Raw genomic sequence first — 115,343 nt, 5'->3', positions numbered from 1 at the left:
TATTGTGGGTCAAACAGTACCTGAGAGAAGGCCCGGATACAACGACTAGACCCTTAGGAAATGCCAATTGGTACGAAGGACGGGACCTTTAAGGAATACCCGTTAGGCTAACAACGAGATCCCAAAGAAAATCAGTATAAGGCAAATAACAGCAGGATTCCGGAAGCGCTTGGCGAAATGGGGCCGAAAGGAGGACTGCGGCATGCATTCATGGGTGGAAGCTTTGCTGAACCTGCTCTTTCCCGGCAGGGCCGGCTGCCGATTTTGCGGGGGGCGAAGCAGCAAGGCAATTTGTCGTCACTGCTTGAATAAGTTGGCAGATTGGGCCGCTAAACCCCGATGTTCCCTCTGCGGCACCCCGGTAAGCAAAAATGCTGCAGTCTGCCTCAACTGCAGCCATACCCGGCCTCCCTTTGAGCTGGCCAGAGCAGCGGGGCCTTATGAAGGAGGACTCCGGGAGGCTATCCGTTGTTTCAAATACCGGGGCATAAAGAGCCTGGCCCCGGTATTGGCGGAGCCAATGCTTCAGGTCACCTGCCGGCACCATGAATTTTTAAAGGCGCAGGCCGTACTTCCGGTACCTATTTCCCCGGGGCGCTTAAAACAGAGAGGGTTCAATCAGGCAGAATTGCTGGCCCAAGAAATTGCCCGGGGTCTAAACCTGCCCCTATTGCCCCGGACCTTGGTTAAATCCGTGGATACACCGCCCCAAACCGGCCTGACGGGAGAGCAGAGAAGAAAGAACCTGCAGGGGGCCTTTAAAGTAATTGCCCCCGGGGAGATCGCCGGCAAAACCCTGCTTCTGGTGGATGATGTTTTCACCAGCGGCAGTACAGCCTCCGTTTTAACTTACCTATTATTGGAACAGGGAGCGGCCGATGTACTGGTCTTAACCGCCGCCAATGCAGGAAAAGCGGCGGCAAGAAAAAAATAACCACACAGATTTATCCTTTTACCCATTGCCTTATTGGAACCAAAATGCATATATTTCCATAATTAAGTAAGAGGCACTAAAAAGGGGGGATCTTGTTGGTGAGCGATAATAATTTTTATAGAGAGATACTGGATAATTTATATGACGGCGTCTATTTTGTGGATTTGGCAAGAAAGATCACTTACTGGAATAAAGGTGCGGAAAGGCTTACAGGCTACCAAGCCGGCGAGGTTTTGGGCCGGTGCTGTTCCGACAATATACTGATGCATATGGATCAACAGGGGACCAATCTATGTGTCGGTCGGTGCCCTTTAATGATAGCCCTTTCAGAGAATAGAGTGCATGAAGCGGAAGTTTATCTCCACCACAAAGAAGGGCATCGGTTGCCTGTATGCGTCCGGGTGGCTCCGCTGATCAAGGAAGGCAAGATAATCGGTGCAGTGGAGATTTTTAGCGACAATACCTCGAAAATTTTAGCTCTGGAGCGGATTGATGAGCTCAAGGGGGCTATCTACACCGATCCGCTGACCGGAGTGGCCAACCGGCATTTCCTGGAGATCTACCTGGCAACCCACCTCCGGGAACTACAGGATAACGACCATTCCTTGGCAGTAGCCCTGATGAATATTGATCAATTGGATACCGTCTCGGGGATTCATGGTGACGATGTAAGGGATGAAGTCATCCAAATGGTAGCGAAAACCTTATTATACGGTTCACGATCCTTTGATGTGGTTGGCCGGTGGGATCAAGATACCTTTCTCCTAATCATGTCCAATATTACAGAGGAAAAAGTTGAAATCGTTACCAACCGGTTGCGGTTACTGATTAAGTACTCCGGTTTTAGCCGGGGAAATCAGATCATCGGGGTTACCGCATCCAGCGGGGTTACCCTGGCGGAAGCGGAGGATACGGAGGAAACGCTGATGCAAAGGGCAGACGCTTTGATGCGGCAGAGCCAAAAAACCGGCGGTGATCGGGTAAGCATGGGTTAGCCTTAGGTACCGGCAAATGAAGGGACTGCTGCAAAAAGAACCAGAGAGGTTCTAATGCGCAGCCTCTTCATCCGTAAAATCCGCGTTCTATTCCTATTAGCGGTTGTTCCTTGTGTTATCTGCCGGTTCTTTGAAGCCTTAGAGTCTTGTTGCGACACTTCTTTTTTATAGAATTGCCGGATTACGACAGAGAAAAGGGGAAGATCATGGTAAAATAAATTCATCCGCCAAAGGATGGCGCCTGTTCTACAACAGCCGCCAAGCTTTTCTTGGGGTTTTAATTTTCATAACAAGATTGAACAAAATAATCGCTGCATAATATATTTGGAAAATACTGGAAATCCAAATCTTTTACAAAAAATATGCCAATTGTTCCAAGCAAGTGACAAAAAATACCATCCCAAACCCTTGATGTCCACAGTGAAATCCCTGATTTGATGGGTTATTAACAGACTTATCCACATTGTCCACAGGAAAACGGCTTTCAACAAGGAATTTTTCGACAAGACATTGTTGCCCTTCCGAATCAGGAAACACTTGACAGAAAAGAATCCGAGTGTTAATATAACAGCACTGTGAGTTCTTATGGACTCTGGGAAAGTATTTTGAAAGTGAGGAATGTAGATGCTCGGCAAGGTTAAGTGGTTCAATGCAGAAAAGGGTTATGGTTTTATTGAAAGAGAAGAAGGCGGCGATGTTTTCGTTCACTTCTCTGCCATTCAGGAAGAAGGTTTCAAAAGCCTGGCGGAAGGTCAGGAAGTTGAATTCGACATCGTTGAAGGTGCCCGTGGTCCTCAGGCTGCTAACGTTGTAAAACGTTAATTATATTGATCAAACCACAAGCCCTGGTCTTATGGACCGGGGTTTTAAAATTTTGTTAGGAAAATGCAGGATTTTAACAGTATTTCGGGAATACTAGGACACACAGGCAGTTATTTCCTAACACGCGAAAGGAGTGGTGCATGTGAAAGTGCAAGTTCGCGGTAAGAACATCGAAGTGACCCCTGCCTTACGGGACTACGTTGAAAAACGTTTAGGCAAATTAGACCGGTTCCTGGATAATATGGGGGAAGCCATGGCGACGCTGGTGGTTGAAGGCGACTCGCAAAAAATTGAAGTAACCATCCCGGTAAACGGCATGCTGTTAAGGGGCGAGGAAGCCACCGACGACATGTATTCCTCGGTGGATCTGGTGGTAGAAAAGATTGAAAGACAGATCAGCCGCTATAAAGGGAAGTTGAACCGCCGCAACGGGCGGAGTCAAATGGAGTTTTCCGCTGAAGATAAATCCGACGCGGAAGAACCGAAGGTACTTAGAACCAAACGCTTTGCCATTAAACCCATGCCGCTGGATGAAGCCGTCATGCAGATGAACCTGCTGGGCCATGATTTCTTTGTCTTCTCCAATGCAGAGACCGAGCAGGTGAATGTGGTATACAAGCGAAAAGACGGAAACTACGGTCTTATTGAACCGGAATTTGAATAAATTTTGCTAAAAGAAAGGGTGCGTCATCAGGCGCACCCTTTCCTGTTAATTCTCCTCCCAAAGAAGGAATCATCCTCCCCACAGACGAATATCTTCTAAGATTGACCTTTCTTGCCTTGACTGAATCCCGGTGATAAAATGATATATTGGATATGTTTATAGAACTGGCGGCGGCCGGTTGGCATGACCTGAAAGGTGGTTAGTACGTGTTAAAATTTATTAAGAATCTGTTTGATGACAATGCTCGTGAGATAAAGCGCCTGCAGCGGGTGGTAGAAGATATTAACGGCATGGAAGCGGAAATGGCCAAACTTACCGATGAAGAACTGCGGGGTAAAACCGGTGAATTTAAGAATTTGCTGGAACAGGGCCGGACTCTGGACGACATCCTGCCCCAGGCCTTTGCGGTGGTGCGGGAGGCTTCCAAACGGGTGCTGGGCATGCGTCACTTTGATGTTCAATTAATCGGGGGCATGGTCCTGCACCAGGGGCGTATTGCCGAAATGAAAACCGGTGAAGGAAAAACCTTGGTGGCAACCCTGCCGGTTTATCTCAATGCCCTTACCGGCCAGGGTGTTCACGTGATTACCGTGAACGATTACCTGGCCACCCGGGACAGCGAATGGATGGGACAGTTGTACCGCTTCCTGGGGCTGTCCGTGGGGCTTATTGTCCACGGCCTGGATGCGGAGCAAAGACGGCAGGCCTATGCGGCCGACATTACCTATGGCACCAATAACGAGTTTGGCTTTGACTATCTGCGGGATAACATGGCCCTTCACCCGGAACAACTGGTGCAGCGGGTGCTGAATTATTCCATTGTGGATGAAGTGGACAGCATCTTAATTGACGAAGCGCGGACACCGCTGATCATTTCCGGGGTGGCCGACAAGCCCACAGACCTTTACTATACCATGGCGGCCATCGTGCCCAAACTGGTTAAAGATGAAGATTATACTGTGGACGAAAAGGCTCACACAGCCCTGCTCACCGAAGACGGGGTAAGCAGGGTGGAGAAATTCCTGGCCGTCACCAATCTTTACGACGATGTGAACATGGAACTGACCCACCACCTGAACCAGGCCCTGAAGGCCCATGCCCTGATGAAGCGGGACCGGGATTATGTGGTGAAAGACGGCGAAGTGGTTATTGTGGATGAGTTTACCGGCCGCCTGATGTTTGGCCGCCGCTACAGCGACGGGCTGCACCAAGCCATTGAGGCCAAGGAAGGTGTCAAAATTGAGCGGGAGTCCCAGACTCTGGCCACCATCACCTTCCAGAACTATTTCCGTATGTATAAAAAACTGGCCGGCATGACCGGTACCGCCCTGACCGAGGAAGAGGAATTTCGTAAAATTTACGGATTAGACGTGGTGGTCATTCCTACCAACCAGTCTATGATCCGCAACGACATGTCCGATGTGGTTTATAAAACCGAGGACGGCAAGTTCCGGGCGGTGGTGGAAGATGTGGCCAAGCGCCATGCCACCGGACAGCCGGTGCTGGTGGGCACCATTTCCATTGAGAAGTCCGAAATGCTCAGCCAGCGGCTGAAAAAAAGAGGCGTGCCCCACCAGGTCCTAAATGCCAAGTTCCACGACAAAGAAGCGGAAATTATTGCCCAGGCCGGGCGGTTAAATGCGGTAACCATTGCTACCAACATGGCCGGCCGCGGTACCGATATCCTGTTGGGCGGCAATCCCGAAGCCCTAGCCCTGGCTGAGCTGCGTAAAAAGGGACTGAGTGAAGAAACCGCCAAGGAAGAATACGAAATTTTGGTGGCTAAATACAAAGAGCAATATGAGCAGGAACGCCAACGGGTATTGGAAGTGGGCGGGCTGCACATCATCGGTACCGAGCGGCATGAAAGCCGGCGCATTGACAACCAGCTTCGGGGCCGGGCGGGCCGGCAGGGGGACCCGGGCTCCAGCCAGTTCTATATTTCCCTGGAAGATGATCTGATGCGGCTTTTTGGTTCCGACAATATTGCCGGTTTAATGGAGCGTCTGGGAATGGAAGACGATATGCCCATTGAACATGGCCTCATCAGCAAATCCATCGAATCGGCCCAGAAGCGGGTAGAAAACCGGAACTTTGATATTCGTAAGCATGTGCTGAACTACGACGATGTCATGAACCAGCAGCGGGAATTGATTTACGCCCAGCGCCGCCAGGTGTTGACCGGGGAAAACATGGCGGAGAACATCCGGGAAACCATCGCCAAAGTGGTGGAACAATCGGTGGAATCCTATATTCCCGAAGGGGTGCACCAGGAAGAGTGGGATCTGGCAGGCCTGCTGGATTATGCCGCCCAACTCTATCTACCCAACCATTCCCTAAAGGTTGAGGATATTGAAGGCCTCGGACGGGAGGCCCTCAAGGAAGAATTAACCGAAAAGGCCATGGCTTTGTACCAAAGCCGTGAGGAAGAACTGGGCGCCGAAACCCTGCGGGAGATTGAACGGATGGTACTGCTGCGTCTGGTGGATGAAAAGTGGATGGATCACTTGGATGCTATGGACCAACTGCGGGAAGGCATTGGCCTCCGGGCTTACGGACAGAAGGACCCGGTCATTGAATACAAATTTGAAGCCTACGAAATGTTTAACAATATGATTGCCAGCATTCAGGAAGATGTGGTCCGCTATATTTTCCGGGTGAATCTGGTACCGGCTCAGCCCAAGGCCCAGCGGGTGGTAGTGGAAAACCGTTCCGGTGATGAAGGCCCCCGCCAGCCGGTCCGCAAAGAACAGCAAATTGGCAGGAACGATCCTTGCCCCTGCGGCAGCGGCAAAAAGTATAAAAAATGCTGCGGCCAGGGCGGCAACTAAAGCAAAGGAAGGGTGATGATTCGGTGCAGGCCGAAATAAGGCGCGACCTGGAACAACTGGGGAAGCGCATCCAAGATTTGAGGGTTTCCCTTTGACATTGCCGGAAGCCGGCTGGAAATAGAGAAACTGGAACGGGGTATGATGCAGGAGGGTTTCTGGGATCGTCCGGAGGAAAGTCAGAGGATCACTCAGAAACTGGCCAACCTGAAAGATAAAGTGTCGGCCTATACGGAATTGGAAGAGGCCAGTCAGGACCTTGAAGTCATCCTGGAACTCTGCGCCGAAGAGGAAGATCCCCTGCTGGAAGAGGAATTGGTGACCGGATTTGAGGCTCTCACCAAAAAAGTTGGAGACTTGGAACTGGAAGTACTTTTGTCCGGTGAATATGACCGGGGGAGCGCCATTTTGTCCCTCCATGCCGGGGCCGGAGGCACCGAATCCCAGGATTGGGTGCAGATGCTGTTGCGCATGTTTACCCGTTATGCCGAGAATCACCAGTACAAAGTGGAAATCCTGGACCTGTTGCCTGGAGACGAAGCCGGGGTCAAAAGCGTTACCTTTCAAGTGACCGGGCCCAATGCCTACGGTTATCTCCGCTCCGAAAAGGGAGTGCACAGGCTGGTGCGTATCTCCCCCTTTGATGCGGCCGGGAGGAGGCACACCTCCTTTGCTTCGGTGGATGTGCTGCCGGTGGTGGAGGATGAACTGGAGGTTAACATCCGTCCGGAAGATTTGAAAATTGACACTTATCGTTCCGGTGGGGCCGGGGGTCAGCATGTGAATAAAACAGACTCGGCGGTGCGCATCACCCACCTTCCCACCGGGCTGGTGGTGGCCTGTCAAAATGAACGGTCCCAGACTTACAACCGTATGGCGGCCATGAAACTGCTCAAGGCAAAGCTCATTGACCTGGAGCTGCGCAAAAAGGAAGAAGAACTGGCAGCCCTGCGAGGGGACCAGAAGGACATCGCCTGGGGCAGCCAGATCCGGTCCTATGTATTCCACCCTTACAATCTGGTGAAGGATCACCGCACCGGGGTGGAAGTGGGCAATGTCCACGGGGTGATGGACGGAGAAATTGATCCCTTTATTGCCGCCTATCTTAAACAAAAGGCCAGCGGAGGAATCTAAGGTTCGCCTTGGATTCCTTTTTGGCTGAAGGGCATTCCTTATGGGCCTGGCTGATAGCACCCTAAAGAAATGCCCCTTAGCAAAGAAGGATTTGGCACGTATAAAGAGAAAGCTAAATAGGCTGATAAGGAATCGGGTATGATAAACCCGGCAAGCAAACCAATGTGAGAGGTTGAACCGATGTCCAAACACTGGATCAAAGATTATCTGGGAGTCACTCTGGGGGCTCTTATTACCGCGATTGGACTGGATGCTTTTCTTGTGCCGGCCAAAATTGCCGCCGGCGGGGTAAGCGGTATTGCCACCATCCTTTACCACAGCGCTCACCTGCCGGTGGGGGTTGTGATGCTGGTTCTGAACGCACCCATTTTCCTTTGGTCCGCCCTGCGTCTGGGCTGGCGTTATACCGTCAGTTCCGTCTTTGGCACCATTGCCCTGTCCGTGTTTGTGGATTTATTAGCCCCTTATGTACCTTTGTTAACCCATGATCTGCTGCTGGCCTGCTTGTATGGCGGGGTGCTTTGCGGCATCGGGCTGGGCCTGGTGTTCCGGTTTAACGGTACCACCGGCGGCACCGAACTTCTGGCAGCTCTTTTAAGAAGTTACATGGGAATTAACATTGGTCAATTATTATTTGTAATTGACGCTGCGGTGGTGGTGTGGGCCGGCATTTTTTTCCGGTCGGCGGAACTGGCTATGTACGCGCTGATTACTATTTTCCTGACTTCCTGGATTATTGACCTGGTACTGGAAGGCGTCAGTTCAGCCAAAGCCTTTATGATTATTACCAAAAAAGCAGACGCTATTAGTGATATTATCATTAAAGAACTGGACCGGGGCGCCACTGCCTGGAAAGCCAGAGGGGCTTATACCGGCCAGGAGCAAGAAGTGCTTCTGGCGGTGGTGGGACGTACCGAAGTATCCCGGTTAAAGGCGGTTGTCCGGAAGGAAGATCCGGGAGCCTTTATCATCCTGGCGGATGTTCATGAGGTTCTGGGAGAAGGATTTAAAGCGTTGGAAGATAAAAAGCATTAGATTTACTGGAGGGAAAGATGATGGAGCAAAAAATTACCAACCTGCAGCAGCGGGCCAAGGCCATCCGGCGCCATATTATCAAGATGCTCTGTGAGGCCGGTTCCGGTCATCCGGGCGGCTCTCTGTCCGCTGCCGACATTATGAGTGTGTTGTTCTTCGAGGTTATGAAGCTGGACCCGGAGAAGCCGGATTGGCCGGAACGGGACCGCTTTGTCCTGTCCAAGGGGCATGCCGCTCCGGTATTGTATGCCGCCCTGGCGGAGAAAGGGTTTTTGCCTGTTGAGGAATTATTAACCCTGCGTAAGCTGGGCAGCCGCCTGCAGGGACACCCGGATATGAAAAGGCTGCCGGGGGTGGAAATGTCCACCGGGTCACTGGGACAAGGCCTCTCAGCGGCCAACGGCATGGCCATGGGTTTGAGGCTGGATGGCGGGAACCCGCGGGTTTATGCCCTGCTGGGAGACGGAGAAGTGCAGGAAGGCCAAATCTGGGAAGCAGCCATGGCCGCCGCCCATTATAAGCTGGACAACCTGACGGCCTTTCTGGACTATAACAATCTGCAAATCGACGGACCGGTGGAAACCGTCATGGGTGTGGCCCCCCTGGCGGACAAATGGCGCGCCTTTGGCTGGCATGTCATTGAAATTGACGGTCATAACATTCCTCAAATCCTGGCTGCGGTGGAAGAGGCGAAAGCGACCAAAGGCCAACCCACCATGGTGGTGGCCAGAACTACTAAGGGCAAAGGCGTCTGCTTTATGGAAAACCAGGCCGGCTGGCACGGCAATGCTCCCAAACCGGAACAAGCCGAAGAAGCCCTTAAAGAACTGGTGTAAAACGCCCCAAAGGAATGCTTAAACCCCGAACCACGGGACCCTTAAGGAATACCCTTCAGGCGAACAACGAGACCAAAAGGAAAGCGCAAAAGGCTAAACGCCTGTGAGATGAGGAGGAATTTCCATGACCAAAAAAATTGCCACCCGGGATGCCTATGGTGAAGAGTTGGTTCGCCTGGGTGCGGAAAATAAAAACGTGGTCGTGCTGGATGCGGATCTGTCCAAATCCACCAAGACCCATGACTTTATGAAGAATTATCCGGACCGCTTCTTTAACATGGGTATCGCCGAAGGCAACATGATGGCCACTGCCGCCGGTCTGGCCGCCGTGGGCAAGATTCCCTTTGCCAGCACCTTTGCCATGTTTGCCACCGGCCGTGCCTTTGAACAAATCCGCAACAGCATTGCCTATCCCAAACTAAATGTAAAAATTGCCGCTACCCACGCCGGGATTACCGTGGGGGAAGACGGAGGATCTCACCAGTCCATTGAAGATATCGCCATTATGCGCGCCCTGCCGGGCATGACTGTTTTTGTCCCGGCCGACGCCGTAGAGACCCGGGCGGCCATCCGGGCGGCGGCGGAAATTAAGGGACCGGTTTACATACGCTTAGGACGTTCCGGCGTCCCGGTTCTGCACGGTGAAGATTTCAAATTTATCCCCGGCGAAGCGGTAACTCTGCGGGAAGGCCGTGATGTGGCCATTATGGCTACCGGCATCATGGTCTCCATGGCCCTGGAAGCCGTTGAAAAGCTGGCCGCCGAGGGCATTGAAGCCACGGTGCTGGACATTCACACCATTAAGCCCCTGGATATTGTGGCTGTGGTGGAAGCAGCCAGGAGATGCGGTGCTGTGGTGACTGCCGAGGAACACAATATCATCGGCGGCCTGGGCGGGGCTGTGGCCGAAACCCTGGCGGAGCACCAGCCGGTGCCCCTGCAGCGGGTGGGTGTCCGGGATACCTTTGGTGAATCCGGCAAACCCGATGAACTGCTGAAACATTTTGGCCTTACCTCCGGGGAAATTATAAAGGCGGTTCAAAAGGTTATGGAGAAGAAAAAACGTTAAAGATTTTTTAAAATATAAGTATCCGGTGCCTGGCCCTGCTGCCGGGCATCTTCTGTAGGGGGAAGTGATTTGTCCGGCGCCACCAAGAGAAAAGAGAAAATTCAAGAACTGGATTTGTTGCGGGCCCTGGCAGCCCTATCGGTCATCATAATCCACGTTACCGCCGCGCCCCTGGTCTTGGGGGAGCGGGGAACCCTGTATCACTACGGGATGACTCTGGCTAACCAGTTTGCCAGATTTTCCATTCCCGCCTTCATTTTTGTAACGGGGCTGGCCCTTTTTTACAATTACACCGACTTCAAGTCTACCCAGTGGCAGAAATATTTTAAAAAAAGAGTTGTTTTTGTTTTGCTTCCCTATATTTTTTGGAGTGCAGGCTATTTCTTCATAAAGCAGTACTTTGGCCCTAAAGACCAGTCCCTGCCGGAAATTTTGAGTCAATTCGGCATGGCCTTGCTCCGGGGAGACAGCTATTACCATCTGTACTTTGTAGTATTGGTGTTCCAATTTTACCTTTTATTTCCCCTGCTGCTGCCTCTCTTTCAGAGAGCCCGCAGAGTCATGGGCCGGCTGACGCTGCTGCTCTTTGCCCTGTATTTCGCTTACATCTGCCTGTCCTTTTACAACATTAAACCCTGGGATTCTACGGTGCTGCAATTTTTGTTCCGGCACCAGGGAAAACTTTTTGTTACCTGGTCCGGTTTCTTTATACTGGGGGCTTTCTGTGCCTTCCGGCTGGCTCGGGTTAAGGAATTCCTGGACCGGTGGATTTGGCCCCTGACCCTGGGGGCGGGCCTCCTGCTGTTGACCATGGTATGGGAATTTTACGCCCGGACAGCGGACCCCGCTGTGGATGCTGCCTATGCCGCCACTTCCCTCAGACCTTTGGGCCTTCTTTTTACCGTAGTCACCCTTTTTGCCATTTTAGCTCTGGCCCGCAGGTTTGTGTCAGGCCACAGCCCCCTGGCCAGAATCACCACTTTTTTTTCCGACCATTCCTACGGCATTTACCTGGCGCACCCTCTGGTGTTAACTTTTCTGGAACTGCTGGAAAGCCGCTGGGCCTTGGGGTATTCCTGGTGGGTAATTGCCCTGAACCTAATCCTCTGTCTGACCGGCAGCACCCTGATTACTTTTGTCTTAAGCCGTTATCCCTGGACCAGGCCCCTGGTGGGACGGTGAGTTGCTTATCCTGCTTTTCTTTAGGGCCCCGCTATATCGGCTTTTGGTAAAAAACCGAAAACCGAAAACTGAAAACCAACAGCCGGGCCCAAAGAAATACTTATTAGCCAGCGTCCATTAGGGCGCTTATTTTTTGTCTTTTTTGTAAAAAGATGGTCCAGGGCCCTGTTTTTTTGACGAATTTTAAAGGAATTTAAACTGCATTCGTCGAAGTGCGAATAAGTCATGGGATTAAAGAACCCCGGTAAAGTCAGGCCATGAACCCAGTTTAAAACACTTTTGGTCCTGGCTGTGGCCTTTGAAAAGAATACAGATCGTAAGAAAAAAAGACGTGCAGAAGGTGTTGGCATGATTCAATTTTATAATGTTTCCAAGGTCTATGAAAACGGTGTAAAAGCAGTTTCCGATATAACTCTGCATATAAAAAAAGGTGAATTTGTGTTTCTGGTGGGGCCCAGCGGGGCTGGGAAATCTACCTTGATTAAGCTCATTTTCCGGGAGGAACTGCCTACCCGGGGGCAGGTAATGTTTAGCGGCAAGAATATTGTCCGCATGAGAGGCCGGGAAGTGCCTTATATGAGACGGAAAATCGGGATGGTTTTCCAGGACTTCCGTCTGCTGCAGCAAAAAACAGCCGCCGAGAATGTCGCCTTTGCCCTGGAAATTACCGGAGCTTCCCGCAAGGAAATCCGGCGGTTGGTGCCCGAGGCGCTGGAACAGGTGGGGCTAAAGGGTAAAGAAGACCTGCTGCCCGGCCAGATGTCCGGCGGAGAACAGCAGCGGGTGTGTATTGCCCGGGCCATTGTTAACAAACCCTTGCTCATTATAGCGGACGAGCCCACAGGCAACCTGGACCCCAACACATCCTGGGAAATTATGACCCTGTTTCAGGACATCAACCGGCGGGGCACAACCATTTTAATGTCCACCCACGCTTCGGAGATTGTAAATACCCTGAAAAAGCGGGTGATTGAACTGTCCTCCGGCTCCATTGTCCGGGATGAAGAGAGCGGGGTGTACCGCAATGAACTTTAATACACTGAAATATTTTTTCCGGGAAGCCTTTACCTCCATTATGAGAAATAGCTGGCTTTCCGTGTCCTCCGTGGGAATCGTGATGGTTTCTTTAATCATCCTGGGAGCTTCCCTGCTGCTGGTGGTCAATGCGGAAAGACTGGTCAGCTCGGTGGAGAGCGGTGTGGAAATAACCGCCTTTTTAGAAGAAAAGGTGGGCAAGGTGGACCGGGACGGTCTGGAGAAAAAGATCAAGGAACTGCCCGCGGTGGAAAATGTGGAGTTTATTCCTAAAGATCAAGCCCTGGAATCCATGAAGGAAAGCTTCGGGGACCGGGCGGATATTCTGGAATCCTTAGAAAAGAACAACCCTTTGCCCGATGCTTTCCGGATCAAGACCCAGAAGGCGGAGGATGTGCCTGCAGCGGCTAAAAAAATTGAGGTCATGGAGGGCGTGGAGCAGGTTCGTTATGGGCAGGGCGTGGTGGAAAAACTTCTTTCGGTCACCCGCTGGGTCCGCCTGGCCAGCGTGGCCACGCTGGTTTTCTTAACCCTGGCGGCCGGGTTTTTAATTGCCACCACCATCCGCATGTCTGTGTTTGCACGCCGGCGGGAAATCGGCATTATGAAAACCCTTGGCGCCACCAACTGGTTTGTGCGGTTTCCCTTCATGCTGGAGGGAATCGTGCTGGGACTGGTGGGCAGCCTGCTGGCCATACTAGCCATTGATCTGGGGTATCTGTCCCTGGTGAATAAAATGAATCTGTCCCTGCCTTTTATGCAATTGGTTACCGAACCCCGGCTTGTGCTGGGGGTCCTGGGCAGTATGCTAGGGCTAGGTTTAACCATCGGTGCTCTGGGCAGTTGGTTTTCCTTAAGAAAATTTCTTAAAGTGTAAAAAATGCTTGGAGGGATCTCTGTGCAGAAAAGTTGGACCAAGAAAGCAGTGTCCCTGGGTGTGGGGCTGACTTTGCTGGCCGGCCTCCTTTCCCCGGTGGCTGCTGCTGCCAACCTGGATCAGCAGTTAAACAATGTCCGTAATCAGCTAAACCAGAAAAAATCCCAGGAGAATCAGGCCAAAGGTGTGGTTCGGGATTACAGCCAGCAGTTGGCTGCCGTCAACCAGTCCATTAATCAAAAGACGCAGCAGATAAAAGATTTGGAAAGCGCTTTAAACAGCGCCACGGCCCGGCTGGAAAGCACCCGCAAGGATTTGGCCGAGGCGGAGAAACGGCTGGAGGAGAGCAACAACCTGTTGAAGAAACGGGTTAAGGGCATGTACGAGAGCGGCCCGGTTAGCTACCTGGAGGTCGTACTCAGTGCCAGCAGCTTTTCAGACTTTACCAACCGTCTGGAATTTATCAAACGGATGGTGGAAAGCGATTCAGCCATCGTAGACAGGATTAACCAGGAAAAAACCCAAATTGAAGAATATAAAAAGACTTTGGAAACCAAAGCCCAACAGATTGCCGGCATGAAGAAGGAGCAAGAAGCGGCACGGCAGAAACTGGCTCAGGTCCAGAATGAAAAGGAAGCTCTGCTGACCGACGCTAAAAAAGGCCTGAAACAAACCGAGGCGGAAGTGGATAAGCTGGAAGCCCAGGAACAAGCCATTTTAAGGCAGATTGCCCTGGAAAACGCCCAAAAGGGCGGGACCTATTCCGGTGGCGTATTCTCCTGGCCGGTACCCGGCTACACCGGGATTTCTTCCCCCTTCGGCAATCGCATGCACCCGATTTTAAAGCAGATGCGCTTCCACTCCGGGATTGATATCCCGGCTCCCACCGGCACCACGGTAATTGCGCCGGCCGACGGTACGGTGATTTATTCCGGAACCATGACCGGCTATGGGAATGTGGTGATGATTGACCACAATGGCGGTGTGGTCAGCCTTTATGGACACCTGTCCGTCCAGTTGGTAAGTAAAGGGCAGGTCGTAGCCAAAGGGGGGACCATTGCCCGGGTAGGAAGTACCGGCATGTCCACCGGCCCGCACCTGCATTTTGAAGTCCGTAAGGACGGAACACCTGTTAACCCGGGGAACTACCTGTAAAAAAGAGCCGGGCTTTGGAAACAGATTTCATGTTCCCAAAGCACCCGGCTTTTTTACACCAATATATGGAAAGTCTTTGTAATTTGTTCCGGTCTGTTGTAGTATAATACATGTGTAGAGAGTAAAAAAAACCTGGCTTCTTCCGGTTTAAGGCCGTGGCAAACCGGGTTCCTCTAAGCTTTTCCTATTTTTCATCCTACCTATTTATAAAGAGATAAAAAAGCAGGCGGTGTTAGCGTGAGAAGAAATTCCGTGACATTTTGGGGTAGACTGGCGGTTGTACTGGTTTCCATGGTTTTTCTCGTGATTGTCCTGGCGGGCAGTGTGGTGGTGGCAAATTACAAGGGTTTGGGGAATTTAGTTAAAGTGGTCACCCTGGTAAAGAGCCAGTATTTGTATGAAGTGACTCCGGATAAACTGGTGGAAGGAGCCATTAAAGGTCTGGTGAACTCCCTGGATGATCCTTATTCGGTCTATCTGGACAGCAAAACCTATGCCAAGCTGCAGGAACAAATCCGTGGCTCCTTTGGGGGAATCGGTATCCTGGTAGGGGTTCAGGATCATTATTTAACGGTGGTGAAGCCCTTTGCCAATACGCCGGCGGCCAGGGAAGGCATAAAGGCCGGGGACATCATTACCGCCATTGGCGATCAGAAAACCAAGGACATGGATACCGAAACGGCGGTTAATTTAATGAGGGGACCGGTGGGATCGGAAGTTACACTGACGATTCTCCGGGAAGGAGAGACAAAGCCCTTTACATTGACGCGGGAGGAAATCAGCGTGCCCACGGTGGAGGGGCACATGCTGCCGAAAGAAAATCATATTGGGTATATAGTTATCAGCCAATTTACCGAAAATACAGGAGATGAACTGGTTCGTACCCTGGGAGAACTCCGCAGGGAAGGCCTGAAAGGTCTGGTATTGGATCTCCGAGACAATCCGGGAGGCGAACTGGGTTCGGCCATTAAGGTGGCGGATCAGTTCCTGGACCAAGGGCCCATCGTGCATATTGATTACCGGGTAGGCCGGGATCAGACCTTTGATGCAGAGCCGGATCAACTGAATTTACCCTTGTCCGTTCTGGTGAACAAAGGAAGCGCCAGCGCCGCGGAAATTTTGGCTGGAGCCATCAAAGACGCCGGAGTGGGCACCTTGGTGGGAACCCAGACCTTTGGCAAAGGCATTGTACAAACGGTATTCCCCATTGACAACGGGGCAGGGCTGAAATTGACCACAGCCCGGTATCTTACCCCAAAAAAGCATGACATTCATAAAAAGGGCATTGCTCCGGATTTGGTGTTGGATCAGGAACCTGCTGCCGAGGAAGATAAGCAGTTGGAGAAAGCCGTTCAACTGGTCCGGGAGAAAATAGACAAGTGATTTGAGAAATGAGAAGTGAGTCCATGTTTCCCTTTAAGGAAGTAACACCCATGCTGTTGGGCACTCTGGGAGCGGTGGTGACGGACCCCCTGTTCTGGCTGGTGGTGGCCATTGTAGCCCTGCAGTATAATCGTATGGGTAAAGTAAAGGAGCGTTTTTTTGGCCTTAAACCCCGGGGAACCTGGCGTGATGTCCTCCTGGCCACCGGTTTTGGATTGCTGGGAGGTGTGGCGGCCAGTTACCTTATGGTGGGCATCGGGCTGACTCTTTCCGGCTCCGGTTTGATCTACCTCTGGCCCCTGGCCATTTTGCTGATGCTGGTGGACGCCCGGTTTCTTTGTTTTGCCTATGCCGGAGGAATCCTGGCCCTCAGCTCGCTGATTTTTGGCTGGCCCGATGTCAGTGTGCCCCAAGTCTTGGGTTTGGTAGCGGTTCTGCACATGGTGGAGGCTCTTTTGATTCTGGTCAGCGGACATATGGGAGCGGTACCCACCTTTATTAAAAATACCGAGGGCCGGGTGGTGGGCGGCTTTGCCTTGCAAAAATTCTGGCCCATTCCTTTGGCCGCCCTGGTGGTAGCCGGGTATTCCAGTACCCCCGCCGGAGGAATTGGTATGCCGGACTGGTGGCCCCTGATTCGGGGTGAGCTGGGCAGGGATATGGATCAGGTGATTTACGCCCTGATGCCGGTGGTGGCCGGTTTAGGGTATGGGGATCTGGCTGCCGCCCGGACGCCGGAACAAAAAAGCAGAATTTCCTCGGTGATCCTGGCTTTGTACAGCTTGGTGCTGCTGGGTCTGGCAGTACTGGCCGATCGATCCTTGATCATGGGTTTTGTGGCGGCCTTGTTTTCTCCCTTAGGCCACGAACTGGTCATTTTTATCGGTAAGCGGTTGGAAACGGGTAAATCCATTTACCAGCCCCCCTCGAGGGGTGTGAAACTGCTGGATGTCATCCCGGGGTATCCGGCTTGGCAAGCGGGACTTCGTTCGGGGGATATAATCCTGGAGGTAAACGGCATGGCGGTGAATGGCCGCCAGGGCCTGGAATTTGCTTTGAATATTTACCATCAGCAGCCTCAACTGACCTATTGGTCGGCCAAAGAGGATAAAGTGTACCGGGAAGGGATGGATCATTCCCTGAAGGGGATGATGGGAATCTTGCCGGTGCCCGAAGGGAATGAAGAAAGCTTTATGGAGCTTTCCACCGGCGGTCCCGTTAAGAGATGGTTTAATAACCTTTTAGGAAAAGGCCGTTAACGAAAGGGGATGGCGGTTGTGTGTGAGGCCAATGCTTATTTTATTGCAGGGGATAAGGAAGAATTGATTTTGGAAAGCGTGGATAAGGTCCTCCCTCAGGAGGACGGGCTGCTGCTGGAGGATATTTTTGGGCACCGGAAAATGGTTCGGGCCAGGATCAAAGAATTGTCCCTGGTGGAGCATAAAATTTACCTGGAAAAGATCGATGAAAGGTAAAGACCACGTCTGGACGTGGTCTTTACCTTTCATCTGGTTAGCGGGACCGACTGGCCAGTTTAGCCATCAGGCGGGCAATAATCTGCTGCTCGTCTTTATCCGCCACATCCCATAATTCTTTCAGCACTTTTTGCTCGGGGTTGGTGGGTTGAACATTGTCCGCCAGAATTGCCCCTGCGGTTAGCGCATAGTTTTCAATTTTATCCTTAGAGATACCCAGTTCCTCGGCAAATTCCATGGCCTGCCCGAGATATTTTTTCCAATTGTCCCAACTGGCGTTGGCTTTGCTTAAATCCAGCATTCTGCATTTCCTCCTTGTTTCAACATAAATTAGTAGCCCAGCCACCGATTTCACCTATAGTTTGGCAAGCAGGAGATAAAATATACATTGTTGGAAATAAAAGACTGGTATTGCCAGGCAAGTCCCTTTTATTCTATGATGAGTGAGAAAGTAAGTCCGGAGGGAAGAAAATGACCTTAGAACAGTTGGCTTCAGAGTTGCAGGGTTGTACCCGGTGCGGTTTGTCCGAAGGCCGGAACCGGATTGTTTTCGGCAGCGGCAATCCCCGGAGCCGGATCATGATCATCGGGGAGGGGCCGGGCAGGGATGAGGATGAGCAAGGACTTCCTTTTGTGGGCAAAGCCGGCCAGCTTTTGGACCGCATTTTGGCGGCCATTCAACTGACCCGGGAGGATGTTTATATTGGCAACGTAGTAAAATGCCGGCCTCCGGACAACCGGGTTCCCACCCGGATGGAGGCGGCGGCCTGCCTGCCTTATTTATATAAGCAAATTGAAATGATTCAGCCCCAAATCATCATCCTGCTAGGCAGCACCGCCCTGCAAAATTTAATCGGGCCCCAGGCCCGGATAACTAAAATGAGGGGTCAGTGGCTGGAGAGCAAAAGCGGAATTAAAATTTTGCCTACTTTTCACCCGGCAGCGGTGCTGCGGGACCCAAGCAAACGCCGCCCGGTTTGGGAGGATTTCCAGAAGATTCAGGAGGAATATTTAAAGCTCGAGGGAAAAAGATAGCAAACGCTTAAGCCGGGGGTAAAGTTTACCCCCGGCTTTGTTTTTGATCTTGACCGAAATGATATAATATAAAATGAAGCAGAAAGCAGGTGATGGTTTGGAATTTAAACTGAAATCCGAATTCCGCCCCGGAGGCGATCAACCCAAGGCCATTGAGCAGTTGGTGGGGGGACTGCAGCAGGGAATGAGGCACCAGACCTTACTGGGGGCAACGGGTACGGGCAAAACCTTTACCATGGCCAATATCATTCAGCAGGTCCGGCGGCCCACCCTGATCCTGGCACCCAACAAGACTTTGGCGGCACAGTTGTGCAGCGAATTTAAAGAATTCTTCCCGGAAAATTCCGTTGAGTATTTCGTTAGCTATTTTGACTACTACCAGCCCGAGGCTTATATTCCCCATACCGATACTTACATTGAAAAGGATTCCTCTCTGAACGAGGAGATTGACAAGCTGCGTCACTCGGCTACCACCGCCCTGCTGGAGCGCAGGGATGTCGTCATTGTGGCCAGTGTTTCCTGTATTTACGGTTTAGGTAACCCGGAAAGTTACCGGGATCTAGTGTTATCCCTGCGGGTGGGAGGAACCTACGACCGGGATGCCATTTTGCGCAAGCTGGTGGACATTCAGTATGAACGCAATGATTTGAATTTTACCCGGAACAAATTCCGGGTCCGCGGCGATGTCATTGAAATCTTTCCCGCTAACGCCAGCGAACGGGCCTTGCGGGTGGAAATGTTTGGCGACGAGGTGGAGCGCCTGCTGGAAATCGACGTGGTTACCGGGGAAATCCTGGGACAGCGGCAGCACATTGCCGTATTTCCGGCCAGTCACTTTGTCACCAAAGAGGAAAATTTAAAGCTGGCCATTGCTTCCATCGAAGCCGAACTGGAACAGCAGTTGAAGAAGCTGCGGGATGCCGACAAGCTGCTGGAGGCCCAGCGTCTGGAGCAGCGCACCCGCTACGACCTGGAGATGATGCAGGAGGTGGGCTTTTGCTCCGGCATTGAAAACTACTCCCGGCATCTGACGGGACGGGCGATTGGCGAAGCGCCCTTTACCCTGTTGGATTTCTTTCCGGAGGACTGGTTGTTGATTATTGACGAATCACACGTAGCGGTACCCCAGGTGGGAGGCATGTATGAAGGAGACCGTTCCCGGAAAACCACTTTGGTGGAGCACGGTTTCCGGCTGCCTTCGGCGCTGGACAACCGTCCCTTGAAGTTCCCTGAGTTCTCGGACAAGGTCAATCAGGTTATTTATGTTTCCGCCACGCCCGGCAGTTATGAACTGAAGCACAGTTCCCAGGTGGTGGAACAAATTATCCGGCCCACCGGGCTGGTGGACCCGGAGATTTCCGTGCGGCCCACCCGGGGACAGATTGACGACCTGCTGGGAGAAATAAGAAAACGGGTGGACCGGGACGAACGGGTGCTGGTTACCACTCTGACCAAGAAGATGGCTGAAGATTTAACGGATTATTTTAAAGAACACGGAGTCCGGGTTCGTTACCTGCATTCCGATATCAATACCATGGAGCGGATGGAGATTTTAAGGGATCTGCGCCTGGGCACCTTTGATGTGCTGGTGGGCATTAACCTTCTCCGGGAGGGCCTGGACCTGCCGGAGGTCAGCCTGGTGGCCATTTTAGATGCGGATAAGGAGGGCTACCTGCGTTCCGAGCGCTCACTGATTCAAACCATCGGCCGGGCCGCCCGTAACGCTGAAGGGACGGTCATCATGTATGCCGATAAGCACACCGATTCCATGAAAAAGGCCATTGGAGAGACCGAACGCCGCCGCAAGATTCAAACGGAGTACAACCGGAAGCACGGCATCACCCCGGAGACTGTCCGTAAAGCGGTGCGGGATGTGATTGAAGCCACCCGGGCAGCGGAGGAAAAAGCCCCCTATGTGGCCCGGACCAAGGCCGGCAAAATGACCAAAACCGATATGAAAAAGATGATTGCCCGGCTGGAGAAGGAAATGAAGGAATCAGCCAAACACCTGGAATTCGAGCGGGCCGCCCAGCTCAGAGACGCTCTCATTGAACTGCGTCTGCAACTGCGGGGAGATAAGGACATTCGCCCGGCCATTCCAAGCCCGGAGGAAGTGGGTTAGACTTTTAGACTTAAGGGTAGCGCGTGCGGGTCCTGTTGTTCGGATCGGGGTGGGCCTTTGGGGCGGGGATGTTTTAAGGTTGATATAAATAAAAAAATGAGCACCCGTAAAAGGGTGCTTTGTTATGATAAAGCATCGAAGTAAATATTACAAATATCGTACAAATGTTCGGAAAGCGGTTGTTATTTTTTGTAAGATAAAGTATATTTAAGAAAGAGTCCTTAAAGAAATACCTATATACGAACGACGAACAGCGGGACCGGAGAAAAGCTTTTTAGGGAAACCACCGGAGCCCAAAGAAATATTTATAAGTCAAATAAGGAGTAAGCTCATGCAGGACAAGATCGTGGTACGGGGGGCCCGTGCCCATAATCTCAAAAATATTGATGTGGAAATACCCAGGGATAAACTGGTGGTGATTACAGGCTTATCGGGTTCAGGAAAATCCTCCCTGGCCTTTGATACCATTTACGCCGAAGGGCAGCGCCGCTACGTGGAATCCCTTTCAGCCTATGCCCGGCAGTTCCTGGGACAGATGAACAAGCCCGATGTGGATTATATTGAAGGGTTATCCCCGGCCATTTCCATCGACCAAAAGACTACCAGCCACAATCCCCGGTCTACCGTAGGCACCGTCACGGAAATCTATGATTACCTGCGCCTGCTCTTTGCCCGGGCCGGCAGGGCACACTGTCCCAAGTGCGGCCAACCCATTACCCAGCAAACCATTCAGCAAATGGTGGACCAGTTGATGGTCCTGCCCGAGGGGACCAAGCTGCAGCTTCTGGCTCCGGTGGTGCGGGGTAAAAAAGGGGAGCATGTAAAAATCTTTGAAGAGATCCGGCGCAACGGCTTTGTGCGGGTCCGGGTCAATGGAGAGATTTATGACGTTGCCGAACCGCCCGCCCTGGACAAAAAGAAAAAACATACCGTAGAGATTGTGGTGGACCGCGTGATTATCCGCCCCGGCAGCGAAAAGAGGCTGGCGGACTCCCTGGAAACCGCCCTCAAACAAAGCGAGGGCATGGTGGTGGCCTCGGTGCTGGAAGGGGAGGAGTATACTTTTTCCGAAAACTTTGCCTGTAGCGACTGCGGCATTAATATTGCCGAGATCAGCCCCCGGCTGTTTTCCTTTAACAACCCCCACGGAGCCTGCCCGGCCTGCACCGGCCTGGGGGTCAACCATGAATTTGATCCGGAACTGATTATTCCCGATCCGTCCAAAAGCATCCGGGAAGGGGCTATTGAGGGCTGGCACAAGGGGCAAATTGCCGCCGGTTACCTGGCCGGGCTGGCGGAGAAATACGACTTCAGCCTGGACAGCCCCATGGAGCAACTGACGCCGAAACAGCTCCAGGCCATCCTTTACGGGACCGGGCATGAAAAGGTAAAATTTAACTACCGGGACGGTTACGGCCATTTACATCGTTACGAGGTTCCCTTTGAAGGCATTATCGGCAACCTTTCCCGGCGTTACCGGGAAACCCAGTCCGAATCCATGCGGGAAGAATTTGAAAAATATATGAGCATTAAACCCTGTCCCAGTTGCGGCGGGGACCGCTTGAAACCCGAAGCCCTGGCGGTGAAGGTGGGAGGCAGAAACATTGCCCAGGTTACCGCCCTGCCGGTATCCGAGGCGGTTCAATTTTTTGCCGCCCTGGACCTGACTCCCCGGGAACAGATGATTGCCCGCCAGATCCTTAAGGAGATTAACGAACGACTGGGCTTTCTGGTCAATGTTGGTCTGGATTATCTGACCTTAAACCGGGCCGCCGGGACCCTTTCCGGCGGCGAGGCTCAGCGCATCCGACTGGCGACCCAGATCGGTTCCGGCCTCATGGGCGTGCTGTATATTCTGGACGAGCCCAGCATCGGCCTGCACCAGCGGGACAACCAGCGGCTGATTGCCACCCTGGAAAGGTTACGGAACCTGGGCAATACCCTCATTGTGGTGGAGCATGACGAAGACACCATCCGGGTTTCCGACCATGTCATTGATATTGGTCCCCGGGCCGGCCAGCACGGAGGCCGGTTGGTGGCGGCCGGCACCATGGAAGAAATTATAAAGATACCGGAGTCCATTACCGGCCAGTATCTCAGCGGCGAAAAATTTATCCCGGTGCCCCTTAACCGCCGTCTTGGAAAGGGTTGCAGCCTGGTGGTCCGGGGGGCGGAGGAAAATAATTTAAAGAAAATTGATGTGGAATTTCCCTTGGGTGTGTTCACCTGTGTTACCGGAGTATCCGGCTCAGGCAAGAGCACCCTGGTGAATGAAATCCTTTATAAAACCCTGGCCCAGAAACTGCACCGGGCCAAAGGAAAGCCCGGCCAGCATCTGACCGTGGAGGGACTGGAGCACCTGGAAAAGGTGATTGATGTCAACCAGTCTCCCATCGGCCGTACGCCCCGCTCCAATCCGGCGACCTATACCGGGGTTTTCGGGGATATCCGGGAACTGTTTACCCAACTGCCCGAAGCCAAGGTGCGGGGTTATAAACCCGGCCGCTTCAGCTTTAACGTAAAGGGCGGCCGCTGCGAAGCCTGCCAGGGAGACGGCATCATTAAGATTGAGATGCACTTCCTGCCGGATGTTTACGTGCCCTGTGAGGTGTGCAAGGGACTGCGCTACAACCGGGAAACTCTGGAGGTTAAATATAAGGGCAAAAGCATTGCCGATGTACTGAATATGGAAGTGGACGAGGCCGTTGAGTTTTTTGCCAACATCCCCAAAATCCACCGCCGTCTCAAGACCCTGCAGGATGTAGGGCTGGGTTATATCCGCCTGGGGCAGCCGGCCCCGGAACTTTCCGGCGGCGAAGCCCAGCGGGTGAAACTGGCTACGGAATTAAGCCGCCGAACCAATGGCGGAACCATTTATATTTTGGATGAGCCCACCACCGGGCTGCATACCGATGATATTGCCCGGCTGCTGGAAGTGTTGCACCGTCTGGTGGAAAACGGCAGCACCGTGGTGGTGATTGAACATAACCTGGATGTGATTAAAACCGCGGATTACATTATTGATCTGGGGCCCGAGGGCGGGAATAAAGGGGGGATGGTGGTGGCCACCGGCGCACCGGAAGAAATCTGCCGGGTTTCCGCCTCTTACACCGGACATTTCCTCAAGCCGGCTCTGGAAAGGGACCGCCGGCGTACCCTGGAGTCATTGGAGAGCGGTAAAAAAATATCTTCCTTAATTGTCAGTGCCTAAATAGAACACGCTTGAACGATCATAGGGATGGGCGCAGATTTTAAATAACATTAAAAAATCCATGACAATCCATGACAATCCGCGGAAATCCGTAAAATCCATGTTCCATTCTTTTATTTTAGTAAATAAGGGCTGAGCAGTAGAACATTCTGTGTTTCTTTTGCTCAGCCCTCTTTTGCTTACAAGCCGGGATAACTGTGGCTGCTGTTTACCGCCACCCCCCTGGAAGAAGGAGGACGGCGCTTCTTTTTGAAGGTCATGGCCAGACCTAGGGAACCCCCGGCCATAGCCAACAGCACTAAGAGGTGCTTCAGCACATAGGCTAGAGGCAGATTCTTCACGGTAATCATGCGGAAAGCCTCAGCCATCCAGGGAAAGGGCAGCAAGGAGGACAAAGCGTTGACGGCCCGGGGAATATGGCTTTGGGGCCAACTGAAGCCCGAGGCCATAAAAATCGGAACGGAAATCAGCATGAGGTAACGGGTTACCTGCAGGGAATTGGGCGCATGAACGGAAATCAAAAAGCCAAGAGAGGTAATAATGATGTCAAAAAGCAGCCCAAAGAGCACAATCAACCCCACCGAACCTTCCAGCCGGGCATTGACAAAATAAGAGGCAATCCACAGCAGCAAAGCATAGTTAAAGAAATTGACGATAAAGTAGGGCAGAGCCTTACCCAGAAAGATTTTCCAACTAGGCAGGAAAGAACTGAGATACTGGACCCAGGTGTTCCGTTCTTTTTCCCGGGTCACGGTCAGGCTGACGCTCAGCAGGGAAATCTGATGAATAACCATCAATAACAGGCCCGGGTAAAAGTAGGTGGCGTAGCTAAAGGTGGGATTATACCAAACCTCATAATTTAAATTCACGGTATTCATAATGCCCTGGATCTGATTTTTGGAAATACCCAGGCCCGCTAAGTAAGCCGCCGTTTGCTGGGTATTGAAATCAGTGGCGACCTCCCGCATATAGCGCCGGGTGTTATACCCCCAGATCAGGTTGGAAGCATCATAAACCCCCAGCAGTTCTGTGGGCCGGTGTCTCTGAATATTCAGGGCAAACTGCTCCGGGATTACAATTCCCGCCCGGACTTTTCCCTCCCGCATGGCTTTTTCCAGTTGATCCGGACTTTCTATACCGGGCACAAGGCGAAAATAAGGACTGTTTTCAAAGGAGGTGCGAACCTCCCGGCTGACTGCCGAATGATCCAGATCCACGATCGCCAGGGGTACCTGGCTGAGAACTCCCTGCATATAAACAAAACCAAAAACTACGGCATAAAGCAAAGGAACGACAAAAAGCATCAAACGGAGCGTCCGGTCCTTTAAAATCAGCAGGGTTTCATAACAAGCAATGGTAAAAATTGCTCTCAATTAAAAGGCCCCCTTACTTGCGGGATGTCAACAGTGCCGTTGCACCGTAACAAACCACCGAGATGATACCAAAAGCCCAAAAATAAGTCTGTACAAAGGACAGATCCGGATTTTTAAAGGTTAAATAATTCAAACCCTGGAAAAACCAGGTCTGGGGCAGCAGTTTGACCAGAGACTGCAGAAAGGCCGGCATGGACTCCAGAGGCCAACCGTAGCCGGATAAAATAAAGGAAGGCAGGGCAATGATCATGCCATACCGGGTGGTATCCACGGCATTCCGGCCAATGCTGGAAGTAAAGGTGCCCACACTGTGCAAAGCGATGGTAAAGGCCAGGGTAAAGAACAGCAACAGCCAGCCGCTGCAGTGCAGGGGCACCTTAAAAACAGCAAAGGAAATGAGGTACACCGGCAGTACCATGAACATAAAAAGGACGATATGCACAGCGGATTTGCTGGCAAATAAAGTCCACTTGGATAAGCCGGCCATTTTAAATTGCTTCCAACTGGGTCGGCCGGTTTCGCTGATGATATTGGTGGCTGCAGCCAGAGTACAACACTGCTGCCAGATGTTTAGAACCAAGGCCAAAACCAGAAAGTAGGCGTAATTGAGGGTGGGATTGAACCAGGCTTCTTCCCGCAGTTCCACCCCCAGATAGGCATTTTGGGCTTCGGAGGGCTGAAATCCCCGGGCCAGCAGGGCCTTAACCCCGGCCTGGGCGCTAATGGTCTTAGCTACGGTCAGTGCTGCTGTGGTGGCATTGGTGGAGTAGATCATGTTACTGCCGTCGATGGCCATATAGACGTTGCCTTGACGCCCCAAGGCAAGGGTTTTGCCGTAGTTCTCCGGGATGACCATGGTTACTACGATTTTACCCCGTTTCATCAGTTCCTCGGCTTCCTCATAACTGTCCGGGTAGGCTGCCACCTGTAAATTCTCTGCCTGAGCAACCTTTTCGATTAACTGGTGGCTGGCGCTGGAATGATCCAGATCCACCACCGCGGTGGGGATATTTTGCAGAACCTGTGCACTGTAAGTGGCGAAAAACAAAGCCAGCCCCAGCAACGAGCCGAAAAGCAAAATATTGCGCAGTCCCCGGTCCCGCCACAAATAAAGTAATTCCCGCTGTATCAGGGCCCTAATCATGGGGTTCACCGCTCTGTCGGTTGATTTCCTGAAACTGTCTCTGCCATTCCTTTACTGCTTCTTCCGGGCGGTAGAAGGTTAATTGGCCGTCCGTCAGCCAGGCTATCCGGTTCAACTGTCCGGCATAATCCATCTGACTAAAACCGCAGACAAAGGTGCCGCCCTCTTTTAAAAACTGCCGTACGATTTTTAGAAGCAATCTCTGAGAATAAAAATCAATATCCCGAATTAACTCATCCGCTAATAAGATTTTAGGGTCACCCAACAGGGCGCAGGCCAAGGCCACCCGCTGATAGGCGCCGTCTTCCAAGGTGGAGACCGGTTCTTTTAATAAGGGATTTAATTCCAATGACTTTACCAATTGACCGAGGACGGCCCGGCTGCCGCCTCTCAGGGTGGCAATAAAGTCAAGATTCTCCGCCACCTTTAATTCCCGGAATAAACTGCGCTCCTGGGTTACCAGTCCCAGGTGTTTTTTATAGGCATTGTCCTTTTGGATATCCATCCCCAGAATTTCCACCCTGCCGGAATGAAATTGATCGATACCGGCCAGAAGATGGAGCAGAGTGGTTTTTCCCGTTCCCCGGGTGCCAAAGATGCCTAGGGCCTCCCCTGCAGGAACTTCCAGGTTAATCCCTTTTAAAACGGTTTTTTTATTGAGAACCTGCACCACATCATGGGCTTTTATGACAGGCTGCATCTTTATTCCTCCAATATCCTGACAGTGGCGGTCATGCCTACTTTTAAAAGAAGATCCTGGTTGGGCACATCAATTTTCACCTCAAAGCTGCGGATATCATGTTGATTTTGCTCGTTCACCGCTTTTTTCACGGCAAAGTCGCCGGCGTTGTTAACAAACACAACCTTTCCTTTAAAGACTTTATCCGGGAAGGCAAGGACTCTGATTTCGGCTTGCTGCCCCAGATGAACCCGGCCGATCTTTTTTTCACTGATAAACACTTTCACAAAAGTATGTTCCAGGTCGGTGATTTCAAAGACCGGGGTTCCGGCATTCAGCATTTCACCCTGCTCCAGGTACTTTTGCGTAATGAATCCGTCCATAGCGGCTTTTAACTGGCTGTTTTCCAAATAGGCCTTGGCCTCTTCCAATGCCCCTTGGGCCTGATTGACCTGCCCCACTGCAGCGTCATATTGAGCCTGGGAGACCTCCACCTGCAGCCGGGCTGCTTCGGCTTGAGCCAAAGCGGCCTTGGCCTCTTCCTGCTGTTGTTGGGCGGCATCATAATTGTTGGTGGCATCCTCCAGTTGACTGTCCGAGATGGCCCCGGCCTTATGTAACTCTACCATGCGGTCATAAAGCTGCTTGGCGCTGCGAAGTTTGACTGCGGCCTGTTCTACTTTGGCCTGGCATTGGGCAATGGTGGCCTCCACCTGCTGACGGGTGAGGGGAACGGCCTCTGAGGCCTGCTGGCTGGCGGCCAGGGCTGCTTCATGGGCTCCCTGGGCTTGGGATAATTTGGCCTGCAGTTCCTTCGGTTCCAGGGTAGCCAGAAGGTCTCCCTTTTTTACCCGGGCGCCTTCATCCACCAGAAGGGCATCCATCCGGCCCGCTACCTTAAAGGACGCCATCACCCGGGTAGCCTCAAGGGTTCCGGTAGCCGTCAGGCTCTCCTGCTCCCGGGCTTGTTTGGTTTGGATTTTATAAAAATACCCGCCCAAGATCAGGGCAGCTAAAATCATCAAGGACAGGAACAGCAGCAGAATCTTCTTTTTCTTTTGCTGTACCTTTAGCAACTCATCCATAAAGATTGCACCTCCGGTTCAAAATGGGATTTATACAGTACTTTCTTAAGGGCTTGGCGTCGGCTAAGTTCATTCGGGCCGGTTCAAAATTCCCTGAAAGACCAGATCCAGGATATGGTTCAGACGGTCTTCCAACATTTCACCGGACATTCGATTGCCGGATCCTATGGGCTGCATCATCTCCCGGCGGGTAAAATAAGCCAGGCAGAGGGCGTGAATGCTCAGCAAAATTTGGCCCACATCCAGATTCCGGCGAAACACTTTCCGGGTAATGCCCTCCTGCAAGATTTGTCCCAGGTCCGACTGGAACAAATGAAAGAGCTGAGGCAGCAGTTTACTGCTGTAGTGGCCCCGGTTCAGGGCCTCCCAACTAAGCAGGCGTACAAATTCCTCATCCTCAGCCAGAAAATAGAAGTATTGGCGCAGGGTCCGGGTTACATTTTCCACCGGATCCCCTCCTGGAACAAAGGCTCCCTGACTGAACTGCTGGATCTTTTGAAGGTTGTAGCGAAGCACCTCCACATACAGGTTTTCCTTACTTTCAAAGTAATGGTAGATCATTCGTTTGTTAATCTTGGCAGCGGCAGCAATCTCATCCACTCTGGCCCCATGCAGTCCTTTGCGCGAAAAGACGCCCGCCGCCGCCAAAAGTATCCGGTTTTTACTTTCCTCAGCCCGGGACATTTCCTCTTGATTCATAACAACCTCCAGGGATGAAATAAAGTAACTAACTAGTTACTTACTTTTATGCCTCTATTTTGATCCTATACCATCCCGTTGTCAAGACGGAGGACAAGATCTTTTTTATGCCAGGCCAGGGCAATACTAGTTTAAGAAATTCTTACTATTCCCCTGGCCCGGAAGTGATAAAATAGGATTAGCAGTCAAATAAAAGCCATCCATTGAATTCAGTAAGCGTGGGGTGATGAAACTGCCGTTATCGGAAAAAATTAAAAACATTCCGGCCCGCCCAGGGGTTTATTTATATAAAAATGAAGACGGACAGGTTATCTATGTGGGCAAGGCGGTGTCCCTAAAGAACCGGGTTCGCTCGTACTTTCAGGCCGGGGCCAAACAGGCGCCCAAAGTGAAGGCCATGCTCAGTCGGGCCGTAGATCTGGATTTCATTGTCACCGATTCCGAAATGGAAGCCCTGATTTTAGAAAATAACCTGATCAAAGAACACCGTCCCAAGTACAATATCCTCTTAAAGGATGATAAAACCTATCCTTATATCAAGGTAACTGTTCATGAGGATTTTCCCCGGGTATATCTAACCCGCCGGGTGCTCAAAGACCGTGCGCGCTATTTTGGTCCCTTCACCAATGTGGGGGCGGTCAATGAAACCATGCGGCTGCTGAAAAAAATTTTTCCTTTGCGCACCTGCAAGCAGCGGGAACTGAGTCCTAGGGATCGTCCCTGTCTGAATTACCACATTAAACGCTGTCTGGGTCCCTGCTGCGGTCTGGTGGAGCGGCAAACCTACCGGGAAACCGTTAACGAAGTGGTGCTGTTTCTAGAAGGACGGCAGGAGGATCTAATCAAACGATTACGGCAGCGCATGGAAGAGGCTGCGGAAAATCTGGAGTTTGAAAAGGCTGCGGAACTGCGGGACCAAGTGCGGGCGGTGGAAAAGATTGTAGAGCGGCAAAAGGTGGTATCCACCGAAGGGGTGGACCAGGATGTGATTGCCATGGCCAGAGGTTTTGATGAGTCCTGCCTGACTGTATTTTTTATCCGGAGCGGCAAGCTCATCGGCCGGGAGCATTATTTCCTGGAAGGTACCGATATCCTGGAGCGGGGAGAAATTATGGCCGCCTTTATCCAGCAGTTTTACAATCAAACGGAGTTTATCCCCGCTGAATTACTCCTGTCCGAAGAGATCGCCAATCCGGAGCTGCTGACAGCCTGGCTCAGTAAACTGAGAGGCAGCCGGGTGGTCATCAAAACCCCTAAACGGGGGGATAAACAGAAACTGGTGGAAATGGCGGCTCAAAACGCTTTGCTGTCTTTGGAACAGACCCAACTGCAGCGCCAGGCCAACCGGGAAGCGGTGGACGGAGCCCTGTCCGAACTGATGGCGGCCCTGGGTTTGGAGAAGCCTCCCCACCGGATGGAATGCTACGATATTTCCAACATCCAGGGGACGGAAACTGTTTCCTCCATGGTGGTTTTTGAAGAAGGGCGGCCTAAAAAGGACCAGTACCGGAGATTTAAGATTCGCTGGGTCCAGGGAGCCAACGACTTTGCTTCCATGCATGAGACCTTAACCCGGCGTTTCGCCCAGGCCAGGGAAGAACAGGCCCTTTTGGAACGGGGAGAGATAACCCTCAAACAGGCGAAATTTATCCGGCTGCCGGATTTAATCATTATCGACGGCGGCAAAGGGCAGCTCTCCGCAGCTCGGGAAGCCATGCTGGAGCAGGGCTTTGCCCATATTGCCACCTTTGGCCTGGCCAAGGAAGAAGAACTGCTTTTCGCACCGGGACGTCCGGACCCCATCCGGCTGCCCCGGGAGTCCAAGGGACTGCAGATACTGCAGCGGCTTAGGGATGAGGCCCATCGCTTTGCGGTAACCTACCACCGGAAACTGCGCACCCGAAGAAATCTTAAATCCTTGTTGGATGAAATAGACGGCATTGGCGCGGTGCGCCGCCGTGAGCTTTACAAGGCCTATAAAAATCTGGCAGCAATTCAACAGGCTTCGCTGGAAGAACTGGCCAAGGTGCCGGGTATGAACATGAAGTCCGCCGAGGCGGTGTGGAGGTATTTTCGGGAGGAATGCCCTTGAGGCTAACAACAGGACCCGAAATAAATGCTCCAAAGTCTAAAAACAAAGGAGGAACACTCTTGACACGATACCGTATGCTAGCCATTGATCTGGATGATACCCTGCTGAACAGCCGGCTTCAAATATCCCCGCGAACCAAGGAAGCGATCCGCAGGGCTAGAGACGCGGGAGTCCATGTGACCTTGGCTACCGGCAGAATGTACCGGTCGGCTCTGCCCTACGCCCGCGAGCTGGAGCTGAACCTGCCCCTAATTACTTACCAGGGTGCCTTGATAAAGGAAGTTGCCACCGAAGAAGTTCTGCTGCACCGTCCGCTGCCCCTGGAACTGGCCCGGGAAGCGGTGGCTCTGGCTAGTTCCCAAGGGCATCATGTAAACGTTTATTTGGACGATAACCTTTATGTGGGAAAGCTGACTCCGGAGGCTGAAAAATACCGGAAAATATCAGGGGTACCCATTTATCCGGTGGGGGATTTGGTAAAACTCCTGGATAAGCGGGGGGTGGCCCCTACTAAAGTGCTGGTGGTGGGAGAAGAAACCGCCATGGATGAATTGGGTGAGCAAATGTTGGATCGTTTTGGCAAAACCCTGCATATTTGCAAATCCAAACCTCATTTTTTAGAGCTTTCCCACCCGGAGGCGACCAAAGGCCATGCTCTGGATACCCTGGCCCGCCGCTGGGACTTAACCAGAGACCAGGTGATTGCCGTGGGGGACAGCTATAACGACCTGGAAATGATTGAATATGCGGGACTGGGTGTGGTGATGGGCAATGCCTGTCCCGATATAAAAGCAAAAGCGGATTATATCACCCAATCCAACGAGCAGGACGGTGTTGCCGAAGTCATTGCCAAATTCATCTTTGAGGATTGAAAACCGATTGGATGAGAATATTAATACCTGCCGGCCCGTTCAATGATTCATAACGAAAAGAATTCCAATCCGAGGGGGACTTTGGATGTTAAAAAAGTGCCTGCATGGTCCAAACCAATTGAAAGCTCAGCCAGCGGCAAAGTTCGTTAAGGCAGCCAACCAGTTTCTTTCGGAGGTCACCCTGGAGAAGGGTGGCCACAGGGTAAATGGAAAAAGCATGATGAGCGTTATGGAACTGGCCAATCACCAGGAAGAAGAACTGATTCTGTCGGTGGACGGGGAAGACGCCGCCCTGGCCATGGATGTATTAAGCAGTCTGCTGGAGGATGGAAGATAGGCAGGAAATAACAGGCGGGCCAGGTGTTTACTGGCACCTTTCAGGCGGGAAATTCAATATACTGATCTAAACCTGAATTTTTTACAAACTCGCCCACCCCTGCCACCATCTGTGTTTGCTTTCTGTCCCATGTCCGATTAAAATAAGTGTACGCTTGTATTTTTTCAGGGGGTGAGAAGGTGGCTGAGCCAAGATTGCTCATTGTAACAGGGATGTCCGGAGCGGGCAAAACCCAGGCCATCCAGAGTTTAGAGGATTTAGGCTACTTTTGTGTGGATAATCTACCCCCGGCTTTGATCCCGAAATTTGCGGAACTGGTGGCCCAATCCAATGGTAAAATTGATAAGAGCGCCCTGGTGGTTGACATTCGGGGAGGGACTTTTTTTCATCAGCTTACCGAGGTGTTGAAAGATTTTAGCCAACAGGGTTACAAATATGAAATTTTATTTTTGGAAGCCTCCGATGAGACCCTGGTGCGTAGATATAAGGAGTCCCGTCGGCGTCATCCTTTGGATAATCACGGGGAAGTACTGGCAGTGATCCGGGAAGAAAGGGAACTGCTTCAGGAAATCCGGGGGCGGGCCAATAAAATTATTGACACCTCCAATGTATCCAACAATCAGTTGAAGGAGCAGATTATTACCCAGTATGGCGGGGACAAGGAGGACCGTAACCGGCTGTTGATTACGGTTATTTCCTTTGGCTACAAATATGGCATTCCCCTGGACTCCGACCTGGTGCTGGACGTCCGTTTTTTGCCCAATCCCCATTATATTCCGGAGCTGCGCTGTTTGACCGGAAACGACGAACCGGTACAGCGGCATGTGATGTCCCATGATGTGACCAATCAATTCATGGAGAAACTAACGGACTTCGTCAATTTCTTAATTCCCCATTATGAAAACGAAGGTAAAGCAACCCTGATGATTGCCATTGGCTGTACCGGGGGCATGCACCGTTCGGTAACCCTGGCCAATAAGTTGGGAGAAATACTGCTTCAGAAAGGCTACCGTGTGAATGTACGGCACCGGGATATCATGCGAGTATAGGCGGTGGAAAAATGGCCTCATTTATCAAATGGCTTTCTCCAGGAATGAAAGTAAAACGTTGGCTTTTTCTAGGTTTGCTGGGACTTCCGGTCCTGGGTCTAGGGCTGGCGTTACTGGATCGCCATCTGGTTGGCTGGATGACGGCCGTCATGGATACGCTGGCTAATCGGCTAACTGATTTCCCCCAGTGGCTGCTTGGAGTGCTGGCGGTTCTTTTTGGCCTGACAATGATGGGTTACGGCTTTAAAATGGCTTTGCGGTCGGTAATGGGTGTTGTTCGACCGGATCAATCGGAAAAACTGGTGGAAACCATTTACCAGCGCAGATCCCTGCAGAGGGGTCCGAAGGTGGTGGTGATCGGAGGGGGAACCGGCCTTTCCAGTCTTTTAAAGGGGCTGAAGGAATACACCAGCAACATTACGGCCATCGTGGCCGTTACCGACGATGGCGGCAGTTCCGGTCGTTTACGGTATAACCTGGGGATTTTGCCTCCCGGGGATATTCGCAATTGTCTGGTGGCTTTGGCAGACAAAGAAACCCTGATGGAGGAAGTGCTTCAGTATCGCTTTGACAGTGGTGAGTTAGCAGGCCATAACCTGGGCAATCTTCTTCTAGCCGGTCTGAATGATGTATCCGGGGGATTTGACGGAGCCGTAAAGGCCCTGTCCAAGGTGCTGGCCATCCGGGGCCAGGTGCTGCCTGCAACCCTGGAAAATGTGGTTTTGGGAGCGGATCTGGAAGATAAGCGCGTGATTTTTGGGGAATGCAATATTTCTGCCACCACCTGTCGGATTAACCGGGTATTTCTGCGTCCTCACCTATGCCAGCCCTTACCTGAGGCCCTGGCGGCCATTAAGGAGGCCGATGCCGTTATTTTGGGACCGGGAAGCCTGTACACCAGCGTTATACCCAATCTGCTGGTGGATGGCATGGCCCAGGCCATTCAAACTTCTCCCGCCCAGAAAATTTACATTTGCAATATTATGACCCAACCGGGAGAAACCAGAGGCTATTCCGTCTATGATCATGTTAAGGCTATTTTAGATCATGCCGGCCCGGTGGTTGAGCATATACTGGTAAACAGCGAACCCATTCCTTCCCGGCTGCTTAAAAAATACCGGGAGCAAAATGCCAGGCCCGTTAAGGTGGACGCCAACCGCCTGGAGGACTTGGGCATAAAAATTTATTCTAAATATTTAGTGCAGCATACCAATGTGGTAAGGCACCAGCCGGAGAAGCTGGCCTATGCCATTATGGAAATTATTTCAAATCCAAAGGCGGCTGCTTCCGGACAGGAATCCTTAAGGATATATCAGCCCTCCCGGGGATTTCGACAAACAGCTAAAAGATGAAGAGGCTACCAAGTATGATTTAGGGTCAAGTTGTTAGACTTATGCTGTATTTCTTGAGGTTCTGTTGCTGGCCTAATACTGCACATATTTGGGGTCCTGTCAAATCGAATTAGTTCGTTGGTTATAATGTGTATTTGCAAGGGATACAACGAACAACTGACTCTATAGAAAAGCCTTTGAGGCTAACAACAGGACTTAATAGGAATGCCTTTAAGGCAAGACAAAAGGTATTACCCAAAAGTCTAAAGGAGGTTGCTTGCCCGGGTGAAGCGTAACTTAGTATTCGCTCTAGCTGCAGCAATAGTTCTGGCATTGGTTGGGACAGGCTTCTGGTACCAGTACCAATATAATGCGATACCCTCGAATGCCCAATATAAAAAATCACATAGAATTCCTATTCTAATGTACCACAAGGTGAACCCCGACCCCCGCACCGGCGGCTTAGGCCTAAGGGTTCCTCCGGATCAATTTGAATGGCAGATGAAATATTTAAAGAAAAATTATTACGAAACAGTTTCCTTAACGGATGTTATGGATCACTTTGAAAAGGGCAAACATCTGCCCGATCGACCCATTGTCATCACCTTTGATGACGGCTATAAGGACAATTATGAATTTGCTTATCCCATTATGAAGAAATATGGTTTTACCGGGACGGTTTTTGTAGTGACCCAGTCCATTGGCAATACCAACTTCTTTGATGTGGAGAAAAAACTTCAACCGGTGAATAAAATGATGGATTGGCATGAACTCCGGGAATTGGACAAGGCCGGGTTTACCATCGGTTCTCATACGGTGGATCATCCCCATCTGGCGGAGGTATCTCCCGAAACGGCCCGTTACGAAATAGAGGAATCCAAACGGGTCTTGGAACATGGACTGAAAAAACCGGTGGAAGTATTCTGCTATCCCTACGGCAGTCACAACGATCAGGTAGCCGAGCTGGTAAAGCAGGCCGGATACCGGGCTGCGGTTACCACCCGGTTGGGGCTGGACGATCTAGGCTGCAACCCGTACAAAATTCCCCGGGTCCGTATCACCGGTCGTTACAGCAACGAGAAATTTATTGAGCAACTGCATAAATATTAACGAGCTGTTCTTGGGGTCTGGCTGTCGGTTGTTTTCTGTCATTCGGTTTTAATCCGATGGCTGAAAACGATAACGGATAGCCGGACCCCGATGTTTTCCTTGAGCGAGCTATTTCACCCCAAATCTTACTCCTCCACCGCGGGTGAACGGTATCTTCCTCTCAATCATTCACAGATAGTTGCAAGGGATAGTCTTAGGTGTCATTTGCCGTTTTTGAAGCTATTGATTTACGGGAGTATCCTTGGATGCAGTATAAGATATGGCACCAGTTACTAATCCTAATACCGGCATGCCGATAAAGCAAATTATTTTCTTGTCAAAAGAGGTAATCAATTTAGTTCCTCTCCGGATACCGATTTGCCCGATGATCTTTACTAAAAACAATATATTATTAAGGCTTTGGCATTATGTGGTATAATACACCTACGGAGTGGAGGGGTCGACCATGTCCTTCTCGGCTGTGACGAAAGATGAATTAGCGAGAATTATCGGCACAAAGAAATGTTGCCGGGTGGCAGAATTGTCTGCCCTGATAAAAATGGATGGAAGTGTACAGATCAGCGGGCAAAAGCAACTTTCCTTGAACATTGTTACCGAGAATGCGGCCACAGCTCGAAAAATTTTTAAATTAGTGAAAAGTTTATTTGGACTTTCCACAGAAGTTTTAGTCCGACGCAAGGTGAGACTTCGTAAAAACAATGTATATTTAGTTCGAATACCTCCCCAGCCAGGAGTGATGGAAATTCTCAAGGCCCTGGGAATGGTGGAGGGTGGCTTTGCCTTGTCCGAAGAGGGTATTGCGGAAAAGCTGGTAACCTGGGATTGCTGCCGCAGGGCCTATCTGAGAGGCGCCTTTTTGGGAGGCGGCTCTGTAAATAATCCTGAGGGTACCTACCATCTGGAAATCATAACCGACAACTTGCCCCATGCCCGGGATATTGCCGGTCTGATGCAAAAATTTAACCTGTCCGCCAAGGTGAGTCCGCGTAAAAACTGGTATGTGGTTTACCTCAAAGGCAGTGAACAAATTGTAGAGTGCCTGAATCATATGGGGGCTCACTCGGCGCTGCTGGATTTTGAGAACGTGCGAATTTATAAAGATATGCGCAACCAGGTCAACCGGCTGGTAAACTGTGAAACGGCCAATTTAAATAAAACAGTCAATGCGGCTGTACGGCAGTTGGATAATATTCAATATCTGGCGGACACCATCGGTTTGGAGAAGCTGCCCCGGTCCCTCCGGGAGGCCGCGGAGTTAAGATTGCAGTACCCGGATGCCAGCCTGAAGGAACTGGGAGAGCTCTGGGACCCTCCGGTGGGGAAGTCCGGCGTAAATCACCGCATGCGCAAGCTGGAACGATTGGCTGAAAAGGTTCGCTCAAGGAAGGATCGCCATGACGCTGGAAAAGATGGACGCTGACTTGCGAAAAAAAACCGCTCAGGCTGCGGCGGAATCTTTCAGCCGCTGGCGCCATCGGGAAGAGCCGGAGGCGTCTCCCCCGGGCGTGACGGTGACCTTTCTGGGCACCGGAGGCAACCCGGAGGCTGTTTTCAGTCAGGTGCCGCATACCGCCGGGTTTGTTCTAATGGTAGAAGGGGTCCGGCTGTATGTGGATCCAGGCCCCGGAGCGGTGGTCCGGGCAAAGGACGCCGGCATCGACCTGGGGACTTTGGATGCTGTTTACATATCTCATGGACATCTGGATCATTATGCCGGGGCAGAGGCGGTTATTGAGGGGATGTGCTGGGGCATGTTCTCCCGCCGGGGCTACCTTCTGGCCCCTGGGCAGGTGCTGGAGCGGGACCACCTTTTAAGCCGTTATCACCAGGGATTGAACCGCACCTTGTCCGGTTACAAGGGAGGGCCTACCGTGGTGCCCTTGGAGCCCAACCGGCCTATAACCTTGAAAAACATCACACTAACACCGGTGCCCGTTCACCACGCCGGGGAAAACTATGGTTTTATCCTGGATACCGGCGGGATGACCATTGGTTACACCAGCGATACCAGCTATATTCAAAGCTATACCACTCCAACAGGAGTGGTGGATATGGGCTGGCGGGGGCCTATTATGGACCTGATTGATGTGGTGGATTGCCGTAAGGATATTAAAGAAGCCTTTAGTCAGGTGGATGTTTTAATTGCCAATGTAACCACTCATAATGTTTATGCCCACCGGCATATAACCACCCTGGGTTTATCTCATCTGCTTCAGCACAGCAGGGTAAAACTTTGTTTTATAACTCACTTTAACCACTGCTGCCTTTGGCCGGAAGATCTTCGCCCCGCCATGGCGCAATTCGTGGAAAAGAAAACCGGAATTCCAACCCTCTATGCCGAGGACGGAGGGGTCTATAATATCAGTCAACAGTTAGGCCCGCCGGGAGAAGACAATGGATCCGGTTAACCATTGAGAAAAAGTGTTTGAGAAAATCATAAAAAAAGTTTATCTGAGAAGGTTAATATAGAAACCTTGTAAAGATTTATCATGATGTTTATGGCTGCTGGTTAGACTAAGGAGGGTGATGGAGCTTGCGAATGGATTTTGGTCTTAACCTGGAGCAGACTCAAAAGCTGATGATGACGCCTGAACTTCGTCAAGCCATCACTGTTTTGCAGATGTCTTCACTGGAACTAACCCACTATGTGGAAGAACAGGTTTTGGAGAACCCGCTCTTGGAAACCCGGGACCATGATGGGGAACGAGGAGAGGAAACAGAAAGAGATCAAGAGGACCCGCTTTCAGCCGTTGCCGAAAAAAAAGAATTCGATCCCGACTGGGTTGAATATTTTCATGACGGCAGTGACCTGGGGATTTATCCCAACCGTGGTCAGCGGGAAATATCGGAACAGCCCGCTTACGAAAACTTTTTAAGCCAGGCCCCGACCCTGGTAGATCATTTAACCTTTCAATTGGGCTTAATCAGTTCTGTTAATGAAGATTTAAGAAAAATTGTACAATATTTTATCGGCAATATGGATGCCCGGGGTTACCTCGGCATCACCCTGGAAGAGGCCCGGGACCAGTTGGGAGTAGAAATGGAGCAACTGGAACAGGCTCTGCAAATTTTGCAGAGTTTTGATCCTCCGGGAGTGGGGGCGAGAGATTTACAGGAGTGTCTCAATATTCAACTAGACCTCAAGGGGGAGGATGACCCCATTGTTCGGCTGCTTATCGCCGACCATCTTTCCGATTTGGCCGAAGGACGGCTGGCCAAAATTGCCTCAAAACTAAATGTTTCTCCCCGGGAAGTGCAGCGGGCCGCGGATCTGTTGAAAAAATTGGAGCCCAAGCCCGGGCGTAATTTCAGCCATGAGAACGACACCCGCTATATTCTCCCGGATGTGGTATTGGAGAAGATAGAGGATCAGTACATTATTCTAGTCAATGATGTGGCCATTCCCCGGCTGACCATCAATAATACCTACCGCAATGTTCTGGCCAAGGGGAGCGATGCTGATTCCGATACCAAGCGTTTTGTGGAGGAAAAGTTAAATTCGGCGGCTTGGCTTATTCGCAGTATTGAGCAGAGAAGGCTTACCCTGTATAAGGTGGCCAACTGCCTGGTGGAAATGCAAAGGGATTTTCTTGACTATGGGGTGAAATATTTAAAACCCCTGAATTTGAAAAAGGTGGCGGAGGTGGTTGGCGTCCATGAATCCACCGTCAGCCGGGCCACTTCCAATAAATACATTCAAACGCCCCAGGGGGTGTTTGAGATGAAATATTTCTTTTCCACCGGACTGAATGCAGCCAGCGGCACGCAGGTATCCGCCGAAAGTTTAAAGAAGATTTTACAGGAGATTATACAAGAGGAAAATCCCGCTAATCCCTTAAGCGATCAGAAGATTGCCGAACTCTTTGGCAGCCGGGGAATTACCATTTCCCGCCGCACGGTAACCAAGTACCGGGATGAACTGGGCATTCCCTCCACCAGCCGGCGTAGAAGATATTAATTTTACCAAGAAACCTAAAAATTTTCATGTTGAGGCAGGGATATTGGATTTATTGTTGAAATGATTTTGAAAAAAGGACATACAAATTAATAAGAGTATCCAAATGTGACATACTAAAATTCCAAAGGAGTGGGGTTTCAAAAATGGCAATAAAAGTAGGGATTAACGGCTTTGGTCGAATTGGTAGAAATGTATTGCGTTGCGCCATTGAGCGTGGGGAATTTGAAGTTGCACTGGTCAACCATAAATCCCGCCGCCTGGATTTCAAAGCGATCAACGACTTAACCTATGCCCAGACCCTGGCGCACCTGTTAAAGTATGATTCGGTACACGGTGTATTGAACGCGGATGTTTCCGCCACCGAGGATACCATTGTGGTCAACGGAAAAGAGATTAAGGTTTTTGCCGAGGGGGATCCGGCCAAACTGCCCTGGAGTGAACTGGGCGTGGATATTGTCATCGAATCCACCGGACGTTTCACCAAAGGGCCTGATGCCGCCAAGCATATCCAGGCAGGAGCCAAAAAAGTAATCATTTCCGCTCCCGGTAAAGAGGTGGACGCCACCATTGTCATGGGCGTAAACGATTCTATCTATGATCCGTCCAAGCACCATATCCTTTCGAACGCTTCCTGCACCACCAACTGTCTGGCGCCGGTGGCGAAAGTTGTGAACGATCATTTTGGCATTGTAAAGGGTCTGATGACCACAGTTCATTCTTATACCAACGACCAGCAGATTCTGGATCTGCCCCACAAAGACCTGCGTCGCGCCCGGGCTGCCGGAATGTCCATCATTCCTACCACCACCGGAGCGGCTAAAGCCGTGGCACTGGTGCTTCCGGAACTGCAGGGTAAACTGAACGGCTTTGCCATGCGGGTGCCCACTCCCAACGTTTCCGTGGTGGACCTGGTGGTGGAACTGGCCAAACCGGCCACGGCCGAAGAAATTAATAGTACGCTGAAAGCGGCTGCGGAAGGCCCCATGAAGGGCATCCTGGAATTCAATCCCCTGCCGCTGGTTTCCAGGGACTTTAACGGAAATCGCAACTCTTCCATTGTTGACGGCTTATCCACCATGGTCATCGGCAATATGGCCAAGGTCATTGCCTGGTACGACAACGAGTGGGGTTATTCCAACCGCGTTTTAGACCTGGCACTTTTGGTTGCTGAGAAGGGGTTGTAAAAGATGCAAAAGAAGTCCGTCAAGGACATTGATGTCAAGAGCAAAAGAGTCTTTGTACGGGTTGATTTCAACGTACCTCTGGAAGGGGAGCGCATCACCGACGATACCCGTATTCAAAAAGCTTTGCCTACCATTGAATACCTGATTAACCAGGGGGCCAAAGTGATCCTGGCCTCCCATCTGGGACGTCCCAAAGGGGAAGTGGTGGAAAAATACCGCCTCACCCCGGTGGCCGGGAGACTTTCCGGACTGCTGGGAAAAGAAGTCATCAAGGTGAACGACTCGGTAGGACCTCAAGTCCAGCAGGCCATTGAAGGCATGCGGGACGGGGATGTTCTCCTGCTGGAAAATGTTCGCTTCCATGCCGAAGAGACCAAGAACGACGAGAAATATGCCCGCCAGTTGGCGGAACTGGCGGATATTTATGTAAACGATGCCTTTGGTGCTGCCCACCGGGCCCACGCTTCCACCGCCGGTATTGCCGAGTACCTGCCTGCCGTGGCCGGTTTCCTGATGGAAAAGGAATTAGAGATGCTGGGCAAGGCCGTAACCCATCCAGAACGGCCCTTTGTGGCCATCATCGGAGGCGCCAAGGTATCGGATAAAATTGGTGTGATCGAGAACCTTCTCAGTAAGGTGGATGCCCTCATCATTGGCGGCGGGATGGCCAACACCTTTCTGAAAGCCCAAGGGTATGCCACAGGCAAATCCCTGCTGGAACAAGACAAGGTTGACCTGGCCAAAGATTTGATTGAGCGGGCCCGGACCCGGGGCGTAGAGCTGTTGCTACCCACCGATGCCGTTGTGGCCCTGGCCATGGAACCTGCGGCCCAACAAAAAGTCGTTCCTGTCAGTGAGATTCCCGGTGACTGGATGGTGCTGGATATCGGCCCGGAGACTGCTCGACGGTTTACTGCCGCCATTGAGAAAGCAGCGACCGTTGTTTGGAACGGACCCATGGGAGTCTTTGAGATGGAGCCCTTTGCCAAAGGGACCGAGGCACTGGCCCACGCTCTGGCTGCTTCCAAAGGCACCACCATTGTGGGTGGCGGGGATTCGGTGGCGGCGGTTAACAAAACCGGCGTGGCCGAAAAAATCAGCCATATTTCCACCGGAGGCGGGGCTTCTCTGGAATTTCTGGAAGGAAAGGAACTGCCGGGGGTCGCAGCTTTGCAGAATAAATAGTATTTTACGTCATCATGTTTTTAGCGGGATTAGGCATGCTAACAATGGAGAAGTGAGAGACTGAGAGTGAGCGGAAAATGGGTTGGCAGAATTTTTCAATCTCACTTCAAACCTCTCACTTCTTGCATCTTAAGGAAGGGGTGCTATGATGCGACAGTTGATCATTGCCGGTAACTGGAAAATGCATAAAACCGTGGCTGAAGCGTTAAGCTTTGTCCAGGAGCTTCAGTCCTCCGGCCTGGATTCCCGGGTGGAAGTGGTGGTATGTCCGGCTTTTACCGCTCTGGCTCCGGTGGCTGAGGCATTAAAAGGAAGCGCTATTCGTTTGGCGGCCCAAAACATGCACTGGGAGGCCCAGGGAGCCTTTACCGGGGAAATTTCTCCCTTGATGCTGAAGGAATTGGGCTGCAAATATGTTATTTTGGGCCACTCCGAGCGCCGCCAGTATGACGGGGAAACGGACGAAAAGGTAAACCGGAAGGTAAAGGCAGCTCTGGAGCACAGTTTGATCCCCATTATTTGCGTGGGTGAGACTCTGGAGCAAAGGGAAGCAGGAAAAACAGCCGTTACCGTAGAAACTCAGACGAGAGCGGCTTTATCCGGTTTAACTACCGAACAGGTAGCCGGACTGGTCTTTGCTTATGAACCTGTGTGGGCCATTGGCACCGGAAAAACGGCATCCGATCAAGATGCTCAACAAGTAAACGGCTTAATTCGTGAAATTATTGCCGGTGCATATGGTGCCGAAGCTGCGGACGCCGTTCGTATTCAATATGGTGGCAGTGTAAAACCCGCCAACACCCGGGGCTTAATGTCCCAACCGGATATTGACGGAGCGCTGGTGGGCGGGGCCAGTCTTAAAGTGGAGGATTTTGCAGGAATTATAAGCGAGGCTCAAAGCTCCTTGATTTGATGTTTTTATTAAGTTCAATGCTTCTAAGACTGAGGAGATAGGGTATTCACATAAGCCCTTTTGGTACATATCGAAGGCTGAAAAGGGAGGTTAGCGAGGTTGACCACAGAACAAAGGCCCCTGGCCTTAATTGTGCTGGATGGCTGGGGGTTAAGCGCCAACCGGGACGGCAATGCCATCGCCCTGGCCGATACACCCAACATAAATCGGCTGCTTTTCCAGTATCCCCACACGCAACTGGCATGCTCGGGAGAAGCCGTGGGATTGCCCCAGGGACAAATGGGCAACTCGGAAGTGGGGCACCTGAACATTGGGGCCGGACGGGTGGTCTACCAGGAACTGACCCGTATCACCAAGTCCATTAAAGACGGGGACTTTTTTAAAAATCCCGTTCTTTTGGAAGCCATGCAAATGGTTAAGGCAAAGGACTCGGCTTTACATATCCTGGGACTTCTTTCGGACGGAGGCGTACACAGCCATATTAAACACCTCATGGCCGCCCTTAAACTGGCGCAGCAGCAGGGATTAACCAAGGTCTACCTGCATGCCTTCCTGGACGGAAGGGATGTACCGCCCTCCAGTGCGAAAGTTTATATGAATGCCTTGCTGGCCAAAATGAAGGAAATCGGGGTGGGACAAATCGCCACCGTTGCGGGGCGCTACTACGCCATGGACCGGGACCGCCGCTGGGAACGCACCGAACTGGCTTACCGGGCCATGGTCTATGGAGAAGGCCTGCTGGCCAATTCGCCGGTGGAAGCCATTGACGTGGGTTACGAACGGCAAGAAACCGACGAATTTATCAAACCCACCGTGGTTACGGACGACCACAAACAACCCCTGGCCAAGATCGCCGACGGGGATGCCGTACTTTTTATCAACTTTCGGCCGGACCGGGCCAGACAAATCACCCGGGCTTTTGTGGATGAGGATTTTACCGGCTTCGACCGGGGGGCTCAAAGACCCAAAGTCCATTTTGTCTGCATGACCGTCTACGATAAAACCATTGACGCACCGGTAGCCTTCCCGCCGACCAAACTGGAAAACACTCTGGGCGAATGGCTCAGTAAACAGGGTTGCCGGCAATTGCGGCTGGCGGAAACAGAGAAATACGCTCATGTTACCTTTTTCTTCAACGGGGGAGTGGAAGCCCCCAATCCCAAAGAAGACCGGGTGCTCATACCGTCTCCCAAGGTGGCCACCTATGATTTAGAACCGGAAATGTCTGCCTATGAAGTAACCGAAGCCTTTCTGGAAAACTTGAAATCCGGTAAATATCAGGTGATGGTGGTGAATTTTGCCAACCCGGATATGGTGGGACATACCGGGGATCTAAAAGCCACTCGGATCGCTATTGAAACCGTGGACAAATGCATTGGAAAGATTGTTGCTGCCGTACTGGAGAAATCCGGCACGGTACTGATTACCGCGGACCATGGAAATGCCGAAAAAATGAGGGATGAAAAAGGAGGGGCCTTTACCGCCCATACCACCGATCCGGTACCCTTTATCCTCGTTAACGATGGCCACAAAGGAGCGAAATTGAGGAGAGGCGGCAGCCTGCAGGATATTTCCCCCACCATCCTGGACCTCCTGGGACTGCCCAAACCCCCGGAAATGACGGGAGAGAGTTTGTTGCTTAAGGGCTAATTCTTAGGGTCCGGTCGTTGGCCTGTGGGGTATTTCTGTTGAGACCGGCTTATCAGGGGTTTTTTAGGGCTGTGTGGTTTGATATTGGACATTCGTCCTGTGAAGCTGTATGATATACAAGACCCAAAAGAAATGCTTATTTAGTCCAACAACAGAACCTCAGAGAAATACGGAATTAGGCTAACAACGAAACAAGGAACAATAACCTAATTTAGGAGGAATCAAGCATGACCACCATCAGCGACATTTTTGCCCGGGAGATACTGGATTCCCGGGGGAATCCCACCGTTGAAGTGGAAGTATGGCTGGAAGACGGCAACGTGGGCAGAGCGGCGGTTCCCTCCGGGGCCTCCACCGGGGCCTACGAGGCCATTGAAATGCGAGACGGCGATAAGGAGCGCTACCTGGGCAAGGGCGTCTTAAAGGCCGTGGATAACGTGAACGAAATCATTGCCCCGGAACTCATTGGTATGGACGTCACCGATCAGATTGGCATTGACCAGCTTATGATTGAAATGGACGGCACCTCCAACAAGAGTAAATTGGGGGCCAACGCCATTCTGGGTGTTTCCCTGGCGGTGGCCAAGGCGGCGGCCAGCTACTTTGGCCTGCCTCTATACCAATATATTGGTGGTGTCAATGCCAAGGAACTGCCCGTACCCATGATGAATATCCTGAACGGCGGAGCTCATGCGGATAACAATGTGGACATCCAGGAGTTCATGGTTTTACCCGTAGGGGCCTCCAGCTTTGCTGAAGGACTCCGGATGGGCGCTGAAATCTTCCACAACTTGAAATTGGTGCTCAAGGCCCAGGGTCTCAACACTGCCGTGGGCGACGAAGGCGGCTTTGCCCCCAACTTAAAAAGCAACGAAGAAGCCCTGGCCGTCATCATTGAAGCCATTGAGAAGGCGGGCTATAAGCCCGGGCAGGATGTTTTCCTGGGGCTGGACGTGGCTGCCACAGAACTGTACAAAGACGGCAAGTATGTCCTGGCCGGGGAAGGCGTGACCTATACCTCCGAGGAAATGATCCAATTCTACACGGGTTTAGTGGACAAATACCCTATCATCACCATTGAAGACGGCTTATCCGAAGACGACTGGGAAGGCTGGGCCAAACTGACCCAGGCCCTGGGTCAAAAGATACAACTGGTAGGGGACGACCTGTTTGTCACCAACACTGAACGGCTGTCCAAAGGCATTCAAGAGAACGTAGGAAATTCCATTTTAATCAAAGTTAATCAGATCGGTACCCTTACCGAAACTCTGGATGCCATTGAAATGGCCAAGCGTGCCGGTTATACCGCCGTGGTATCCCACCGTTCCGGTGAAACCGACGACACCACCATTGCCGACCTGGCCGTAGCCACCAACGCGGGACAAATTAAAACCGGGGCGCCTTCCCGGACAGACCGGGTAGCCAAGTACAACCAACTGCTTCGGATTGAAGAGGAATTGTCCGTCCTGGCCCGGTATCGCGGCAAAGGTGTATTCTACAATTTGCGGAGCTAAGGGCTTGTTAATATAATCACAAAACTCGCAAAATAAGACGCCTGGGCTTGTCCCAATAAGCCCGGGACACCTATTTTTGAGAGAATACAGATTGTCACATTTTTCACGTTGTGATATAATGACAAAGTATACAAGTCCTTATATTTACATAATTTGCAAAAGGAGGTGGGTTTGTGTTAAAAGGCTTGTTGACTGCCGTACATGTACTTATCGCGTTAGGATTAATTGCTACGATCTTGCTGCAGTCTGGTAAAAGTGCCGGGTTATCCGGAGCTATCGCCGGAGGAGCCGAGCAATTCTTCGGAAAAAAGAAAGGATTAGATGAGAAGCTCGGCAGAATCACGGCCTTTACCGCGGTTGCCTTTGGATTGACTTCCATGGTATTAGTGGTAATGAAGTAGGTCTTTTTAAATTTTATATCGGGACAAGGAGGGTAACTTCAAGTGGATAATATGATGCTCGCTTATTACGCTGCGGGTGCCGGCGCTTTGGCTTTGCTTTTTGCCTTATTTACCCTGTCAAGCGTGCTTAAAGAAGATATGGGCACTCCCAAAATGCGTGAAATCTCTGAGGCGATTCATGAAGGCGCTATGGCTTTCTTAAACCGCCAATATAAAACTTTGATTCCTTTTGTCGTAATTATTTTTATTCTTCTCTATGGCGCTAAGTTCTTTGTTGAAGGCGGGGAGCACCTGCCGGTTGGCGGAACTTCTGCTATCTCCTTCTTAGTGGGTGCTGTTTTATCAGCCGTTGCCGGTTACATCGGCATGACCTCCACCACCAAGGCCAATGCCCGTACCACCGAGGCTGCCCGCAGCCATGGCATGGCCAAAGCGCTTAACGTTTCCTTCCGTGCCGGCGCCGTTATGGGTCTGTCCGTTGCCGGTCTGGGTCTGTTAGGGGTTTCTGTTTTGTATATCGTCTTCCAGAGTCCTCTGGTTATTAACTCCTTTGCTTTTGGTGCATCTGCCATCGCGTTCTTCGCCCGTATCGGCGGCGGTATCTATACCAAAGCTGCTGACGTAGGCGCTGACCTGGTTGGTAAGGTTGAAGCCGGCATCCCTGAAGATGATCCGCGTAACCCTGCGGTTATTGCCGATAACGTGGGTGATAACGTAGGTGACACCGCCGGTATGGGTGCCGACCTGTTTGAATCCTATGCTGCTACCACCATTGCTGCTATGCTGATTGGTAACACCCTGTTTGGTTTTACCGGTATTATCTTCCCGCTGCTGGTAGGTGCTATTGGTATTATTGCCTCCATTATTGGAACCTTCTTTGTTCGCACCTCTGAAGACGGCAACCCTCAGGCTGCCTTGAACGTAGGCCTCTGGTCCACCAACGTGATGACCGCTGTGGGCGTGTACTTCCTGGCCAACACGCTCTTTGCTGAGCAGGGAATTGGTTTTGGCGTATTCATGGCTGTATTAGCCGGTCTGATTGTTAACGTGGCTGTTGGTTACCTGACAGAAATGTATACCGGTGCCGGCAAACCTGCCGTTAACCGTATTGCCGAGGCTTCCAAGTCCGGCCCTGCTACCAACGTAATTCACGGCCTGGCTGTTGGTATGGAATCCACCGTACTGCCCATGCTGGTATTTGCCGCTGCCATTTACTTCTCCTTCTGGGCGGTTGGTTCCGCTTCTCCTCCGGATAAAGCCGGCCTGTGGGCGATCTATGGTATTGCCATGGCTGCTATGGGTATGCTTTCCACCGCTGGTATGGTTGTAGCCATGGACTCCTTCGGCCCCGTTGCGGACAACGCCGGTGGTATCGCAGAAATGGCTGAACTTCCTCCGGAAGTTCGTGTTAAAACCGACAAACTGGACGCAGTTGGTAACACCACCGCTGCTATTGCCAAGGGCTTTGCCATCGGTTCCGCTGCTCTGACTGCTCTGGCTCTGTTCAGTGCTTATGTAGATGGAGTTAAACATAAGTTTGCCGATGTTCTGCCCGGTGGTGAATTTATCGTTAACCTGACTGAGCCCATGGTTCTTGTGGGCCTGTTCATCGGCGGCGCCGTTCCTTTCTTAGTTGGCGCTCAAACCATGCGTGCTGTGGGTGAAGCTGCCTTCGGTATGGTGGAAGAAGTTCGCCGTCAGTTCCGTGAAATCCCTGGTCTGCTGGAAGGCAAACCCGGTGCCAAAGCGGATTACGCTCGTTGCGTTGACATTGCGACCCGTTCCGCCATTGCTAAAATGATTGCTCCTGGTATCGTAGCGGTTTCCGCTCCTATACTGGTTGGTTTCCTTCTTGGCGCCAAAGCTCTGGCCGGTTTCCTGGCTGGTCTAACTTGCGTAGGCGTTCTGCTGGCTCTGTTCCTGGCTAACGCCGGTGGTGCTTGGGATAACGCTAAGAAATGGATTGAGCAAGGTAACCTGGGCGGTAAGAAATCCGATCCTCACAAAGCAGCCGTTGTGGGTGACACTGTAGGTGACCCCTGCAAAGACACCTCCGGTCCTGCTATGAACCCGCTGATCAAGGTTGCAGGAACCATTTCCCTGATTCTTGGCCCCCTGCTTACCAGACTGTAGGAGAAACCTTATATACCGGGCGAAGGCCCGGTATATTTTTTTATATGGCAAATTGTCTATACATCAAGCTCAGTTGCCAGAAGCCTTTGTTTTTTGTAAAATATTACAGAAAGCATTTTTTATAGGGGGAATAGGATTGCAAAAGAATCAGGATATTTACAACAGCGAAAAATGGCAGGAAGTAAATAAATGCTTTGCTTGCGGTCGGAACAACCCTATAGGCCTAAAACTAAAAATTAAACATAAGGACGATATTTGCTATACCACCTTTACACCCAAGGCCGAACACTCCGGCTGGTTAAATGTCATGCACGGAGGTCTTCTTTCCACGGTGATGGATGAAGTGATGGCCCACTGGCTGTGGGGAAGAGGAACTCCGGCCATGACCGTGGAGATGACCGCGCGCTATCTGAAGCCGGTACCCATTGGAGAGCCTATTATTGTTACCGCCAGGCAGCAGTTGGACCGGGGCAGGATTGCCAACATGGAGGCGGAAGTGACGCTGGCCGATGGAACCAAAGTGGCAAAGGCGGTAGCCAAGTTTATCAAGACAGAGAGGGGTTTACAGATTGAATCGGGAAGAAGCACTGCAGATATTGAAGAAGAATCTAAAGAATAAAAATCTGGTTAATCATTGCGTGGCGGCGGAAGTGGTGATGAGACGACTGGCCCTGCACTTCGGGGAAGACGAGGAGAAATGGGGTCTGGCAGGGCTGCTTCACGACATTGATTATGATAACACCAAAGATCAGCCGGAGCGGCACAGTTTGCTGGGAGCAGAAATGCTTTCAGAAATGGGCTTGCCCGAGGACCTTGTTTATGCTGTAAAGGTGCATAATGAATGTCACGGGTTGCCCCGCAACAGCCTCATGGATAAGGCACTGTACGCTGCCGACCCTACTACCGGATTGATTGTGGCCGGTGCTTTGATCAAGCCGGAGAAAAAGCTTTCGGCCATCGACGTGCCCTTTTTAGTGAATAGGATGAATGAAAAATCCTTTGCCCGGGGGGCCAACCGTGAGCAAATCCGCTCTTCCTCCGAACTGGGTTTAACCCTGGAAGAGTTTTTAGGCTTAAGCCTGGAAGCCATGCAAAATGCTTCAGACCAACTGGGTCTTTAATAATTCTTAGCTTGACAGAATAATTAACAATGTTATAATGAATATACTTTTAAAATTGCTTTTGGATTTTTTCAAGAAGCCCGATCTCGCTAAGAGGACCAGGGCTTTTTTCTCCCGAGGTGTTTTTTATGACGTCAAAACCTGCTCCATCCGGAAAAACCTTTAAAACCATCATTGAAAACCGCCGGGCACGGCACGAATATCATATCCTGGAAACCTACGAGGCGGGGATAGAACTGAAGGGAACCGAAGTAAAATCCCTGCGGGCCGGGAAATCCAACCTGCAAGACAGTTATGCCCGCGTTGATAACGGCGAACTGATCCTGTATAATATGCATATAAGTCCTTATGAACAGGGCAACCGGTTTAACCATGAGCCCAAGAGAAACCGCAGGCTTCTGATGCATAAACAGGAAATCATGCGGCTGCTGGGTAAGATCAGAGAAAAGGGTTTAACTTTAATTCCCTTAAAAGTGTACTTTAATCCCAGAGGCCGGGTCAAAGTGGAACTGGGATTGGGACAAGGTAAAAAATCCTATGACAAGCGTCAGGATATTGCCGCCCGGGATGCCAAGCGGGATATGGACCGCGCTATCCGGGAGCGGCAGAAGGTATAAATTGCTTTTAAAGTTGGCACTATGATAATAAAATATGGGGGCGAAATGGCTTCGACGGGGGAAGCGGTGGCAAGAGGAGCGAGCCGGGATCTCACCTACCCGTTAAACGGTGAACGCAATTTAATTGCCAACGAAGAATACGCTTTAGCAGCTTAATTGCTGTCTAACCTTCTACCTGCTGCGCCCGCGGTGCGGGATAGAGGGTCAATCTAGCGGGACGCTCTATAGCTTGATTCTCGGAGGGCTATAGCTAAGACTACCGGGATAGCAACATTGTAGGTTGACTATGGCCGACAATGAAGTGAAACCTAAAGCATAGTATACGCTCGTAGAGCCTGTTGTGGTCGTTCTTTCGGACGGTGGGTTCAACTCCCCCCGCCTCCACCAGATTATCTACCATCTATTGATAAAAAGAATTTTATCGGTGGGTGGTTTTTGTTTTGCCTAAAAAGCCAGTAATAGAGCCGTTCCTTCAGTTTGGAGGAGCGGCTTTTTCGCTCTTTGTTGTGTAATTTTGTCCATAAAAAGTTATAACCCTTACTTTTTTTCATGGCATTGGCAGAGGTAATCGTTGAAAGTTAGCATGGGGTGTGCATCGCTAACAGGTAATCGTTGAAAGATTGGGGTTATCGTTAATTTTTAATTCTTGACTTCGATACCCATCTGTTCCTGGAAGCCCTGCTCAACTATAAACATTACATCATCAAGTTGTTCCAAACTATCCAAGAATAATTCGACATCTCCATTTCCCCAACGTCCCAACCCGGTTATGTCTTTGCAAAGACCTTTTGGGTCTATAACGTCTGCGAACTTCATGTTCACTGACAAACGCAGCCGCGATTTTTGTATTACAACATCTACAAAGTTTGTATCCACCTTATAGGCAATGTACAGTTTCTTGAATTCACGTTTAACAAAAGCGGAAAGATTCATGATGCATGCATTGAGTTTCTCAAACAGGATTCGGTTAAAAGCATTCAGTTGTTCATAGCTGTCAATGGAATACTGTGGTACAATATCGTCTTGTTTTATATAAGGGGCAAGCTGCTCATCATTCAAAGCAGGGAATGGCCATATGCTTTTGGCTAACTCACCGAGTTCCGAGCCGCGAGTCTTGACTTGATCTTCGCCCCAAGTCGTCTGCATCACGACATATTTATTCAATCGGAGGGCACTCTGTTTGAATCCGCCTTCCATATCAAGTTTATCCGTAAAGGATGAATCGCTCATTTCAGAATTGTAAGCAGTCAATGTAAGGTTTCCAATAGTATGCAAATATTTCTTCTGCACTTCCTTCCAGTTTTCACCGAGATTAGCAACCCATTCCATCGATAACTTTGGATTTTGAGGGATGATATGTTCAATCGTCAGCGCATCAGTTTTCACAGCCGACTTGTTGTTATAGTTCTCAAGGCGGCTAAGGATATAATTGCAAACACGCATGTGGTAAATATCACGTGATAAAAAGGCAGAAATAAACCGCTCATCGTTAGGGAACTCTTTATATGAATCCTGCAAGACAAAAAAGGCCTTTACAGAATTCAGGTAGTCATCTGCTCGAATGTGATTTTTCATGGTAGCAAAAGTCTTATTGAGGGAATTCGTCGGAATATCGCAAATGCTTCGCCTAAGCACATAACTCACGCACAACCTGATGATTTCCAATAGTTCATCTAGTGTTATCATGCCACTATCGCAATCATCATGAACCTTCATGAGGAACGGATACGCTACCTCCATTTGAACAGAGCGCATTTCCTCGTAAAGGGATTTTAAGCGTTCATCGCCGCTCCTGCAAAAGTACATATCTGTATAATGCTTGGAGAAAGAATAAATATCAAGGCATAGATCGCTTACTTCCAAACCGCAATTGGCATGGTATGCCTTAAATTCCTCGTAAACCTTATTCTTGTTTGGGATTCTTCCAAGTTTCATGGTAAGATAGTCACGGAAAAATTTATCCATGAGAGAGCTCGCCCTCTCATAATTAAATAAAAGCTCAGTTGGCCTCCAAGTATTGTTATACACTGCTGTTTGCTTATCCGTATCCAGTCCCATAAGAATATGGTTTCTAATAAGGTCGGACTCCGACAAGTCTATGCCGGTAGAATTCAGGCTTTCAAAAATCGCTTGCGGATCATCAGACTGACGATCGAGCGTGATATTCACTATCTGTAATTTCCCAATAGACTGATAGACTTCAATCGGGGATAATTCCATTTTAGCTATCTGCCCGGCGAAGAATAAATAGTTGTCGATCAGCCGAGATCTAACCTCTTCACCTATGGGTGAATGTTCAATAAGTTTTATCAGCACTTCCCGGTCTGTTTGTGTCAAGAATAGTTTATAACGATCACTACCGCTTTCGTAGGCATTGAGCAGAAGCGTGTCGGTAATTTTATGTGCGTTAATTCCAGCTTCTTCTGAATGCACACTGGCATAGTCGCGCAGCGCAATTAACAAGAGCGTTAGCGTGGTAAGGCGCTGCTGCCCGTCAATGATCATGTATTTTTGAACCCCTATGGGCATGGCCTTTTCCTCGATGTTTACTATAGAACCGACAAAATGCCCTTCCCGGTTAGATTTTTGCATGGCAGCTATATCACGCCAAAGGCGCATACACTGTTCCTTCTCCCAACTGTAGGTGCGTTGATAGACGGGTATAACAAACTGCTTAGACCCATTCAATATTTGATAGATATTACCTTTTGTAGCATCCATTTTCTATCCCCCCGCATTAGTTATCTGCCCACATCTCGCACTGACCAATTACGGTGGCGATTGCATCTTCCATACCATCAGGCGGGTATTTATATTTTTTCAACAGCTTCTTTACCATGCGTCGCATTCCGGCGCGAGCAGATTCTTTCTTCTGCCAGTCGATAGTGCGGTTCTTGCGGAGCATATCGGTAAGCTCATGAGTCATTGCTACAAGTTCTTCATTTTGATAGAAATCCTTTACTGCTTCGGGACGAGTCAGAGCATCATAGAATGCCAGCTCTTCATCATTCAGTCCAAGCGCGTCGCCCTCCGCTTGAGCGTTTGCCATGTCCTTTGCCATCTTCATTAGTTCGGCAATAACTTCCTCATTGGAAAGCATCCCGTTCAAGTACGCTTTCATTGCACGGGATAGCATTTCGGAAAACTTTTCTGACTTAACAAGATTCGTTCGACGGTAGAGCGATACTTGCTCGGCGAGAAGTTTTTTAAGGATTTCTACCGCGAGGTTGCGTTCCTTCATCTTAGCGATTTCCTCGAGAAACTTCGGGTCGAAAAGCGAGAACCCCGTATCTATATCAGAAAACAGGTTTATAACGCCTTCGCTCTGAATGCTCGCTTTTAACAGTTCGTTGACGCGGGCATTTATTTCTTTCAGGGACAGCGGCTTACCTTCGCCCGTAATACGGGTTAGGAGAGTCCGAACTGCTTCAAAATATGCCGCTTCAAATCGCTGTTCAGGCTTAAGGAGTGAGCGACAGAGTGACAACGCCTGACGGAGCAGCATAGCCTCTTTAACGAAAGACTCGCGCTGCTTTTCTTTATCTATACCAGACAGGAAGTTTACGCCGCCACTGATTGCCTTGGCGCGGGCAAGGTCTGTAGCTTTCGCGTCCATAAAGCCGGCGTAGTCAAACCCATGGAACAAGTCACGGCAAACTTCCAACTTTTCAATAAACTTCGGGAGGGCGGTCTTGGCAATATCCTGTTCCCCGTAGTTCTGTTTATCACGGTTGGTGTAGTCGTTCATCGCCTGTTTCAGCGCGGACGCGATACCAACATAATCAACCACTAAGCCGCCTTCTTTATTCTTATAAACGCGATTGACGCGTGCGATTGCCTGCATAAGATTATGACCCGCCATCGGCTTGTAAACGTACATCGTTGCAAGGCTCGGAACATCGAATCCTGTTAGCCACATATCCACCACAATGGCGATTTTAAGGGGGCTGTTATTATCCTTGAACTTCTTCGCCATTTCGTCTTTGTGGCGCTTATTGCCGATGATCTCGCGCCATTCTTCAGGGTCGTTGTTACCGCTTGTCATCACCACACCAAGTTTTTCTGTCCAATCTGGACGCATTTGAAGAATCTTATGGTAAATCTTCATAGCAATCGGGCGAGAGTAAGCAACTATCATTGCCTTGCCAGTCAGTTCATACTGGCGGTTTTCCTCATAATGCTTTACGATGTCCTCACACAGGGCAGTTATCGTCTGGTCGGCACCAAGGATGCTTTCCATCTGCCCAAGTTCCTTTTTGCTTTTCTCTATGGCATATGGTTCGGCATTCTCACCCATAATGTCGTATTCGGCATCGATTAGCTGCAAAACATCCTCGTCTAATTTCAAGTGAATAACCCGGCTCTCATAGTAGACCGGGCGAGTTGCGCCGTCCTCCACAGCTTGAGTCATATCGTAGATATCAATGTAATTGCCGAAAACCTCAATTGTCGAGCGGTCTTTCGAGGAGATGGGGGTGCCAGTAAATCCTATGTAGGTCGCATTTGGCAGGCTGTCACGGATAATCCGAGCCGTACCGAGGATAACACGTCCTGTCTTGGCATCCACCTTTTCCTCAAGTCCATATTGCCCACGGTGCGCCTCGTCCGCCATAACGATGATGTTGCGTCGGTCGGAGAGGGCTTCGGAGGATTCCTCAAACTTTTGCATCGTAGTGAAGATAATACCGTTCGCTTGCCGCCCCGCGAGAAGCTCTTTTAAATGAATACGGCTTTCGGCTTGTTGGGGCGTTTGGCGCAGGAAGTCCGCACACTTTGCAAATTGCCCGAACAGCTGATCGTCAAGGTCGTTACGGTCGGTCAGCACAACGATTGTAGGGGAGTTCAATATCTCCTGTAAAAGATGGGCGTAGAATACCATAGACAATGACTTGCCACTGCCTTGCGTATGCCAAAAAACACCGCCACGCCCGTCTGTTTCGGTTGCCTTGGCGGTGGAAGTAATGGCCTTCCGCACGGCAAAATATTGGTGATAGGCACCAAGAATCTTCGCGTCGCCGGAGAAGCAGATAAAATTCTTGATAATATCAAGCAGTCGCCCCTTCTCGAACATTCCTTCAATGAAGGTGTCGAACTGGGCGTACTGCGTATTTTCGTAACTGCCGTCTTTTGTTTTCCATTCCATAAAACGGTCTTCATCGGCGGTGATTGTACCCGCTTTGGAAGTGGCGAGGTCGCTCATCACAAGAAAAGCGTTGTAGATGAACAGGGATGGGATCTCTTTCATATAGTTACGAAGCTGGCGATAAGCTTCGCTAGCATCGGTTTCCTCGCGACTCGGTGACTTTAACTCGAATACCACTACAGGCAGACCGTTCAGGAACACAATAACATCTGGACGTTTCTCACTGTTTTCGGTAATAGTCCACTGGTTAGCGACAGTGAAAGTGTTTTGCTTGATGTTATCAAAGTCCACAAGCTGAACGAGTGCGGAACGTTGTTCACCCTTGTCATAATAATTCACTGATACGCCGTTTTGGAGGTAGTCCATAAATTGGACGTTTTTCTGCAACACCGTGCCACCTTCGAAATTGCGCAGCTTATAAACCGCCTCGGAGAGTGCAACTTCCGGGAGTTTCGAGTTGACGCGCCGCAGGGCAGGCAGCAACTCGTCTGTATACAGTGGGTCGGAATAATCGCGCACAACATCAGGCCCGTAGGAATAGCCGTAACCCAATGTGTCGCGGAAAACCTCAAGCACCGCATTTTCATAATTTGCTTCGGTATATGGCATAGGGTGAACCTCCTTATGACGTTATAGGTTAGGCAACTCTCTTATAGCCTTAATAGTTTTTGGCAGAAAGGCTTGATAGTTAGTCAATATCATTTCAAATTGTTCTTTTGTTATAATTTTGCCTGTGGGATGACCGCTATCATTTCGATTCTGCCGAATCACGTCCAAATAATTGAAGTTTAAGCGTACATTTTCGAACCCAAACGACTCAAAGATTGTTGGGTTTGCTTCGATACGCTTCATTAACTCTGTTAATCGGACAGATGCTACCTTTGCATTGATGACTTTTCTTTCATACTCGGATTGTTCTGAAGGAGTACCATGCTTTTTGAGATATTCATAATACGCACGACTCAATTCAAGCAGTAGCAGTTCAGCAGAGCAACCCAACATTACTGTGGCTGATAACATATTGTTGGAATAGCCATTTTCACAAGCCTCGAATAGATACTTCTTCTGTATTTCGGGAACATCGGTATTATCAGCCAGATATTTCATAAAACTCGTAAAGACGCTATTCTTCTCGACAATTACTTTTCGCTCCTCAAAAGTAATCTCTTCAAGGTTAATTGCTAAAACACCAACATCATTGATGCCTAAATAGTAATAAGTATCGTCATCTTCGTAGATGCTACAGGCAATCTTCGAGAGCTCGGGTAACGCTTCCTTGACCATGGCACGGAAAGCAATGGGTACTTTCAAGTTTGAATATAGTTTTCTTTGATAAGAAACTATACCTGAAAACTCCCATTGAGGGTCAAAGTTAAACTTTGACACGCTTAGAATGTTGGCAAGGTCTGTCTTGCCGTCATCTTTCAAAACGGCTATCATTGTTGCCAACATCTGATTTTCGCTTACTGTATAACTCATAGAGAAGTCTCCTTTAGTAAATCATCATTTAGCATTGCCGTGGTCGGCAACGGACAACTCTCCGGACATCAAGCGGGGTAAGAGAGCATCGCGGGTTTGTGATAGCGTTCGGTTTTCGGCTACGTTGTTTTTCCATTGTTCAAACAAAGGAGCAACTGAATCACAGAATTCCAGTAGTACACTCTCTTCAGGTACGAGAATATCAAGCTCCTGCAAAATCGGGACGTATAGGTTTTTCTGTACGCTACCGACAGCCAAATCGGGGTACTCTGTTTGCCGCGACTTCAAGTACAGATATACAAACGGCAGAATCCGCGTGTTGTTAGGGGAGATATTGATTACTGCTCGATTGCCGCACATAAAGTCAGCAACAAAGCCTAAACGCCCAATGGTGCCCGATTTGCTAATGGCAATAGTGTTCGGTTTAAACAAATACGCGCTTTTACCCGCACTCCCAAAACCGCAGTCTGTGAGTGTTCGCGAAGTATCGAAGATAAAGGACTCGTTGATGTCAACCGCCCGAAGCCATTTGATCGCACCATCAAAATACTCTGTTCGGCTTTGCGATGGGTTGACATACCCTTCTTGGAAGGCGCAGAGTTCTTTTAGCTTCATAGTTGCCCCATCAACACTCGCCACAAAATCAGCATAAATGGCCTGCGCCATCTGCTCTAAATGATGATTTATCATTGTGTTGTTGGCGATTTTATCGTCCAACGCCCGCAATGTACGTCCAATTTCGTGTTGCTCATACAATGGCGGCAGCATCAGCTCCAAGCCCTCTATGTCGGACGGTTTTATGGACGGGTACGCCGAAACGCTCTGCTCGCCAATAGCGTGTAGACTATCCACGATTTCTTTCTGCGTCAAGTAGTAGTAGAGAAAATCGCTGTCCGCTACCGACTTGTCCGCTGTGATGACCGCAAAGCCCGTAGATACAAGCATATTCGGCAGTACCTCTTTGACTATGCCATAATGTCGCTGATTCGGGCGAACAGTCGAATAAAGGATGTCGTCAACGGCAACCTTGCGCCGCGCCCTGCTTGGCAGGGTATCCTGCCCTGTGACGAGGTGCTGGATTTCGCTGATTCGGTTTTCCGTGATATTCCCAGTGTCCAAATAATTGACGAACGGCCACTTCTCTGACAGCGAATAGGTCTGCTGGTTCGTCTTGCAAATGTCGCCTATCCGTGTAGGCTTCCAACCTTGAGGCATCGACGTTTCCTCCTTATCCAATAAATTTCCTATGTGAATTCTTTACATTCGCCTGATTGACCATCGCGTAGTGCATGGTCGTATCTATCTTTACATGACCGAGCAGGCGCTGAACCTGCTCTATGGGCATTCCTTTGTCAATGGCTCGTGTAGCGAGCGTTCGCCGAAATTTGTGCGGGTGTACCTTCGGCATATCCGCTCGTTTACCAATTTCACGGAGCCGTGTTTCCACGCCGCCTATCATCAGCCGCTCATGGGGCTGGGTTAACGACACAAACAGTGCAGGGTTATTATCGGTGCGGCTGTTGAGATAGTTAAGCAGGTGGACTTTAGTTCGGGCATCGAAGTAAACCACCCGCTCGCTGCTGCCTTTACCAAACACCACGCACTCACGCTCATGAAAGTTGATGTCCTTGCGGTTTAGTTGAACCAATTCACCGACACGCATTCCTGTTGACGCAAGCAGGTCAATTATTGCCAAGTCGCGGATTTCCTCGCATGCGTCGCGGAGTAGTTCCAACCCCTCATCAGAAAAGGTTTCCTTAATGGTCTTATCCGTCTTTATCTTATGAATGCGCCGCACGGGGCTTTTAAGAATGTAATCCTCATCTTCGAGCCACCCGAAGAAGCTGGAGAATATGCGCCGCATATTGTCAATCGTTACCTTGCTTGAACCGCGCTCCTTCTGATAATCGGCCAGGTAGCCGCGCAGGTCGTCCGTACTGATTTCTCGCACGGGTTTCTTAATGCTGTTAAGCATATTGCAGATTGTCGCGTAGTAGTATTTAAGCGATTTTTCCGAACAACCTTCAATGCGTTTTGCTGAAATAAACACTTCAAGCAGCCCTTCGTTCTCGGCGTTTTCATGTGACTCCGGAGCTTTGCGCTCAGTAACATCCACGTTGTGGAGGCTTTGCGTAAGCACTCGCCGGAGTTCCTCCAATTGCGCCAGTGTGAGCATCGATGCCATACTTGCCTGAATCTCTGTTATCAATTTATCTTTCATAGTTCCTCCTGCCTTTCGGTAAAATGGGTTTTGTGCGTTGGCAGGAGGGGCAGTAAATCATCATTTAGAGCAGATGGCACAGGCGATTTTCAAGTCGTGGTTCGTAGACTTCGAACCGTTCGCTGACGGTGAGTTTATCGAGAGCGAACTGGGTGAAATTCCTGCAGGGTGGCGGGTTCTGCCGCTTGGTGATGTTGTCGATATAAGCACTAAGACAATTAACCCGCAATCTTGCCCGGATGTAGTATTGGAGCATTACAGTATACCAGCATTTGACGAGACCTGCTTGCCCGTGTTTGAGGTAGCTTCTGGAATCAAAAGCAACAAGTATATTGTAGATAAGTCTTGCTTTTTGATTTCCAAACTCAACCCGAGCATTAAGCGTATCTGGCGACCCTATTGTATCAGCGATAATGCTGTGTGTTCTACTGAGTTCATCGTTTACAAGGCGAAGAACCCATCACATAAGGACTTTTATTACTCTATCATTGATAGTGCCTCCTTCACGGATTTCCTATTATCACATGTAACAGGATCTACAGGAAGCCGACAACGCGCTATTCCGAGCGATACACTCGCTTTTGCTGTGGTTGTACCACCTGATAGAATCATTGATGACTTTTGCGATAAAGTTGCATCTATTTATGAGAAATTTGAGCAGAACCATCTTGAAAACCGTCTACTTAGGCAAACCAGGGATACCTTGTTACCCCGCTTGATGTCAGGCGAGTTGTCCGTCACCAACATCTAAGCCACTAAATGATGATTTATCGCCCTATTTATGGATATCCGCGCATCAAGAGCGGACAAGATCTTGCTAATTCCAATCTGTATATCAAGCGGCAGGTCGGGTACTCCGTACCGCATAATCGCTCCTTTATCACCTCGTGGCATCTTTGTGCCTTTCGCTGTTGCCGTCGCATATTCAAAAAAATTGTCATCCGACAACAGGTAGTAGAGGAAACCCGGATTGCAGCCCTTCTTAGCCCTCAGAACCAACACATCATTTGAACAGCCACCGTCACGATCGGCAAACCATATCTTGCGAAAGTAAGGGCGGATGTTTGACACTAACACGTCATTCACTTGGTAAGCTTGTGTCTGTGAAACAGTCGGCAACCCCGCCGAGCGGGTAATTCCCTCCTTGTTCGGAAGCATGTTCTCCGTGGAAATATAGGTATCCAAATTCAAGTCGGAAACTGCAACCCGACCATCGGCGAAATAGCAAAGGTCGGAAAGCACCAACTTAGATGTCATATCCAATTGCCCCCAGTCTTTTGCGTATTTCGTCCTCCAATTCATGAGAGCGTTTGAACATTTCGGATAGTTCGCTTGTCAGCCGAGCCATTTTCTCATCAAAGGGTTCGCCGTCGTCCTCTTGCTCCTCAATTCCAACATAGCGCCCTGGTGTAAGTATGTAGTCCTGCTTTGCGATATCAGCGGTCGTTACAGCGGCGCAATAGCCCTTCACATCCTCCAGCGTCCCGTTGTCAAACGCCTCGAAAGTAGCAGCTATTTTGGCAATGTCCTCGGTAGTCATCTCGCGCAAGCGGCGATTAACCATCGTCCCCATCTTGCGGGCGTCAACAAATAATGTCTTGCCCTTCTGTTTCTTGTTACGATTGATAAACCATAGCGAAACTGGAATCTGCGTGGTGTAGAAGAGCTGCGTCGGCATCGCGACAATTCCCTCTACGAGATCATCCTCTACAATTTTGCGACGAATATCACCCTCTCCTCCGCTTTGAGAGGACAGCGAGCCGTTGGCAAGCACCATACCAATTTTGCCGTTTGGTGAAAGGTGGTAAATCATATGTTGAAGCCACGCAAAGTTGGCATTGCCCGATGGCGGTAAGCCGTACTTCCAGCGCGGGTCATCGTTTAACGATCCGTCATTCCAGTCCGAAAGATTGAACGGCGGATTGGCAAGTATAAAGTCCGCTTTCAGCGTGGGGTGCAAGTCATTATGAAAAGTATCAGCGTTATACCCGCCCAGGTCAGCTTCGATGCCGCGAATAGCAAGGTTCATTAATGCCATTTTGCGTGTTGTCGGGTTCGCATCTTGTCCGAAAATAGATAAATTGTTGATATTGCCGGCATGGTGACTTACGAAGTCTGCGGATTGCACGAACATTCCGCCCGAACCGCAGCAGGGGTCGTACACTCGCCCTTTGAAGGGCTTCAACACCTCAACAAGCGTCCGAACAACGCAGGACGGCGTATAGAATTCACCCGCGCGTTTGCCTTCTTGCTCAGCGAATTTGGCGAGGCAATATTCATAGGTACGACCAAGGATGTCCTTATCCGTGCCGTGCTCAATCATCTGTATGTTGGTAAATAAATCAACCACATTCCCGAGTCGGCGCTTATCAAGTTCGCTACGGGCATAGTTCTTAGGGAGAACATCCTTAAGCCGTTTGTTTTCCTTTTCAATAGCTCTCATAGCGCGGTCAATTATACCGCCAATGTCGAAAAACTCTTCCTTGCCGTTTTCATCTGTTATTTTTCCGGTTTTGTGTGCCCATTCAGCAATCACACTCCACCGTGCGATAGGCGGTACGTAAAAGATGTTCGCTTCAGTGTAAGCATCCTTATCCTCCACATCGTCATCATCAGCGAGGAGTTCCTGATAGCGCTCCTCGAACTTGTCCGATATGTACTTTAGGAAGATAAGCCCCAGGACCACGTGCTTATACTCGGCGGCATCCATATTTCCGCGCAAAATGTCTGCTGCCGCCCAGATTTGTTGTTCGAAACCGATATCGGCTGTGTTATTCCCGTTTGCCATATTTTCTTCACTCCTTTGGGGCATCTTTAGTTAAGCTATCTTTGTCAGCCGCGCCACCGGAACGAATCCATTCGTCCACTTCGGAAATCTTGAACTTCCAAAGCCTACCGACTTTATGCGCAGGCATATTACGGTTACTAATCCATTGCAGCACTGTTTCGCGGCTTACACCAAGATAGTCTGTTATAGTATCCATAGATGACCACTTTTCGAGTTTTTGTTCATTGTCCATATCTAAAGGACCTCCATAAAGTTATTAGCGTACGCCATTTAAGAATCCATAACGACCATGGGTTTCATCTTTTGTAAAAGCAATTACATTCGCTTTGCTGTAATCTAACTCAGGGACATTGTTTTCAATGATAATAACCTGACCGTAGCTTTGGTTATCCAACAGATATTGGAACAGCGCAGCTTTCATAGTATCGGGTGTTTTCTCGTCCCCGCGTTCTTTTAGCGAAAGAATCGGTGAATCAACAACTAGTATTCCTGGCGCGTATTTCCCACGCTCCACCAAATACTTCATAAGTGTAAGAGCAAGCACCGTATTCAAAAATGCTCGATATCCCTTACCGAAAGCGTCCTTTGATTTGCCGTTGATAAACACATCGAAGTTGCTTGGGCTAAAATAGGCCGAACTAAGCCCCTCATATTTACACAATTCAAGGGTTTTGTTTAGGTAGTCATCTAAAGGACCTAAAATATCGCGGTCAAAATAGTTCTTTACCTTAAACTCTGCTTCCGAATCGTCTTCCATTTGCACTTCAAATAATTCCGTTTTCATACTTATTTCAAACTCGCTAATAACCGCCGCTTCGTTCTGAATTTCAATAGCTCGGCGGTATTCCGCTAGTGTTTGTTTAAGCGCCGCCACTTTAGGTTTTAACTCATTGTTGAGGAGAACCTCGATCCCTAACTTTTTCTCATTTAAGTCTGCAATCTTCATTTCAAGAGCTGCGCGTTCATTAACAATGTCGTGATTGGCTTCTTCTAAGTCGACAAGTTGAAGCTGTATTCTATGCAGTTCGGCATGAGATGCCTCAACGTAACCCCCCTCATCTTGCACCGGAATATCGCTTTCGCAGAAAGGACATTTTGTTGTTTCTTTGATACTGTCTTTGTTTAATTCCCCTTCAACAATAAAGGTCAATCTTTTTATATCAGAAGCATACTGACTCCTAAGCACTTGATAGCGATTATAAAGGGTGTTGCACTCTGCTAATTGTGCATTTACTGCAAGTATCTCTTTCAATAACTGCTTATTGTGTTTGATGGATTCTGCGATAGCTCTTTCGGTTTCGGCAATATCATCAAGGACGGCTTCAACCTTCCCTTGGAGATTCGAAGCATCCAGATAAGGGATACTACTCAATTCTTCTTTGCGGTCAGCGAAACCAGCCAGCCGCTTGTGTATATAATCAACTACAGCCTTTTTTCGGGCTTCTTTAATCTTTTTTTCCTCAAGAGGAACGACTTCAGCAAAGTCTATCCCGCTTATCAGAAAGAGCAGTGCGGAAAGTGCTGCTGTTGATGCCGTGTTCTGTTTGGGCAAGATTATGGACTGTTCTTGAAAAACATTAGTTTCCTTAATGAGGAACATATGAGAGAACGTTCTCCAGGTAAGACGCTGTTTCTCAAACCTTGAGTTTTTTATAATATGGTGTTCCTCGTCTATACCGATTAATTGCAGCCATAAATCACTGATATTATTCTTTTTTCCGCTAATCCCATAACTACCAGACTTAAAATCACGGTCTGTACTATGGACTTCAATTTTCTTGGTATCCAACTGGCGCTCAAATGTAATTCTGCCATTTTCAGTGGCAATAATAAGCTTCACCCAGTCATATCCTGTGTTTCTGTCAAAACGAATTTTGTCACTGCCAAATAAATAATCTATACATTCAAGTACATAGCTTTTACCGGTATCGGACGGCCCGCAAACGATATTAAGCCCCTCTTTGAATTCCAGGATAGAGGGTTCCTTGCCGTTGCCTGTAACAATCAACCTCTCAATATAGAAATTAGACATCTATTTCACTCCTTTGCAGCGAGGATAACGCGTGCCGGTTAATCAGTGCAAGCATCTCACGCTCCGATTTACCTGCTATGTATGCTCGGGCTTGTTTTGCCAGGCGACGGTATGTATCAGCGTAATCATTCGTAAACCTTGCGCAATAATCAATGCCCTTCTGGTTTATTGAGTAGGAAAAGCCGTTATCGGTGGGCGACACATTTATCAGACCATTTTTCACAAGTAGCTTAACTGCCTTTTTCATAAGCTCACGGCGCAGTGTAAACTCGCTAAATTTAAAACTGTTTTCACCATGAAGATTCACATCCGATATGCCGAAGTCCCTGCCATAAACGGTTATAAAGTCTGCTGCAGCGATCATGTCAGCTGTTACCCATCGTTCCCCGGCAGTTTCCAGAATCAGCAAGGCGCGTAGTGATATCTCAAACGGCGTGTTGAATACGTTATTCATCGTTTGCCACCCATCCCCTGATTCTTTTATCATTCACTAGAATATGGCACACGCCTTTCTTCTCACTAGCGCCAATCCAATCAGGCAGACGACTCAGCAAGCATTTATCTACACGGATAGTGGCAGCTTGCGCCATAACCTTATTTAACCGGGCAAAGCCATGAGGAAAATCCTGCGAATGCACATCAATTACGCCGTCGTAAGTTTCATCTTTCAAAACATCAAACTGATCGGGGTCTTTTTCTCCGAAAACGTCTCTTGAACCTCTCCTGATGGTTTCGGCTGCATAATAGTCTTTTCTCCGGCGCTCAAAATCAGCTTTATACTTCGGGTATTGTGTTAGCGATTCTTTTGGTAAATAGGCTATTCCCTCTGCGTCGGCATAAGCCGCCAACAGTTCCGTTACGTATGTCAATTCGTCCGATTCTACTTCTTCGGGTATCTCTAAGGCTGCTGGGCGAGGAAACCTGGAAAGTATTTCTTGCAGCTTCTCTATATCATTCAAGGCAGCGATTAGTTCGCTGCTTATCTTCTTGTCGGCATCACCGGTAGGTAGCTTATTTGGCCGATGAAGTGCGTATAAAAAAGTATCTGCTAAAAATTCAGCAAGCGTTTCAGGCGTTGCTTTACCAAGTAACGCCTTCTTTTTATCAGCAGTTATAGTGCTGTCATCTTTGATGAGCTTTGTCATATGTGGCAATAGTTCATCTTTGTTGTGTGGGTTCAGGAAGGCGACTATTTTTTCATTGAAGTATTTATATGCCCCCTGAACCACTCTGGGTGATGAAGCCTCAGCAACTATGGCCTTTGGAACTTCCTGTTTGAAGTTAAAAAGGCGACTTACAACTTTCGGTATTACCTGCTCATTGTCGGTCATAAGACCAAGCAACAAATCGGCTATTGCCTGATTATCGTTTGGCTCTTGCATCACGCTCTGCAATATTTTTGCATATGTACCAAAGCAAAGTCTGCTCATCTAAGTGACCTTCTTTCACTAGCTAAGCATAATGGTAAATCAAAGGTAAATCACGGTAAGTCCAGAGGAAATACTTATGCTCCGCCAACCGTTATCCTTTTCTTGTAAGCATTACAGGAAAGGGGTTTTTTTATGGCTGTGTAGGCAATAACGGCGTGCCCCCTGCAAAGATTGCTCATAGCCTTCTGGCAGATTTCGCCAATTGTGTCTAAATTTCATTATATTACTTGTTTGTATATATTTCAACACATTTACCTGTAACTCAATTTAAATACCTGTAAATACGCCCAAACGCATGCAACGCGAAACCACAACCAATTTCATCATGGAAAGGAGATTCAACGAGATGCGAGACATCCGAAACGCTCGCGGCAAGCTGGTCTGCCGCCTGGATGAAAAAGCTGGCGTCGTAGAAATCGTCCACAAAGGTTGTAAGACGCTGATTTGTTTTAAACCAGATGGAACAGCAGAAATCATAAATACAGAAGCAGCATAACCGCAAAACACAAGTCAATAACGAGAATCCGCAGAACCGCGAGACGGGCAGGACGACACCAACCACTGGTGTTGCCGCCCGTCTCGTTTTGTTTCTACGGATTTGAGACATCGGCCCCTGCGGATTTTCAAGCCAACTTTTGAAAATCGCAGGAGGAAAAAGATGTTAATAAATTACAAAGATGCCGATGGCAGAATCATCGAATTGGAGGTTTCTGACGAAGTCGGTACCTTCTATCTCAGTTCCGTAGAAGAAGAAAAGAAAAATGAACGGCGGGAAACCCGCCGCCACACTTCCCTTGAGAGTTTCACCTATGAGGACAAGCGGTTCTTTGACGATGGAACGGACTTGCTTGCCGACCTTATAGCTTCAGAAACTGTTAGCCGCGCTATGTCCCACCTGACCGAGCGACAGCAGTACCTTATCCGTAAAACCTGTCTGGAAGGTTGGAAATACACAGAACTTGCTGCACTGGAAGGCGTGGACGAGTCCGCTATACGCCACGCCGTAAACCGAGCAAAGAACAAACTCAAAAAAATGTTATAGTAACCGTCCGATTCATCTTCCGCAGGTGGCATAAGGCAGAAGGCACAAGAAATCAGCCTTCGGAAAGGCAAGGTGATCCGCATGAAGCACACCCTTAGAATCAGTGTTTCAAAGGAACCTCAGGGCGGCGGAATAGTTGGCTGTCGCCATGTTACCGTGCGCGAGAGACTGCTGCGTCTCCTGCTGGGTGATAAGCAAAGGCTGACGGTCATTGTCCCTGGCGACAGCGTGAGAGCGCTTTCAATTATTGAGGAGGGAGGTGAGGGCCATGAGCAAAACCAAGCTGTTGCTGGATGTAGCGGCTAACCTGAGTAATCTGGCAGACAGCATTTGGGCAGTAGCAGAGGCAGTGGCGGATGGTGAGCCTGGCGGGGCCTTGAAGCCGGTAGCACCAACTGTCAATAAGGAAGAAAAGTCTGAAACCAAAGCGGTCACGCTTGAGCAAGTCCGGGCTGTGCTGGCTGCGAAAAGCCATGACGGCTTTACCGCTGAGGTCCGAGCACTGTTGGAGAAGCACGGTGCATCAAGGCTCAGTGAAATTGACCCGGCAAATTATCCCGCACTTCTTGCAGATGCGGAGGAGCTGAAATGAGCAAACATGCTATTCTCTCTGCTTCCGGGGCGCACCGCTGGATGAACTGTACTCCATCAGCCAGGCTGGAACTGGAGTTTGATGAGAGTGAAAGCGAAGCTGCTGCTGAGGGTACCGCTGCTCATGCCCTTGCTGAACACAAGCTGCGCCGGGCACTAAAAATGCGCTCAAGGAAGCCAATCTCCAAGTACGACTGCGACGAAATGGACGCCCACACCGACGCTTACGTGGATTTTGTGCTTGAAACTATTGCCCAGATAAAGTTGACCTGCAACGACCCGTTGGTACTGATTGAGCAGAGGTTGGATTTTTCCAGGTATGTACCGGATGGTTTCGGAACCGGTGACTGCGTTATTATCGGCGATGGTACACTCCATGTTATTGATTTTAAGTATGGGCAGGGCGTTCTAGTGAATGCCAAGGACAATCCCCAGATGAAGCTGTATGCACTTGGTACCCTGGAGTTGTTTGACGGGATATATGACATCAGCACAGTGGCCATGACCATTTTCCAGCCACGCCGGGAGAATGTCAGCACCTTCACGGTATTTAAAGAATCGCTTTATCAATGGGCGGAGGAAACACTGATACCCACCGCTCAGTTGGCTTTTAAAGGTGAGGGCGAGTACGCCCCGGGTGAACACTGTCAGTTCTGCCGGGCTGCGGTAAAGTGTCGAGCCAGAGCCGAAGCCAAGCTTAAACTGGCGGCCTTTGAGTTTGCCCTTCCTCCCTTGCTTTCCGATGAGGAAATTGGCGAGGTTCTCAATTTGATCGGTGACCTGACCAGTTGGGCAAATGAGATTATTGCCTATGCCACAGACGCCGCTGTGAACCATGGCAAGGAATGGCCCGGCTTCAAGGTGGTCGAGGGGCGCTCCGTCCGGAAATATACCGATGAGAAAGCCGTCGCCGAAGCGGCAAAAGCCGCTGGATACCGCGACATCTATAGAGAGAGCCTTATCACTATTACTGAGATGGAAAAGCTGATGGGCAAATCCAGGTTTAATGAAATCCTCGGCGGACTGGTTATAAAGCCGCCCGGCAAACCGACCCTGGTTCCGGTTACGGATAAGCGACCGGCAATGAGTACATCAAACGCAAAAAATGAATTTTTGGAGGTTTAATACTATGTCAAATACAGCAAGCAGAGTTAATCGTAGTCCTGGGAAAAATCCCACCAAGGTTATCACCGGCATTGTACGTCTATCCTATGCGAACGTATGGGAACCCAAGTCCATCAACGGCGGCGCGGAGAAATACAGTGTCAGCCTGATTATCCCTAAGTCAGACACCAAGACCATCGCGGCCATCAATGCTGCTGTGGATGCTGCTATCGAGGAAGGCAAAGGCAAATTTGGCGGCAAGATTCCCTCTAAAGCGCAGTTAAAACTTCCGCTCCGTGATGGCGATGTCGACCGCCCTGATGACGAAGCCTACGCCAACAGCTATTTTGTAAACGCCAATAGCAATACCGCTCCGCAAATCGTGGACAGGCAAGTCAACCCTATCCTTGAACGTTCAGAGATTTATTCTGGCGTTTACGCGAGAGTCAGCATCAACTTCTATGCCTTCAACTCCAACGGCAACAAAGGAATTGCCTGTGGTCTGGGCAACATCCAGAAAATCCGTGACGGTGAACCGCTGGGTGGCAGATCCAATGCTGCTGACGATTTTGCCGCTGATGTGGACGATGATTTCCTGTCATGAGGCTATTAACTGCAAAGGGAGTATGTGTCACTCCCTTTGCGGCATCTGAAGAATCAGAGATTTGGAAAGATATTCCCGGTTACGAAGGACGGTACCAAGCAAGCAGTCTTGGACGGGTTAAGAGCCTCGAACGCAAAGTCCGCAGCGTAAATCATTATACGGGCAGAGAGTTTCTTAGAACCGTACCGGAACGTATATTGCGTCCAGGCCAATATTCCAAAAGCGGACACTTATCTGTAGTTCTGGAACATGGCGGTAATGGTCAGCCGGTTCACCAACTTGTAATAAAGACTTTTAAAGGGAACCCGCCTGTTGAAATGGAGGTGCTCCACATTAACGGTGACCCGACGGACAACCGTATAGAGAATCTTCGCTACGGCACACGTACCGAGAATATTTTGGATGTTTACCGGCAAGGCGGACGTTGGAGGAAGCTGAGTATAGAAGATGTTGAATCGATACGTTTTTCCCTCTATTGCGGAATGCGTGGTGTTGACTTGGCAAACGAATTCGGAGTGTCTCAAACAACGATTAGCAATATCAAGTACGGGAGGATATATTGGTGGATCAAATAAAAACACTCTTCTTGGACTTGGAAACATTTTCGTCCATAGACCTCGCCAAAAGCGGGGTCTATCGCTATGCTGAGTCCCCGGACTTTGAAATCCTGTTGTTCGGTTACAGTGTTGACGGCGGAGGTGTTCAGGTTATTGATCTGGCCAGCGGTGAACATCTGCCAGATGAGATTTACAGCGCCCTTTTAGATGAATCCGTTATCAAATGGGCACATAATGCGCAGTTTGAACGGGTATGCCTGTCCCGCTATCTTAACCAGTGGCTGAAACCAAATTCCTGGCGCTGCACCATGGTCTGGTCCGCCTATCTTGGTCTGCCTTTATCGCTGGAGGGTGCTGCGTTGGTCACCGGCGCGGAAAAGCAAAAGCTGATCGAGGGGAAAGATCTAATCCGCTACTTCTCCATGCCCTGCAAGCCCACAAAAACAAACGGCCAGCGAACACGTAATCTCCCCGAACACGACCCTGAAAGGTGGGAACGCTTCAAAGCCTACAATGCCCGCGATGTGGAAACGGAAATGGCAATACAGGCAAAGCTGGCGAACTTCCCCGTACCGGAGGATGAGTGGAAAAACTATATCCTCGACCAGGAAATCAATGACCGAGGTATCCTTCTGGACATGACCCTGGTCAGGCAGGCGATCCGCTGCGATGAGCAATCCCGGTCGGAACTGACGCGAGTTATGCAAGAGCTGACCGCACTGGATAATCCCAACTCAGTCGTGCAGATGAAGTCCTGGCTCGCTGATCATGGTCTTGAAACAGACACGTTGGACAAGGCCACGGTTAAGGAACTGCTTAAGACCGCACCCGGAAATCTGGGACGTGTTTTAGAATTACGGCAGAAGCTAGCCAAGTCCAGTATAAAGAAATACACAGGCATGGAAAACGCAGTCTGCTCCGACGGCAGGGCGCGCGGGTTGCTGCAGTTCTACGGAGCTAATCGTACCGGGCGTTTTGCTGGGCGGTTGATTCAAGTACAAAACCTTCCGCAAAACCATCTACCAGATTTGGAGGAAGCGCGCAATCTTATTCGCTCCGGGCAATTTGATGCAGCAGAGATGCTCTATGATTCTGTGCCCTCCGTTTTATCCGAACTTATCCGTACCGCATTCATCCCCCAATCTGGATTCAAATTTATCGTTGCTGACTTTTCCGCCATTGAAGCCAGGGTAATAGCCTGGTTGGCGGGTGAAACTTGGCGTAATGAGGTATTTGCCACCCACGGCAAGATTTATGAAGCATCGGCGGCGCAGATATTCCATGTCCCCATTGAAGAGGTCACCAAAGGCAGCCCGCTGCGCCAGAAAGGGAAAATAGCCGAATTGGCGCTTGGCTACGGCGGATCAGTCGGCGCTTTAACCGCTATGGGCGCTCTTGATATGGGGCTTACTGAGGATGAACTCCAGCCGCTAGTAACCGCCTGGCGAAAGGCTAATCCCAATATCGTCCGGTTCTGGTGGGACGTTGACCGGGCTGCGAAAAGGGCGGTCAAGGATCGCGTCACTACGGAAACACACGGAATCCGTATTGGGTACCGTAGCGGAATGCTATTCATCACCTTGCCATCCGGCAGGAACCTTTACTATGTAAAGCCCCGAATAGAATTAAACCGCTTCGGCAGCGAATCGGTGACATATGAGGGTATTGGTGCCGCAAAAAAATGGGAACGCATCGAAAGCTACGGGCCTAAGTTTGTTGAGAACATTGTACAGGCAGCATCCAGGGATATCCTTTGTTATGCCATGCGCCGTTTGGATGCCTTGGGCTACAACATAGTGATGCATGTTCATGACGAGGTTGTGATTGAAGCCCCGGCTCGGGCATCGGTTGATGATATCTGCACCGTCATGAGTGAGTCCCCAACTTGGGCAAAGGGGCTTTTGCTTCGCGCCGATGGCTTTGAGTGCCAGTTCTATAAAAAAGATTAGAAAAAAGTTAATGGACCATCCGATTCCGCTCCTTGTGGTGGCGATATAGCGAAGGCCACAAACAAAATCTAAGCCTTCGGAAAGGACGAATCCATATGAACGAACTACAGGTATTCTCCTACGAGGGAAAGGAGATCAGAACCATCCAGAGGAACGGCGAAACATGGTGGGTACTAAAGGATGTGTGCGGAGTGCTGGGACTCAGCAATGCTCGCATGATTGCCGACCGGCTTGATGAGGATGATGTAAGTCTGGCTTACGTCACCGACAGCATGGGCAGGCGGCAGCAAACCAACATCGTTAATGAGAGCGGGCTTTACAACGTTATCCTGCGCTCTGACAAGCCCGAAGCCAAGAAGTTTAAACGCTGGGTTACTCATGAGGTGCTTCCTCAGATAAGGAGACACGGAGCCTACATCACGACATCCAAAATAGAAGAAATCATGAATGATCCCGACTCTTGGATCAAGCTGCTGACCGCCCTGAAAGAAGAACGCCAGGAAAAAGCTCAGCTTCAGCTGCAGGCTGCTCAGGATAAGCCGAAAGTGGTATTTGCCGATGCTGTATCAGCATCGGACGGTACCATTTTAATCGGCGAACTGGCTAAAATTCTCAAAGGAAACGGTATCGAAATCGGGCAGAACCGCCTGTTTGAAAGGCTCCGCCAGGACGGTTTCCTTATCAAGCGCAAAGGCACCGACTACAACGCGCCGACTCAGAAGGCCATGGAACTTGGTCTTTTCAAAGTTAAAGAAACCGCCATTACCCATTCGGATGGTCATGTCACCATCAGTAAAACCACCAAAGTTACTGGCAAAGGGCAGCAGTATTTTGTCAACTACTTCCTCGGGGGAGGGGTGGATAGGGATGGACGAGCATAACAGCGAGGGCTGCCCGGAACATATAGCCACTCTTTCTTTGGACTGTGCGGCGCAAAAGGAAATAAGGCGCCGTTCGCTGGTTTACATATGCTCTCCTTTTGCCGGTGACACGAAACACAACATCATCCGTGTGCTGGGCTATTGTCGGTTTGCAGTTAGCAAGGGATTTATTCCCCTCGCGCCTCATCTTCACTACCCACAGTTTATGGATGATAGTGACCAAAAAGAGCGCGAACTCGGACTATATTTTGCCCTGGTTCTACTTAGCAAATGCGATCAGCTATGGGTGTTCGGGCACCGGGTATCAGATGGTATGGCTCAGGAAATCAGCAAAGCAAAAAAGCAGGGTATACCCATTCGGCACTTTACCGAGAAGTGTGAGGAGGTGCAGGTAACGTGAAGATAGCGGTCGGCAACAGCCGCATGGATAAGAAATGGAAAAACAGGGACATCTCATGGGAAAATTTCCTCACCCGGGTTAGCACGACGATCCGCACCACCGAAACGGTATCGGAATTCCGTAAGATGAGCCGTGCGCAGCAGGATTCCATCAAAGATGTGGGCGGCTTCGTGGGCGGCGCTCTGCGCAAGGGCAAACGCAGGAACGGTTATGTCCTTTGCCGCTCCCTGCTCACCTTGGATATGGACTATGCCAGGCCAGGAATTTGGGATGAAATTAATATGCTCTACGATTTCAAGTGCTGCGTTTACTCCACTCACAAACACACGCCGGATGCACCGCGCCTGCGGCTTGTTATTCCCCTGTCCCGCGAGGTAAGCGAGGACGAGTACCCCGCTCTTGGTCGCATGGTAGCCAAGGAAATCGGTATCGACTTGTTTGATGACACGACTTATGAGCCATCACGGCTGATGTATTGGCCGTCAACGCCATCTGACGGTGAGTTTGTATTCCAAGAAAAGGAAGGCGAACTTCTCAACCCCGATGCATACCTCGGAAAATACGCTGACTGGCGGGATACTTCCATGTGGCCTGTATCCTCGCGTCAGTCAGAAGTGGTTCGCAACCAGATTACTCAGCAGGCAGATCCGCTCACTAAGGAAGGTGTAGTGGGTGCCTTCTGTCGGGCTTATTCCATTGAGGACGCAATTGCGACTTTTCTATCCGATGTCTATGAACCCAGCGCGATGAATGGCCGCTACGACTATATCCCTGCTGATTCTTCAGCGGGACTGGTTATATACGATGGCAAATTCGCCTACAGCCATCACGCTACCGATCCGGCCTGCGGCAGGCTGCTGAATGCCTTTGATTTGGTGCGAATACACCGCTTCCGCGACCTCGACGACAAGACCGCTATGGATACCCCTCCGGGCAAGCTGCCCTCCTTTAGGGCCATGACGGAACTAGCCATAAAGGATGAACGGGTCAAGGAGCAATTGGCTGAAGAACGCAAAGCCCAGGCGGAGAAGGAGTTTAGGGATACGGATTGGCAGAAAGCCTTGGAACTTGAAAAGACCGGCGCTGTTAAAGACAGTTTCGGAAACTATCTTCTGATATTAAACAATGACCCTAATTTGAGCGGTATCGTTTTTAACCAACTGCGGGACGGTGTGGATGTTCGCGGGGAAATACCCTGGCAAAGGTACAAACCTGGCTGGAGCGAAACGGACGCGGCGAAACTTTACGAATATCTGCAAAATCACTATGGCATCTACTCACCGACTAAGACGAATAATGCCGTTATGGCAGCCGCCGCCGCCCGGCAGTTCCATCCGATACGTGAGTATCTAAACACCCTTCCCGCCTGGGACGGTGTTAAAAGAGTCGAAACGCTTCTGATTGATTACTTTGGCGCAGAAGATACCCCGTACACCAGGGCTGTTACCAGAAAGACTTTTGCGGCGGCAGTCGCCCGCATTTATCAGCCGGGGATTAAGTTTGACTACATGCTGGTCATTAATGGCGCGACCGGACTTGGAAAATCCACGTTCTTTGGCAAGCTGGCCGGAGAGTGGTTTTCCGACAGCCTGACCTTTGCCGACATGGGCAAAGGCAAGGACGCTCCTGAAAAGATACAGGGGTTTTGGATCATTGAAATCCCAGAACTTGCTGGTATCAGAAAAACCGATGTCAACAATGTAAAAGCATTTTTATCCCGCCGCGACGATAACTACCGTGCCAGCTACGGCCATACAACAGAAAGTCATCCGCGGCAATGTATTATCGTAGGCAGCACCAACAGTGAAAGTGCCGGGTTTCTACGTGATGTGACCGGCAACCGCCGCTTCTGGCCAGTTCGTGTCAGCGGCAAAAATGCCCGGCGCGGTTGGGATATCACAGATGAGGATGTTCTTCAGATCTGGGCTGAGGCCAAACTGATATGGAACAACGGTGAGAAGCTCTACCTTGAGGGAGCCGATGCGGAAGCGGCGGTCAGCGAGCAGGCAGACGCCATGGAATCCGATGAACGTGAAGGCTTGGTGCGCGAGTATCTCGACATGCTCCTGCCGGAGAACTGGGATACCTTGGATGTGTATCGCAGGCGTGACTATTTCCGGGATCAGAATGACCCAACCAGGCCGCCAGGTGTTAAACAGCGCGATATTGTTAGCAATATTGAGATCTGGTGCGAGTGCCTGAACAAGAACCGCGAGGACATCAGAACCCGCGATAGCTATGAAATCACCGCCATCATGCAGAAGATGACCGACTGGCGGCGCGGGGATAAGAAGATCCGGATCATCGGCTACGGCCCGCAAAATGTGTGGTTGAGAAAGCCGGATTAAGGCTTAAATGTTCCAAGCGTTCCGGGTTTGTTCCAGGAAAACTGAACGGTGGGAACAGGCGTTAGCTTAGAAAAATAGGCTACTTGACGAGTTTTGTTCCGAGTGTTCCAAGAATTATATATGAGTTATTTGTATTATTACTTCCTATACCTATATGGAACTATATACACGCGTAAGAATCTATAAGGAATTTTTCGGTACGGTTGGAACACAACTAAGCGGAATGCCTCGTAAATTCAGGGTTTAGGGCTGTTCCGGGTTTTGTTCCAGGGTGTGTTCCGTTCCAGCTGATTATTAAGCAACAACAAGATGAAAGGAAAAAATGCTGTGGTGAGTCCTATGCGAGAAAAACAGATAGAACAAAAACTGGTCAAGGCAGTCCGTGGCATGGATGGTTTAGCGCTGAAATTTGTGTCACCAGGGTTCGATGGAGTGCCCGACCGCTTAATTTTATTGCCCTATGGACGGATAGCCTTTGCAGAAGTTAAGGCGATGGGATGCAAATTACGACCTTTGCAGGTAAGAAGAAAAAGACAACTGGAAGCGTTAGGTTTTTCGGTGTACGTCATAGATAGCCCGGAGCAGATTGGAGGGATGCTGAATGAGATACGAGCCACATGAATACCAGGATTATGCCACAAGATTCATCCTTGAGCATCCGATCGCGGCTGTTTTGCTTGAAATGGGACTCGGCAAAAGCGTTATAACGCTGACAGCCATCTTCGACCTTACCCTGGACAGTTTCGAGATCCGTAGGGTTCTGGTCATTGCCCCGCTCAGAGTAGCACGGGATACATGGCCCGCGGAAATTGAAAAATGGGATCACCTCAAGGGACTTACCTGCTCGGTGGCCATCGGAAGTGAAGCACAGCGGAAAGCCGCCCTTTTGAAGAGAGCGCAAGTGTATATTATCAACCGGGAAAACGTGGACTGGTTGGTTAACAAGAGTGGTCTTCCCTTCGACTTCGATATGGTGGTAATCGATGAGTTGAGTTCTTTCAAGGATAACGGCTCCAAACGGTTCAAGGCCCTGCGCAAGGTTCGGCCCGGTGTCAGAAGGATAGTCGGCCTTACAGGAACACCTTCAGCCAATGGATTGATGGACCTGTGGGCTGAAATCGGCGTCCTCGATATGGGACAGCGCCTTGGCCGGTATATCACCCACTTCCGCAATAATTATTTTATGCCGGACAAGCGTAACCAGCAGATGGTGTTTTCATACAAGCCCCGGCCCGGTGCCGAGGAAACTATTTACCGGCTGATTTCCGACATCACCATCAGCATGAAGAACACCGATTATTTAAAGTTGCCGGAACTGGTGATGAACGAGATCCCTGTTTGGCTGGCGGACAAAGAGCAAAAAGTCTATGACACCATGAAGCGGGATTTGGTGCTTTCACTTGAAGGTTGGGAGATTGATGCCTTAAATGCCGCCAGCCTGTCAAACAAACTGCTGCAGATGGCAAACGGGGCGGTCTATGCCGATGATGGCTCAGTAGCTAAGATTCACGACCGCAAGCTGGATGCGTTAGAGGATATTATCGAAGCCGCCAACGGCAAGCCGGTTCTGGTGGCTTACTGGTTTAAGCATGACCTGGAGCGGATATTAAACCGCTTCCCCGCTGAGAAGTTGGACAGCGCCGATTCTATAAAACGGTGGAATGACGGAGAAATACCACTGGCAGTAATTCACCCGGCATCAACCGGGCACGGATTGAATTTGCAGGCGGGCGGTTCCACCCTGGTGTGGTTCGGGCTTACCTGGAGCCTTGAACTCTACCAGCAGACCAATGCCAGGCTGTGGCGGCAGGGCCAGAAGGATACGGTGGTTATCCACCACATCATTACCAAAGGCACCATTGATGAAGATGTGATGCTGGCCTTGAAAAGAAAAGACAAGACCCAGACCGCTTTGATTGATGCGGTCAAAGCAAATTTAAAGGAGGCGGTCATATGATTGCGCTGAAATACATCAATAAGAACGCGGCGACGATTGCCGCCATCCGCGACTACAACAATATGCGGTTTATCATCAACAACACTTCGGAGGAAATAAAGAGTGTATACGAAAAAATGATTGCGCCCAGAACCCCCAAGCTATCCAGGATGCCATCCGCAAGGAATCCGCAGGCTGGAGCCGACAAACTGGCGGCGCAGATTGACAAGCTGGACATCTTGCGGGAACGCTACAGCCAGGCGATAGAGTATATGGCATGGTTTGAGCCTGCCTGGTCAAGCCTGACTGATACCGAGCAGCACATCCTATCTGAATTCTACATGGGCGACAACCAGAAGTCCGGCGCAACCTACCGACTGATGAGTGAACTCAGCTACAGTGAAAGCCATATCGAGCGGCTGAGGAGCAATGCGCTGAATCACCTACGCAGTATGCTGTTCGGATAAAGATGAGGGAATTATGAGGGAGTGTTTGATCCAGGACCATGTATAATAATAGTATCGAAAGCTGTATCAAGAGCCTTCGCGGGACCAACCTGCGGGGGCTTTCTTTATGCCTAATTGAGGTGAAGCATTATGCCATTTAAACCCAAACGGCCGTGTTCTTACCCGGGCTGTCCAAAGCTGACACGCGGCAGGTTTTGCGAAGAACATCAAAAGCTGACCGACAAACAATATGAAAAGTACCAGCGTGACCCGATCGTGAAAAAACGCTACAACAGGACTTGGAAGCGCATTCGCGACCGGTATATAAATGAGCATCCCCTTTGCGAAAGGTGTCAGAAGGAAGGTAAATTGACACCAGCTGAGGAGGTGCACCATGTTGTACCGCTTTCAAGGGGTGGAACCCATGCAGCGGATAATCTCATGGCGTTATGCACTAGCTGCCACTCAACCATAACAGCTAAGGAAGGCGGCCGCTGGGGGTAAAGAGATATATCACAAAGCTATGGTTAAGAATTGGCATCATTACTTCATGTACCGCTTCAGTTCTTCATAGAAGTTTTCGCGGGTACCCGCAAGTATCACGACTACGGTTTCGTCATCTTCTTCAACAATGGTATAGGCCAACTCGTAGTTGGTTTTATTGTGGAAGACATCACAGCAATATACGCCGCTAAGATCACCGGTTTTAGGTTCACCAAAATAGGGATCTAGCAGAAGCTGGTCAATGACGGCTTGAAATTTGTCTTTCAGCGGTTTCTCTTTTAGCTTTTTGAAATAGCGTGCTGCGGGAGGCAGAATGACTAATTTGGTCATCAGTCTGCCTCCGGGCCAAAAACATCTTCATAAGTTTTGCTCGATGCTTGGCCCTGAGCAGCAAGACGGGCTTCATCAAGCAAGCGTTCCACAGCGGGACGGATTTGGCGGCGGGTTTCCCTAAACTTATCAAGCAGTTCTTGTCCTGACAGCCCTTGAGCTATTAAATCGGCCAGGATCTGTTCGTCAAATTCGCCGCTGCTTTCCCGAACGGGACGGATGACGATGGCATTGTTTTGGACATAGCATTCTACTTCCTTGTCAATGCCGAGGCTGTTATAGAACTCAATCGGTATGGTTATCTGGCGTTTCTGAGATACCGAGATACGTTTTTTTATCATAGGATTTTCTCCTTTGGTTTTAACTTGCGGCACTAGTATTCCTCCTTTGGTAGTATATGCTGATCCAACTGTAAACATACAAAGAATCTTTGATTAAATATTATCAAAGAAACAAAGAAACCTCAAGGGGAGGGGGATCTAAATCTCTGCAGCCCTGATCAGGAGAACGGGCGGCCCCCTTCGCGCGTAAAAATCACGGTTCAAACGGGGAATTAAACCCTGCCACAGCAAGGAGGTGAAGGCTTGTGGCAAAAGACGGAACCAATAGGGGCGGCCGCAGGGTCCGCGCCGGTGACAAGCCGCTGCCCCTGGCTGACAAAATCTCGGCCGGAAAGGCCGCAAAAGTCTTAACAGCCCCGGAACTGCATCCCGAGTCGATGCTTGAAGCGGACGACCTTGATGATGCAGCCGATTTATACGGAGAAGATATGCCAACGCCCAGCGATTACCTCAGCGCGAGACAGAGAGATGGTAAGCCGCTGGGCGCTGACGATCTGTTCAAAGAAACCTGGAAATGGCTTAAAGAGCGCGGGTGCGAAAAATTCGTTAACCCAAGATTGATTGAAGCCTATGCCCAGGCTTTCACTCGTTACATCCAGTGTGAGGAAGCTATCAGCACCTACGGGCTTTTGGGCAAACATCCGACCACGGGTGGCGCTATAGCCAGCCCCTTCGTACAGATGAGCCAATCTTTTCAGAAGCAGGCCAACCTCATCTGGTACGAGATTTTTGACATCGTAAAACAGAATTGCACTACAGCCTTCGTCGGCAACCCGCAGGATGATATTATGGAAGCCCTGCTGTCAGGCAGGAAAGGACGGTAGGTATAGATGAACACAACCGAGCGTTTTAAAAAAGTTAATATTGACCGGTTAGTACCTTATGCTCGTAATGCCCGCACCCATAGCAAGGAACAAATACTTCAGCTTCGAGCATCACTAAGGGAGTTCGGTTTCGTCAACCCGGTCATCGTAGACAAAGACCTCAATGTCATCGCGGGACACGGGCGTATCCTCGCTGCCAAGGAGGAAGGTATTACTGAAGTACCTTGCGTGTTTGCGGAACACCTGACCGAAGCCCAGAAGCGGGCCTACATTATAGCTGACAACCGTCTCGCCCTGAACGCTGGCTGGGACGCGGAGATGCTCTCGGTAGAGCTTGCTGATTTGCAGGCGGCCGATTTTGACGTATCTCTTCTCGGCTTTAACGATGCGGAACTGAACAAACTACTGAGCGTTGCCGAGGACGTTAAAGAAGACGACTTTGATGTAGAAGGCGAACTGGCCAAGCCCGCTATATCTAAGGCGGGTGACCTCTGGTTGCTGGGATCGCACCGCTTGGCCTGCGGTGACAGTACCAAAGCGGAGACCTTTTCCTTGCTTATGGACGGTAAACTTGCCAACCTGGTGGTGACAGACCCTCCCTATAACGTCAACTATGAGGGTACAGCAGGCAAAATAAAAAACGACAACATGGCTGACCAAAAGTTCTATCAGTTCCTGCTGGAAGCTTTCACCCTGACCGAAAAAGCGATGGCCCAGGACGCAAGTATCTATGTGTTCCACGCCGATACCGAGGGACTAAATTTCCGCAAAGCCTTTTTGGAAGCGGGATTCTATCTCTCGGGGACCTGCATCTGGAAAAAGCAGTCGCTGGTACTGGGGCGCTCGCCTTACCAGTGGCAGCACGAGCCGATCCTGTTTGGCTGGAAGAAAACGGGCAAACACGCCTGGTACTCCGACCGTAAGCAATCTACCATCTGGGAGTTTGACAAGCCCAGGAAGAACGCTGACCACCCGACCATGAAGCCTGTGCCGCTGGTAGCTCACCCGATACTCAACTCCAGCATGACGGGCTGTATTGTTCTTGATCCGTTCGGTGGTTCGGGCAGTACCCTGATCGCCTGTGAGCAGACCGGCCGGATTTGCTACACCGTGGAGCTGGACGAGAAGTTTTGCGATGTTATTGTGAATAGGTACATTGAGTTTAAGGGTTCCGACATTGATGTTTTTCTTATGCGCGATGGTCAGAAAATACCCTTTAACAGTGTGCCAAAACTGGTATAAAGGCTTGCTATTCCACAGCTTAAGAGTGATGTATATGACTACCAAAAAGAAAGGTGGTCGATCTCATGGAATTTAAGTTTAACGTTACCGGCGCTAGGCGTAAAGAACTGGTTCAGGTGATCAGCGAAATCCTGAGTACTGCACCGGAATACAAAGGCGCTCCCACATTTGCTTATGTCATAGGCGGATTTACCGTCAACAAAGAAGGCACTCTCAGCGCCAGTGAAAACAACAGTGAGGAAGATCTTGAGCAACTATTAAACGAGCTTGACCAACGCGGATTTCAATTTGAAGCGCCGAGCGAACTGGTTATTGAGATGCCCAGGGAAGGTTTTACCGAAGCCGCCATTGCCAATCTGGAGCGGCTGGTTAAGAGCAAGGAAACTCTTATTAAGAAAGCCCTGGACACAGACAGGTTGCCAATTGAACTGACCGAGGACAGGCTGCGTTTCCCTTGGTTCTCCAGGAGCCTTGCAGCGGAAGAAGTCAACGCCTATGCCCGCTTCATCGGTGCGCTCTGCGCCATGGCCAAGAACCAGCATCGGGTAACTGCCACCGAAAAGGCTTATGACAACGAAAAATACACTTTTCGCTGCTTCCTGCTGCGCCTGGGCTTTATCGGGCCGGAGTACAAAACGGAACGGAAAATCCTGCTCTCCAGGCTGCCCGGCAGCGCCGCTTTCAAAAACGGCCAGCGCAATTCGGAGGAGGAGACTGAAGCATGAAGCAGATTCATCCTGAAATGTTAAAGGCGCTCAGGTCATATTATCCCCCGGGTACGCGAGTCGAACTGGTCCGCATGGACGACCCGTACACCAGGTTAAAGCCCGGCGACCGGGGCAGCGTATCCTTTATCGACGATACCGGCACGGTGTTTGTTGACTGGGACTCGGGCAGCAGGCTGGGGGCAGTTTTCGGTGAAGATGAAATCAGAAAACTCGAAGAATAACCGGGGGTAACCGCCAAGATTAAAGCCAATATTTATGCGGGTTTCAGCCATTTATTTTGCTTAAATCCCTTGCTATATAGCCCTTTCAGAGTGATATATGTACACACCAAAGAAAAACACACCTGAAAGGAGCTTGGATAGCATGTTTAACGCCAAATTTGGGATCGAGATTGAATTCACCGGGATTACCAGAAGCCAAGCCGCTGAGGTTGCGGCGCAGTTTTTAAACGGAAGGATTGAAAACTGCCGGGACAGCTACGACACCAAAAAGGTACACACACCGGACGGGCGAGCCTGGAAGTTTATGAGCGACGGGAGCATTCACCGGGAAGTAAAGGTGAACGGCAGAAGGATCAGCGCCGAGCACGAATACAGCGTTGAACTGGTAAGCCCAGTGCTTACCTACCGTGAAGACATTACTACCCTGCAGGAACTGGTCAGGAAACTGCGCAAAGCGGGCGCCTTAACCAACCCCTCCTGCGGGATACATATCCACTTGGATGGCTCAAACCATACACCAAGAAGCATTAAAAACTTCATCAACATCATCGCCAGCAAGAACGACCTTTTTTACAAGGCCCTGCAGATAGAGCCGGAACGGATGAGATTTTGCAAGAAGATGGATAATGCTTTGGTGGAAAAGATAAACGCCAGAAAGCCGAAAACCATGCGGGAACTTGAGGAGCTCTGGTACGAAGGCTACTTGGAAAGCCGCAGCCGTCACTACCATGAGAGCCGCTACCACTTTTTGAACCTGCACAGCTTTTTTAACGGCAACCATACGGTCGAGCTAAGGGGCTTTAACAGCGAACTGCACGCGGGCAAAATCAGGAGCTACATAGTTTTAGCCCTGGCCATAAACCACCAGGCATTGACCCAAAAAAGCGCCAGCGCCAGGAAGCCCCAGGTTGAAAACGAAAAGTTCGCCATGCGGACTTACTTGAACCGCATCGGCTTCATTGGCGACGAGTTCAAAAACTGCCGCGAGCACCTTTGCAAACACCTGGAAGGCTCAGCGGCATGGAGGTTTCGGGCGGCTTAAGCCGCCGCCGAAGCCAGTTAAAAAGGAGGATACCCTTTATGGATAAGAATAACAAACTGTACATTGCCTACGGCTCCAACCTGAATCTTGCGCAGATGGCTGGCCGATGCCCAACCGCCAGGGTAATCGGCAAAAGTAAGATGAAAGACTGGCGGCTCCTGTTTAGGGGTTCGCGTACGGGCGCGGTAGCAACGGTGGAGCCTAAAAAAGGAAGCAGCGTCCCGGTTCTGGTTTGGGAGATAACACCCGCCGACGAGGCGGCGCTCGACCGCTATGAAGGCTGGCCGTTCCTCTACTGTAAGGAAACGGTCAAGGTGAAGATAAACGGCAAGACCGTCAAGGCCATGGTGTACATCATGAACGAAGGCAGGCCGCCGGGCCAGCCCAGCTGCTACTACTATTCAACAATACTGGAGGGTTACCAGGACGCGGGCTTTAATATGGATATCCTGCGCCGGGCAGCCGCCGAATCTGTAGAAATGGAGTAAGCCAAATGAACGAGAACATACGGATGCAGATTTTAGCCATCAGGGAAAGCGGCGTCACGAATATGTTTGACATTCCCCGTGTTACTCAGGAAGCATACTCCCGAGATTTTCACGAACTGGTTAATTACCTTAATGACCACAAGACCGAGTACGCGCGCTTTATCCTGACGGGCGAGGAAGATGAGAGCAAATAACTGAAGGCCAATAAATATGCGGTTAACAGAGCTTCTTAATGAGGCTCTTTTCTTTTATTCGCTTTAAGAAAGGAGGCGGCAATCATACGCAAACTCAAGAAATATAAACCGACACAGTTTATGGCACCAGATTCAAAATACAGCAAAGATGCCGCCGACTATGCTGTGGCGTTTATCCAAGCCCTGTGCCACACCAAAGGCTCTTGGGCTGGCAAGCCCTTTGAACTTATCGACTGGCAGGAACAGATTATACGCGATATTTTTGGGATACTGAAACCCAATGGCTACAGGCAATTCAATACGGCTTATGTGGAGATTCCAAAGAAAATGGGTAAGTCTGAACTGGCGGCCGCCATTGCCTTGCTTCTCACCTGCGGGGACAACGAGGAGCGTGCCGAGGTTTACGGCTGTGCCGCCGACCGCCAGCAGGCATCCATCGTGTTTGAGGTTGCCGCCGATATGGTGCGGATGTGTCCCGCACTGAACAAACGTGTTAAGATCCTGGCCTCCACCAAGCGGCTTATTTACCTGCCGACCAATAGCTTTTATCAAGTGCTGTCGGCTGAAGCCTATTCGAAGCATGGTTTCAACATCCACGGCGTGGTATTTGACGAGCTGCATACCCAGCCTAATCGGAAATTGTTTGACGTCATGACCAAAGGCTCCGGGGATGCCAGGATGCAGCCGCTCTACTTCCTTATCACGACAGCGGGCGATAACGTCAACAGTATTTGCTATGAGGTGCATCAGAAAGCCAAAGACCTGCTGGCTGGTCGTAAGCATGATGCGACGTTTTATCCTGTAATCTATGGAGCAGAGGAAGATGACGACTGGACTGACCCTAAAGTGTGGAAAAAAGTTAATCCGTCGCTGGGTATAACCGTAAGTATCGACAAGATTAAAGCTGCCTGTGAAAGTGCGAAACAAAACCCTGCTGAGGAAAACAGCTTCCGGCAGCTTAGGCTTAACCAATGGGTCAAACAGTCAGTGCGCTGGATGCCCATGGAGAAATGGGATAAGTGTGCTTTCAAGGTAAACCCGGAAAAATTAAAAGGCCGGGTTTGCTATGGTGGGTTAGACTTGTCCAGCACTACCGATATAACAGCTTTTGTGCTGGTTTTCCCCCCGGTTGATGAGGACGATAAATTTCATATTCTCCCCTACTTCTGGATACCGGAAGAAAACCTCGACCTCAGGGTTAGGCGTGATCACGTAAACTACGACCTGTGGCAAAAGCAAGGTTTTCTGTTAACCACCGAGGGCAACGTGGTCCACTACGGATTTATCGAAGCCTTTATTGAGGAGTTGGGTACCCAATACAACATCAAAGAAATCGCCTTTGACCGCTGGGGCGCGGTCCAGATGACACAGAACCTGGAAGGGCTTGGTTTTACGGTGGTGCCGTTTGGCCAGGGTTTTAAGGATATGTCCCCTCCTACCAAGGAACTAATGAAACTGACCCTGGAAGAAAAGATCGCCCATGGCGGCCATCCGGTTCTGCGCTGGATGATGGATAATATCTTTATCCGTACTGACCCGGCTGGCAATATCAAACCCGACAAGGAGAAAAGCACCGAGCGGATTGACGGCGCGATAGCGCTGATTATGGCACTGGATAGAGCAATACGATGCGGAGGAAATGCCGGTTCTTCGGTTTATGATGTCAGAGGACTTTTATTCTTATAGTTACCTGATCTATGCCATAAATCCAACATTGTTTAGCTTTTGTAATAAATTTCTGTTACTCTAGTGTCATAAGGAGAGTGATGATATGAGAAAAAACTTATTAATAACTACGTTGGTATTCATTGGATGTTGCTTCTTTATATTTACTGTCCCGGCTAGCGCAGCAAGTCATAGCGGCATTAATATTTTACTTAATGGTAAAGCAGTTGAATTTACAAATGATTCCGGTTACCCGTTTGTGGATGAGAATAACAGAACGATGGTTCCGCTTCGTGTAACAATGGAGTCTGCTGGATTTGTTGTCGGTTATGATACGAATGCACGTACTGCTATTGTGATAACCGAGCATAACCGAATAGAAGTGCCGATTGGAACAAATAAAATTTATACAAACAATCAACTTACAGAAAACGATACAGTAGCTGTTGTTAAAAATGGCCGAACTTACCTTCCTATCCGGGCTGTTTTGGAAAATGCAGGTTATACGGTTGAATGGGCAGGCGACACCAATACGGTTAACGCATATACCTTTAACTACGACGCAAAGGAATTTGTACCATATAGCACATCCAGCCTTTCAACGCTTCTTGAAAATATATTGAAAGGTAATGTTATCTATTATCAAGGTCAGTATTATGCTACCCCAGAATATGTGAAAATGATGACAAATGTACAGGTTCACTATTACGGTAACGATCTCAACACGGCAATATATCCTCAAGCAAGCCGATATGACTTAGCTGAATTTGATGAGAGTCAGATCGAATGGGTTTCAGGAATTACTTTTGACTATATTTTAGTTCAAGATAGCCAGTTAGCGGAGTTTGGCATTGCAGGAAAGCGGAGTGATATTCCAGGATATTCATATGTTTATGCTTTTTATGAGCAAGGAATATCTGGAGATAAAATCATATACTGTGTTGATGAAATGACTGACAAATTTATTAATGCAACTGATGCAACAGGTACTTTCAATGGTATTCGTATGAAAAAAGAAAGCGGGACTTTGTTTTTTAATTATGCTGATTTGAAAGCTAAGGGAATCTATTCCCGGTAATAAAACAACCGCTAAGACAATACTTACAAAGGCAATTCTTCGGAGTTGTCTTTTTTCATGCCCATTTTCAGGAGGAGCGTTTTATGAAAATACCCGTATTATCAAGATTATTAAAATCCCGAGCCAGTCCTAAAAATCGTCTGTATGGCAGCACGTACACCTTCTTTTTCGGCGGAACCGCCAGCGGCAAAACCGTCAATGAAAGAACGGCCATGCAGACCACCGCCGTATATGCCTGTGTTCGAATCCTGGCGGAAACCATAGCCAGTCTGCCATTGAATCTATATAAATACACGGACATGGGCAAGGAGAAAGCCATAGACCACCAGCTATATTATCTGCTCCATGATGAGCCTAATCCGGAGATGACTTCATTTGTGTTTCGGGAAACACTGATGAGTCATCTTTTATTATGGGGCAACGCCTATGCCCAGATAATTAGAGACGCTAGGGGCCAAATCTTAGCTCTTTATCCCCTGCTGCCCGACCGCATGACAGTGGATCGGACAACTGATGGACAGCTCTATTACGAATACCGCAAGGACACCGGATATGTGATCTTAAGGCCGGAAGATATCCTGCATATTCCCGGGCTTGGTTTTGACGGACTGGTGGGCTACTCTCCTATCGCTATGGCCAAGAATGCCATCGGCATGGCAATCGCCACCGAAGAATACGGGGGTAAATTCTTTGCCAATGGAGCCAGTCCAGGCGGAGTTTTAGAGCATCCCGGGGTAGTCAAAGACCCGGCCCGAATCCGGGAAAGCTGGAACGCGGTCTACCAGGGCAGCGGCAACGCCCACCGGATAGCTGTGCTGGAAGAAGGTATGAAGTTCCAGTCCATCGGTATACCGCCGGAGCAGGCGCAGTTTCTTGAAACCAGAAAGTTTCAGACGGAGGAGATATGTAGAATCTTTCGGGTGCCGCCCCATCTGGTGGCTAATTTGGACAAAGCCACTTTCAGCAACATCGAGCATCAATCTATCAGTTTTGTAGTCCATACCATCCGGCCCTGGCTGGTAAGGCTCGAGCAAGGAATGAATAAAGCTCTGCTCAGGCCATCCGAAAAGGGCCAGTATTTTGTGGGTTTTGTGGTGGACGGACTATTGCGGGGCGATTATGCATCGAGGATGCAAGGCTACGCCATAGGTATTCAAAACGGTTTCTTAAGCCCCAACGATGTAAGAACCTTAGAAAACATGAACACCATCGAGCATGGCGATATTTATGCCATGAACGGTAACATGCTGAAGCTTGAAGATGTGGGCGCGTATGCCAATACCAAAAGAAAGGAGGTCAGCCAATGAGCAGAAAGTTTTGGAACTGGCTCAAAAACGAGCAGGATCGAACCCTCTTTTTAGATGGGTATATCGCTGAGGACAGCTGGTTCGAGGACGATATTACCCCCAAGCAGTTTAAAAACGAGCTCTACGCTGAGGATGGGGATGTGGTAGTGATGCTCAACTCCCCGGGTGGCGATGTATTTGCCGCCAGTCAAATCTACACCATGTTAAAAGAGTATCCGGGACACATTACCGTCAAAATCGAGGGGCTTGCTGCCAGCGCGGCTTCGGTAATCGCCATGGCGGCGGACGAGGTTCACATGTCTCCGGTAGCCATGATGATGATCCATAACCCCACCACCGTCATATTCGGGGAAATATCTGACCTTAAAAGCGGTATTGCCATGCTGTCCGAGGTTAAAGAAAGCATTATCAATGCCTACGAGCAGAAAACCGGTTTATCAAGAACCAAAATTTCGCACATGATGGATGCCGAAAGCTGGTTTAACGCCTGGAAAGCAGTGGAGCTGGGCTTTGCCGACAAAGTCCTATACACAACCGAAGAACACCTAACCGAGCCGCCCAGCGCGGCTTATCTTTTTGACAAAATGACGGTCACCAACGCGCTGGTAAAAAAGTTTCCGCTGCCCCAGGTTAATAACCCTAAACCGCCGACCGGCACCCCGCTCAGCTACCTGGAAAAGCGGCTCAGCCTATTAAAACATTAGAATGGGAGGAATAACCATGAGCAAAATCTTAGAACTGCGTGAGAAAAGAGCCAAAGCCTGGGATGCCGCTAAAGCCTTTCTGGACAGCAAGCGCGGCGCTGACGGGCTCCTTTCCGCCGAGGATGTTGCCACCTATGAAAAGATGGAAGCCGATGTGGTGAATCTCGGCAAAGAAATCGATCGGCTGGAGCGTCAGCAGGCATTGGACGCGGAGCTTAACAAGCCCGTCAATACACCCATTACCGGCAAGCCCGGCCAGCCAAACCCTGAGAATAAAACCGGCCGGGCCAGCGACGAGTACAAACGAGCCTTCTGGAACGCCATGCGCAGCAAGGCAGCGGGATACGAAGTCCTGAACGCGCTGCAGGTGGGGACCGATTCCGAGGGAGGCTACCTGGTGCCGGACGAGTTCGAGCGTACCTTGGTCGAAGCCCTGCAAGAAGAAAACATCTTCCGCACCATGGCCAAGATCATCCAAACCGCCAGCGGCGATCGCAAAATACCAGTCGTAGCCACAAAGGGCACCGCCTCTTGGGTGGATGAAGAAGGTGCTATCCCGGAATCAGACGATGCCTTTGGGCAGGTTTCCATAGGAGCCTACAAGCTGGCGACCATGATCAAGGTATCCGAGGAATTGTTAAATGACAGCGTCTTTAATCTGGAGTCATATATCGCCCGGGAATTTGCCCGTAGAATCGGTGCCAAGGAAGAGGAATCCTTCTTCATCGGTAACGGAACCGGCAAGCCAACCGGGATTTTCAATGCTACCGGCGGAGCGGAACTGGGTGTAACTGCCGCTTCAGCAACGGCTATTACGGTGGATGAGATCATGGATCTGTTCTACAGCCTTAAGTCTCCTTACCGCAAAAATGCCGTATTCGTGATGAACGATTCCACTGTCAAAGCCATCAGAAAATTAAAGGACGGCAACGGCCAGTACCTGTGGCAGCCCTCCATTACTGCCGGACAACCGGATACGATTTTAAATCGTCCGGTCAAGACTTCAGCCTATGTACCGACAATTGCGGCAGGGGCTAAGACTATCGCTTTCGGCGATTTCGGCTACTACTGGATTGCTGATCGGCAAGGCCGTTCCTTCCAAAGGCTGAACGAGCTTTATGCGGCAACCGGTCAGGTAGGATTTAAGGCAACCCAGCGGGTGGACGGCAAGCTGATTCTCTCTGAAGCCATTAAGGTACTGCAGATGAAAGCGTAGGTGTGAGTTATGAGCAATGTAAAAAACTACACTGAGCAAGGCGGCGAGAAGACTGTCATTGGCGGATCGCTTGAGATTGCGGCCAGCGGCAAGCTGACAATTACGGAAGGTGCAACAATTGAAGGGATCTTATCCGTCCCGGTGGTTGATGCCCTTGACTCAACCTCAGCTACCAGCGCCCTGTCGGCTAAACAGGGCAAGGTTTTAAATGATGCTATAGCTGCCAAGACCGCTGCCAATCAGGCCGACAGTATTGCAGCCGAGGTGGCCGAACTGGTGACCGACTTCAATGCCCTCCTCGCTAAGCTTAAAGCCGCGGGACTTATGGCAGCCGAGTAATGAAAGGCGGTGGGCGTATTGGTGCTTTCTTTGGAGGAAGTAAAACTGTATCTAAAAGTAGACGGTGATGAAGACAATACGCTCATCACCGATCTCATAGGTGCCGCCGAGGAGCTATGCCAGGACATTCTGCGCTTTCCCCTGACCGAATTTACCGAGGTGCCAGAAACAGTTAAACAAGCCCTACTCTATGCTATCGGCAATCTTTATGAACTACGGGAAGCAGTCGACATGAAAGCATTAATTGAGTTTATGACCAGGCTCTTATTCGCCTACCGCCGAGAAGGGTGGTAATTATGAAGAAGCGCGATTTAATGGGTCAGATGCGACAGCGTATTGCCTTGCAGGCCAAGACCATCACCAAATCAGAAGGCATCCCCCTAGAAAACTGGACTACAGTAGCCACAGTGTGGGCAGCAGTGTCGGACATATCGGGTAAAGAATATTTCCAGGCGGGGGCCTTGCAGTCGGAAGTCACCACCCGGATTAAAATTCGCTACCGAACCGGGATAACTACTTCCATGCGGGTATTATATGGCTCCCGGGTATTTCAAATTCTGTCGGTAATCGATAAGGATGAGCGGCACTACGTAATAGAACTGATGTGCAAGGAGGTGATCCCCAGTGGCGGGTAATCTGACCCTGGAAGGTATGGATGAAATTTTAGATAGGCTAAAGGAACTGGGGCAAAGAGCCGCTCCGGTAGAGAACCAAGCCCTCTATGCCGGGGCCAAGATCGTCCAGGAAAACGCCGGCCAAAAAGCGCCGCGCAGTTTAGAGGCCAAGGAGCATCTGGCAGACAATATCGTGATTTGCGAACCAAAGCAGGATGAAAACGGCAAATACGTTGAGGTGGGGCCAACGGCTCCCTTTTTTTATGGCAAATTTCTGGAGTACGGCACCTCCAAGATGACCGCCCGCCCTTTTATGGGTCCGGCTCAAGCCGAAAGTAAAAAACAGGTGCTGGAAACCATCAGGCAGACCTTGAAAGCGGGGCTTGACATATGATCAATGTCAAACCGGAAGTCCTGGCGGCTTTGGAGGGAAACACTGATCTGCTGGCTTTATTGGGCGGGCCTTATATCTACCAGCTGAAAGCGCCGGAGGGTTTAGATAAATACATTACTTTGTTTGAGTTAACCAATTTCGATTCCGCCTGGGCAGACGGCACTGCCTTTATGGCTGAGGTGCACGTGCAAGTGGATGTGTGGGTAAAAGCAGCCAGCACCTCCCCTATTGCCGCCGAGGTGGACAAAACCATGAAATCTTTAGGCTTTAAAAGAACTAGCAGCGCCGATCTTTATGAAGACGATACCAAAATATTTCACAAAGCGCTCAGGTATGTGACTGAGCGGGAAGTTGAAGGAGGTTAGAAAATGGCAGGAGTACAAGTAGGCTTAAACAGCCTGTATTACGCGGTTCTTACTAGCGATACGCCTTTAGCAGCGACATATAACAGCCCGGTGGCCATAGCCGGGGCTATCAACGCCAAAATAAGTCCCAAGAGCAACACAGAAACCCTGTACTGCGACGACGGGCCTGATGAAACCGTCACCTCGCTGGGGGAAATCGATGTGGAGTTTGAGACTAAAGATATTGACCTCAACACCCAGGCGGTCCTTTTGGGACACAGTATCACTGGCGGGGTGCTGATCAAGAAGTCAACCGATACTGCGCCCTATGTGGCCTTAGGATTCAAGTCCAAAAAGAGCAACGGCAGCTACCGCTATGTATGGCTGTATAAAGGAAAATTCGCCCTGCAGGAGCAGGAGTACCAGACCGCGGAGGATAAGCCCAAATTTCAGACCCCCAAAATCAAGGGGACATTTATTAAACGCACTTTTGACAACGCCTGGCAGAAGATCGGCGATGAGGATCATCCCGATTGGACAGCTTCAACCGGCACAAATTGGTTTACGGCGGTAGACGGAGCGGCCCCCGACCCTCTGACGGTGACAATAAGTCCGGTGGATGGTTCCAGCGGAGTGGCGGCAGACGCTAACCTGACCTGGACCTTTGCCAACGCCATCCAGGCTACCGATGTAACCGCCGCTAATTTTATCTTATTAAAGGCTGATGATGGGTCCTTAGTTGCCGGAGTCCTTAGTACCGATTCGGAACACAAGGTGGTTACTTTCAATCCGGCCAGCAATTTGGCCCCGGGCGCGGATTACATCATGGTATGCACGCAGGGGGTCAGGGATATTTGCGGCCAAAACCTGGCTGTTGCCTCAATCGGCAGCTTCACCACTGCTGTTTAAGTCAATCGGGGCGGTTTTTGTACCGCTATCACACAGGGAGGGATATCGATGGAGAACCCCAAGATTACTCTTAAAGGAAAGACATACACCGCACCCCCGCCCAAGGTCAAACTGTGGCGCGAAGTAACCAAATTCAAAGATAAATTCGGCGATAAAGAGCAAGGCGATGAGGAAGCTCTAAGCGAGATGGAACGCCTGATCGCTGCTGCCTTTAATCACCCGGAAATAAGCGCTGAGGTTATTGAAGATGAACTGGACCTGGATGAGTTTGTCCCCCTCTTTTACCAGATTGCCAGCTGGGTGGCCGAGGCCGTAAGCCGCAAGATGACAGAACTCCCAAAGTAAATCCCGCCGACGGACCTGACCTAAGCCATCTGTCGGCTTATCAAATGGTGGTGTATTTCTATTTGAGCCTGGCCCAAAGCTACCACTGGCTCCCGGAGCAAATTGACGCCATGACGCTCGATATGTTCTGGGATCTGCTCATTGTCGGCTCTGTAGTTAACGAAGCTGAAAACAATCCTGGCGGGTACATTGATGATATTTGGTAAGGGGGTGAGAACAATTGGCAGAAACCATCGGTGAACTGCTGGTCAAAGTCGGCCTGGACAACACCGGCTTTAATCAGGGCATGAAAGAATTGGATCAGTCGCTTAAGCTGGCTAGGGCTGAATTTCAGGCAGCGGCCGCCAAGATGGGTGATATGGGTAGCGCCGCCGACCAACTTAAATTAAAAGTTGAATACTTAAACAAGCAGGCTGAGGTGCAAAGGCAGAAAGTTGCCGCCTTAAAAGATGCTTATGACAAAGCGGCGGGCAGCACTGAGCAGGATACGGTGGCGGTGGAAAAACTGCGGATCAAAATGCTGCAGGCCGAAAAGGTTCTGGCCAATATGGAACACTCCCTAAAAAATACGGTCAAGGAACTGGAACTGCAAGCTTCCGCCTGGACCAAGCTCTCTAAAAAGGCCGAAGAAGCAAGCCAGAAATTAAAAGCAGCGGGCAGCAGCATCACCAGTGCCGGTCAGGGAATGTCCCTAGCGGTTACCGCACCGCTTGCAGCCGCCGGAACCGCAGCGGTGAAACTAGCCTCAGATACCAATGAAGCTCTAAACAAGGTGGAAGTAGCCTTTCAGGATAACGCTGAAGGCGTTAAGAACTGGAGCGATACCACCCTGGAACGCTATGGCATCGCTAGGGGCACAGCCCTGGATATGGCTGCTACCTACGGGGACATGGCTACCAGCTTGGGGCTTAACACTGCGCAGGCAGAAGAAATGAGCAAAACCCTGGTGGGTTTGGCCGGAGATCTGTCCAGTTTTAAGAACATCAGCATCGACATAGCGGATACCGCCTTAAAGTCGGTATTTACCGGCGAGACCGAATCTTTGAAAGAATTAGGCATTGTTATGACCCAAGCCAACCTGCAGGAATACGCCTACAGCCAGGGGATTAAAAAGAAGATCCAGGATATGAATCAGGCGGAGCAGACCCAACTCAGGTACAACTATGTCCTGGCCATGACCAAGAACGCCCAGGGGGATTTCGAGAGAACCGGGGCGGGAACGGCTAACCAGATGCGGGTTTTCTCCGAAAGCATAAAAGAGCTAGGGGCTACCATGGGACAGCATATCCTGCCGGTTATAACCCCATTAATCCAGAGATTAAATGAACTGGTTCAAAGATTCGGCGCTTTAAGTCCCAGCGCCCAAAAAACCATTCTAGTCGTGGCGGGGGTGGCTGCCGCCATAGGCCCGGTTGTCCTCATTATCGGTCAGCTGGTCACCGCCGCCGGGGCCATCTCCGGGGTAGTTGGTACAGCTGCAGCCGCTATCGCCAGCGCCGGCGGGGTTACCGCAGCTTTGGGGGCGGCTTTTTCCGCCTTAACCGGTCCTATTGGTATCGCTGTAGCCGTTATCGCTGGTTTGGTTTTGGCTATCAAGGAGCTTTGGCAAAACAATGAAGGCTTTCGTAACACGGTCAAGGAGATCTGGGCGGATATTGGGAGCGTTATCGCCAAAGCCGGAACCGCCATTAAAGTGTTCTGGGACAATTGGGGTAAAGATATCACTGCGGTATTCACCAATATCTGGAACATTATTAAGGCGGTATTTCAGACTGCGGCGGAAGTGATTGTAAACGCCTTCGGCTTTTTCCTGGATGTCTTGCAGGGAGACTGGCAAGGGGCCTGGGAGCATATCAAAAACATTTTCATCACCCTGTGGAATGGGATTAAGACAGTGGTGGTCAACGCTTTCGAGGGTCTAAGAACCCTGCACAACACTCTGCTGGAAATAGGTACTCATATTATTCAGGGTTTGATCGACGGGATTAAAGGCCGGATTGAGAAAGTCAGGGAAATCGCCGGGGAAATTGCCGAGACGGTAAAAAACAAAATCAAAGAAGCCCTATCCATCCGCTCCCCCTCCCAGGTGATGCGCGAATATGGCCTTAATATCAGCGAAGGCTTGAGCACCGGCATGCAAGAAGGAATGTCCTTTATAGAAGGATCGGTATCCGACATTATTGCCACCTTGGTCGATATGAAGAACAGCCTGGAAAAGATAACGGCTGAAACCAATGCCAAGCTGCTGGAAGCGGAAAAAGAGTACGCTGACCAGTGCCGGGAAGTCAAAAGCAAACTGGCCCAGGATGAAATCGCCTTGCAGCAGGAACTGTCCGATAAATTAGCCGCTATTACGGCAGCAGGCTTAGAGAAAGAAGCCCAGGCCATCGAAGCTTTTGAGCAGAGCTATGCAGCCAAGGTGGAGTCCATCAAAAACCAGATCGGGCTTTTTGATGAAGTGAAGCCACAAAAAGTATCAGGCAAGTCCTTGCTTGGTAATCTGGAGGACCAGGTTAGTCAGTTCGACAGCTGGCAGGCCAACTTAAAGTCACTGGCCGCCAAGGGAGTCGACGAAGGACTTATTGACGAGCTTCGGCAGATGGGGGTCAAGGCGGCTCCTCAGGTCGCGGCGTTAAATACCTTGACAACTGATGAGCTGAATAAATATGTAAGCCTTTGGAAAACCAAAAACGCCCAGGCCCGGGCGGAAGCCAATATCGAGATGCGCCAGGCCCGGGTTGATCTAGGCCAGCGCTTAAGCGAGATTAGGCAGGAAACCCAGAATCAACTTACCCAGCAGACTATCGAAATGCAGAACAAACTCATGGAAATGAAAGCCAAGGCCGATGAGGAGCTGGCCAAGTACAAAAAGGCTTGGGAGGAAAAGAACGGTGAAATTAAAAAGAACGCCGCTGAAACCATCGCCACCATCGAAAAGAAATATGAAGAAATAGTCCAGAAATCGGCCGGGTACGGCATCCAGGCTATGAGTGAGTTAATCCGGGGCATAAGGTCGAGGATGAGCGCCTTGCAAAGTGTCATGGACGAAGTGCGAAGCATAATGGGTTCCGGTATGGACCCCAATCAGCGCAATTCCCCCTCTCTAGTAGACAAGATAAAAATCGGGGTGGCTGATATAACGGCTGCCTACAGCAGCTTAAAAAACAATTTAAGTGGCCTTGACTTAAAGAGCGCTTTAGCAGGAATTGCTCCTTTAGCCTTGGGTACGGTTGCCACAAATGCAACCAGTAACAGCTCGACCACCATCAACCAGATCAGCATAACGGTCAATGGCGGCACCGCTGACGCGGGCGAGCAGATTTACCGGACGCTCCTGGCCAAGGGGGTGCGTTTCAGTGGCTAAAAGTCTTAAGATTGCCGGGATGGAGCGCTGGCCGGACTATCGTCGGGGGAGCCTTACTATCAGCCAAATCCTTACCAGTCAGGTAGACAACTGCTCATTTGCGGTTAAAGGAGCAAAACCCCTTGAGGGCAGTGAAGTCATCATCGAGGATAGCGACCTTACGGAACCCCGGCTCTTTGCCGGAACTATCGACCGGGTGGAACTGGTGAACTATAAGGCTCCGCTGGTGTGGAAGGTGGACTGCCAGGACTATACCCTGCAGATGGATAAAAAGCTGGTGGTGGAAACTTATCTGGGCTTAAGCGCTGACGCCATTGTACGCGACATCCTGCTTAAATATTGTCCGGGTTTTTCGGCAACAGAGGTAGCCAGCGGCGCACCGGTAATCGAGTCTACCGGCACCGAATTCAACTACAAAATGCCGTCGGAATGTATGAAATGGCTGTGCGATTATATCGGCTGGCAGTGGTATGTGGACTACTACAAGGTGGTCCACTTTTTTGATCCTGCCCAAATGGGAACTTCTGCCCCCATGACCTTGCAGCCCGGGGGTCGTTTTAGCAATTTCAAGGTAAGTATCGACCACCAGGGACTGCGCAACCGCGTATATGTTTTGGGCGGCAGCATGCTGTCCGACCCACAGACTATCGAGTGGAAAGCAGACGGTGCGGCTCGCATCTGGGTGCTCCCCTGGGTTCCTAACGAATGTAGTTTGCAGGTGGGCGGTACAGTGCAAAACGTCGGGGTTGAGGGTGTGGATGAAGAAGATGCCAAGGATTATCTGGTAAATCTGGGCGACGGCTACCTGCGCTGTTCAGCTGATACTGATACGCCCGAGAGTGGCGTGACCATTTCACTTACCGCCCGGCAAAGCATTGATGTCATTACCGTGGTAGATGATTTGGCTAGCCAGGCTTCCATTGCCGCCCTGGAAGGCGGCGATGGGGTGTATGAGCACTATATCAAAGATGATACCCTGACCACCATTGAAGCAGCTGAAGCGGCCGGAAATGCCGACCTTAGGGAATGGGCTAATCCTAAGACCAGAGGCAGTTTCATCACCGCAGTGCCGGGATGGGAACCGGGACAGTTAGTAAGCGTTGAGCTTCCCGAACGCGGTGTAAACGCAGTTTTCCTGGTACAAAAGGTGACCATCTCCTTAAGTGAAGTCGGTCTTTGGATATACACCATAGAATACGGCGGACGCCTCTTAGGGATAGCCGATTTTCTTAAAGCCCTGGTCTCCGCCCGGCAGAAGAAAAAAATGAACGACACCAAACTGATCCATAAGTTCGTTTATGGAACCGAAGCCATAGCGATAAAAGATGCGCTGCTTACAGCAGGCAGAAACCAGCCCTGGCTGGTCGAAAGCTGTGCAAGCAGTACAGTAATGATAGGAGGTTGATATAATGGCTGGCGGATATATTCAAGTCCCGCCCGACAGCACCGGGAAAAAGTTAAACGCGCGCTACCGGGCGATTGAAGGCACGGCGGGCTATGAGCAGTATGTGGCCTGGCAGGGGCTTCCTACCTTTTATTGTTTAGCGCCCAGCGTTTCTCTGGCGCAAAACAAACACTTGTTTTCCATATATAACGATGCAGGCAGCGGCTATCTGATCAGGATACCCAGACTATCTATTGTCAATATGTCCCTGACATCGGTTACCGGCGTAGGGGTGGAACTGGATTTTATGCGTACCACCAGCCAGAGCGGCGGTACGGTTATAACCCCGCAAAAAGCTGACACTGCGGATGTTAATCTGACAGCGGCAATTCACATTGCTACCGGGGCCACCATCGCTGAAGGTGCCTTGCTGTGGCCGGTGACCCTTAATAACGATGAGATACCCCTGACCCTTAATGCCACTCCTTTGTTGGATTTCAATATGATCCCCCGGGGAATGGATGTCAAGCCTTTGTGTATACGACCGGGGGAAGGTTTCAGCATCAAACAGATAACCAACACCAGTGTCGGCCTATGGTCAATATTGGCGGTGATTACAGCTGAGGATGTCGCATAGGAGGTTTGGCTATGTCTATGATATGGGAAATGCACAAGTGGGGTCTTGAACACATCCCGCAACCGGAAAGCCAACCTGTACCCACTATTGGCAGCCTGGCCCGCATCTATCCCCAGACCCAAGCTATGTCATTGCCTAGGGGGTTGCAGATATCAACAAGTATTGATGGCAGCCAGTGGAGCCCATGGGCGGATGTGGACTTTTCCGAAGCTGTAACAGTACCTTTCCCGGGCTTTATCAAATTCAGGACCTATCAAAAAGCCAACGTGCAGGTCTTTAACTACAAATCGCCAGATGAAGCCGACTCGCTGGTTGGCCTGACGGTGGTATTAGGCCAGTATGGAGTGGTGTGACATGAAAGATACTATCAGCTTTAAATCAGAATGGTATTTGGAATACGGGGATGGCAAAGTTATCGGCCCCTTAAAAAACTATGTTACCAGCGCAGGCTTAAGTATAGCCGCTCAGAAGCTGGCCGGGCTATCCAGCCCCTATCTTGTTATTGGTGATGATACGACCGAAGGGGATACCATATCCGAAGTTTACCGCAAGGCAGTATCGGTGGTGACCCAGTCCGGAAACATGATCCGCTTCAGGACGGTGCTCTTGGCTGGAGAAGGCAACGGGCAGCACCAAAAGACCTGTATCTTCACCGACGCCAGCGATGCCCCCGGTTCAGGCATTATGTTTAACCTCTTAAAAGTACCCTGGGGCAAGGAAAACCAGATGATTTTGACAGTGGAATGCAGGCTTACTCTGCAGTAGGGGGTGATTTTTGTGTTGTTTGCAGCTGAAAGCGGCCGAACAGTAATCGATGAGAACCTGGCTAATGCTGCTATGATGATGCAGGAATTTTCGCATATTTATGAAGGCACCGTTTTTGGTGGCAAAACCGGAGCGGGCATAGCTGAATTTGACTGTGCCGGTTATGACCATGCGGTGCGGTTTAAAGCCGATACCGCCGCCGCTATCGCGAGAGTAACCTTTGAAATTATCAGGCATGGTCAGGGTGCTGATCTCTTGGTCGAACTGCGGGACGGCTTTAATCCGGATGGTTCGACAGCGGGTTCGTTGCTCAGATTCATGGTGCTGCCCAAAGAGTTTATTCCCACCAGCAAGGGATATTTCAGCATCCCTATAGATATATCTGACTTAGTGAGCGGCGCTTACTACTGGCTGATCATTAAAAAAGCCGGGGATGCCGATAACCACTTTCACCTGCATGGTGAAACCATACAAGACTCCTTATATCCTACTTACAGAAGAGCGGGAAACAGCGGAGCCTGGACAGCAGAGAACGCCATCCACTTTGAGGTATATAACGGGGAAACGGGCAACCTTTTGCATGGCATCTATGGCTACAACGCCGTTACCTGGCTTATATGGGACGGTGATCTAATCTCCAAAGCCTACCGGTACCTGCCCCCTGCTTCCGGTTTTATAGGCGGGGTCAGGCAGATCAAAACCTATCAATGGTCAGGCGAGATATTAAAACGGGGGGTGGTGTAATGTTTGGCTCAGAAGAAATTCTGGCTTTTATCCGCAGACAGGTCGGAGTAAGGAACGATGCCGCTGATCCGGCGGGTAGTCTACATGCCAAAATCGGCAACCTGAAAGATGTTATGCAAAATTATATAAAGAACTACACCATCATGCAGTTAAGCACTATATCATCAAACACTAGCGGCTGGAACAGTACTGAACAAAGTGTAACCATCTCCTATAATGGCACAGGTATATTGCAAAACATATATATACAAGCCAGTGGTTCGTCCTCATGGACCAGTAGATGCCGGGCTACCGTAACAGTTGACGGAATGGCCCTACCTGCCTTTGGTTCTGTGAATGGTAGTGTAGCCTGGGGAGCATCTGATGTTATTTTGTTTGCTGATTCAGCGGGGAAACTCAATGTAATTGACAGCAGAGCCAATTTAGCTATCCCCTTTCGCTCTTCCCTATCCGTCACCATATATTTTTCTGTTTCCAGCGGGGGCGGCGGATCTATGGTAGGCAAGCTGGAAATCTACAGGTATTAACGAAGGGAGGCAGACTTGTTGTTTTTAGTATATAACAAGAACGACGGTTTAGTAGTGCAAGCATCTGAGACTGAACCGGTACTGGCTCCGGGACAGGACTATGTCTTTGCCCATGACCCTGAACTTAATTTATCCAATTATGAAGCTATAAAGGTTGTAAATAAAGAAGGATGCCATCTGGAACTGATACCGACTGCTGAATGGAATAACAAAGTAAGCGGCGGCAGAAATATAACGCTGGACGAAAAAGTAGCCAAGCTTGAAAAGTATAGTTTAGTACTGATGGAGGCTGTAGCCAAACTTTCGGAAGCAAATCCCGGCACGGTCAGCACTGAATTGATGGCTGAATTGGTGCTTGCAGGAAGGAGAACCATTGATCAGGTGCCAACTGATATACAAAAGGAAGTGTCAGGCAGGATTGCATCAGCTATCGAATAATCGGCAGCTTAAGTTATTTTTCAGAATGGGCCATGGGGCTCTTTTTTATTGCCAATTTTAAGGAGGACTAACAATGAAAAGCTCATTTCAAATCGCCTTAACAGCCTTTGGCGGCTGGCTGGGCTGGGTCTTGGGAGGCTGGGACGGCTTTTTATACGCGCTGATTACCTTTGTGGTTATCGATTACCTGACCGGCGTCATGTCGGCCATACTGGAAAAACGCCTTTCCAGCGAGGTCGGTGCAAGGGGCATCTTTAAGAAGGTGCTGATTTTTGCCCTGGTGGCAGTGGGCCACATTATAGATACCCAGGTTATAACAAACGGTAGCGCTGTCCGTACCGCCGTCATCTTCTTCTACTTATCCAACGAAGGGATCAGTATTCTGGAAAACGCAGCCAAGATCGGCCTACCTATTCCGGAGAAACTCAAACTGGTTTTGGACCAACTCAATAAGGAGGAAAAGATTAATGGCTAGATTATGTTTTGACTACGGACATGGCGGCAATGACCCGGGCGCAGTATATAAAGGAAGAAAAGAAGCCGATGATGTGCTGAGCCTGGGTCGGGCCGTAGCAGCAGTGTTGAGACGCCATGGAGTAATCATCGATGAGACCAGGACGGCTGATGTTAGTGTAAGCCTGAAAGCTAGATGTGATTTTGAAAACAAGGGTAGCTTTGATTACTTCATATCATTTCACCGTAATGCTTTTAAGCCGGAAACGGCTGCTGGTGTAGAAACTTACACTTATTTAAATCCGGGAGCCAAGTCAAAGGGGCTGGCCGAAAAAATTCAAAGCTCCCTGGTGGGGGTCGGTTTTGCAAACCGGGGGGTGAAAACTGCTAATTATCAAGTCTTAAGAGAAACAAAGGCCCCTGCAGTACTAATCGAAATCGGCTTTATTGATAACAGCCAGGACAATGCACTGTTTTATGCCAAGAGAGATGAAATTATCAAAGCAGTTGCTGGCGCTATCCTTTCCCAACTGGGGTTAGCATACATAGAAGAGAGCCAGAATGGTCTGGAAGAAGCTTTGGAGGTGTTGGTAAGAAACGGTATACTTAAATCCCCCGAATATTGGCTGGAAAATGCCCGGCCGGGTAAAACCATTAAGGGAGAATATGCCGGACTACTTATTGAACGAATGGCTGAATATATTTCGTCTCAACAACATTGAATACTATTATTCTGAAGCAACCGCCCGTGGAGCAAATCATCCTGCTCTGCGGGCCTTTTCTTTTTGTTGGGGTTCGACTCCCGCTAGTTTTTCGCATATCGGTGGGAGGTAATGACGGTGAAATATTTTGATACCGTCCGATTGTTGCTCCTCCTGCGGCTTATACCGAAGGCTTTTAAGGTTTGCCTTCGGAGGAGGTATTGTAATGAATCAACAGCAAAAAGAGAAAATCATTAAAATGCGACGGGACGGTTTAAGCTATTCAAAAATATCGACAGCTCTTGGTATTTCGGAAAATACGGTGAAGTCTTTCTGCCGTAGGAACAATCTTGGTAGTGCTAATAAAGAATTCTTCTTTCAGAGGGACGGAATTCTTTGCCGACAGTGCAGAACCCCCCTTATCCAGACCGCTGGAGTGAAGCAAAAACGGTTCTGTTCGGACAAATGCCGCATGGCCTGGTGGAACGACCACCCGGAAGCCGTCAACCGTAAAGCCATTTATGCTTTTACTTGCCCTATATGTGGCCGTGATTTTGAAAGCTATGGAAATAAGAAGCGCAAATACTGCTCCCGCGCTTGCTACGGCAGGTCGAAGGCGGTGCGGCATGAGTAGTAAGGCATTAGCAGTCATCTACTATACAGCTACCATGGCAGTTTTCAATAGATGGCTTGCAGCAGGCATTATACGAGAAGATGAATTGATAAAAATTGAGGCAACTATCGCTCAAAAATATGGGCTTTCCGAGCGCAGCATATATCGCCAAAACGCTTGATAATATAGGCTTTTGGAGCGAATATGTCATAGCGAAAGGAGGTCATTATGGAAAAGATAGTTACGAAAATATCCCCTTCGGTGCCACCAATCCCTGCTAGATTACGGGTTGCCGCTTATGCCCGCGTATCATCCGGAAAAGATGCTATGTTACAATCTCTGGCAGCTCAAGTCAGCTATTACAGCAACCTCATTCAGCAGCGACTTTATTGGGAATATGCTGGTGTATACGCCGACGAGGCACTGACAGGAACCAAAGACACTCGCCCGGAATTTCAGTGTCTAATTGCTGACTGCAAGGATGGCAAGATTGACCTGATCATTACAAAATCGATATCACGTTTTGCCCGCAACACGGTAACACTTCTTGAAACAGTGCGGGAACTAAAACTGCTCGGTGTTGACGTTTATTTTGAGGAGCAGAATATTCATTCCATGAGCGGGGATGGCGAACTTATGCTAACCATCCTGGCATCCTATGCTCAGGAGGAAAGCCGTTCGGTTAGTGAGAACTGTAAGTGGAGGATTCGCAAGCGGTTCCAGCAAGGTGAGATTGTAAACCTGCGTTTCATGTACGGGTATCGAATCAACCATGGTCAAATTGAAATCGATCAGGAACAGGCCGAAATCGTTCGAATGATCTACGCCGATTACATAAACGGCCTGGGTTGCGATCGGATTGCTGCCAGACTGCGGGAAATGGGTGCGCGAACGTTCAGCGGCAGACAGTGGACAGCAAAGCGAGTCCTAGCCATCCTAAATAACGAGAAGTATTCTGGCAACGCGCTGCTTCAGAAAAAGTATGTAGCCGACCACTTGTCAAAGAAGCTGGTTTATAACCGGGGAATCCTGCCAAAGTACTATGCCGAAGGAACCCATCCGCCGATTATAGACCCTCTCACCTTTCAAAAGGCGCAGGAAATCATGGCTCTACGCCGGGAGAACAGAAATGTCAGGCAAAACCCGGTCAACCGTTACCCATTTTCAGGCTTAATCTTCTGCCCTCGCTGCGGCAAGAACTATCGGCGGGTAACCTACAAGGGGCATGCAGCCTGGAACTGTTCCACCTTCGTCAATTACGGCAAGGATGTCTGCCCAGCCAAACAGATTCCAGAACCAATCTTATTGTCGCTGACCGCTGAAGTGTTGGGCCTACCGGAATTTGATGAGGGGGTTTTCCTATCCAAGATTAAGCAGATGCAGGTGCCGCAAGCAAACAAGGTAATTTATATTTTTCAAGACGGTCATGAAGTTGAAGCCACTTGGCAAGACCGGTCACGCAAATCAAGCTGGGACGACAAAAAGAAACAGCAGGCGCGGGAAAGGGCGCTTGCCTACCAAAGGGGAGATTTGAAGTGAAACCAGCTCGAGCCGTTACTGTTATACCACCAACCATAAACCGCTTTGCGCCGGAAACGATTGGTGTGGCCGCAAGAAAAAGAGTAGCTGCATATGCCCGTGTTTCAACAGATTCTGAGGAACAGCTTACCAGCTACGAAGCCCAGGTAGACTACTACACTAAGTACATCAACGAACGTGCTGATTGGATATTTGCCGGAATCTACACCGACGAAGGTATCAGTGCCACCAATACCAAAAAGCGCGATGGGTTTAAGCAGATGGTTGCCGATGCACTGAACGGGAAAATCGATCTGATTGTTACCAAATCAGTTAGCCGCTTTGCGAGAAACACAGTTGACTCTCTGGTTACGGTTCGCCAGCTAAAAGAAAAAGGCGTTGAGGTTTATTTCGAAAAGGAGAACATTTACACGCTGGACAGTAAGGGGGAGCTTTTAATCACTATTATGTCCAGCCTGGCACAGGAAGAAAGCCGTTCAATTTCTGAAAATGTAACCTGGGGCCAACGCAAACGTATGGCTGATGGGAAAGTAAGCATGCCTTATCGTCATTTCCTTGGCTACGAAAAGGGTGAGGATGGTTTACCTAAAATCGTTGAAAAGGAAGCGGAAACAGTCCGGCTGATTTACAGAATGTTTCTTGAGGGTAAAACGCCTTCAGCCATCGCCAAGCATCTTGGCAATCTGGGCATCCCATCTCCGGCCGGAAAAAAAACCTGGCAAGTGGCGACAGTGATAAGCATTCTGACTAACGAGAAATACAAGGGTGACGCTCTGCTGCAAAAAAGCTTCACGGTAGATTTTCTCACCAAAACCACCAAAGTCAACGAGGGTGAGGTTCCTCAATACTATGTGCAGAATAGCCATCCCGCCATTATTGAGCCGGACGAATTTGATGCGGTGCAGCTTGAAATGGAACGGCGTAAAAAACTCGGTAGGCCAGTCAGTTGCCACAGCCCATTTTCAGCTAAAATCGTTTGCGGTGACTGCGGCGGTTTTTACGGCTCCAAGGTTTGGGGTTCCAACACCAAGTATCGGCGCACGGTATGGCGGTGCAATGATAAGTACAAAAACGATAAACCTTGTTCCACGCCTCATCTTACAGAAGATGAGATTAAGCAGCGCTTTCTGAAAGCATTTAACATATTGATGGGTGATCGGGATGAGGTTCTTAGCAACTGCCACCTAGCCCAAGAAGTCTTATGTGATTGCTCGGCAATTGAAATGGAACTTGCGGAACTGCACCGCGAAATTGAGGTTGTTTCCGAACTCACGCGGAAATCCATTTATGAAAACGCCCGCTTTGCCATTAATCAGGATGAATTTAACGAACGGCACCAGGGATACATGGAGCGGCACCGGATTGCAACAGACCGGATTGCCGAATTAGAGGATCAGCGGCGAAACCGCCAAAATAAATCATTGGTACTGGACGGGTTTATACAGGAAATCGAGACCCGCCCGCTTGTGATTGATGAGTTTGATGAGAAGCTGTGGTTGGCAGTCATTGATAAAGTCATAATCCATGATGCTAATGCCATCCATTTTACGTTCAGAGACGGTACGGTAATTAAAGTTTAATAATATAAACAACTATCCGCAGGCTGGCTGCAATTCCGGTCCTGCGGTTTTTTATTTTGGGCAGGATAAATAATCTATAATATTTGCATAGAGTGAAATTCATTTTATTTCCAGAGGGGGGATGAGCATGCTAACCATCGATGAGTATATTGCCAAGATGAAGAGAACCGACAAAATGGATGAATTCGATTATTTAAAGCAGTCCGAGAATATGGCCGCAGTAATTAAATATGTTATGACCTACTTTAATGAATACCTGACCCTGGAGACTTGTGATGCAGAAGCTATCAAAATGAAGCACAAGAGGGACAAGCTGGAACAAGAGATCGAAAACAAATACCCAAAGAGCAAGGAGTTCATACTTGATTTTTATATGCAGCAGAGGATTGGCATTCACAAAGAGGTAAAAAAGTGGCTTGAAGATCTGTCCTACTACCCGTTTTTCTATTCAGAAGACGATTTTTCGTCGGCAGCCGTGGACTTCTGTTCAGGCTATAAGCTCAAGAATGGAAATATGAATGAATACCGCAGTAACATACAAGTATTAATGGCGGAGATTAAACAATGTGATACTGAAGAACCTGGGCCTTCGGAGATGATTCACCTGGACAGCAGCCTGGTTGCATGGGTTCGGGACACTTACCGACAGTATGGCGTTAACTTATTTTCTTTTGCGTATGATCATGCCTATTCTTATTATCAGCGATATGTGAAATATGAACGTGGCCAGTGGGGTGAAGGATCTTATTATGTGAACAATTATAATCACCGTTATAATAGCAATCCTTTTGATCTTGACCGGATCTATGAAGATAACAAACACCGGCCGTTCCTGCAAGACAAGCGGGGGGAACTGGAAATGCTGGTCATGCACGAATGGCTGTTTGGCATGGTGTATGATGATGATTACTGGCCTGAATACGTTAACCTATGCGTGGATAGAGGGAGAGTGAAAATAGTCCAGCACATAAACGCCCTATTGCCAGTTACACAGGCCGGGCTAAAATACCCTGATGATGTACAATGTGAGACTGAATACATTGTGTTAATGAATGGCGAACTAAAGAATCCGCCTAAGGGAGCTTATATTCTAAGAGCAGATGAAACCTTAAATAATTCTAGTGTGTGGCAAGACACGGAAGCAATAACATCATTGACAAAAAGTTTAAACGAAATATTTAAAATATATGGTACACCGAAGGTACTAGAATTAGCTGCTCCGATGAAAACGAATTCATTTGACGAAGAACTGTTTCTTACCTGTTGCAGCATTATTGAAAAGAAGATGAAAAAGCATACGGGTATGAAAGTAGCGATTGTAAATGGGCTGGGTAATCAGAGGTCAAGGCCGAACAGCTACATCTCAACAATTGAAGACATAATGAAATTGAAGGTTCAGCTACGGGAAAGGAAGATGCGCCTGCAATTCTCAATTGATTTTCCCGCTCTATTGGCAGGTAAAAGGAACAGCTATAGCCAAGGCGAGATATTAGGGGCGCTTACAAAAATGAAAAATTCAATCGTGAGCATACATATCACCAATACCCAAAATCAGCCTTCTTTCCACTCAAAACTTAGAAAAATCGGCGATGATTCGACCGCTGAGTACCTGCATAAATTTAAATATCCATCCTATGACGATTTCTATACTATGCTCAGAACAGTTTTTAACGACAATCAGCGGCGGTACATGATTCCTAAAAACGTCGCTAATGATGCCCAACTGGAAGAATTGGTTGACAATTTGCTGCGCGCGGGATTTGCGTTTTGTTGTGGGGGGAATCAGTAATGTATGAGCCACAAGATATTCAGCAGATGAGACTAAAATTGTATGAAGAAGTATGGTCCGAGCCCATGACAACTGTTGCTGTAAGATATGGGATTTCAGATAACGGCTTGCGTAAAAGGTGTAAAGCACTGAATATACCGCTGCCACCAGTGGGGTACTGGGCAAAAGTAAAGGCCGGGAAGCCTGTACCGGAACAGGTTCCCTTGCCCCCTACTATATATAATAGTAATAACGCAGACAAATCTGACGGGTCAAAGCCGCAGGCCCAAAAGAAGGATAGCATTTTACGTTTCGTCGATACTGAAGAATTCTCCCTTGAACAGTTAAGTAACATGCAGGATTTTGACTTGCTTTTGCCCGGCTCGTTTGAAGATTTCTCAAATTGGTACAGCAATATTAAAGTGCCAGGCCGGATACAGGACTACCATGCTTTAGTTTCAAAACATCAATCAGAAAGGGAATATCGGGAAGCAAGAGATAAGGAACATCCTTTCAGAGATAAAGGTATCAAAATATGGAGTCCGGTTGAAAAAGTAAAGTACCGCGACAATGAAGCCGTAATCCCCATTAGTGTATCAAGCAGGCAATACAACCGTGCCTGCAGAATTGCCGATACTATTCTAAAGTCCTTTCAGGAATTAGAAGCTAGGTTTTCGGTTGAACGTGGTAATCAGGATAACATAACCATTACGCTGTTAAGTAGCGACTTGTCTTTTGAAATATTTGAGCACAAAACAAAGCGGCGATACCTAAGTGAGCAGGGTGTCCTACAAGACTTAAGGCCGATATATGAAGAGGTTTACGATGGAAGGCTTCAAATCAATTGGACAGTTCATAAAGCAGGGTATTATTCAACCGACAAATCTGCTTCTACTATCTTGTCGTATAGCGATTCGGATGAAGAACGGCTGGAGGATCAGATTCCTTCCGTGGTTCTTGAGGTATGCAAACTATGTTTCAATAATGAAATAATTAACAGAGTCGAGCAGAAAAAACGGGCGATTCAATTTGAAATTGAAAGAAAAAAACGGATCGAGAAGGAAAATATTGAAAGACAGCGGAACTTAGAGGAAAAGAGACAAGCACAAATAGATTCCCTGATCAATGAACTACCGAATCATGCAAATAATTGGTTTAAGCGCAATCAGCTTTTGAGATACGCTGATGAACTAGAGAATTTTCTTGTTACATGCCAAGAGCAAGAGACAATCCAATTACTGCAAATATATATCCAGTTGGTTCGGGAGAATGCAGATATATACAATCCTCTAAGTAATATACTCGATAAAATGCGGACCATTGAACTGCTGGAAAGTAGTTAATTAAATGAAAGGATAATGATAATGTACAAAGGCGATATGTTGTTTCAAAGTTTACTAAAATACGATTTTAATCTATACCGTAGTGAATTAGATGTACCTTCGTACCTCGAAGACCATTTTAATAAATATATTCAAGATATTGAGGAAGCTGCTGCCGGGAGTAATCCTTTTCTCGGCAGTGATTTTTGTTCCCGAGTTTTGGATAACATCTCAGTTATCCAGTGCATTTGTGATGGAATAGTGGAAATTGCGCACATAAATCGAAATGGGCGAATTAAGGATGCATACGAAAATGCATACACGCTCTTTGCTTCAATGGAACCTTATTATCTTGAAAGATTTTCTTGGGCAGGCCGGGATGGGGATTACTATAGAATTAGAAGTGGTGATTTTCGGATAAAACCTGGGGAAGATAGCAAAAAGAAAAAAGCAAAAATGTTTCATATAAAAGATAGTAAACGCAATCTCATTGGGGCTTACCGCTTTAGCATCCCTGGTTTTCCTTGTCTGTATTTAACTAGCGGATTCGAACTTGGGTGGTTTGAATCTGGAATGCCAAAAATGTTTAGTTATTGTAGGATGCATATTGAGGAGAGCGGCGAAAATGCACTGAGGCTTATTGATATATCTAACCGTCCGGTAGATCTATTATCGGACATTTACGTATGGATTTTAAATGCAAAAGAGGACCTCAATAAGCAGCAGAATATAAAAGAATATTTGCTGAACTATATTATTACCTATCCCTTAGCAGCGGCTTGCTCAATAAAAGTGAAAGATAGAGGCGACAGGTTTGTTGAAGAATACGTTATTCCTCAAATGTTCATGAACTGGATAAGAGAGAACGGGGGATATGACGGGATTAGATATAAATCATCCCTAAATACAACATTAGTCCAAGGGATGGGAGCAGTTAATATTGCACTTCCAGTAAAAAAATTTAGGGATGATGGCCTTTGTGAAAGCCTGACATCGAAAATAGCTGTATCAGATATAGCATATTTAGACGTTAACGAAGATTTCAAAAAATATCAGCAGCATCTTCATGATATCAATGATTACAAAAATGAACTTTGGATGAAAATGGTCAGTGATACCTACTATTGTGGATATAAGCTTAAATTGGTAGATATTTGTGAGAATGTCTACATGACATATAACTCGATCATAAATGGTAATAATTTGAATGAAGTATTACTTCACCAAATTGAGTGTTTAGCTGACTATATTTATATGTTTCATGAATACAAAGACAGTATTATCAAAAGGAACATCGAAGAAGTAAAAAGAATGTATCCAACAATTGATGAAACGAAGCTTCAAAATGAAATATCAGTAGATATTGATAGGTTCTATGCGTTGGTCACAAAGGTGATCCTTAAGCATGCAGTCTTTGGATTTTCTAAAGAAGCTCTCAATAACTTTGAGAAGATATGATGTGTTGTTTCGTGAAGTGAAGGAACTGGAAATGCTTGAATACATTCAGCCTATGCACACCCCCTGACGAAAATGCACCCCCCTATCCTTAGATCGTTGAAAGATTGACCAGGGGTGTGCATTTGTATCATTTTATAGTAGGGTAGCCAGATTATCTACCATCTATTGATAAAAAGAATAATTTTATCCACAGGTGGTTTTTGTTTTGCATGAAAGTCCAGTAATTAAGCCGTTTTTGCATTTTAGCGGAGCGGCTTTTGCTGTTTTGCGGTAGGTTATTTTGGCCGTGACAAGATATAACCTCTACATTTTTCTTGGCTTGGCATGGGTAATTAATCGTTAAAGAACACGTACCCCGGTTTCATTTTCCACATCTCTGAGCGCCCCTAAGTATGCTACTCGAATAGCCTCAAATGTTTCTGCTGAAGTAATATTTCCCTTAACGGGACCACCCCATATCTTGTAACGTATTTTCTCTTTGCTATCATTTGTTTGAACTGTGTAGTAGCGAACTTGAAATTCACCTTTTGTTGTGTCCTAAGGATTCCAAATCAATTAGAGTCGGACTTAAATTTTGACAATTGGAATTCAGACTATTTTATTGATATCCCAGCAACAATGAATATAACATTATAGAGTTATAAGGAGTAGTCTATGCGCTTATGGTCAATTCAGCCGGAAAGCCTATATATGAAGTTAAAAGAGGAAAAGGTTCTTTATTGTGATCCGGCGCAATCTGAACTAATTTCTGAATATAGCTTTGGCCCCGCTTATGTTTGGCTTGCAGGGCAAATGGTTTTACGTGTTGGGCGACCGCCTGTGGGTGTGAAGTATCCGTTTTGGGCGTGGCATACCATGGAGTGGAAACATCGGAAGCCTGATCTACGTCGCACGGAGTTTCGCAGCTATAGTGAAAATCAGGTCTGTATTGAACTTGAAGTGCCGGATAAAGACGTACTGCTCAGCAACGAGGACATGTGGCATCTTGTATTGAATGATGGCTATTATGGAGACTATTCAAACGAACGGGAATATGAAGCGGAGGATAATTGGTACAACAGTTTACTTCCCGCTGAGCAATTGAGGATAAAACAAAAATCATGGGAGAAGATATTTGACGTCTCACCGCCGTGGGAGAATGAATGGGAAAGTCATGGAAAATATATTCAGGCAACCTTTTGGGAACTTCGGCTTGATCAAGTGATAGAAGTACGCCATTTCAAGGGAAGGAAAAAATATTGAAAAGTTGCTTGCTCTGCAATTTTTCCTCAAGCATGGGTGAGTTGAGTACTGCACTGCATTCGGACTCAAGTATGGTACTATAAAGAATACTTTACTTTACAGAGGAGGGTAGTGCATGAAGCATCCTGCCAAAGTAAGGTTTGTCGGCAATCGTGAAGATTACTAAGCAATTCTCGGATTTTGATTATCTGGTTATGGACGAGAGCCATGATTGTTATTTCTATTTATCCGATTACTTTGAAGTCGTGAGCAATCTATAAGGATTACTGGATAAAGCAAGAGGACAATACGTCTATGAGTGGTCATCGCTTTTTTATGATGGAGATGAGGAAACCGGTGTATAATTTTAAGGTCTGGAGTACCAAGAGAGATTATTAGGATTATGGCAAATGTTTCATTCAGAACATAGAAGGGAAGTGCGAAATGGCGAACAAAAGCACTTGGCCAACGGGCAACAGATAGTTCCCTTTTTAATATGATCCGCCAATTCATGCAAGAGGAATCAACTTTTTGGTGGTAGTAATCCGGAGGGTGAAAGTACCGCCGAAGTGATTCCGTAGAACATAATAGACCAGATGTTCCTTCCGCGATTTATGGCAGCTTTTCATATTGATATTCAGAGGTTTTTTGGTGTCTTACATAACCGTCTTTGCCAAAATATAAATGCTGTTAAACGGAAACCAGCAGTTAAAACAAATACCGTGTCCTTCAGCCTTTTGCTATAATTTAGAAGTGAGGCGGGTGCAAACCTCGTAGATAATCAATGCGACTGCCCTTATGATTGGGGAGAGTATTGCAAGCACCAAGCGGCGGTATTTTTTGCTTTACGGGATATCAAGAATAAGATAGGTTCGAACAATACGGACGCGGAAGCGGTTCATCAATCCGTTCCAAAGAAAAGAAAAGCGCCCGATATGAAGAAAATACTTTCTGAGAGAACGAAAGATGAACTTGTTAAATTTCTCCTGGCGATTGCAGCCGAGTATGAAGAAATTAAGCAGCGTATAGAACTGGATTTTAACGATGGAAACGATGAGGATGAAATACGCAAATCCATGATGCTTATGCGCACCTTTATCAGAAACAATTCGGATCGGCATGGGTTTGTTGCCTGCGGAGATACCTGGGAGGCGGTCAAGGGCGCTGATCTGGTGTTGGAAAAAGCCCGATCTGCTTTGGCAAAGAATAAACCCATGCATGCTTTAGAGCTGGCTCTTTGTGTTATCCATGAAATTATGGATTTGCTTGAGGGCGCAGATGATTCCGACGGGGTAGTCGGAGGGGAAATTGAAGAAAGCTTGACTTTTGTTCGTGAAGTGGTTAAAGATGAAGCATTAAGCCCAGTTGATAAAGAAAGCAATTTTCAGAAGCTGATAGAAGAAGCGGCGCATGGGCGATATGAAGGTTGGACCGACTGGAGGCTGGATCTTCTTGGCAGTTGTTCGGAGCTTGCAGGCACCCTGGTTTTACGAAATAAATTGGAAAATCATTTGGTATTAATCATAAAAAACGAAAGAGAGGATTCGTGGAGCGGCAGTTACTTTGCAGAAAGAGTTGTTCTAATCAGGTACCGTATGATTGAACAGTATGACGGGCAGAAAGCAGCGCAGGAATTTATAAGACAGAATCTTCACTATCTGGAATTCAGGAAAATGGCGATAGAAAATGCTATGAGGAAAAAAGACTATGACGCGGTGATTAAGCTTACACTTGATGGAGAAAAGAAGGATAAAGACAGGCGCGGGCTGGTAGATCAGTGGAAGAAATACCGGTACAAGGCGTTTCAGCTTTCCGGCAACCTTGATGATTTGCGCGGGATTGCCATGGAATTTATTCTGGATGGTAGTTTTGAATATTACGAGGAATTAAAAAAGAGCTATGATTCCGGTGAGTGGCTTTCTGTTTATCCCAAGATAATTCTTCTGCTGGAAAATCAGAAAAAAACATATCATGATATATATAACCGTATTCTCATAGAAGAAGGAGAAAAACAAAAGCTGCTTGCCTATGTTAGAACGAGGTCGTCAATGATAGAGCTTTTTTATAAGCAGCTTATTCCTGAATTTAAGGAAGAGGTATACACTCTGTTTCTGCAACATATTGAGCAGACTGCTGCCAGTGCGGGCAACAGGAAAGATTATAAGGGAGTATGTGCTATTATCCGTAATCTGAAAAAAGCAGGTGGGCAAGAGCAGGCTTCAGAAATTAAACAGAAGCTTTTTAACAAATATGTCAATAGACCTGCGTTCAGAGATGAGTTGTCAAGGGTATAAGGGAACACATAATTGAAGTTTCCCCCCCAGGTCGGGATATTGTTACGACTATATAAACTACTACTTTTTGGCTTTTTAATTAAGATAAGATTCTCTATAATTTTGATAAACTAACTGAAGCTGGCATCTTTTTACCTAACTTCGTATACATATCCACAGTATTTAAAGTGCAAATGAATAGTAATATCACTTTAACCCACCATTACTTTCTCAACGTAATTGTGGGTTAAATTTTTGCATCATTAATATCTTTAAGAGACAGCCGATCGATATTGGAAAATAATTGTAATAATATGTGGACCTTGATATAATTAGAGTATATTTTGTTATAAGGTATATATTAAGTATTATTATATGGGGGTTTTTAGTGTTCCAATTAATTTCTAACTAACGGGAAATAAAATTAAGAGTTTTTTTGAAACTTCCCCAAAGGAGGCGTTTGCAATGTCACAAGATGAGGCTGATAAGAAGACCATACGTAAAATTATTGAGAATTACAAAAACCTAGAAAAATCTTTAGTTAGTCAACTATGTCTGGAGACCCCTGGGCATCATCCTACCACCGGGACCTACCGAGAAGCCGTCTGGAAAAGCATGTTTGAACAAATTATTCCCCGTAAATTCTGTATCGACCAGGGTGTATTTATTATTGATTCTTACGGCAAGATTTCCGCTGAAGTAGATTTGGCTATATTCGATGAACAGTATACCCCGTATATTTTTAACTATGGAAAGATAAAGTTTATTCCAATTGAGGCTGTAGCGGTGGTTATCCAGTGCAAAAGTCGGGAATTAGATTCTAAGGCTGCTAATTTAGAAAAATGGGTGGATAGCATTGTAAAACTTAAAACTTCTCTGGCATCGGTTGCCAGAATAATTACGGGTTTAGTAAATAACAATCCTGAGAAGACACCATCTTCAAAAGAGAAGAAATCCCAAACTTCAACAAGGCCCATAAGAATTCTTTGTTCTACTACCAATAAGAATATTCCAAAAAAAATATCAAATTTATTCGATATTTCATTAAGTATTAATGATAAGGATAATACCCTTAAGAAAACAATGCCTCAGGAAAAAAACAATTATGAATGGTGGTATCAAGAATTAAATCATTATGGCTTAGAGCGTTTTGGTGACGATAAGAAATACCATAAGGATTTTATTAAAGAAAGTAATCCTCCGGTTAATAAATCTTTTGAGGTTTTAAAAATAACTGAAAAAGACGGGCAAGAAAATGTTATATTGTCTCTTATCTTTCAGCTCAATCAAATGCTGATGCTTATTAATAATCCCATGTTGTTTCCACATGAAGCCTATGCGGAGCAATTTAAGACGGTAGGGAATGAATTACCGGACAAGTAGAACCACCTAAATGAAATGCAAAGGGGTGAATGGCGTGGCTGTACTGGATATTGTAGAGATCGGCAGGAAGCAGGCTTATATCTTTGCCAGCAACCGTTTAAAGGAAATTGAAGGTGCTTCCATGATTATTCGTCATGTCAGTGAGCGGTTGCCCAAAGAACTGTCCTTACCGTATTTCGGGAAAAACAACGTGATTATGGAAGGCGGAGGACATAGTATTTACCAGTTCAACACCAGGCATGAAGGGTACGAATTTAATCGCATGCTGTCCCGGACGGTGCTAAAACAGTTTCCCGGGCTTCAGTTTTATTGCGTAATGGTAGATTTTAACCCGGAGGCGGATCTTCTGTCCGATAAGATTACAGAATTATCTGAAGCGTTGGCACAAAAGAAGAGCGGACATGCCGGGTCGCTGAGGCAATATTCCTATGGGATTGAAAAGTTGTGCGAATCTACCCGACTGCCGGCAACGGAGATAGTTACTATTAAAGATGAAGTCCGATTTGTGTCCGCCGAAATCTATGCCAAACTTAAATTTGCTCAGGACAATAAGCTGGAGGAATACTTTGCGGATTTACAATTAAGCGGCTTGCCGGTGCAAATGACCAGTGATACGGATGTGCTGGAGGATGGGGAGAGGAGTAAGGTAGCTGTTATCCATTTGGATGGCAACCGGATGGGGGAGAAAATTGCTAAATTTCGAGAGTTGTATCAAATCAAGGAGGGTGAATCAGTAAGGGACTATAATCAAAGATACCGGGAGGCCTTTCGGCAGTTCAGCAATGACATTGACACCAAGTATAAAGCAGCTTTTAAAGCGGCGATGGTAGACCTATATAGTCGGGTTCAGGTGTCTGACGAGCCGATAGCATTAAATACTTATAACGAAAATGGGATTCCGGTCCGGCCGATTATTTTTGCAGGGGATGATATTTCTTTTATTGTTCCGGGACCCCTTGGCGTAGAGGCCGCGCGAATGATGCTGGAAAAACTACAACAGGATAAGCTGGAAATTGACGGCGGCCCAGGTTCCCGCAAAGTATCCATGACCTTGCATGCTTGTGCCGGTGTGGCCATTGTCAAGTCCGGCTATCCCTTTGCCCGGGCTCATGAGATGGCTGAACAGCTTTGCCGGATGGCGAAGACCAGAGTGC

General features: G+C 49.0%; 113 protein-coding genes and 1 other RNA gene (1 of these 114 running past the window's edge). 95 read left to right on the top strand and 19 right to left on the bottom strand.

Features of this window, described 5'->3' with window-relative positions:
- Positions 1 to 202 precede the first annotated feature (202 nt).
- The 16 genes from DESRU_RS18305 to DESRU_RS18230 all read left to right on the top strand — a co-directional run bounded on the left by DESRU_RS18305 (position 203) and on the right by DESRU_RS18230 (position 17,424).
- Entirely contained in the window at positions 203 to 934 is a 732-nt protein-coding gene (locus DESRU_RS18305; protein ID WP_013843581.1) for a ComF family protein, read from the top strand.
- 98 nt (positions 935 to 1,032) lie between these two features.
- Positions 1,033 to 1,929, top strand: coding sequence for a sensor domain-containing diguanylate cyclase (locus tag DESRU_RS18300; RefSeq protein WP_143758818.1), 897 nt, complete (start codon positions 1,033 to 1,035; stop codon positions 1,927 to 1,929).
- Positions 1,930 to 2,553: 624 nt separating this feature from the next.
- The gene (locus DESRU_RS18295; protein ID WP_013843579.1) at positions 2,554 to 2,751 is read left to right on the top strand and encodes a cold shock domain-containing protein; all 198 of its coding nucleotides are present in this window, start codon (positions 2,554 to 2,556) and stop codon (positions 2,749 to 2,751) included.
- Positions 2,752 to 2,893: 142 nt separating this feature from the next.
- Positions 2,894 to 3,415: a ribosome hibernation-promoting factor, HPF/YfiA family gene (gene hpf, locus DESRU_RS18290; RefSeq protein WP_013843578.1), complete on the top strand. Its 522-nt coding sequence runs from the start codon at positions 2,894 to 2,896 to the stop codon at positions 3,413 to 3,415.
- A 206-nt stretch (positions 3,416 to 3,621) separates the two neighbouring features.
- Positions 3,622 to 6,246 carry a preprotein translocase subunit SecA gene (gene secA, locus DESRU_RS18285; protein ID WP_013843577.1) on the top strand — a complete coding sequence of 875 codons (2,625 nt, stop codon included), beginning with the start codon at positions 3,622 to 3,624 and terminating at the stop codon, positions 6,244 to 6,246.
- A 23-nt stretch (positions 6,247 to 6,269) separates the two neighbouring features.
- Positions 6,270 to 7,377, top strand: a protein-coding gene (prfB, locus tag DESRU_RS18280) for a peptide chain release factor 2 (protein WP_013843576.1) whose coding sequence is annotated in 2 segments (ribosomal slippage) — positions 6,270 to 6,338 and positions 6,340 to 7,377 — 1,107 coding nt in all. Because the reading frame shifts where the segments join, the coding sequence is not laid out codon by codon here.
- Positions 7,378 to 7,557: 180 nt separating this feature from the next.
- On the top strand, positions 7,558 to 8,412 hold the full coding sequence (locus DESRU_RS18275; RefSeq protein WP_013843575.1) for a YitT family protein: 855 nt from the start codon (positions 7,558 to 7,560) through the stop codon (positions 8,410 to 8,412).
- A 17-nt stretch (positions 8,413 to 8,429) separates the two neighbouring features.
- Entirely contained in the window at positions 8,430 to 9,248 is an 819-nt protein-coding gene (locus DESRU_RS18270) for a transketolase (RefSeq protein WP_013843574.1), read from the top strand.
- A 124-nt stretch (positions 9,249 to 9,372) separates the two neighbouring features.
- A complete protein-coding gene (locus DESRU_RS18265; protein WP_013843573.1) occupies positions 9,373 to 10,317 on the top strand; it encodes a transketolase family protein in 945 nt (314 codons plus the stop codon).
- Between the two features lie 69 nt (positions 10,318 to 10,386).
- Positions 10,387 to 11,499, top strand: coding sequence for an acyltransferase (locus DESRU_RS18260; RefSeq protein ID WP_013843572.1), 1,113 nt, complete (start codon positions 10,387 to 10,389; stop codon positions 11,497 to 11,499).
- Between the two features lie 348 nt (positions 11,500 to 11,847).
- Positions 11,848 to 12,534: a cell division ATP-binding protein FtsE gene (ftsE, locus tag DESRU_RS18255; RefSeq protein ID WP_013843571.1), complete on the top strand. Its 687-nt coding sequence runs from the start codon at positions 11,848 to 11,850 to the stop codon at positions 12,532 to 12,534.
- Complete coding sequence (ftsX, locus tag DESRU_RS18250; protein ID WP_013843570.1) at positions 12,524 to 13,411, top strand: permease-like cell division protein FtsX; 888 nt, start codon at positions 12,524 to 12,526, stop codon at positions 13,409 to 13,411. Before ftsE ends, ftsX begins: the two co-directional genes overlap by 11 nt.
- Positions 13,412 to 13,432: 21 nt before the next feature.
- Positions 13,433 to 14,566: a murein hydrolase activator EnvC family protein gene (locus DESRU_RS18245; protein ID WP_013843569.1), complete on the top strand. Its 1,134-nt coding sequence runs from the start codon at positions 13,433 to 13,435 to the stop codon at positions 14,564 to 14,566.
- Positions 14,567 to 14,803: 237 nt separating this feature from the next.
- Positions 14,804 to 15,949, top strand: coding sequence for a S41 family peptidase (locus DESRU_RS18240; protein ID WP_013843568.1), 1,146 nt, complete (start codon positions 14,804 to 14,806; stop codon positions 15,947 to 15,949).
- Between the two features lie 23 nt (positions 15,950 to 15,972).
- Positions 15,973 to 17,208, top strand: a complete 1,236-nt coding sequence (locus DESRU_RS18235) for a PDZ domain-containing protein (RefSeq protein ID WP_013843567.1) — start codon at positions 15,973 to 15,975, stop codon at positions 17,206 to 17,208.
- 18 nt (positions 17,209 to 17,226) lie between these two features.
- Complete coding sequence (locus DESRU_RS18230; protein ID WP_013843566.1) at positions 17,227 to 17,424, top strand: CooT family nickel-binding protein; 198 nt, start codon at positions 17,227 to 17,229, stop codon at positions 17,422 to 17,424.
- 37 nt (positions 17,425 to 17,461) lie between these two features.
- Here DESRU_RS18230 and DESRU_RS18225 read toward each other — a convergent pair whose 3' ends face one another.
- Positions 17,462 to 17,725 carry a DUF3243 domain-containing protein gene (locus DESRU_RS18225; protein WP_013843565.1) on the bottom strand — a complete coding sequence of 88 codons (264 nt, stop codon included), beginning with the start codon at positions 17,723 to 17,725 and terminating at the stop codon, positions 17,462 to 17,464.
- Positions 17,726 to 17,895: 170 nt separating this feature from the next.
- On the opposite strand from DESRU_RS18225, the gene DESRU_RS18220 reads away from it, so the two are divergent.
- The 3 genes from DESRU_RS18220 (at position 17,896) to uvrA (ending at position 23,792) form a co-directional block, all read left to right on the top strand.
- Positions 17,896 to 18,459 carry a uracil-DNA glycosylase gene (locus DESRU_RS18220; protein WP_013843564.1) on the top strand — a complete coding sequence of 188 codons (564 nt, stop codon included), beginning with the start codon at positions 17,896 to 17,898 and terminating at the stop codon, positions 18,457 to 18,459.
- A gap of 97 nt (positions 18,460 to 18,556) precedes the next feature.
- Entirely contained in the window at positions 18,557 to 20,581 is a 2,025-nt protein-coding gene (gene uvrB, locus DESRU_RS18215) for an excinuclease ABC subunit UvrB (protein ID WP_013843563.1), read from the top strand.
- 331 nt (positions 20,582 to 20,912) lie between these two features.
- A complete protein-coding gene (gene uvrA / locus DESRU_RS18210) occupies positions 20,913 to 23,792 on the top strand; it encodes an excinuclease ABC subunit UvrA (RefSeq protein ID WP_013843562.1) in 2,880 nt (959 codons plus the stop codon).
- A 179-nt stretch (positions 23,793 to 23,971) separates the two neighbouring features.
- On the opposite strand, the gene DESRU_RS18205 is transcribed toward uvrA, so the two are convergent.
- From DESRU_RS18205 to DESRU_RS18185, 5 genes are all read right to left on the bottom strand, one after another.
- Entirely contained in the window at positions 23,972 to 25,165 is a 1,194-nt protein-coding gene (locus tag DESRU_RS18205; RefSeq protein ID WP_013843561.1) for an ABC transporter permease, read from the bottom strand.
- A gap of 13 nt (positions 25,166 to 25,178) precedes the next feature.
- Complete coding sequence (locus tag DESRU_RS18200; RefSeq protein ID WP_013843560.1) at positions 25,179 to 26,309, bottom strand: ABC transporter permease; 1,131 nt, start codon at positions 26,307 to 26,309, stop codon at positions 25,179 to 25,181.
- Positions 26,302 to 27,009 carry an ATP-binding cassette domain-containing protein gene (locus DESRU_RS18195; RefSeq protein WP_013843559.1) on the bottom strand — a complete coding sequence of 236 codons (708 nt, stop codon included), beginning with the start codon at positions 27,007 to 27,009 and terminating at the stop codon, positions 26,302 to 26,304. Before DESRU_RS18195 ends, DESRU_RS18200 begins: the two co-directional genes overlap by 8 nt.
- Before the next feature lie 2 nt (positions 27,010 to 27,011).
- Positions 27,012 to 28,073, bottom strand: a complete 1,062-nt coding sequence (locus tag DESRU_RS18190; protein ID WP_013843558.1) for an HlyD family secretion protein — start codon at positions 28,071 to 28,073, stop codon at positions 27,012 to 27,014.
- A 69-nt stretch (positions 28,074 to 28,142) separates the two neighbouring features.
- Complete coding sequence (locus tag DESRU_RS18185) at positions 28,143 to 28,772, bottom strand: TetR/AcrR family transcriptional regulator (RefSeq protein WP_013843557.1); 630 nt, start codon at positions 28,770 to 28,772, stop codon at positions 28,143 to 28,145.
- Between the two features lie 226 nt (positions 28,773 to 28,998).
- Between DESRU_RS18185 and uvrC the strand changes: the two genes are divergently transcribed.
- From uvrC to ssrA, 20 genes are all read left to right on the top strand, one after another.
- A complete protein-coding gene (gene uvrC / locus DESRU_RS18180) occupies positions 28,999 to 30,864 on the top strand; it encodes an excinuclease ABC subunit UvrC (protein WP_013843556.1) in 1,866 nt (621 codons plus the stop codon).
- Positions 30,865 to 30,923: 59 nt separating this feature from the next.
- A complete protein-coding gene (locus DESRU_RS18175) occupies positions 30,924 to 31,736 on the top strand; it encodes a Cof-type HAD-IIB family hydrolase (RefSeq protein WP_013843555.1) in 813 nt (270 codons plus the stop codon).
- Between the two features lie 85 nt (positions 31,737 to 31,821).
- Positions 31,822 to 32,073, top strand: a complete 252-nt coding sequence (locus DESRU_RS18170; RefSeq protein ID WP_013843554.1) for an HPr family phosphocarrier protein — start codon at positions 31,822 to 31,824, stop codon at positions 32,071 to 32,073.
- Between the two features lie 179 nt (positions 32,074 to 32,252).
- Positions 32,253 to 33,122, top strand: coding sequence for an RNase adapter RapZ (gene rapZ, locus DESRU_RS18165; RefSeq protein ID WP_013843553.1), 870 nt, complete (start codon positions 32,253 to 32,255; stop codon positions 33,120 to 33,122).
- Positions 33,123 to 33,133: 11 nt separating this feature from the next.
- Entirely contained in the window at positions 33,134 to 34,474 is a 1,341-nt protein-coding gene (locus tag DESRU_RS18160) for a gluconeogenesis factor YvcK family protein (RefSeq protein WP_013843552.1), read from the top strand.
- Positions 34,475 to 34,738: 264 nt separating this feature from the next.
- Positions 34,739 to 35,563: a polysaccharide deacetylase family protein gene (locus tag DESRU_RS18155; RefSeq protein WP_013843551.1), complete on the top strand. Its 825-nt coding sequence runs from the start codon at positions 34,739 to 34,741 to the stop codon at positions 35,561 to 35,563.
- A gap of 445 nt (positions 35,564 to 36,008) precedes the next feature.
- Positions 36,009 to 36,983 (top strand): DNA-binding protein WhiA, encoded by a 975-nt coding sequence (gene whiA, locus DESRU_RS18150; RefSeq protein WP_013843550.1) that lies wholly within the window; start codon positions 36,009 to 36,011, stop codon positions 36,981 to 36,983.
- Positions 36,958 to 37,971 carry an MBL fold metallo-hydrolase gene (locus tag DESRU_RS18145; RefSeq protein WP_013843549.1) on the top strand — a complete coding sequence of 338 codons (1,014 nt, stop codon included), beginning with the start codon at positions 36,958 to 36,960 and terminating at the stop codon, positions 37,969 to 37,971. The genes whiA and DESRU_RS18145 overlap by 26 nt, the downstream gene beginning before the upstream one ends.
- A gap of 125 nt (positions 37,972 to 38,096) precedes the next feature.
- A complete protein-coding gene (gene rpoN, locus DESRU_RS18140) occupies positions 38,097 to 39,521 on the top strand; it encodes an RNA polymerase factor sigma-54 (protein WP_013843548.1) in 1,425 nt (474 codons plus the stop codon).
- A gap of 143 nt (positions 39,522 to 39,664) precedes the next feature.
- Positions 39,665 to 40,705, top strand: a complete 1,041-nt coding sequence (gap, locus tag DESRU_RS18135; RefSeq protein ID WP_013843547.1) for a type I glyceraldehyde-3-phosphate dehydrogenase — start codon at positions 39,665 to 39,667, stop codon at positions 40,703 to 40,705.
- A 3-nt stretch (positions 40,706 to 40,708) separates the two neighbouring features.
- Positions 40,709 to 41,890, top strand: coding sequence for a phosphoglycerate kinase (locus DESRU_RS18130; RefSeq protein WP_013843546.1), 1,182 nt, complete (start codon positions 40,709 to 40,711; stop codon positions 41,888 to 41,890).
- A 148-nt stretch (positions 41,891 to 42,038) separates the two neighbouring features.
- Positions 42,039 to 42,803, top strand: a complete 765-nt coding sequence (tpiA, locus tag DESRU_RS18125; protein WP_041275893.1) for a triose-phosphate isomerase — start codon at positions 42,039 to 42,041, stop codon at positions 42,801 to 42,803.
- Between the two features lie 99 nt (positions 42,804 to 42,902).
- Complete coding sequence (gpmI, locus tag DESRU_RS18120; protein WP_013843544.1) at positions 42,903 to 44,453, top strand: 2,3-bisphosphoglycerate-independent phosphoglycerate mutase; 1,551 nt, start codon at positions 42,903 to 42,905, stop codon at positions 44,451 to 44,453.
- Between the two features lie 227 nt (positions 44,454 to 44,680).
- Positions 44,681 to 45,967: a phosphopyruvate hydratase gene (gene eno, locus DESRU_RS18115; protein ID WP_013843543.1), complete on the top strand. Its 1,287-nt coding sequence runs from the start codon at positions 44,681 to 44,683 to the stop codon at positions 45,965 to 45,967.
- A gap of 173 nt (positions 45,968 to 46,140) precedes the next feature.
- The gene (secG, locus tag DESRU_RS18110) at positions 46,141 to 46,368 is read left to right on the top strand and encodes a preprotein translocase subunit SecG (protein ID WP_013843542.1); all 228 of its coding nucleotides are present in this window, start codon (positions 46,141 to 46,143) and stop codon (positions 46,366 to 46,368) included.
- Positions 46,369 to 46,419: 51 nt separating this feature from the next.
- A complete protein-coding gene (locus DESRU_RS18105; RefSeq protein WP_187290668.1) occupies positions 46,420 to 48,501 on the top strand; it encodes a sodium-translocating pyrophosphatase in 2,082 nt (693 codons plus the stop codon).
- Between the two features lie 136 nt (positions 48,502 to 48,637).
- The gene (locus tag DESRU_RS18100) at positions 48,638 to 49,120 is read left to right on the top strand and encodes a PaaI family thioesterase (RefSeq protein ID WP_013843540.1); all 483 of its coding nucleotides are present in this window, start codon (positions 48,638 to 48,640) and stop codon (positions 49,118 to 49,120) included.
- Positions 49,071 to 49,622 (top strand): HDIG domain-containing metalloprotein, encoded by a 552-nt coding sequence (locus DESRU_RS18095; protein ID WP_013843539.1) that lies wholly within the window; start codon positions 49,071 to 49,073, stop codon positions 49,620 to 49,622. The genes DESRU_RS18100 and DESRU_RS18095 overlap by 50 nt, the downstream gene beginning before the upstream one ends.
- A 128-nt stretch (positions 49,623 to 49,750) precedes the next feature.
- Positions 49,751 to 50,239 (top strand): SsrA-binding protein SmpB, encoded by a 489-nt coding sequence (smpB, locus tag DESRU_RS18090; RefSeq protein ID WP_013843538.1) that lies wholly within the window; start codon positions 49,751 to 49,753, stop codon positions 50,237 to 50,239.
- A gap of 36 nt (positions 50,240 to 50,275) precedes the next feature.
- Positions 50,276 to 50,626, top strand: a transfer-messenger RNA (tmRNA) gene (gene ssrA, locus DESRU_RS20445).
- 252 nt (positions 50,627 to 50,878) lie between these two features.
- On the opposite strand, the gene DESRU_RS18085 is transcribed toward ssrA, so the two are convergent.
- The 5 genes from DESRU_RS18085 to xerA are packed head-to-tail and all read right to left on the bottom strand — an operon-like array spanning position 50,879 to position 59,082.
- Positions 50,879 to 52,960 carry a DUF262 and DUF1524 domain-containing protein gene (locus DESRU_RS18085; RefSeq protein WP_013843537.1) on the bottom strand — a complete coding sequence of 694 codons (2,082 nt, stop codon included), beginning with the start codon at positions 52,958 to 52,960 and terminating at the stop codon, positions 50,879 to 50,881.
- Between the two features lie 16 nt (positions 52,961 to 52,976).
- Positions 52,977 to 55,991 carry a type I restriction endonuclease subunit R gene (locus tag DESRU_RS18080; protein ID WP_013843536.1) on the bottom strand — a complete coding sequence of 1,005 codons (3,015 nt, stop codon included), beginning with the start codon at positions 55,989 to 55,991 and terminating at the stop codon, positions 52,977 to 52,979.
- A gap of 21 nt (positions 55,992 to 56,012) precedes the next feature.
- Positions 56,013 to 56,861: a hypothetical protein gene (locus tag DESRU_RS18075; protein WP_013843535.1), complete on the bottom strand. Its 849-nt coding sequence runs from the start codon at positions 56,859 to 56,861 to the stop codon at positions 56,013 to 56,015.
- A gap of 24 nt (positions 56,862 to 56,885) precedes the next feature.
- Entirely contained in the window at positions 56,886 to 58,076 is a 1,191-nt protein-coding gene (locus DESRU_RS21170; RefSeq protein ID WP_013843534.1) for a restriction endonuclease subunit S, read from the bottom strand.
- A gap of 13 nt (positions 58,077 to 58,089) precedes the next feature.
- On the bottom strand, positions 58,090 to 59,082 hold the full coding sequence (gene xerA / locus DESRU_RS18065) for a site-specific tyrosine recombinase/integron integrase (protein ID WP_013843533.1): 993 nt from the start codon (positions 59,080 to 59,082) through the stop codon (positions 58,090 to 58,092).
- Positions 59,083 to 59,119: 37 nt separating this feature from the next.
- Between xerA and DESRU_RS21390 the strand changes: the two genes are divergently transcribed.
- The gene (locus DESRU_RS21390) at positions 59,120 to 59,833 is read left to right on the top strand and encodes a restriction endonuclease subunit S domain-containing protein (protein WP_143758816.1); all 714 of its coding nucleotides are present in this window, start codon (positions 59,120 to 59,122) and stop codon (positions 59,831 to 59,833) included.
- Here the strand turns inward: DESRU_RS21390 and DESRU_RS18055 are convergent.
- The 6 genes from DESRU_RS18055 to DESRU_RS18030 are packed head-to-tail and all read right to left on the bottom strand — an operon-like array spanning position 59,830 to position 65,332.
- Complete coding sequence (locus tag DESRU_RS18055; protein WP_013843532.1) at positions 59,830 to 60,339, bottom strand: restriction endonuclease subunit S; 510 nt, start codon at positions 60,337 to 60,339, stop codon at positions 59,830 to 59,832. The genes DESRU_RS21390 and DESRU_RS18055 overlap by 4 nt on opposite strands.
- Positions 60,329 to 61,870: a type I restriction-modification system subunit M gene (locus DESRU_RS18050; protein WP_013843531.1), complete on the bottom strand. Its 1,542-nt coding sequence runs from the start codon at positions 61,868 to 61,870 to the stop codon at positions 60,329 to 60,331. Before DESRU_RS18050 ends, DESRU_RS18055 begins: the two co-directional genes overlap by 11 nt.
- Before the next feature lie 7 nt (positions 61,871 to 61,877).
- The gene (locus DESRU_RS18045; protein ID WP_013843530.1) at positions 61,878 to 62,102 is read right to left on the bottom strand and encodes a helix-turn-helix domain-containing protein; all 225 of its coding nucleotides are present in this window, start codon (positions 62,100 to 62,102) and stop codon (positions 61,878 to 61,880) included.
- Positions 62,103 to 62,126: 24 nt separating this feature from the next.
- Positions 62,127 to 63,902 (bottom strand): AAA family ATPase, encoded by a 1,776-nt coding sequence (locus tag DESRU_RS18040; protein WP_013843529.1) that lies wholly within the window; start codon positions 63,900 to 63,902, stop codon positions 62,127 to 62,129.
- Entirely contained in the window at positions 63,895 to 64,356 is a 462-nt protein-coding gene (locus DESRU_RS18035; RefSeq protein WP_013843528.1) for an ABC-three component system middle component 2, read from the bottom strand. The genes DESRU_RS18040 and DESRU_RS18035 overlap by 8 nt, the downstream gene beginning before the upstream one ends.
- A complete protein-coding gene (locus DESRU_RS18030) occupies positions 64,349 to 65,332 on the bottom strand; it encodes an ABC-three component system protein (protein ID WP_013843527.1) in 984 nt (327 codons plus the stop codon). The genes DESRU_RS18035 and DESRU_RS18030 overlap by 8 nt, the downstream gene beginning before the upstream one ends.
- A 346-nt stretch (positions 65,333 to 65,678) precedes the next feature.
- On the opposite strand from DESRU_RS18030, the gene DESRU_RS21035 reads away from it, so the two are divergent.
- The 14 genes from DESRU_RS21035 (at position 65,679) to DESRU_RS20435 (ending at position 77,694) form a co-directional block, all read left to right on the top strand.
- Positions 65,679 to 65,828: a hypothetical protein gene (locus DESRU_RS21035; RefSeq protein ID WP_013843526.1), complete on the top strand. Its 150-nt coding sequence runs from the start codon at positions 65,679 to 65,681 to the stop codon at positions 65,826 to 65,828.
- A gap of 162 nt (positions 65,829 to 65,990) precedes the next feature.
- Entirely contained in the window at positions 65,991 to 66,374 is a 384-nt protein-coding gene (locus DESRU_RS18025; protein ID WP_013843525.1) for a sigma factor-like helix-turn-helix DNA-binding protein, read from the top strand.
- A gap of 268 nt (positions 66,375 to 66,642) precedes the next feature.
- Positions 66,643 to 66,966: a hypothetical protein gene (locus DESRU_RS18020; protein ID WP_013843523.1), complete on the top strand. Its 324-nt coding sequence runs from the start codon at positions 66,643 to 66,645 to the stop codon at positions 66,964 to 66,966.
- Complete coding sequence (locus DESRU_RS18015) at positions 66,963 to 68,090, top strand: DUF2800 domain-containing protein (RefSeq protein ID WP_013843522.1); 1,128 nt, start codon at positions 66,963 to 66,965, stop codon at positions 68,088 to 68,090. The genes DESRU_RS18020 and DESRU_RS18015 overlap by 4 nt, the downstream gene beginning before the upstream one ends.
- A gap of 4 nt (positions 68,091 to 68,094) precedes the next feature.
- The gene (locus tag DESRU_RS18010) at positions 68,095 to 68,673 is read left to right on the top strand and encodes a DUF2815 family protein (RefSeq protein WP_013843521.1); all 579 of its coding nucleotides are present in this window, start codon (positions 68,095 to 68,097) and stop codon (positions 68,671 to 68,673) included.
- Positions 68,670 to 69,248 (top strand): NUMOD4 motif-containing HNH endonuclease, encoded by a 579-nt coding sequence (locus DESRU_RS18005; protein WP_013843520.1) that lies wholly within the window; start codon positions 68,670 to 68,672, stop codon positions 69,246 to 69,248. Before DESRU_RS18010 ends, DESRU_RS18005 begins: the two co-directional genes overlap by 4 nt.
- A complete protein-coding gene (locus tag DESRU_RS18000; RefSeq protein WP_041275889.1) occupies positions 69,245 to 71,179 on the top strand; it encodes a DNA polymerase in 1,935 nt (644 codons plus the stop codon). The genes DESRU_RS18005 and DESRU_RS18000 overlap by 4 nt, the downstream gene beginning before the upstream one ends.
- Positions 71,180 to 71,211: 32 nt before the next feature.
- Positions 71,212 to 72,060, top strand: a complete 849-nt coding sequence (locus DESRU_RS17995; protein ID WP_337998878.1) for a phage antirepressor — start codon at positions 71,212 to 71,214, stop codon at positions 72,058 to 72,060.
- Positions 72,047 to 72,460: a DUF7768 domain-containing protein gene (locus DESRU_RS17990; protein WP_013843517.1), complete on the top strand. Its 414-nt coding sequence runs from the start codon at positions 72,047 to 72,049 to the stop codon at positions 72,458 to 72,460. The genes DESRU_RS17995 and DESRU_RS17990 overlap by 14 nt, the downstream gene beginning before the upstream one ends.
- Complete coding sequence (locus tag DESRU_RS17985; protein ID WP_013843516.1) at positions 72,457 to 74,808, top strand: virulence-associated E family protein; 2,352 nt, start codon at positions 72,457 to 72,459, stop codon at positions 74,806 to 74,808. The genes DESRU_RS17990 and DESRU_RS17985 overlap by 4 nt, the downstream gene beginning before the upstream one ends.
- Before the next feature lie 339 nt (positions 74,809 to 75,147).
- Complete coding sequence (locus tag DESRU_RS17980; RefSeq protein ID WP_041275887.1) at positions 75,148 to 75,429, top strand: VRR-NUC domain-containing protein; 282 nt, start codon at positions 75,148 to 75,150, stop codon at positions 75,427 to 75,429.
- On the top strand, positions 75,410 to 76,765 hold the full coding sequence (locus DESRU_RS17975) for a DEAD/DEAH box helicase (protein WP_013843514.1): 1,356 nt from the start codon (positions 75,410 to 75,412) through the stop codon (positions 76,763 to 76,765). The genes DESRU_RS17980 and DESRU_RS17975 overlap by 20 nt, the downstream gene beginning before the upstream one ends.
- Entirely contained in the window at positions 76,762 to 77,211 is a 450-nt protein-coding gene (locus DESRU_RS17970; RefSeq protein ID WP_013843513.1) for a sigma-70 family RNA polymerase sigma factor, read from the top strand. Before DESRU_RS17975 ends, DESRU_RS17970 begins: the two co-directional genes overlap by 4 nt.
- Positions 77,212 to 77,340: 129 nt before the next feature.
- Positions 77,341 to 77,694 carry an HNH endonuclease gene (locus DESRU_RS20435; protein WP_013843512.1) on the top strand — a complete coding sequence of 118 codons (354 nt, stop codon included), beginning with the start codon at positions 77,341 to 77,343 and terminating at the stop codon, positions 77,692 to 77,694.
- Positions 77,695 to 77,733: 39 nt separating this feature from the next.
- On the opposite strand, the gene DESRU_RS17960 is transcribed toward DESRU_RS20435, so the two are convergent.
- Together DESRU_RS17960 and DESRU_RS17955 are read right to left on the bottom strand one after the other, a co-directional pair.
- Complete coding sequence (locus DESRU_RS17960) at positions 77,734 to 78,024, bottom strand: type II toxin-antitoxin system RelE/ParE family toxin (RefSeq protein ID WP_013843511.1); 291 nt, start codon at positions 78,022 to 78,024, stop codon at positions 77,734 to 77,736.
- Entirely contained in the window at positions 78,024 to 78,365 is a 342-nt protein-coding gene (locus DESRU_RS17955) for an AbrB/MazE/SpoVT family DNA-binding domain-containing protein (RefSeq protein ID WP_049786814.1), read from the bottom strand. Before DESRU_RS17955 ends, DESRU_RS17960 begins: the two co-directional genes overlap by 1 nt.
- Positions 78,366 to 78,610: 245 nt before the next feature.
- Here DESRU_RS17955 and DESRU_RS17950 point away from each other — a divergent pair, with 245 nt between their 5' ends.
- The 41 genes from DESRU_RS17950 to DESRU_RS17760 all read left to right on the top strand — a co-directional run.
- Positions 78,611 to 79,189 carry a P27 family phage terminase small subunit gene (locus DESRU_RS17950; protein ID WP_013843509.1) on the top strand — a complete coding sequence of 193 codons (579 nt, stop codon included), beginning with the start codon at positions 78,611 to 78,613 and terminating at the stop codon, positions 79,187 to 79,189.
- A 6-nt stretch (positions 79,190 to 79,195) separates the two neighbouring features.
- Positions 79,196 to 80,431, top strand: a complete 1,236-nt coding sequence (locus DESRU_RS17945) for a site-specific DNA-methyltransferase (protein ID WP_013843508.1) — start codon at positions 79,196 to 79,198, stop codon at positions 80,429 to 80,431.
- 65 nt (positions 80,432 to 80,496) lie between these two features.
- Entirely contained in the window at positions 80,497 to 81,156 is a 660-nt protein-coding gene (locus DESRU_RS17940; RefSeq protein WP_013843507.1) for a hypothetical protein, read from the top strand.
- Complete coding sequence (locus DESRU_RS17935) at positions 81,153 to 81,380, top strand: DUF4314 domain-containing protein (protein WP_013843506.1); 228 nt, start codon at positions 81,153 to 81,155, stop codon at positions 81,378 to 81,380. Before DESRU_RS17940 ends, DESRU_RS17935 begins: the two co-directional genes overlap by 4 nt.
- Before the next feature lie 142 nt (positions 81,381 to 81,522).
- Positions 81,523 to 82,422: an amidoligase family protein gene (locus tag DESRU_RS17930; protein ID WP_013843505.1), complete on the top strand. Its 900-nt coding sequence runs from the start codon at positions 81,523 to 81,525 to the stop codon at positions 82,420 to 82,422.
- A 38-nt stretch (positions 82,423 to 82,460) separates the two neighbouring features.
- On the top strand, positions 82,461 to 82,910 hold the full coding sequence (locus DESRU_RS17925) for a gamma-glutamylcyclotransferase family protein (RefSeq protein WP_013843504.1): 450 nt from the start codon (positions 82,461 to 82,463) through the stop codon (positions 82,908 to 82,910).
- 5 nt (positions 82,911 to 82,915) lie between these two features.
- Positions 82,916 to 83,104, top strand: a complete 189-nt coding sequence (locus DESRU_RS17920) for a DUF5049 domain-containing protein (RefSeq protein ID WP_013843503.1) — start codon at positions 82,916 to 82,918, stop codon at positions 83,102 to 83,104.
- Between the two features lie 84 nt (positions 83,105 to 83,188).
- Complete coding sequence (locus tag DESRU_RS17915; RefSeq protein ID WP_041275476.1) at positions 83,189 to 84,790, top strand: terminase large subunit; 1,602 nt, start codon at positions 83,189 to 83,191, stop codon at positions 84,788 to 84,790.
- A gap of 85 nt (positions 84,791 to 84,875) precedes the next feature.
- The gene (locus DESRU_RS17910; protein WP_013843501.1) at positions 84,876 to 85,847 is read left to right on the top strand and encodes a copper amine oxidase N-terminal domain-containing protein; all 972 of its coding nucleotides are present in this window, start codon (positions 84,876 to 84,878) and stop codon (positions 85,845 to 85,847) included.
- A gap of 83 nt (positions 85,848 to 85,930) precedes the next feature.
- Positions 85,931 to 87,154, top strand: coding sequence for a phage portal protein (locus DESRU_RS17905; protein WP_013843500.1), 1,224 nt, complete (start codon positions 85,931 to 85,933; stop codon positions 87,152 to 87,154).
- Entirely contained in the window at positions 87,151 to 87,858 is a 708-nt protein-coding gene (locus DESRU_RS17900; RefSeq protein ID WP_013843499.1) for a head maturation protease, ClpP-related, read from the top strand. Before DESRU_RS17905 ends, DESRU_RS17900 begins: the two co-directional genes overlap by 4 nt.
- Positions 87,859 to 87,874: 16 nt before the next feature.
- On the top strand, positions 87,875 to 89,074 hold the full coding sequence (locus DESRU_RS17895) for a phage major capsid protein (RefSeq protein ID WP_013843498.1): 1,200 nt from the start codon (positions 87,875 to 87,877) through the stop codon (positions 89,072 to 89,074).
- Between the two features lie 9 nt (positions 89,075 to 89,083).
- Positions 89,084 to 89,413 (top strand): hypothetical protein, encoded by a 330-nt coding sequence (locus DESRU_RS17890; RefSeq protein ID WP_013843497.1) that lies wholly within the window; start codon positions 89,084 to 89,086, stop codon positions 89,411 to 89,413.
- Positions 89,414 to 89,434: 21 nt separating this feature from the next.
- Positions 89,435 to 89,707: a head-tail connector protein gene (locus DESRU_RS17885; RefSeq protein WP_235811051.1), complete on the top strand. Its 273-nt coding sequence runs from the start codon at positions 89,435 to 89,437 to the stop codon at positions 89,705 to 89,707.
- 2 nt (positions 89,708 to 89,709) lie between these two features.
- The gene (locus tag DESRU_RS17880) at positions 89,710 to 90,048 is read left to right on the top strand and encodes a phage head closure protein (protein WP_013843495.1); all 339 of its coding nucleotides are present in this window, start codon (positions 89,710 to 89,712) and stop codon (positions 90,046 to 90,048) included.
- Positions 90,038 to 90,421: an HK97-gp10 family putative phage morphogenesis protein gene (locus tag DESRU_RS17875; RefSeq protein ID WP_013843494.1), complete on the top strand. Its 384-nt coding sequence runs from the start codon at positions 90,038 to 90,040 to the stop codon at positions 90,419 to 90,421. Before DESRU_RS17880 ends, DESRU_RS17875 begins: the two co-directional genes overlap by 11 nt.
- A complete protein-coding gene (gp17, locus tag DESRU_RS17870) occupies positions 90,418 to 90,786 on the top strand; it encodes a tail completion protein gp17 (RefSeq protein ID WP_013843493.1) in 369 nt (122 codons plus the stop codon). The genes DESRU_RS17875 and gp17 overlap by 4 nt, the downstream gene beginning before the upstream one ends.
- Before the next feature lie 3 nt (positions 90,787 to 90,789).
- Positions 90,790 to 91,674, top strand: coding sequence for a major tail protein (locus DESRU_RS20430; protein WP_013843492.1), 885 nt, complete (start codon positions 90,790 to 90,792; stop codon positions 91,672 to 91,674).
- A 48-nt stretch (positions 91,675 to 91,722) separates the two neighbouring features.
- A complete protein-coding gene (gene gpG / locus DESRU_RS17860) occupies positions 91,723 to 92,019 on the top strand; it encodes a phage tail assembly chaperone G (protein WP_013843491.1) in 297 nt (98 codons plus the stop codon).
- Positions 92,020 to 92,063: 44 nt separating this feature from the next.
- On the top strand, positions 92,064 to 92,225 hold the full coding sequence (locus tag DESRU_RS21030) for a hypothetical protein (RefSeq protein WP_187290590.1): 162 nt from the start codon (positions 92,064 to 92,066) through the stop codon (positions 92,223 to 92,225).
- Positions 92,226 to 92,239: 14 nt separating this feature from the next.
- A complete protein-coding gene (locus DESRU_RS20035) occupies positions 92,240 to 95,383 on the top strand; it encodes a phage tail tape measure protein (RefSeq protein ID WP_013843490.1) in 3,144 nt (1,047 codons plus the stop codon).
- Entirely contained in the window at positions 95,376 to 96,788 is a 1,413-nt protein-coding gene (locus tag DESRU_RS17850; RefSeq protein WP_013843489.1) for a hypothetical protein, read from the top strand. The genes DESRU_RS20035 and DESRU_RS17850 overlap by 8 nt, the downstream gene beginning before the upstream one ends.
- A 4-nt stretch (positions 96,789 to 96,792) precedes the next feature.
- Positions 96,793 to 97,404 carry a hypothetical protein gene (locus DESRU_RS17845; RefSeq protein WP_013843488.1) on the top strand — a complete coding sequence of 204 codons (612 nt, stop codon included), beginning with the start codon at positions 96,793 to 96,795 and terminating at the stop codon, positions 97,402 to 97,404.
- Between the two features lie 11 nt (positions 97,405 to 97,415).
- Entirely contained in the window at positions 97,416 to 97,757 is a 342-nt protein-coding gene (locus DESRU_RS17840; RefSeq protein WP_013843487.1) for a hypothetical protein, read from the top strand.
- Position 97,758: 1 nt separating this feature from the next.
- Positions 97,759 to 98,169: a hypothetical protein gene (locus DESRU_RS17835; RefSeq protein WP_013843486.1), complete on the top strand. Its 411-nt coding sequence runs from the start codon at positions 97,759 to 97,761 to the stop codon at positions 98,167 to 98,169.
- Positions 98,170 to 98,181: 12 nt separating this feature from the next.
- The gene (locus DESRU_RS17830; RefSeq protein WP_013843485.1) at positions 98,182 to 98,913 is read left to right on the top strand and encodes a hypothetical protein; all 732 of its coding nucleotides are present in this window, start codon (positions 98,182 to 98,184) and stop codon (positions 98,911 to 98,913) included.
- Positions 98,913 to 99,440 (top strand): hypothetical protein, encoded by a 528-nt coding sequence (locus DESRU_RS17825; protein ID WP_013843484.1) that lies wholly within the window; start codon positions 98,913 to 98,915, stop codon positions 99,438 to 99,440. Before DESRU_RS17830 ends, DESRU_RS17825 begins: the two co-directional genes overlap by 1 nt.
- 18 nt (positions 99,441 to 99,458) lie before the next feature.
- Complete coding sequence (locus DESRU_RS17820) at positions 99,459 to 99,878, top strand: CD1375 family protein (protein ID WP_013843483.1); 420 nt, start codon at positions 99,459 to 99,461, stop codon at positions 99,876 to 99,878.
- A gap of 73 nt (positions 99,879 to 99,951) precedes the next feature.
- Positions 99,952 to 100,353 (top strand): phage holin family protein, encoded by a 402-nt coding sequence (locus tag DESRU_RS17815; RefSeq protein ID WP_013843482.1) that lies wholly within the window; start codon positions 99,952 to 99,954, stop codon positions 100,351 to 100,353.
- Positions 100,346 to 101,053 carry an N-acetylmuramoyl-L-alanine amidase family protein gene (locus DESRU_RS17810; protein ID WP_013843481.1) on the top strand — a complete coding sequence of 236 codons (708 nt, stop codon included), beginning with the start codon at positions 100,346 to 100,348 and terminating at the stop codon, positions 101,051 to 101,053. The genes DESRU_RS17815 and DESRU_RS17810 overlap by 8 nt, the downstream gene beginning before the upstream one ends.
- Positions 101,054 to 101,258: 205 nt before the next feature.
- Positions 101,259 to 101,666, top strand: a complete 408-nt coding sequence (locus DESRU_RS17805; RefSeq protein ID WP_013843480.1) for a helix-turn-helix domain-containing protein — start codon at positions 101,259 to 101,261, stop codon at positions 101,664 to 101,666.
- Positions 101,659 to 101,826, top strand: coding sequence for an SHOCT domain-containing protein (locus DESRU_RS21025; protein WP_187290589.1), 168 nt, complete (start codon positions 101,659 to 101,661; stop codon positions 101,824 to 101,826). The genes DESRU_RS17805 and DESRU_RS21025 overlap by 8 nt, the downstream gene beginning before the upstream one ends.
- A 47-nt stretch (positions 101,827 to 101,873) precedes the next feature.
- Positions 101,874 to 103,184, top strand: a complete 1,311-nt coding sequence (locus DESRU_RS17800) for a recombinase family protein (protein WP_013843479.1) — start codon at positions 101,874 to 101,876, stop codon at positions 103,182 to 103,184.
- Positions 103,181 to 104,764 (top strand): recombinase family protein, encoded by a 1,584-nt coding sequence (locus DESRU_RS17795; protein ID WP_013843478.1) that lies wholly within the window; start codon positions 103,181 to 103,183, stop codon positions 104,762 to 104,764. The genes DESRU_RS17800 and DESRU_RS17795 overlap by 4 nt, the downstream gene beginning before the upstream one ends.
- Before the next feature lie 127 nt (positions 104,765 to 104,891).
- Positions 104,892 to 106,553 (top strand): hypothetical protein, encoded by a 1,662-nt coding sequence (locus DESRU_RS17790; protein ID WP_013843477.1) that lies wholly within the window; start codon positions 104,892 to 104,894, stop codon positions 106,551 to 106,553.
- Positions 106,553 to 107,875 (top strand): hypothetical protein, encoded by a 1,323-nt coding sequence (locus DESRU_RS17785; protein WP_013843476.1) that lies wholly within the window; start codon positions 106,553 to 106,555, stop codon positions 107,873 to 107,875. The genes DESRU_RS17790 and DESRU_RS17785 overlap by 1 nt, the downstream gene beginning before the upstream one ends.
- A 21-nt stretch (positions 107,876 to 107,896) precedes the next feature.
- Positions 107,897 to 109,312, top strand: coding sequence for a hypothetical protein (locus tag DESRU_RS17780; protein ID WP_013843475.1), 1,416 nt, complete (start codon positions 107,897 to 107,899; stop codon positions 109,310 to 109,312).
- A gap of 654 nt (positions 109,313 to 109,966) precedes the next feature.
- The gene (locus DESRU_RS17775) at positions 109,967 to 110,554 is read left to right on the top strand and encodes a DUF3841 domain-containing protein (RefSeq protein WP_013843474.1); all 588 of its coding nucleotides are present in this window, start codon (positions 109,967 to 109,969) and stop codon (positions 110,552 to 110,554) included.
- Positions 110,555 to 111,468: 914 nt separating this feature from the next.
- Positions 111,469 to 112,827, top strand: a complete 1,359-nt coding sequence (locus DESRU_RS17770; protein WP_013843473.1) for a hypothetical protein — start codon at positions 111,469 to 111,471, stop codon at positions 112,825 to 112,827.
- Positions 112,828 to 113,271: 444 nt separating this feature from the next.
- A complete protein-coding gene (locus tag DESRU_RS17765) occupies positions 113,272 to 114,189 on the top strand; it encodes a DUF6602 domain-containing protein (protein ID WP_013843472.1) in 918 nt (305 codons plus the stop codon).
- 10 nt (positions 114,190 to 114,199) lie between these two features.
- Positions 114,200 to 115,343 carry the 5' portion of a hypothetical protein gene (locus tag DESRU_RS17760; protein WP_013843471.1) on the top strand. Its footprint extends 488 nt past the window's final position, so the window shows 1,144 of its 1,632 coding nt (coding positions 1–1,144); the start codon lies at positions 114,200 to 114,202; the stop codon falls past the right edge of the window.

The organism is Desulforamulus ruminis DSM 2154 (assembly GCF_000215085.1).
Taxonomy (GTDB): domain Bacteria; phylum Bacillota; class Desulfotomaculia; order Desulfotomaculales; family Desulfotomaculaceae; genus Desulfotomaculum; species Desulfotomaculum ruminis.
This window is presented reverse-complemented; position numbering and strand designations above follow the sequence as displayed.

Excerpts from the sequence above, each read along its gene's own strand:
- uvrA (WP_013843562.1), top strand. The coding sequence starts at position 20,913 with ATGCAGGACAAGATCGTGGTACGGGGGGCCCGTGCCCATAATCTCAAA.
- DESRU_RS18010 (WP_013843521.1), top strand. The coding sequence starts at position 68,095 with ATGTCAAATACAGCAAGCAGAGTTAATCGTAGTCCTGGGAAAAATCCC.
- DESRU_RS18025 (WP_013843525.1), top strand. The coding sequence starts at position 65,991 with ATGTTAATAAATTACAAAGATGCCGATGGCAGAATCATCGAATTGGAG.
- DESRU_RS18160 (WP_013843552.1), top strand. The coding sequence starts at position 33,134 with ATGGCCTCATTTATCAAATGGCTTTCTCCAGGAATGAAAGTAAAACGT.
- DESRU_RS17905 (WP_013843500.1), top strand. The coding sequence starts at position 85,931 with ATGAAAATACCCGTATTATCAAGATTATTAAAATCCCGAGCCAGTCCT.
- DESRU_RS17785 (WP_013843476.1), top strand. The coding sequence starts at position 106,553 with ATGTATGAGCCACAAGATATTCAGCAGATGAGACTAAAATTGTATGAA.
- DESRU_RS17895 (WP_013843498.1), top strand. The coding sequence starts at position 87,875 with ATGAGCAAAATCTTAGAACTGCGTGAGAAAAGAGCCAAAGCCTGGGAT.
- DESRU_RS17780 (WP_013843475.1), top strand. The coding sequence starts at position 107,897 with ATGTACAAAGGCGATATGTTGTTTCAAAGTTTACTAAAATACGATTTT.
- DESRU_RS18275 (WP_013843575.1), top strand. The coding sequence starts at position 7,558 with ATGTCCAAACACTGGATCAAAGATTATCTGGGAGTCACTCTGGGGGCT.
- DESRU_RS18270 (WP_013843574.1), top strand. The coding sequence starts at position 8,430 with ATGATGGAGCAAAAAATTACCAACCTGCAGCAGCGGGCCAAGGCCATC.
- DESRU_RS17840 (WP_013843487.1), top strand. The coding sequence starts at position 97,416 with ATGTCTATGATATGGGAAATGCACAAGTGGGGTCTTGAACACATCCCG.
- DESRU_RS17815 (WP_013843482.1), top strand. The coding sequence starts at position 99,952 with ATGAAAAGCTCATTTCAAATCGCCTTAACAGCCTTTGGCGGCTGGCTG.
- DESRU_RS18145 (WP_013843549.1), top strand. The coding sequence starts at position 36,958 with ATGACGCTGGAAAAGATGGACGCTGACTTGCGAAAAAAAACCGCTCAG.
- xerA (WP_013843533.1), bottom strand. The coding sequence starts at position 59,082 with ATGAAAGATAAATTGATAACAGAGATTCAGGCAAGTATGGCATCGATG.
- gap (WP_013843547.1), top strand. The coding sequence starts at position 39,665 with ATGGCAATAAAAGTAGGGATTAACGGCTTTGGTCGAATTGGTAGAAAT.
- DESRU_RS18080 (WP_013843536.1), bottom strand. The coding sequence starts at position 55,991 with ATGCCATATACCGAAGCAAATTATGAAAATGCGGTGCTTGAGGTTTTC.
- DESRU_RS17765 (WP_013843472.1), top strand. The coding sequence starts at position 113,272 with ATGTCACAAGATGAGGCTGATAAGAAGACCATACGTAAAATTATTGAG.
- DESRU_RS21035 (WP_013843526.1), top strand. The coding sequence starts at position 65,679 with ATGCGAGACATCCGAAACGCTCGCGGCAAGCTGGTCTGCCGCCTGGAT.
- DESRU_RS17975 (WP_013843514.1), top strand. The coding sequence starts at position 75,410 with ATGAGATACGAGCCACATGAATACCAGGATTATGCCACAAGATTCATC.
- DESRU_RS18015 (WP_013843522.1), top strand. The coding sequence starts at position 66,963 with ATGAGCAAACATGCTATTCTCTCTGCTTCCGGGGCGCACCGCTGGATG.
- DESRU_RS18265 (WP_013843573.1), top strand. The coding sequence starts at position 9,373 with ATGACCAAAAAAATTGCCACCCGGGATGCCTATGGTGAAGAGTTGGTT.
- DESRU_RS18020 (WP_013843523.1), top strand. The coding sequence starts at position 66,643 with ATGAGCAAAACCAAGCTGTTGCTGGATGTAGCGGCTAACCTGAGTAAT.
- uvrC (WP_013843556.1), top strand. The coding sequence starts at position 28,999 with ATGAAACTGCCGTTATCGGAAAAAATTAAAAACATTCCGGCCCGCCCA.
- DESRU_RS17810 (WP_013843481.1), top strand. The coding sequence starts at position 100,346 with ATGGCTAGATTATGTTTTGACTACGGACATGGCGGCAATGACCCGGGC.
- DESRU_RS18040 (WP_013843529.1), bottom strand. The coding sequence starts at position 63,902 with ATGTCTAATTTCTATATTGAGAGGTTGATTGTTACAGGCAACGGCAAG.
- gp17 (WP_013843493.1), top strand. The coding sequence starts at position 90,418 with ATGATCAATGTCAAACCGGAAGTCCTGGCGGCTTTGGAGGGAAACACT.
- smpB (WP_013843538.1), top strand. The coding sequence starts at position 49,751 with ATGACGTCAAAACCTGCTCCATCCGGAAAAACCTTTAAAACCATCATT.
- DESRU_RS18225 (WP_013843565.1), bottom strand. The coding sequence starts at position 17,725 with ATGCTGGATTTAAGCAAAGCCAACGCCAGTTGGGACAATTGGAAAAAA.
- DESRU_RS18045 (WP_013843530.1), bottom strand. The coding sequence starts at position 62,102 with ATGGACAATGAACAAAAACTCGAAAAGTGGTCATCTATGGATACTATA.
- DESRU_RS18005 (WP_013843520.1), top strand. The coding sequence starts at position 68,670 with ATGAGGCTATTAACTGCAAAGGGAGTATGTGTCACTCCCTTTGCGGCA.
- DESRU_RS17880 (WP_013843495.1), top strand. The coding sequence starts at position 89,710 with ATGAAGAAGCGCGATTTAATGGGTCAGATGCGACAGCGTATTGCCTTG.
- DESRU_RS17805 (WP_013843480.1), top strand. The coding sequence starts at position 101,259 with ATGAATCAACAGCAAAAAGAGAAAATCATTAAAATGCGACGGGACGGT.
- ftsX (WP_013843570.1), top strand. The coding sequence starts at position 12,524 with ATGAACTTTAATACACTGAAATATTTTTTCCGGGAAGCCTTTACCTCC.
- DESRU_RS21170 (WP_013843534.1), bottom strand. The coding sequence starts at position 58,076 with ATGCCTCAAGGTTGGAAGCCTACACGGATAGGCGACATTTGCAAGACG.
- DESRU_RS17890 (WP_013843497.1), top strand. The coding sequence starts at position 89,084 with ATGAGCAATGTAAAAAACTACACTGAGCAAGGCGGCGAGAAGACTGTC.
- DESRU_RS18085 (WP_013843537.1), bottom strand. The coding sequence starts at position 52,960 with ATGGATGCTACAAAAGGTAATATCTATCAAATATTGAATGGGTCTAAG.
- DESRU_RS18170 (WP_013843554.1), top strand. The coding sequence starts at position 31,822 with ATGTTAAAAAAGTGCCTGCATGGTCCAAACCAATTGAAAGCTCAGCCA.
- DESRU_RS17790 (WP_013843477.1), top strand. The coding sequence starts at position 104,892 with ATGCTAACCATCGATGAGTATATTGCCAAGATGAAGAGAACCGACAAA.
- DESRU_RS17970 (WP_013843513.1), top strand. The coding sequence starts at position 76,762 with ATGATTGCGCTGAAATACATCAATAAGAACGCGGCGACGATTGCCGCC.
- DESRU_RS18035 (WP_013843528.1), bottom strand. The coding sequence starts at position 64,356 with ATGAATAACGTATTCAACACGCCGTTTGAGATATCACTACGCGCCTTG.
- DESRU_RS17900 (WP_013843499.1), top strand. The coding sequence starts at position 87,151 with ATGAGCAGAAAGTTTTGGAACTGGCTCAAAAACGAGCAGGATCGAACC.
- DESRU_RS17920 (WP_013843503.1), top strand. The coding sequence starts at position 82,916 with ATGAACGAGAACATACGGATGCAGATTTTAGCCATCAGGGAAAGCGGC.
- gpG (WP_013843491.1), top strand. The coding sequence starts at position 91,723 with ATGGAGAACCCCAAGATTACTCTTAAAGGAAAGACATACACCGCACCC.
- DESRU_RS17910 (WP_013843501.1), top strand. The coding sequence starts at position 84,876 with ATGAGAAAAAACTTATTAATAACTACGTTGGTATTCATTGGATGTTGC.
- DESRU_RS17990 (WP_013843517.1), top strand. The coding sequence starts at position 72,047 with ATGGACGAGCATAACAGCGAGGGCTGCCCGGAACATATAGCCACTCTT.
- DESRU_RS17925 (WP_013843504.1), top strand. The coding sequence starts at position 82,461 with ATGGATAAGAATAACAAACTGTACATTGCCTACGGCTCCAACCTGAAT.
- DESRU_RS17945 (WP_013843508.1), top strand. The coding sequence starts at position 79,196 with ATGAACACAACCGAGCGTTTTAAAAAAGTTAATATTGACCGGTTAGTA.
- DESRU_RS21030 (WP_187290590.1), top strand. The coding sequence starts at position 92,064 with ATGGTGGTGTATTTCTATTTGAGCCTGGCCCAAAGCTACCACTGGCTC.
- ftsE (WP_013843571.1), top strand. The coding sequence starts at position 11,848 with ATGATTCAATTTTATAATGTTTCCAAGGTCTATGAAAACGGTGTAAAA.
- eno (WP_013843543.1), top strand. The coding sequence starts at position 44,681 with ATGACCACCATCAGCGACATTTTTGCCCGGGAGATACTGGATTCCCGG.
- tpiA (WP_041275893.1), top strand. The coding sequence starts at position 42,039 with ATGCGACAGTTGATCATTGCCGGTAACTGGAAAATGCATAAAACCGTG.
- DESRU_RS18295 (WP_013843579.1), top strand. The coding sequence starts at position 2,554 with ATGCTCGGCAAGGTTAAGTGGTTCAATGCAGAAAAGGGTTATGGTTTT.
- DESRU_RS18075 (WP_013843535.1), bottom strand. The coding sequence starts at position 56,861 with ATGAGTTATACAGTAAGCGAAAATCAGATGTTGGCAACAATGATAGCC.
- DESRU_RS17770 (WP_013843473.1), top strand. The coding sequence starts at position 111,469 with ATGAAGAAAATACTTTCTGAGAGAACGAAAGATGAACTTGTTAAATTT.
- DESRU_RS17960 (WP_013843511.1), bottom strand. The coding sequence starts at position 78,024 with ATGACCAAATTAGTCATTCTGCCTCCCGCAGCACGCTATTTCAAAAAG.
- DESRU_RS17980 (WP_041275887.1), top strand. The coding sequence starts at position 75,148 with ATGCGAGAAAAACAGATAGAACAAAAACTGGTCAAGGCAGTCCGTGGC.
- DESRU_RS21025 (WP_187290589.1), top strand. The coding sequence starts at position 101,659 with ATGAGTAGTAAGGCATTAGCAGTCATCTACTATACAGCTACCATGGCA.
- DESRU_RS17775 (WP_013843474.1), top strand. The coding sequence starts at position 109,967 with ATGCGCTTATGGTCAATTCAGCCGGAAAGCCTATATATGAAGTTAAAA.
- whiA (WP_013843550.1), top strand. The coding sequence starts at position 36,009 with ATGTCCTTCTCGGCTGTGACGAAAGATGAATTAGCGAGAATTATCGGC.
- DESRU_RS20430 (WP_013843492.1), top strand. The coding sequence starts at position 90,790 with ATGGCAGGAGTACAAGTAGGCTTAAACAGCCTGTATTACGCGGTTCTT.
- DESRU_RS17940 (WP_013843507.1), top strand. The coding sequence starts at position 80,497 with ATGGAATTTAAGTTTAACGTTACCGGCGCTAGGCGTAAAGAACTGGTT.
- DESRU_RS18130 (WP_013843546.1), top strand. The coding sequence starts at position 40,709 with ATGCAAAAGAAGTCCGTCAAGGACATTGATGTCAAGAGCAAAAGAGTC.
- DESRU_RS17825 (WP_013843484.1), top strand. The coding sequence starts at position 98,913 with ATGTTTGGCTCAGAAGAAATTCTGGCTTTTATCCGCAGACAGGTCGGA.
- DESRU_RS18220 (WP_013843564.1), top strand. The coding sequence starts at position 17,896 with ATGACCTTAGAACAGTTGGCTTCAGAGTTGCAGGGTTGTACCCGGTGC.
- DESRU_RS20435 (WP_013843512.1), top strand. The coding sequence starts at position 77,341 with ATGCCATTTAAACCCAAACGGCCGTGTTCTTACCCGGGCTGTCCAAAG.
- DESRU_RS18200 (WP_013843560.1), bottom strand. The coding sequence starts at position 26,309 with ATGATTAGGGCCCTGATACAGCGGGAATTACTTTATTTGTGGCGGGAC.
- DESRU_RS18105 (WP_187290668.1), top strand. The coding sequence starts at position 46,420 with ATGATGCTCGCTTATTACGCTGCGGGTGCCGGCGCTTTGGCTTTGCTT.
- DESRU_RS17935 (WP_013843506.1), top strand. The coding sequence starts at position 81,153 with ATGAAGCAGATTCATCCTGAAATGTTAAAGGCGCTCAGGTCATATTAT.
- DESRU_RS18190 (WP_013843558.1), bottom strand. The coding sequence starts at position 28,073 with ATGGATGAGTTGCTAAAGGTACAGCAAAAGAAAAAGAAGATTCTGCTG.
- DESRU_RS18305 (WP_013843581.1), top strand. The coding sequence starts at position 203 with ATGCATTCATGGGTGGAAGCTTTGCTGAACCTGCTCTTTCCCGGCAGG.
- DESRU_RS17930 (WP_013843505.1), top strand. The coding sequence starts at position 81,523 with ATGTTTAACGCCAAATTTGGGATCGAGATTGAATTCACCGGGATTACC.
- DESRU_RS18195 (WP_013843559.1), bottom strand. The coding sequence starts at position 27,009 with ATGCAGCCTGTCATAAAAGCCCATGATGTGGTGCAGGTTCTCAATAAA.
- DESRU_RS18050 (WP_013843531.1), bottom strand. The coding sequence starts at position 61,870 with ATGGCAAACGGGAATAACACAGCCGATATCGGTTTCGAACAACAAATC.
- DESRU_RS18030 (WP_013843527.1), bottom strand. The coding sequence starts at position 65,332 with ATGAGCAGACTTTGCTTTGGTACATATGCAAAAATATTGCAGAGCGTG.
- DESRU_RS17800 (WP_013843479.1), top strand. The coding sequence starts at position 101,874 with ATGGAAAAGATAGTTACGAAAATATCCCCTTCGGTGCCACCAATCCCT.
- DESRU_RS18235 (WP_013843567.1), top strand. The coding sequence starts at position 15,973 with ATGTTTCCCTTTAAGGAAGTAACACCCATGCTGTTGGGCACTCTGGGA.
- DESRU_RS18055 (WP_013843532.1), bottom strand. The coding sequence starts at position 60,339 with ATGACATCTAAGTTGGTGCTTTCCGACCTTTGCTATTTCGCCGATGGT.
- DESRU_RS17835 (WP_013843486.1), top strand. The coding sequence starts at position 97,759 with ATGAAAGATACTATCAGCTTTAAATCAGAATGGTATTTGGAATACGGG.
- DESRU_RS17955 (WP_049786814.1), bottom strand. The coding sequence starts at position 78,365 with ATGATAAAAAAACGTATCTCGGTATCTCAGAAACGCCAGATAACCATA.
- DESRU_RS18185 (WP_013843557.1), bottom strand. The coding sequence starts at position 28,772 with ATGAATCAAGAGGAAATGTCCCGGGCTGAGGAAAGTAAAAACCGGATA.
- DESRU_RS17845 (WP_013843488.1), top strand. The coding sequence starts at position 96,793 with ATGGCTGGCGGATATATTCAAGTCCCGCCCGACAGCACCGGGAAAAAG.